This window comes from Corynebacterium propinquum DSM 44285, assembly GCF_000375525.1.
GTDB classification, from domain to species: Bacteria; Actinomycetota; Actinomycetes; order Mycobacteriales; family Mycobacteriaceae; genus Corynebacterium; species Corynebacterium propinquum.
Map to the genome: position 1 here is coordinate 230,687 of NZ_AQXC01000001.1, position 115,343 is coordinate 346,029.

A 115,343-nucleotide genomic window follows, 5' to 3' on the forward strand; every position below is an offset into this window, starting at 1 on the left:
GAGGCCACGGATGCAGAATCGGCGGTTGTCGCCTCACTACGCCACTCCGATATTCGCGATGTAATTGGTACTTTGGAGCAGCGGGAGCAGGATGTCATTCGCTTGCGTTACGGCCTAGATGACGGCGTCCCACGGACCCTAGATCAGATCGGCCGCCGATTCGAACTTTCTCGTGAGCGTGTCCGCCAGATCGAACGCGAAGTAATGGCCAAGCTACGCGACGGCCATCGTGCTGATCGACTTCGCGAATATGCACAATAGGTAACTGTTATTGCTGTTCACCACGGCAGCATGGGAGGTCTGGTAGTTCTATACCAGGCCTTCATTTTGCGCTAGAATGACTCACAGGCATTAGACGAATTAACAGGAAGGTTTCCCATAGTGAGGGACTTAGTCGATACAACCGAGATGTACCTGCGTACAATCTATGAGCTGGAAGAAGAGGGCATTACCCCACTTCGCGCTCGTATCGCAGAGCGCTTAGAGCAGTCTGGCCCTACGGTTTCGCAGACAGTCGCACGCATGGAACGCGACGGTTTGCTGCACGTGCGTCCAGACCGCAGCCTAGATTTAACCGCTCGTGGTCGTGAATTAGCCACCAAGGTTATGCGTAAGCACCGTTTAGCGGAATTGCTTCTTACCGAGGTACTCGGCGTCGATATTCACGACGTACACGAAGAAGCCTGCCGTTGGGAGCATGTGATGAGCGACAACGTCGAGCGTCGTGTGACCTCGATTTTGCAGGATTGTTCTCGCTCCCCATTCGGTAATCCGGTACCGGCATTAGAAGAGCTCGGTGTCGATGCTCCATCGCTGCCTAAAGTTGCTCGTGCCATTGATCTCCCAGAAGAAGAGGAAATCGAAGGCACCGTAGCGCAAATTAACGAGATTCTCCAAGTCGAGGGCGATCGTCTTCGCGAACTCACCGACGCCGGCATCGTCGTGGGGGCCAAAGTCAACGTCATTAACTATGGCCATTCTGTCATTCTGACCGCTGATAATGGAGCGAAAGTGGTCTTGAACGAAACCCTGGGTCACGCCGTCCGTATTGCTACTAACTAAAGCACTACAGCCTAATTAATAGCTGGTTTGTGTACTTGTCCGATCATCACCACGACTGAGACTAAGCAAAAGGAACCGAATTAGGCATGCACGTGTTGGTCACTGGCGGCGCTGGATACGTCGGAAGCGTATGCAGCGCCGTTCTTATCGAAGCCGGTCATGATGTCACCATCATTGACGATTTCTCTACGGGAAACCGCGACGCGGTTCCGTCGGCAGCACACTTAGTGGAAGGTGAGCTTTCACAAGTAATCGAGGAAACACTCAGCACCCACAACATCGATGCTGTGGTTCACTGCGCAGCACGTAGTCTCGTTGGTGAATCTGTCTCACATCCAGAGTTATACTGGCACGCCAACGTCGTCACCTCGCTGCGCCTGCTTGATGCCATGCGCGCGCACGACGTACGCAATCTCGTTTTTTCGTCCACCGCCGCGACTTACGGTGAGCCTGACGCAGTCCCGATCCTCGAATCTGCGGCAACTGCGCCTACGAACCCTTATGGTGCAAGCAAGCTTGCCATCGACCATATGATTAGTTCTTATGCGAGTGCACACGGATTAGCAGCAACGTCCCTGCGTTATTTTAATGTCGCCGGCGCCTACGGCACGATTGGTGAAAACCGCGCAGTGGAAACTCACCTTATTCCGTTGATTTTGCAGGTAGCACTCGGGCATCGTGAAAAGATCATGATCTTCGGCGACGATTACGCTACTGCCGACGGGACAGCGGTACGCGATTATATTCATGTCCGGGACTTGGCTGAGGCCCACATTCTGGCACTTGAATCTAATAAGGTTGGATCCCACAGGATCTATAACTTGGGATCTGGTGACGGCTACTCGGTGCAGCAAGTTATCTCACAGGTACGTGAAACCACCGGGCACCCAATTCCTGCAGAATTAGCTCCGCGCCGCGAAGGCGACCCAGCTACGCTTATCGCATCGTCCAGCAAAATCTCCCACGAGCTGGGTTGGACCCCGCAACGCACCGATTTGCCAACAATAGTCCACGATGCCTGGGAATTCACGCGTAACTTAGGCCCTGCCGCCCATTCGCATCCCAATTACCGGCCCTGAATACCCTGCTTGATAGCTGCTAAAGCAGCATCTTCTGCACGTGCGCTCATCGCGGCAAATAATAACTGGCTTAAGTTGTGGCCAGGGTCTTCATCCAGTGCCTCAGTCAACGCCTGACTCGCATTCAAGTTTTTCCCAAGCTCCAGAAATATCACAGCCAGAATCGCGAGTGCATTGGCGCGCGGTTCGCCGGTTAAGCTCCGCGCCGTAGCAATGAGAAGTTCTTGTGCCGGAAGCGGATTGGACACCATCGGCTCCATGACTTCATCTCGTAAGCTGGTACGTGACATCCACGTTCCTACCTTTTCTAGGATGTCTTCTTCTTTTTGCAGCTCCGCGGCTGTTACTTCATTGTGGGAAATTCCCGCCAACAAATCCTCGGCATCACTTGCAGCGTATCCTAATACCCCGCCTGGCGCATCGGCGATCCATTGCACTCGGCGTGTGCGTTCGGCTCTTTCTGCTTTGCTCCGATCCGGATCATCACCCAATAAATACGCAAATGCTTCACTACGTGTCAGACTTGGCAATTCATTACGCTGTCTCCACGGCCGCATAGCAGGAGAAGCAGTAACTGATGCTACTTTCCCTCTCTGCCAGCATCCTGAGCCAGTACTTCCCTGTTCAGCGCTGCCGTCAAATAATAGGTGATAGTTCGCGCCTTGTCTGGTCTCGTCCACGATCCAACAAGCCTGTAGGGCTGGGGTGTCTGCGACCATCGCTTCATTGAGCGATCGATACCACTCTCGATGGTGCCGCCCGGAGATTCCTTCTGGACTTGGATTATCGGTGGCCTCTGCCGTAATGACAAATCCGACGTGGAATGAACATTCCGCATTGTCGAGATACCTGACAATTTCTGTACACGGTAGCTCCGCAGACAAATCCACCCGAACGGTAGGGCCGATTTCCACACTTCCATCCGGTTTCGCATAGAATCCTTGAACAACCAGGGATTCTTCAGGGTAAAAACCTAATAGACCTGGGATGTTCGCGATCAATTCACCAGGATGCAAGTCAAGCAGAGTGGGAGAATTCGCCGATTGCTCAGGAATTCCCTGCTGTCTCGGGTCGTTTCTAGCGGTGCGGTGTTTTCTTCTTTGCTGACTCATGATGACCAGTATCGAACTGACCACCACTGGTTTCCAGACCACGAATCAACGCGAGCCCGCAACCTGTGGATAATTTCGGTTCTCCACAGGATCAAGTTATCGGCGGTTGCGGCCATATCCAGATTAGGATTACGAATCCATTCGAATGCACAGGGAATAAGCTGGCATCGACGGCTGTTAATACCCAAGAGGCCCACTGACGTGCCATTGGTATGTCGTCGGCGATAGAATGCAATGAGGAGGTGCGCCAATGTACGACGATGCACGCGACATGTACGAACTTGAATACCCAGCACCAGATATGGGAAGTAAATCTGGCGACCGCCCCACATTGGTGGTGGCGTTGAATGGATATGCGGATGCGGGCATGGCAGTCGAAGCTGCGGCTGACCACCTCGTTTCGGCATTGGATCATCGACCAGTAGCCACCTTTGACTCTGATGAATTGATTGATTACCGCTCGCGGCGCCCGGCGGTGACTATCGCGAACAATCAGCCCGTCGAAATCGATGACACCGATATTGACATGAAGATTTTGCGCGATAACCAAGGCAAACCATTTTTATTGCTGTCGGGCCCAGAACCAGACCTACGGTGGAATGGCTTCACTGAGGCCGTCGCTGACCTGGTCGAGAAATTGGACGTAGAACAGACTATCTGTCTGTACGCTGCGCCGATGACTGTGCCGCACACCCGCCCGATGACGATTTCTGGCCACGGAAATTCCCAGCAACTGATCGACCGCCTAGTTTCCTGGGATCAAAAATTAATGGTTCCTGGCTCTGCGGCCCTGTACTTGGAACGCGCATTGCACAAGCGTGGACGCAATGTGGCTGGCTATACGGCACATGTACCGCACTACCTGGCTTCTTCGCCGTACCCACTCGCAACCTATAACTTGTTGCGATCGGTAGCTAGCGTAAGCAAATTGGATTTCCCGCTGGGCAGCTTGGAATACGATATCCAACGCATCAGCCATCAAGTAGAGGAACAAGTCGGGCAAGCCGACGAGGTCCAGTCGCTGGTCGCAGGCCTAGAAGAACAGTTCGACGAAGGCTTGGAGCGCTACCGTGAACAAAACCCCCAAGCCATTTTGCCAGGTGAGCAAAATATGCCGACAGGTGATGAAATCGGTGCGTCATTTGAGCAATTCCTTGATTCCTTAGACAATCCAGACGCGGGTGATTCTGACAAGGATTAATCGTCGTGGCACATCGACTACGGTGGAGGCTGTGAATCTCAACGACGTAGTCCCAGATCTCTCCGAAGTACCTTCCTCTTTGTTGGAAGAATCCATTTGGGAATCCTTCCTGCGGTGGACTCGAGAGAAAAATATCTCGCTTTATCCCGCTCAAGAAGAAGCCAGTCTCGCGGCTTTAGCTGGAGATAACGTGATCTTGTCGACGCCTACGGGCTCCGGCAAGACCATGGTTGCCACCGCCGCGCATTTTTTCTGCCTGGCGGAGGGCAAGCGGTCGTTTTACACTGCCCCGATTAAAGCATTAGTAAGCGAGAAATTCTTCGCCTTGTGCGGGGTATTCGGCCCGGAAAACGTCGGCATGATGACTGGTGATGCCACGGTTAATGGCAATGCCCCGATTATCGCCGCCACCGCGGAAATTGTTGCGAATATTGCATTGCGTGACGGCAAGGATGCCCGGATTGACCAGGTGGTGATGGACGAGTTCCATTTCTACTCCGAACCGGATCGCGGATGGGCTTGGCAAGTTCCTCTCCTAGAACTACCGCAAGCACAGTTTATTTTGATGTCGGCCACTCTCGGTGATGTGGATTGGCTGCGGGCTGATCTCACTGAGCGTACTGGGCGCACCACCACTGTGGTTTCTGGCGCTACCCGGCCAGTCCCGTTGTCCTTTAGCTACGAATTCGTTCCGGTCGAGGAGATGATTTCTCATCTGGTCGAAGACAACAAGGCACCGATCTACGTAGTGCATTTTTCCCAGCGCAAAGCCACCGAACAAGCGCAATCGTTAACCGGAACCTCGTTTTTGAACGCGGAAGAAAAGCAGCGCATGGTCGACGAAATTGGAAATTTTCGGTTCAGTACAACTTTCGGCAAACAGCTATCGAAGATGGTGCGCCGCGGCATTGGCTTGCATCACGCGGGTATGCTGCCAAAGTACCGTCGTCTGGTGGAAAAACTTGCACAAACTGGTTTGCTGAAAGTCATTTGCGGCACCGACACCCTCGGGGTGGGCATCAATATCCCAATCCGTACCGTGCTGATGACCGGATTGGCAAAGTTCGATGGCAGGCGCGAGCGCATCGTGAAATCCCGCGAATTCCACCAGATCGCAGGCCGCGCTGGGCGTGCCGGCTATGACACCGAAGGCACCGTCGTCGTGCTGGCACCTGAATTCGAGATCGAAAACGCTAAGATGCGTCGCAAAGCAGGCGATGATCCGAAAAAGCTGAAGAAGCTCAAGAAAAAAGCCCCGCGGGATGGTGAAGTTTCGTGGTCGGAAAAAACCTACCAACGCCTCATCGATGCGGAACCGGAGCCGCTGAGCAGTCAGTTCCAGATGAGCAATTCGATGTTGTTGAACGTCATCGCGCGTCCGGGAGATCTCTACGAACACATGAAGCATCTCATTCGCACGAACCACGACACCCGGGCCCAGCAAAATCAGTCGATTCTGGCGGCCACTTCCCTGTTTCGCGGGCTACGCAACGCGGGAATCGTCGACAAGCCAACCACTAACAACGGCACCGATGAACACGGTCGACGCTACCACCTGACTGAGGAACTGCAGCGCGATTTTGCACTCAACCAGCCGCTTGCCCCGTTCGCTCTGGCTGCCGTCGGGTTATGGGATCCGGACTCGCCGACCTACACGTTGGATATTATTTCTACCTTCGAAGCGATCTTGGACGATCCGCGCCAGTTGTTGCAAGCCCAGCAGTCTTTTGCGCGCGGCGAAGAAATTAACGCGCTGAAGGCCGACGGCGTCGACTACACCGAGCGGATGAAAATCGTCGAGGAAATTACCTGGCCGATGCCTCGGCGTGCAGAACTTGACGACGCGTTTGACACCTATTGTCAGGGACACCCCTGGGCCCGCGAATTCGATATCTCTCCGAAGTCCGTCGTGCGCGACATGATCGAAAACTCCATGACTTTTTCGGACCTCATCGCCACTTATGGCCTAGCGCGTTCCGAAGGCGTAGTGCTGCGCTACCTCACTGATGCGTGGCGCACCTTGAGCCATTCGGTACCAGAAGAGGCTAAGACCGAGGAGCTTTCCGACATCATCGTCTGGCTCGGCGAGCTGATCCAACAGGTAGATTCTTCACTTGTCGACGAATGGGCCACGATGACTGATGATAACGCACCAGTCTCCCAGGAACGTGTGGATCACGAACTGGCATTCGGCGTAGAAGACCCGACTGCCCTAAGCGCAAATCCGCGTGCTCTAAAAATCATGGTGCGCAATTACATGTTCCGCCTAGTGCAGCTGTTTGCGCTGGAGCGGGAAGAACGGCTCGAACAGCTTCTGGATTATCTGGAAGATTACCCAGATGTCAGCGATGCTCTCGACGATTACTTCGAGGAATATACCGACCTGGATACCGGCCCAGAAGCGCGCGGGCCAGAATTTTTCCACTTGGATGCCTCAGCCCGTTCCCGCTTGTGGCCGGTGCGGCAAATCATCAAAGACCCGGAAGGTAATAACGACTTCCAGTTCGTGGCAACAGTGGACCTCGATGCCAGTGATGCTGCCGGCGAGGTGCGGCTTCGAGATCTACGCATCGAGCGTTAAACCGCCATTGGGACGGATACACCACTGCTAGCGGCTCACCCGATTACGGTGACAAAACGGCCGCACCCAGTGGCAAGAATGCCTCTAGCGCAATGGATCGAATGGTGCGAGGATGGGATCAGTTTCGCCCGTTGCAATCTGTGTGGCCAGCAATTTACCGGAGATCGGTCCCAACACCACTCCCCACATGCCATGGCCGCCACACGTATATACATTTGGCACCTGGGTACGCCCAATGAGTGGCAATCCATCTGGGGTTACTGGCCGGGAACCTACCCAGGCATCTTCGATGTCGTCCCAGTCGATGCCGGTAAACATCGGGGCGGTGACATCAATGATGGATTCTATGCGCCGGGGCTGAAACGGCTCATCCGGTCCACGAAATTCCATGGTTCCAGCGATTTGGAAACGACCGCGGGTTGGGGCTGGTGTACAAGCCACGCGCTTTTCCGGCAGATATATCGGATATTTGGTTTCTGCTTCTGGTTTCACGGTAAAAGAGTATCCACGTCCGGCCTGCACCATGGTGCGCACACCTAAGCTCTTGGCTAAGCCCGATAACCACGCGCCAGTAGCGATAACTACCACGTCAGCAGTTTTCCACTCACCGGTGGACAGCTGCAGGATTGGCTGCCTGGTGGATTGCACGTCGGTGACCTCCACGCCGGTGGTAATCACCCCGCCGCGGGCAGTGACTGCCTCTGCGATTGCCTGACAGAAATACTGCGGTTCGATAAACCGCTGTCCACCGATCTTATAAAAGGATTCGACGCGCTCGGAAAAGATCGGTGCATACCGGGTACCTTCAGCGCGCGTAAGTTCCTCGAAGGGAACGTCTTGGCCATGGCGTACCACGCCCGCAATCTCTTCGATCACGCCGGCAACTTCTTTGTCGTTTTCGAAACCTGCGATGATCGGTTCCTCATGAGTCACGGCATCAACACCGCCGTCGACCAGTTCATCGTAGGCAGCTAGAGCAGCTTTATCGATGGGGGTCAGTGCTGCCATGGTTTTATCCCATGCTCGCCGGTTTGCGCGCGCCATAAACTGGGCGACAAACGACCACAATTTCGGGTCAATCCGTGGGGGTACGCTCAACGCCGCGTCTTTGTCCAACAACGCGGTCGGGCCGTAGCTCCACAAACCGGAATTTGCCAGCGGGATGGTTTTACCCGGCGCGAGCCAACCTGCGTTGCCCCACGATGCGCCGCCGGCCACGCCGACTTTGTCGATGACTTCGACGTCGTAGCCGTGTTCTTGCAAATACCATACTGTCGACAGCCCGGTCATTCCGGCGCCTACTACGATTGCGTGAGTCATATAATCCTCTGTCTTTATCTTGCCCTGTAGTGCAGATGGTAGTGCATCCCGAGACGGTCCATTGATAGCTGAATTCTTAGTTATTCGATAAACTAATAGTTATGTCTAATAAGGAGTTTAGTCCGACGCTGTCACAGCTGCGCACTTTTGCGACGGTTGCCGAGAACAGACACTTCGGTACCGCAGCCACAAAGTTAGGCATCTCGCAGCCTTCCCTGTCGCAGGCATTGGTGACGTTGGAGCAGGGATTGGGGGTTCAGCTGATTGAGCGCTCCACCCGAAAAGTTATCGTCACTGCTGCCGGCGAACAACTCCTGCCCTATGCATTGGCGACATTGCAAGCTGCAGAATTATTCGTCACGGAATCACGCGGTTCTGCAGGTACGTTGGATGGGCCGCTCACCCTTGGCATCATCCCTACTGTTGCCCCGTATATTTTGCCTGATGTCTTGCGCGCGACTGCGGAGGAGTATCCGAAGCTGACGCTGCATATTGTAGAGGAGCAAACCACTCATTTATTACAGCAATTGCGTGAAGGCTCAATTGATGTCGCGATGATCGCTTTGCCGGCTGATGTCTCTGCATTCGTAGAGCGGCCTTTGTACACAGAGAATATGGCTTTAGTGGTCAACGAGGATCATGAGTTGGCTGGGCGTGCGGATTTGAGCTTAGATGCCTTGCACTCGATCGAATTATTGTTGCTTGACGACGGCCATTGTTTGCGTGATCAGATTTTGGAATTGTGTCGGCGTGTGGATCGGCAGCCACAATCGCAAAACTCGTGGGTCACTCGCGCTGCCTCACTGACCACGATTATGCAATTAGTGGTCGCGCGGTTTGGGGCCACGTTGGTGCCGGAATCCGCGCTTGATGCCGAGTGCCGCAAACCAGGGTTGTCAGTTGCGAATTTCGCAGATCACGTGCAGGCGGAGCGCACCATTGGTTTGGTTTATCGCGCCTCAAGTTCTCGTGGCGACGATTTTGCCGCACTCGGTGAAATTTTGCAGCGGGCTTATCACCAGGCGGTCGACCGCGCGCAGGATTTGCAAGTCTCCCGCGCCGAGCGCCGCGCGTCGCTGCGCTAGCTGTTTCTCGTTGTTTGCTTGGTTGGCTGCCTAGTGAGGTGCGGTGCCGACTGCCTGGCGGAACATGTGTGCAACCATCAAGGTATATGCCGGGAAGATGACGATAATGCCAAGCAAGAACGTGAGCAGAATGGCAATTGGAGCAATGAGTTGGAATGCGATCACGAATAACAAGAGCTTTCCAAAATTGCCCTTTCCGATATTCCATCCGGTTTTCAGGCTTTCACCAAAACCGAACTGACCGCTGGCTGCTGCCCATGCCATGAACATGCTCAACACGGACCAGATGAGCATCCCCACGAAGCCCAGCACCATGAAAAGCACCGCGGATGCAGAAACGCTGCGATCGGGATCTACCAAGTCCTCCAAGGCCTGATTAAGAGGCACCATCGTCAGCGAATATACGATTCCGCTCACGATCGCGGCAACAATCAGGACCCCCAAGGTGCGCAACAATGGAGTGTCTTTCCACAAATGGCCCCATCCTGTTGCAGGGTCGTCGACCTGGAACAACCCCAAACGATAAACATACGGCGTCAATACCAAGCTGATCAGCGCGATAGCCAACCCCACCATGCTGCTTGCAGCATTTGCGCCCCCGAACGCTTGCAGCTCTTGTTCGTTAACAGCATCTAAGTCGGTGGTCGCGGCCAGTATCCCGAAGGAAATCGCGGATGCTCCGATAATCGCCAGCAGACCAATCAGTCCCAACACGATCCACAGCTTCGCGTTGCGGAAAGTGGTAGAAAAACCCCAAGACACTGCTGCTAAAATGTCGATCTTGCCAGTGCCTTTCGCCGCGCCGGGATTCACTTCAGACTGCGAATAGTCGCCTGCAGCGTGACGGCCACTATTTTCACTGGGGTCTCCATAGGCACCATAAGCTGCCTGTTCTGCGCCTTGATAGCCGAAGTCTGACCGATCTTCTGGGTGGTCGCTCGGCGGATAATACGGCTGCTGCGAGGGATTGTTGTTGTCCTGGTCGTCGTCATCTGAGCTACGACCATGCGGAGGAGTTGTCATCGTGACGCACCTGTCTTTCTGACGAAAATCATTACCGTTAATCATGGTACCGGGTTGCCCCTAAGAGTTAGGCTTACCAGAATGGCGACGGTTAAACTAGGGCTATCACCATGACTAATTCACATCACCCCACTCAGCAGACTTCCACATCCATAAATTCCGCATCCATGAATTCCGATTCCCACGCTGACGCTCCACATAAACGTGAGCTGTACACACGGCTCGACCAATTACGCTATGCCGATCAACACCGTTTTCGTCGGCGACTGTCCAAGGCAAAAGCGGACAAAGCATTGCGTGCAATAGCGAAAGACCTGGACAAAGCTGCCGCAATTATCCCGGCAATCGAACAAGGGCTCCCAGATATTGACTTTCCCGAGGGATTACCGGTTAGCCGCAGCGTCGACGAGATTTCTACGACAATCGACAATCACCAAGTGGTAGTTATTGCTGGCGAGACAGGATCCGGTAAAACCACCCAGATTCCCAAAATTTGTTTGCAGCTAGGCCGCGGCCGCCGGGGCCTGATTGGGCATACGCAGCCGCGTCGTTTGGCTGCGCGTACCGTCGCCGAACGCATTAGCGATGAACTTGACCAAAGCATCGGTGAATCTGTCGGGTACGCAATTCGTTTTGACGATCGCGTCGGCAAGAACACCGCCGTTAAGCTCATGACCGACGGTATTTTGCTAGCGGAACTGCAGCGCGATCCGAAGCTCTACGCTTATGACACCATCATCATCGACGAAGCCCACGAACGTAGCTTGAATATCGATTTCCTCCTCGGCTACCTCAAACGCCTCTTGCCGCAGCGCCCGGATCTCAAGGTGATAATTACCTCGGCAACCATCGATCCGCAAAGTTTCGCCGACCATTTCCGCGACCCACACACGAACCAACCTGCGCCCATCATCGAAGTGTCCGGCCGCACCTATCCTGTAGAGGTGCGCTACCGACCGCTGGAAATCGACGTCGATGGCAAAACGGTAGCTATTGAGCCAGTAGATGGTTTGTGTACTGCGGCGGAGGAGCTTCTGGCCGAAGGCAGCGGTGATATCTTGTGCTTTTTGCCCAGTGAACGAGACATCCGGGATGCCCAAGATGCCTTAGAGAAAAAGCGGTGGCGCGGGGTAGAAATCGTGCCACTGTTTGGACGGTTATCGAATCAGGAGCAACACCGAGTTTTTGCACCGCATTCCACGCGCCGGATTGTCTTGGCGACGAATATTGCCGAAACCTCCTTAACGGTGCCGGGGATCCACTATGTAATTGATACTGGTACGGCGCGTATTTCTCGGTACTCCACGCGCACCAAAGTGCAGCGCCTCCCAATCGAACCGATCTCACAAGCTAGTGCCAACCAACGCGCCGGGCGTTGCGGACGTATTGCCGACGGTATTGCGATTCGCCTGTACTCCGAAGATGATTTCGCTTCCCGCCCAGAATTTACCGATCCAGAGATTCTGCGAACCAACTTGGCCAGTGTCATTTTGCAGATGTCCTCGCTCAAGCTCGGCCCTGTGGCAGACTTTCCGTTTGTGCAACCGCCGGAGCCGAAAGCAGTCCGCGATGGCCTGGTGCTTCTCGACGAACTCGATGCGATCGAACCTGCCGGATCTCATGGAGCTCACAGATCATCTGGGTCCGCTGATACCGCTCCACGATTGACCGCGATTGGTAAGCAGCTTGCTCGTATACCGGTAGACCCCCGCTTAGCGCGCATGCTGGTGGAAGCAGAAAAACTCGAATGTTTACAGCCAGTGATAGTTCTTGTTGCAGCAATGACGCTGCAAGATGTGCGCGAGCGTCCGCTGGAGCACCAACAACAGGCGGATCAAGCCCACGCTCGTTTTCGTTCGCGCACGAGTGATTTTTTGAGCCTGCTTTCTTTGTGGGGTTATATCACGGAGGAGAAAGCAGAGTTATCAGGTAACCAGTTCCGCAAACGCATGAAAGAAGAATTTTTGCACTTCATGCGCATCCGCGAATGGTTTGATTTGGTGCGCCAATTGCAAGATATCGCTCGTGATATGCGGTGGACTCTCTCTGGTGGGGCTGACGGCCAACGCGGCGGTGTCAGAATGGCCGATGGAAAGTTCGCCGGTGATTCTGTTGCAGTGCACCGTGCGCTGCTCACCGGGTTGTTATCTAATATCGGTGCACGCATCAGCGACTCTGCAGAATTCCAGGGAGCACGCGGTACGAAGTTTCTCATTTTTCCAGGCTCCGGGGTAGCGAAAAAGCCACCAGAATTAGTGATGGCCTCTGAATTAGTAGAAACCTCACGACTATTCGCACGCGGGGTCGCCGCCATCGAGCCAGCGTGGGTCGAAACCGCCGCCCACTCATTGCTCAAGCACCACTACTCGGATCCGCACTGGTCATATAAACGCGGTGCGGCGATGGCAACACAACGCTCCACGCTGTACGGAGTGCCGATCATAGCTGACCGGACCATCTCATATCACCGCGTGGACCCGGAAGCTGCGCGCATCATGTTTATCCAGCACGCATTGATTGCCGGGGAATGGAAAACGTCTCACAAGTTTTTCCACGACAATCTAGAAAAATTGTCTGCAGCGGGTGAATACGAAGAAAAGGCTCGTCGGCGCGGCATCATCGCGGATGAAGATGCACTGTTCGAATTTTATGATCAGCGGTTGCCTGATTCTGTTACCCACTCGAAAGCCTTCGATGGTTGGTGGAAAAAAGCCCGCCGCACACAACCAGATCTTTTAGATTTTGACCCGGCTGATCTGCTCACTGACGGCGCTGAATCTGTCACAGAACAGGATTTTCCGGATCACTGGCGTCATGCCGGCCTGGACTTGGAGCTGGATTATATGTTCGAGCCTGGACACCGCCGCGATGGCGTCACGGTCAACATTCCAGTACCGATGTTGGCCAGCATTGATCCAGAACCATTCGCATGGCTAGTTCCTGGTCTCCGCGAGGAGTTGGTTACTGAGTTAATTCGTGGCTTACCCAAAGCACTGCGCCGCAGCCTGGTGCCCGCACCTGATTTTGCGGCCCGGGCCATGGAGCACTTGTTGCCCTATGAATCTGATCTGTTGCAGCAAGTAGCTGGGGCATTTCAGAAATTAGGGGCACGCGGTATTAACGCCACCGATTTTTCGTGGGAAAAACTGCCGTCACACTTGAAGATGACATTTGCGGCCATCGATAAGCGTGGAAATATCATCGATGATGATAAAGATCTCCGTGCGTTGCAGAAGCGCCAGGCGGGCAAAATTAGTGCTTCTATCACCAAGAAAGTCGAAAATAAGGTCCGGGATACGCACAAGCGCTCTCCAAACGAGTCACACGCGAGACCACAACAGCAATCGGCGCGCACCTACGTGGCTTCCTGGACGGCAGAAAACCTGGGAACAATCCCCGACGCAATTGAGCACGAGGTTGATCAGCACACTGTCACGGCATATCCGGCCTTGACGATGAGCGAGCGCGGATTGTCTGTGCAGTACTACCCGACTCGCGCTGCAGCAGATTCGGCGATGATGACCGCCACGTTGACGCTACTGCTGCGTAATTTAACTGTGAGTACTCAAAAAATGGTCAATGGTTTACCCCTGCAGCAACGCGTGGCCGTGGATCATTATCCTCATGGTGGTGCCGATGGTTTGGTCTCTGATGCACGCATTGCTGCGTTACGAGACTTGCTGGTGGCACACGGTGGTCCGGTGCGCAGCCCAGCCGAATTCGAGAAGCTGAAAAGCGCCATCGGCCAGCAGCTACCGCGCGAGGTGCGGCAAGCAGTAGTCACGTTGGCTCCGGGTTTGGTGCGCTATTCCAAGCTTGCCGACGAGTTGGAGAACTGGGAAGGTCCCGCCATTGATGATATGCGCGGCCAGTTGGAATTCTTGTTGCCGAAAAGTGCAATCAGTATCCACGGGATCTCACAGTTGCGCCATCTACCGCGATATCTGCAAGCTATGGAGATCCGATTGGACGATATGGCCACTAACCCAGACAAAGACGGTGAACGGCAAGACGTCATTGACGATTGTCTGGCATATGTACGTAATCGTCTCCGGCGCCTGCCTGCAGGAGCGGAAAAGTCTCCCGAGGTGACAAAAGTTCGCTGGATGATTGAAGAGCTACGAGTAAGCTTGTTTGCCCAGCGATTGGGCACGGCACATCCCGTCTCTGCCCGTCGGATTCGTAAGGCAGTGGACAGCCTGGGGAAAAATTCCTAACTGGCTTACATCATTGGGGTTACGTGATTGGGCTTACGCACCAGTTAGTCTTCGCGCTCACGGCGGCGCATCAGCCGGATTTCAGACTCAAAATCTTGTGCACTGTCGAAGGACTTATACACCGAGGCGAAACGCAAATAGGCAACCTCATCGAGTTCTCGCAGCGGCTCAAGGATGGCTAAGCCAATCGCGTTGGCATCAACCTGGGAGCTCCCGTGCCCACGCACAGTCTCTTCGACTTGCTGCGCCAATCGCTTCAGTGAGTCCTCAGTTACCGGACGGCCCTGGCATGCCCGGTGCACACCGCGGATCAGCTTGTCGCGAGAAAACGGCTCTGTCAGACCGTTGCGCTTGACCACCAACAACACAGATTTTTCCACAGTAGTAAACCGTCCCTGGCACTGCGTGCATTCTCTGCGACGCCGAATGGCTACACCGCCATCAACTAAACGGGAATCGACGACTCTGGACTGTTCGTGGTGACAGAATGGACAGTACACGGCCTCGTCAATGCTCCTTCACTGCATATAACAGCATGTAGTCGGTAGAAAAGATTATGCTCGGTAAAATTTCTGGCATCATAACGCGAAGAGTGCGATGCAAGGGGGTGCTCTCATGATCGCCACCGCATCCCCCGCCGACAGCGCTAGCTCGCCCCGAGCAGAACGCCGCCGGCCATCAGTACCCCTAGTATCGCACCTAATAGGTACGAGACAATAATTGCAGACGTATGGGACGTTGGCGTACGGGACACTGCCCCTGCACCATCTATAGGTAATTCATCGTTGTCCACACTGTTTACGGTGGCAGAGTTCCGTTGTCCATCGTCCGCATAATCAGCGATGCAGGACAATGGTTGGAGAGCATAAATTACTTCCTGCGCAGTGCCCGCCCGGACTGGTTGTGGCTCCCACTCTGCAGCCGCCGGAGTGGTGATACCCGCAGATCCGCTGGAGGCCTGCGCTGGTCGTACGCGTTGATAGCGCGACAGGCTGTGCTGGCTCTGCAGGCAGTCACCACCATACTGAGACTGGCGCAGCGGTTGGCGTTGGCAATGGCGATGTTGATGGTGCTGGTGAATGTGCAGCATGACTAAAGCTCACGCTCCTTTCAGAATGAGTTATGTACTCGATCTGAAAGCACTCTAAGCGGTGACTGTCACACCCACGAGCAGTACTAGTAATTGTGTTCGATTAATCCTTGCATTACACTCGTCATTACCACGCAGAGGTAATTTCTCACGTATGTTCGGTACCAAGCATGTGAATTGCACCATAGTGTGATCATGTGTCACAAAATTGCTAACAACTCGATTTAGGAGCTATGTATGCCGCGTCCACGCACGTCCTCAGCACCGAAGCCCACCTTTGAACAACTTTCCCACCGGCAGCGGCGAATTCTGGAAGTCATCCGCGACGCGGTGATGCTACGCGGATATCCACCAAGCATTCGCGAAATCGGAGATACCGCGGGGCTGCAATCCACCTCATCGGTGGCGTACCAATTAAAACAGCTGGAAGAAAAAGGCTTCCTCCAACGCGACCCCAATAAGCCACGTGCGATGATCGTGCGCAACATGCCCGAAACCAAAAAGCCAGGCAAGCGCCCTAGCACCAACAAAACTTCCGAAAACCCAGAGGCACCAACCGACGCCTCAGGTTATTGTTATGTCCCGGCATTGGGCCGAATCGCTGCTGGTACACCTATTACCGCAGAAGAAAACATCGATTCTTATTACCCAATGCCAGAAGAGATTGTTGGCGGCGGTGATCTATTCATGCTGCGGGTCGTTGGGGAATCCATGAAAGATGCCGGCATTTTAGATGGCGACTGGGTCGTGGTGCGTTCGCAAAAGGTCGCTGAAGTCGGGGAATTCGTCGCCGCTTTACTCGATGGCGAAGAAGCCACAGTAAAAGAATTTCACCGGGATTCATCAGGCGTCTGGTTGCTGCCGCACAATGACGCTTTTAGTCCGATTCCAGGCGATGAAGCCGAGATTATGGGCAAAGTTGTCTCCGTTATGCGTAAGCTTTAACTAGCTTTAACTGGCGCTAACGGCTCCAGCAGCTGCGCATTTAATCCGCTCTTCACGTTACCCCAACCGGCAGAAAGGACCCTGCACGCAGAATGTACGCCGAAGAACGGCGCCGCCATATCGCCTCGCTCGCCGCGGTAGACGGGTGGGTTAAGGTCGGAGAACTAGCCGAACGGTTCTCCGTGACCTCCGAAACCATACGTAGAGATCTTGCGGCACTAGACGAAATCGGCGCTGTGCACCGGGTCCGCGGCGGAGCACGTGCCGCGCATAACTACCAGACCTCCGAAGTTCCTCTGGCGGACCGCAACCGATCGGCCGCAGAGGCCAAACTTGCCATCGCAACCGCCGCACTCCAATTTGTGCCCACGCAAGGCACTGTATTCATTGGCGCTGGCACCACAAATAATTCTTTAGCAGATTTTCTTGGTCAAACCGAGCGCGCAGCCAATCTAGAGATTGTGATCAATAGTCTGCCTGGCGCATTGAACCTTGCTGCTTATGGCTTAGACAACGTGCACTTGCTCGGCGGAACAGTCCGGAGCATGACCCAATCAATCGTCGGTCCAACAGCACTACGCTCCTTGGCGCTCAAACGTGCCGATGTAGCGTTCATCGGCACCGACGCACTTACCGTCGAACACGGGTTATCGACTGCAGATACACAAGAAGCCGCAATTAAAACCGCATTCATGACGAATGCTCATAAAGTGGTGGTGCTGTGTGACTCCAGCAAACTCGGGCGCGATTACCTCGTCAGCTTCGGCACCATCCGAGATATCGACGTCTTAATCACCGATTCTGCCGCACCAGATTCACTTGTCACCGCAGTACGACAACACGGCGTAGAAGTAGTCGTCGTAGAGCGCTAACTATTGTTTTACCCAGCGGTTTAGCCGTTGCAGAAAATTCGCGACTACTGCGCGTGGATTCTGCGTCTTACTGCTACGTGTGCTGGGTTCCTTGGCCTTCGCCAACACGCTCGTAGAGCCACCGCATAATTGGGTAGAACACCATAATGCCCACAGAACCCCAAGCAATGCCTTCGAGCTCCACTGGACCAATCGGAAGGGTGAGGTTCCCGATACCTGCTACTAACGCGATCGCAGCAGCCGTCAGGTTCACAGGGTTATTGAAATTAACCTTATTATCCATCCAAATTCGCACACCCAACATGCCGATCAAGCCATAAAGCAACAATGTTGCACCACCCAAAACACCGACCGGAATACTGAAAATCAACGCACCAAACTTCGGAATGAATGCCAACGCCACCGCAGCGATTGCAGCAACCCAATACGCGGCGGTGGAATATACCTTGGTGGCGGCCATAACACCAATATTTTCGGCATACGTCGTGGTACCAGAGCCACCAGCTCCACCGGCCAACGTGGTCGCTAAACCGTCGGCAAGCAACGCATCACCGGCCAGATGATCGACGTTGCGTCCGGTCATCGCGGAGACTGCTTTCACGTGCCCCACGTTTTCGGCAATCAGCACCACCAACACCGGAAGCGTCGTCAGCACCACTGAAAGCTGAAACTCCGGGGTGTGGAATTCCGGGATTCCCACCCACGGTGCATCTTCGATTGCTTGCGCGGCTTCTGCATCGACGTTTCCGGTTACCGCCGCAAAAATCCATCCGACGACTACCCCAATCAATATGCTCAACCGGCTGATCATGCCGCGGCCAGCTACCGTAGCCAGAACAATGACGCCCAGGGTGATCGCAGCCACCAGTGGTTGGGTTTGGAAACTCTCGGTGGCGGTCGGAGCCAAATTAAGCCCGATCAAAGCGACGATTGCGCCCGTGACTGCGGGTGGTAACACAGCATCGATAACTCCCCGGCCAGCTATTTTGACCAGCAACCCCACCAACATCAGTACAATACCGGTAACAAAAATCCCGCCCAGCTGGGCGGCAATGCCATGCTGCTGCGAAGCGATCAGTGGCGCGATAAAAGCAAATGACGAGCCGAGGTACGACGGCAATTTGTTGCGCGTAATGAGCAAAAACAGCATCGTTCCCACGCCGGAGAATAGCAGCGTGGTGTTAACCGGAAACCCGGTGAGAGTCGGCACCAATAAAGTAGCCCCGAACATCGCAAAGACATGTTGAATGCCGATGCCAATAGTCCGGGGCCATGAAAGCCGCTCATCAGGCGCGACCACCGCGCCTTTGTTTATTGTCTTGCCGTCACCGTGTAGCGACCAGCCAATCGAAGTACTCACATTGAGACATTATTGCTGGCAGCCTGAGTCTCTTGGTAATCGGATGCGAACTCAGCAAGTTCTTGGGCCATCACTGCAGGTAAACGCACATCAAGTACAGTGCCGTCTGCGGTGTATTCTTCACTGTGCACGGTACCGTACTCATGTACCCGGGAGACGAGATCACCACGCGTAAACGGAATCTCTAGCACCACGCGGGTATCCAGAGAATTCAAAAATAGCTCTACCCTGCCGCTTAACTCGGCGATGCCTTCGCCAGTTTTCGCGGAAACATAAACCACATTGTCGTTATCGAGTACGTGGCGAACTTCAGCCAGCACCAACGGGTCCGCCGCATCAATTTTGTTCAACACAATGATCTCCGGCGGAGCGGGTGTGCCAGTTTCTTCCACGATATCGCGAATCACCTTATTCACGGCCGTGATCTGCTTCAACGGGAATGGATCTGCCGCATCCACAACATGCAACATGAGATCAGCCGCCAGGACTTCTTCCAATGTCGATTTGAATGCCTCCACCAGCTGCGTCGGCAAGTGTCGCACGAATCCGACAGTATCGGTGAAAACGACGCTGCGACCGTCGCCAAGCTGGGCCTTCCGGGTGGTCGGGTCCAACGTGGCAAATAGCGCGTCTTCCACCAACACTCCGGCGTCGGTCATCGCATTAATCAACGACGACTTGCCGGCGTTGGTATAACCAGCGATCGCGATCTGCGGCACCAAGGAATCTTGCCGACGCGCCCGCTTTATCTCTCGTGCGGTTTTCATTCCCGCCAGCGATTTGCGCAGCCGTGCCATCTCCGCGCGGATGCGGCGACGGTCAGTCTCAATCTTGGTTTCACCCGGGCCACGCAAACCCACACCACCATTGGACCCAGCGCGACCACCGGCCTGACGGGACAAGCTACCGCCCCAACCACGCGTATGCGTATAAAGGTATTCCAGCTGTGCAAGCGAAACCTGCGCTTTACCTTCTTTAGATTTTGCGTGTTGGGCGAAGATATCCAAAATCAGCATCGTGCGATCAATGACCTTGGTATCAAGCTCGCGTTCCAAAGCCGTGAGCTGGCCGGGGTTAAGCTCACCATCACAAATCACAGTATCGGCGCCGTATTCCTGCACCAGAGATTTCAACTGCTGAACCTTACCCGAGCCGATGAATGTGCCTGAATCCGGCGAGTCCCGCTTTTGGTACAAGATCTCCAGTACATCGGCGCCTGCAGTTTCTGCCAACGCCGCCAGTTCTTCCAGCGTCGCTTCCAATTCTGCGACAGTGCCCTCGGTCCAGACCCCAACCAAGATCACTTGCTCCAGGCGAAGCTTTCGGTATTCCACCTCATAGCCATCGGTAGTGTCCTCGGTCCGGATGGTGGTCTCACGCGTGACACGACGAAACGCATTACGCTCCGCCAATTCCATGTCACCGGTAGTTGGAACGTTGCTGTCGCTCGTGTGGAAGTTGGTTTGGTCGATTCCAGCATCAGGCGAATCGTGAGTTGAATCGTGCGCTGAGCTGAAGGCAGAATCCGCATCGCTGATAGGCAGCGAATCCTGCGGTTCATTATCTTTGAATGCCGCTTGCAGAAGCTCCTCATGAGGTTGGGAGCTCTCGCGGCCTGCAGAAGTATTATTCCAGGATTTTCTTGTCATCTTGTATCCCATTATGCCAGCCGATACCCGATAATTCGAGGTTTCCCCAGAACAAGCTAATTCGCTAAAATAGTCCATTATGACCGCGACGAAACAGACTAATCTTTCCGCAATCGGCATGCACTTTGACAATTGGCAGGATGCTGTCGAGGCGGCGATTGCTACCAACCAGCTCATGGTCACCGGCGAGGTCCGCGGCGGCCAACTGGTGCAATTCAACGACACCTCCGGCGCACAGCTCAACATTTTGGCCGTGGAGCCGTTTTCTACTTTCGTCGGGTTCAATTCCCTCAGCCAAACGTATGCCCACGTCGAGATGATCAACGATGTGCTCGCCTTGTGCGAGATTGTTGATCCGTCGGGCGCGCCACTGAAAACAGTCACCGCTCACTTGGCACAAGGCCCGTTGCTTGCCGACGAGCCAGCCCAACCATGGCAGCAACTCACCGTAGCCGCCCTTGCCGACGAAGCATCTACTTCTGTCGACGCCGAGGACTGGCAGCACCAGCACCCCGAGACGCCACTCGGTGCTGTGGAATCACATGGCGTTGCCGTGATCTCCTCCGGTAGTGGTGCCCAAGCCCCAGATGCGTCTGCAACTTTTTCGGGTCGCGTTATGCAATCAACCACCTTGCGCAATCAACTTACGGGCCAGGAATTTCATCACGTAGTACTCGATTCCGAGTTCCCCTTGGATGTCTGCATCCCAGCAGAAAGCTTGGATAAATTGCCGGAAAAGGGAGAAATCCTGCACGGCGCAGGCACCCTCACAGCCAGTATTTTGGCGCCGACTGGTGGCTGTGGATGCGGTTCCGGCGGTTGTGGCTGCGGCGGCCATGACCACGGAAGCTCTGCGGCCAATTCCGGCGGGTGTGGCTCCGGTTGTGGTTGCGGCGGCCACTAGTTCTCTAGTACAGCATGGTTAACCAAGAATAACAGCGCTTAAACGCGAGGATCAGGACGAGACGATGGCAGCGAATACTCCGGGCGGCTTTTCCCGTCGGCGCCTCGGCATTATCTGCGCCGCCGTGTTAGCAAGCCTGCTGACATGGTGGTGGTTGAAATCCGCTGGCGTTATTTTGGTGCTAGTCATTGCGGTTCTCGCCTGGTTTTATCTCGCTTCCCGCCCGTCGTCGAATGAAGTGCAGGCGCTGCGCACCTCAATAAAATTATCGCTCGATGAGCTCGACGATGTGCTCGCCGAATACGACGAATTCGCATATTCACACGACCCAGATAATCTGGCAGATCGCACCATCCATCGCCCAGAACTGTTAAACACTGATAGTGCAGATCCCGATATCGAGCGTTTTCATTACGAATATTCCACCGCGCAGCGCTACCGCAAACGAATGCATGCGCATCTAGCGAATCACCACTTAGGTGTCGGGCAGCTTGAGCGCTTATTGAGAATCTCTGATGAACGCGTCGCTAAGCTTCGCGAATATTGGCTAGCTGCCCGTCGCGCTGCCCACCGGCAAGGCCCCGGAAAACCAGGGACTGCATAAAAACCTAAATCAGCCATATTGACCGAATGACCGAATCCGTCGTGGGTCGGCACTACTACTTCGCCCAGCAGGGCCGTCTTATCCCCCGGTTATCGCATTCTCTATAGCGCTAATTCTCTATCTCATTGCACTGATTCTGCATTGAGTTGTCTGCATTGAGTTCGATCGTGAATGTTCCGCGAGCCACGATGCGCGATGGCCCAGTCAATGTGGCACCATCGGCACGGATTTCTACTTCCACTTCGCCACCAGGTACGACGACACGCACCGTCCCTTCTGCCTTACCTGTTTCTGCGAGCGCAGCACACGCCGTGGCAACAGTACCGGTGCCACACGACTTCGTTTCACCAACGCCACGTTCAAACACCCGCATGTGTGTGGTGCCATCGACGAGCGGAGTTGCTATCTCTAGGTTTGCACCGGATGGGAAAAAATCATCATCCAGACGCGGCGCTTCAAGTGCCAGGTTCGCAATATCCTTTGCTTCCCAGCCGGGAACTACTACGGCCAAGTGTGGGTTACCGACATCCACAGCGAGACCAGCGAATTTTTCCTTCCCAACCTGCGCCGTCGACAAGCCAGTAACCTCAGCGTGCCCCATTTCGACGCTGACAACTGCTTGCTGGTTATCCGGGCCTCGCCCATGCTCGTCTGCCTCGGCAACGGTGACTGTCCTATCACCAGCTCGCGTACCGATGAGAAAATGGTTGGTAGTTTCGTAGCCTTGGCGGTACAACCAATGCGCAAATACGCGGGTACCGTTGCCACACATTTCGGCGATGGAACCATCTGCATTGCGGTAATCCATAAACCACGTGGCAGCAGAATCCGCTGCCGCAGGCACGTGTGGGATCAGATGCTGTGTACGCACCACTCGCAAGACTCCGTCAGCACCGATTCCACCGGTGCGATCACAAAGCGCCCGCACCTGGTCTTCCGTTAAATCCCGTTGATTGTTCGGATCATCGATGATGACAAAGTCGTTGTGGGTGCCATGGCCCTTAGCAAAATCAATCTGGAAGTTCACAACCACCCAGTTTACGCATGATTAAAGCAATGGCTAGCGTTTGTCTAGCTGGCGCAAGGCTTGGGTATAAGGATCCGCCACCGCATCCAACCACGTGATGCGCTTATCACGGCGAAACCAGGACCGTTGCCGTCGCGCATATTGTCTCGTCGCGATTAGCGTTTGTTCTTCAGCTTCCTCTTCTGTCAGCTCGCCAGCAAGCAGCGCGAGCACCTGCGAATAACCGATTGCACGTCCAGCGGTGGAATCCGCCACAAGTCCCTCGTCGATGAGATTACGGACCTCGTCGACAAGCCCGGAGACAAACATGGTTGCAGTGCGTAATGCAATACGCTCGGCATACCACGCGGGATCAGCGCGCAAGCCAAAAACAGTAGTATTCCAGCGGTAAGCAGCAGTTTTATCGGGTTGACTAGCGCGAAATGGTTTACCCGTGAGTTCGATGACTTCTAATGCGCGCACGATCCGCCTGGGGTCATTTTCCTCAATGATTTGTGCGGCAGCGGGATCAATCTCGGCTAGCTCAGCATGCAACGCTTTCGTTCCCAGCCTGTGTTGTCGCTCATAATATTTATCGCGCACGGCTGGCTTCGTTGGCGGAAATTCCCATTGATCAAGGAGCGCCTGGGCATACATCATGGAACCGCCGACCATAATCGGGGTTTTCCCTCGAGCCAAGATGTCGTCGACATCCGCGACGGCGGCACGCTGATACTCCGCCACTGAGGCAGTATCTCTCACAGTAAGAACATCTAACTGGTGGTGCGGGATACCACCGCGTTCTTCCGGGGCAAGTTTTGCAGTTCCAATATCCATCCCTTGGTAGAGCTGCATGGAATCAACATTGACCACCTCACCGTCAAATTCGCGCGCAAGCGCCAACCCCAATTCGGATTTTCCGGCACCAGTAGGCCCCACAACTGCGATCGGGCGCAGACCAGAGCTACTGCATTTTGTCGGCTCCTGCACTGGTGAATCTAATGTCATGGGGTTGTCCTTGTCAGCGTTGTTCCTTCCGTTGCTGGCCCTACCTACTCCAGGCTGTCCGTGCACACCTCATCCCCTTTCTTGCCAGTGCGCCCAATAATCTGCCCAGTCGCAATATAGCGAGCCACCCCATGGCTGACATCCGCATGCCGCAATTTCATCTGCGTCAATGCTCCAGCAGCATGTAGCGAAGCTAGCTCGAGCCACAAGGCCGGTTCCCGGATACCGGCGCCCTGCAGCTGCTGGCTGCTCGGTCGCTCAGTAAACGCAGGCAACTTTTCCGACACCCGCCCAGCAGGTTCCGCTTCCCCATCTCGTGCGTAATATGCGTCGGCGTCATGATCCACAACACTAGCGCTAGCGCTCGTTTTAGCACTGCCGCTGTCCAACAAGGCCCGTGCCCAACGATCGGCTGCTGGTGCGGCTGGCAGCTCGGCCAAAGGTGCACGTGGCCCCAACCCCGCGCTCCCATCAATACCCAACAACACGACCGTTTCTGGAGTTAAACGATGCGAAGTCAGCAGCTCCACCAGGCTGGGATAGCTTGCACTGATGAGATGCTCCCATTCCACGCACAGATAGCGCAGCACGAGTTCCGCGAGAAAGTAGCCGTCGGCAAGCTGAACCTGTGGAGCACCCCACGCCCGAAAACTCCCGCGATGCGCTGTCCGCCACTGCGGATCCTGCGATCCAACAAGTACGATCTCGCTGACTGCATTTTCACCAGCCGTGTTTTCACCAGCCGTGTCCTTCTCGATGAGATCAGTGAGTAGGCCCCGGATGTGTTCACGGATCTCAGCACTTGCAGGATCGGCTGGAGCCAATTCCGCAACAAGCGCTGGGCTCGTTGGCACCACGCACAGCTGACAGAAATACTCCATACCATGCGCGTTTATCTGACCTATCGAGGCGGCTGACGCTGAGCCAGGCCCTGGCGATTTTGACGGATTTGGCTGCTGCGAGATCACAAGCAATAGCCTAACCGAGCGTCGCTGCTTTTCACATAATGCGAATAACGACCTCCGCCATGAGTCGCCTAACCACATAGACAGCTGGAGGCTCTGGTGACATCATCAAATCGAGACAGGTAAGTTTGAAAACACAAGTGATGCTCACTCGTCATATGCGGAGTGAGCAGAAACTGTCCATCAACTGTCCACAACTGCCCAACGAGTTTTACAGTATTAGTTCACGAAAATTCGAGGACCCTCAGACATGACACAGCAGCACACGCCCAGCCCATCCCCAGCATCCATGCCGAAGCCGGGTCCACGCTCACATGGAGGCATCCGCACGGCAGGCATGTCCGCGTCTACGCCCACTCCTGTGCCTGTTTCTGCGCCGATCTCCTCGAAACCCAGTGAGCACGGCTACATCACCGACGACGGCACGGTCTACCTCACCAGCGTGCTCAGCGGCAGCGAACGCATAGTGGGGTCCTGGCAGGCTGGCAGCAGTGCAGATGGCCTGGCGCATTTTGGCGCCAAGTTCGAGGAATTAGCGACCCAGGCGGAAGTACTCGAAACTCGACTGCGGGCTCATCCGCACGATGCTGCCGACATCGCACGCTCAGCACAGACACAACGTGAAAACCTAGCGGAGGCAGCTGTGGTCGGTGACCTACCTGCCCTCGACCAGCGGCTTGCCGAAATTATCCACCGTTGCGACGACGCCGCCCAGCAAGCACAACGGGACCAACAACAACGTGCTGCCGCTGCTGAAGCCGCAAAGACCACGCTGGCTGAAGAAGCCGAAGCAATCGCCGAGCATTCCACCGATTGGAAGGCCTCCGGCGATCGCTTGCGCAGCATCGTGCAAGAGTGGAAGTCCATTAAAGGACTGGACCGTGCCACTGATGACGAGTTGTGGAAACGCTTTTCCCGCGCCCGAGACAGTTTCCACCGGCGCCGTGGGGCACACTTCGCAGACTTAGATAAGCAGCGCGCCCAAGCGCAAAAGACAAAGGAATCCCTAGCGGACAAGGCTGAAGCCTTGCAAAATTCCACGGATTGGTCCCGTACAGCAGGCGCCTACCGCGATCTCATGCGGGAGTGGAAAGCAGCTGGCCGCGCGCCCCGCGCCGCAGATGATGCTCTCTGGGCACGTTTCCGTGCAGCACAAGATAAATTCTTCAGTGCGCGCGATGCTGCCCAGGCCGAAAAAGACGAGGAGTTTGCGAACAACGCAAAGCGCAAAGACGAGTTGCTCGCGCGGTACGACGAGCTCGTCGACCCTGCCAAAGGCATTGCCACCGCCCGCGAAAAGCTACGGGAGTTGCAAGAGCAGTGGGACGAAATCGGGTTTGTACCCCGTGGCCAAGTGCGCGAATATGAGGACAAAATTGCCGCAGTAGAAGCCCGGGTTTCACAAGCAGAGGAAGCTGAGTGGAAACGCACTGACCCCGAGGCGCAGGCACGGATCGCACAATTCCAGGCGAAGGCCGATGATTTCGCCGCACAAGCCGAAGCTGCGGAAAAGGCCGGAAAAGCAGCACGAGCGAATGCTCTGCGCGAGCAGGCTAACCAATGGCGTGAATGGACGCAGATGGCAGAGCAAAGCCTAGACGATACCACCAACTAGATGCACGTAGCCCAATTCGCTGCTCCCGTCCGTCGGCAGCGGCCGCAGACGCCACAGAATGCACAGCAGGCACACACGCTGCTTGCACCTAGCGATGAAATCCGCGATTTCGTCCTCGCCGCAAACGTAGCTGCGCAGGATGCGACGCAGGATCCAGCTGCCTCTGCAGCACCGGAACGTGTAGTCACCCAACTCGCAGGCTCAGCCGAGTCAGCAACGTATCTATTCGCGCTGTGCGAAGCGCCCCCACTGGGCGAGGTCTCTGAACTGTCCTATCCGCTCATTAGTTCCACGGATAACCCGCGCGAGTGTGGTATCCGCGGCCATGCTTGGCCGGGTGGCGAACCCAATTTTGTTGGTTTTATTCACCTGACATTGCCGCTACTGGAAGATACCAGTATCGCCGAGATTGAATGCGTCCTCGATATTGACCTGCTACCGTTGCCCGGCGAATCCGCAGATGATAAGACCAAGCAAGTAACGGCACGGCTGCTCGCTTCCGCCGAGCACATCGCGGCTCAACTGGGGCGAAGCCGTGCACAGATTACCGTGCATCATCCGGCTGATTGCCCACCAGATGCGGACCCGTTTTATCCTGCCATCATCGATTCCGGCTACCACCGCCATTTGGGGCACATACAGGCATATATCCCTGCGGAACATGCTACGGAACAAACGCACGTAGCCAGACAGCAAGCACACAGTGGAGCAGAAAACCACCCAGGCTATCGACTGTTGGCATGGCGGGACTACGCCATTGCCGACGAATACGCCCCGCAAATCCGACAGCTGTTAACGGTTGCTTCCATCGATGTTCCCAGCGGTGGGATGGAACTCGACCCCATCGAATGGACACCGACCCGTATGGAGCAAGCTGCCCAGCGATTGCGCGATCGCGGTGGCTCGACTTTGTTGTTCGCACTCGTCGACAAGCAGACAGACAAGATTTGCGCCTTGACCGAAATTGCGCGGCACTATGGCTCCGACCCAACAGTAGCGGAATGGACACTGACCGTGACCGCCCGCACGCGACGTCGGCAAGGCTTAGCAAGCCACGTGAAATTCGAAGCTATCCACGCTGCACAAGAAATGTGGCCGAGCGTGAACCGGATTTACGGATCCATCCCGGATCAGCCCGGCCATATGCGCTCACTTTATCGCAGCCTTGGTGCCGTCGAGCTCAGTTGCAGCTCGACATGGGAAAAACGACTTCCCTCCGCCGAGACAGCCGCAGATTAGTGGTGAGGACCTGAAGGTTAGTTGTCCCTTTGCGTGCGCGAAGCTGCATGCCGACGTCGGTCATCGACAAACAGCGGGTTTGAATCATAATCCGTGTTCTGGACTTCCATACCCGATGCTCGCTGCAAGCGGGCAATATCGTCAATAGTGGTCGAATCAGCGCGCATCCGAGCCGCGGCTTGCTGCTGCGGATTACGTTTCAGCGCCACCGAACAATACGCCCCAAACGCGAAAATAGCAGCCACTATGCCAACGTACATCCCAATGGAATGCGGAGTATTTTCTCCATCATGTGGCCCGGTGTGGCGCACCCACAACGAGAACAACGAATACGGTAGCGCAACGGTCACACACATCCAGCCAATCAGGCCCGCCGGAGCAAAGCGGGTGATAACCACGAGAGTGCTCGCGATACCAATGCCGACGGTTAACAGCACTGCATGAACCTGTTCAATCGTCGTGGTGACCTCACTGGTTCCCAGCAGAGCTTCATAACCGCGCGCGCTGCCGGCATACGGCAACAACAGAAACCCGACATATCCAGCGATGGCTGCGATCAGGACATAAGCGGCTTTCCCCAGTGTCATCGTACGTGCGGCTCGCTTTTCGACGACGGCTGATTCGGCCGCAGTCGGACGGCGCGTCGGCTCCTGTGACTGTGACTGCTGCGGTTGTGGCTGCTGTGGGGTCGATGATGATGAGTCCGACACTGGTTCCGAAGAGGACGAAGTAGACATGTCACCGATGGTATAAGACGCGCCTAATTGCTGCGAGTGGCAACCGTCGGCAAGCCCAAGCTCACGCCCACTGGTGCAGTGCTCGGGGTCTTACCGGCACCGGACATGTCACCAGCTTTCGTGCGGCGGTGGTGGCTCACACCTCCGTCCGCGATAAGGAAATATGGCTTCGCAGCGGTCACAGTAGTCACGACCACATCGCCGGGGCGGATTTCGCCATCAAGATTGCCGCTAGGGTTAAAATGCACAAGACGGCCATCACGGGCACGGCCAGATAGGCGATTCGTCTTGTCATTTTTCCGTCCGCCGCCTGCTTGGACTAGCAATTCTACTTCGGTGCCCACCAGGGCACGGTTGTCCTCCAGCATGATTTCGTCTTGTAGCGCCACCAAGCGCTCAAAACGATCCTGCACGATATCCTTCGGGATCTGCTCATCCATGTCCGCGGCGGGAGTACCTGGGCGTGGGGAATACTGGAAGGTAAAAGCAGAGGAGAATCGAGCACGGCGAACGATATCCATCGTCGCCTGGAAGTCCTCTTCGGTCTCACCAGGAAATCCGACAATGATATCGGTGGTAATTGCAGCTCCGGGAATTTTTTCTCGAGCCTCATCCACGATTTTCATGAATTTCTTGCTGCGATACGAACGGCGCATATCTTTAAGCACTTTGTCCGAACCCGACTGCAACGGCATGTGCAACTGTGGACAAATAACCGGGTACTGCGCCATCACGTCAATCACATCACTCGTGAATTCTGCAGGGTGTGGGCTGGTAAAACGCAGCCGGTCCAATCCTTCAATCTGCGCACAGGCTGCAAGCAACTTCGAAAACGCGCTTCGATCACGCTTCAGGTCAGGGTCCACGAAGTTCACCCCATAAGCATTCACGTTTTGTCCGAGGAGGGTAACTTCACTAACGCCCTGGTCCACGAGCGCTTTCACTTCCGCGAGAATATCTCCTGGGCGGCGGTCAATTTCTTTACCGCGCAACGATGGCACAATGCAAAATGTGCAGGTGTTATTGCACCCAACAGAAATCGATACCCATCCGGAATAAGCAGATTCGCGCTTGGCTGGCAACACAGACGGGAAATCTTCCAAAGCATCAACGATCTCTACTTGGGCTTCCTCATTGTGACGCGCCCGTTCCAAAAGCGTCGGCAGCGAGCCCATGTTGTGGGTGCCGAAAACGGCATCGACCCACGGGGCATTTTTCAGAACCGCGTCTTTGTCTTTTTGCGCCAGGCAGCCGCCTACGGCAATCTGCATACCAGGATGATTTTCCTTGGTCTTTTTTAAATTACCCAGAGTTCCGTATAAGCGCTGATCAGCATTTTCTCGTACTGCGCAGGTGTTAAATACGATGAGATCAGGTTGCACCGATTCGGCATCCGCTCCGGCATGAGCGCCATATTCTGCGGCGGAGACATAGCCCGCATCTTCCAGCAACCCAGCCAAACGTTCTGAGTCATGCACGTTCATTTGGCAACCAAAGGTGCGCACCTCATAGGTGCGCGGCGATCCCGCGGGGTCTGCTTGCTCAGTGGAGCCGGTGGTCATATCGACTGCGTTCTGCCGCATCTCGGTGGTGTATTCCCTATTCTCGTTGCGCATGCTCACGGAAGGACATTGTAGTGACCTCCCGCGAGAGTTCATAACAGCCGGATACCCGGTTAGCTGAGTGCCTTTCGCCCCAGCGACCGAATACCGGTCCTATCGGCATCCTGTAGAAAGCACCTGCGGGTGCCCTATCTCAAACTAGGAACGCTGTGGTGCTGCAGGAATGACGTCTGGGTACTGCTCGAGCCAGGCTGCAATGGCCTTGTCTTCTTCGCCCTCAAACTCGTTGACGACGAGATCTTCCAGCGCACCGTATTCCTCATCAGTCATGCTGAGCTCAGCGAACCAATCGGCCAGTTCTGGGAATTCCTCGCTGAAACCGCTACGCGCCAACCAGTGCAACGCTTCGGCCTCGCCCATCACCTTGTCTGGATCTTCCAGATCACGAACCGGGAAGACATGATTAGCAAAGTGTGGCCGCCACAGAGTCACGACAATATCTTCTTCATCCTGGATCGCGGCATCGAGCTCAGCCAGCATCGCAGGAGTAGAAGAAGTAGCCAGCTGGTATTCAGCGTCAAGATCATAAGCTGGCATCGCCGAGTTTTCTGTCTGGTCAGTCAAGCCGGCGGATGGCTCAATACCCACGATGCGGCCGCCGAAGCGCTCACCTTGGCCTTTCAGATCCTCAATCTTGTCGACGCCTTCGACATATTCCGGAACCGCCAGCGTCAATTGGGCATTGTCATAGTAAGCGCCCAGATCTTCGATGTTGTCGCCATGCTCTTCCATATAGTGGTCATGGGTCATTTCCGGCCACGCGGATGGATACATATCGATATCGCCATTGGCTACGGCGGTGTAGAGCACGGCTGCTTCTGATTGCGGATCATGCTCGACCTCGTAGCCAGCTTCTTCCAAAAAGTGCTCGATAAGATAGGCGGTCGACAATCCGTCTGGCCACGACGGCAGGTAGCCCAAGGTAATCGTCGCGTCACCAGTGCCATTGGCTGCACTATCGCCGCCGTCATCAGCGCAGGCAGCTAGGGTCAGCGCCAAGGCGCTAGCTCCTGCTCCGGCAAGAAGTTTTCGGTTAATCATGGGTTGTCCTTTCTCCACTCACAGAGATGTCATGGGATTGACTGCGATATGAAGTTATGCGTTAACGAGTGCGTGAGTGTGTCCTCGCTAACGTGTTCTGTCATTATTTGGCACCTGCAGTAACGGTCGAATGTGCTTTGTGCTTATCGCGTTTCCTTTTGCGCCAACGAGCAAGCAACGACGACGGATAATCGCCAGGATTGCCCAGAGCTGCGGTGAGACGATCTAAAAAGACCGCCAGGATTACCACTGCAAGGCCGGCTTCCAGTCCTTGCGCCAGATTCAGCGTGGAAATCGCCGCGACGACTTCTTTGCCTAACCCGTCGGCACCAACCATGCCTGCAATTACTGCCATTGATAGCGAAAGCATGATGATCTGGTTTATACCGGCCATGATCGATGGCATGGCTAAGGGCAATTCGATGCCACGAAGAATTTGGCGATCGGTAGCACCATAGGAGCGCCCAGCTTCGACGGTCTCCGCATCGACGTGGCGAATACCCAATTCGGTCATACGCACGCCCGGGGCCAGAGCAAAAATAATCGTCGAGAAGGTGCCCGGAACCACTCCGATGGAGAAAAACATCACCGCTGGCAGTAGGTATACGAAGGCTGGCATGGTCTGCATAAAATCCAAAATTGGGCGAACCACGGCGGAGACGCGATCGTTTTTCGCAGCCCAAATCCCCACCGGAATTGCAATGACCACCGCAACCAGCGTCGCAATGATCACCAAAGCCATGGTGTCCAGCATCTGCTCCCATTGCCGCATTCCCATAACCAGCAAGAAAGTTAATGCCACACCAATTGCAAGCCGCCAGGATCGCAGCGCCCAACCGGCAAACGCGAAAATGAACAACAACAAGAACGCCGGTATTGCCTTCAAACCGTCGGCGAGACCTTCGACCAGAAACGACGTGACCGTGGAAAAGACCTCAAAAACAATAGAGGCGTTTTCCCGTAGCCACATCAAGGCATCGTCGCCCCAAGTTCCTAACGGAATGCGTGGGACTAATTCTTCATTCAGTGCCATTAGCGGCCACCTTCTTCGGAGGTTTCGGAATGATCAGCTGCGGCTGCAAGCAATGTTTCTCTCGTTATGATGCCGTCGATCCCACCATCGCTATTCTTGACGACGAGTGGTTGCTCGTGGCGTGCAGCGCGGGCAAATAACTGGGAGATCGGGGTATCCGCGGCGACGATATGGTCATTGTCTGCGGTTGGCTCATCCGACAGCGGAGTTGCTGCGGATTCACAGATATCCCCGGCGAGCAATACCCGTGAACGGTCGACATCGTGAATGAACTGTGCGACGTAGTCGTTAGCAGGCTCACGGAGGATCTCCCCAGCCGTACCTATTTGCTCAATCCGGCCATCACGCATCACCGCAATTCGATCACCAATGCGCATCGCCTCATTGAGATCGTGGGTAATGAACAATACGGTTTTGCCCAGTTCTTGTTGCAGATTCATCAGGTGATCCTGCATTTCTTTGCGAATTAGCGGATCCAGTGCAGAAAAAGCCTCATCCATGAGCAAAATATCGGTATCGTTCGCCAACGCTCGCGCTAAGCCAACGCGTTGCTTCATTCCGCCTGATAATTCATCCGGCCGATAGTGTGACCAGCCTTCTAATCCCACCATTTGCAAAGCTTTCCGAGCTTTTTCTTCCCGCTCAGACTTATTTACGCCCTTGACCTCTAAGCCATACGCTGCATTTTCTCCGACAGTCCGGTGCGGTAGTAGAGCGAAATTTTGAAAGACCATCGAGATGGTGTCACGGCGGACTGCGCGGAGCTCAGCTTCGGACATATCCGTGATCAAGTGGCCCCCTAGACGCAGTTCCCCAGCGGTAGCTGGGTGCAAACCATTAACCATGCGGATGAGAGTAGACTTACCACTGCCTGAAAGCCCCATGACAACAAATACTTCTCCTGGGACTACTTCGAAGCTAGCATCAATAACTGCAGCCGTGAGTCCGTCTTCGCGCAACTGTGCGCGGCTAACTCCGCGATGTAGTGCATCCACGCCACGCTTGGGGTTTTTCCCGAAGATTTTATACAGCCCGTTGGCAGAAATACCTGTCACTAATGCTCTCCCCTACCGTGAAACAAAGTCTGTGCGCACGACGGTGCCGTGCCTTAGAGCTATGTGCTAGTCCGAAGTTTCCTACCATTGTATTTTCTCATTGAACACCAAGGTTGCCACGAAAACCCAAGTTTGGCTACCACGGTACACAGAAATCGACAATGAGTTGATCATTACGACGCCATAACGTGCCCCTAGGGAACACACGAGATAAGCGCAATGGCCAGCAGCAAGGCAGACTATCGCTTTGCTGCTGGCCATCATCACGGACAGTATCTGTTGTGCTAGCGAGGATCCATCTCTAGCTCATCACAGCGTTCATCGAGTGCCTGTTTGGCGTATCGTAAAGCCATTCCCTGGCCAAAGCCTCGCCGGGCTAGCACACCAACAATTTTTCGAAGCTCTTTGTCATATCCCGCCCGGTCGTCGATGCGCTTGACCTTCTTCGCTTTTTTCGTTGCCAGGGCTTGGGCAAGTTCAGCTTCATCGTCGTCGTCAATCTGGTCTAGGGCCTGTGCACGGATAGCCGGCGAAATACCTTTGTCCGCTAACTCATGATCAAGCACCAGTCTGGTTTTCCCGCGACGATTGTGCCGCTGATAAACCCACTCATGCGCAAATTTCTCATCATCAAGCAAATCCGCACGCTCTAGATCCGCTATCACCTCGTCGATAACTTTGGCTTCGAATTCTGCGTCGAGAAGCTTACCGCGCAATTCCTGGACGGATCGTGCGCGGTAATTAAGCAAGCCAAGTGCCTTTTTGCGCACAGGAGTTTTTTGTTCTTCTAGCTCGTAATCAATTATTGACGAGCCATCAGAATTATCGCTCGTCTGCGCAATTGCATCGCGCAGACGAGCGATATTCTCCGGATTGGGGTGCAGATCGCCAGCTGGCTGATCCACAGGTTGTTTATTCTTCGGAGTCATCAAAATCAGGTGTGTCGCTGTCTGCGCCTGTTTGTTCGCTCAATGGCGTATCAGAGCCCGGAACGTCCAGGCTCTCCTCGCCACTGTTTTTAGCAGCATATTTTCCAATTCCTAGTTTTTGGAAAATCTTTTGCTCCAGCTCGTCACTCAGCTCCGGATTGGACTTGAGGAACTGACGGACTTTTTCTTTGCCCTGCCCAAGTTGCTCACCTTCGTAGGTAAACCAGGAGCCTGATTTCTTGACGATGTTGTTTTCCACAGACAAGTCAATGATCGAGGACTCCCGTGAGATACCCTCGCCGTACATAATGTCGAATTCAGCAACCTTAAATGGTGGCGATACCTTGTTCTTCACAACCTTGAGCTTGGTACGGTTGCCGATGGAGTCTTGTCCGTCCTTGAGCGTCTGAATACGGCGAATATCACAGCGCACTGACGAATAAAACTTCAGGGCTTTACCACCGGTGGTAGTTTCAGGCGAACCGAACATGACGCCAATCTTTTCACGCAACTGGTTAATAAAGATCGCAGTCGTACCAGAGTTATACAACGCACCGGTCATCTTTCGTAGTGCCTGCGACATCAGACGAGCTTGCAGACCAACATGGGAATCACCCATTTCGCCTTCGATTTCTGCCTTGGGAGTCAGCGCTGCCACTGAGTCCACCACAATGATGTCGATGGCGCCAGATCGCACAAGCATATCGGCGATTTCCAACGCTTGCTCGCCGGTGTCTGGTTGCGAAACTAGCAGGTTATCGGTGTCGACACCCAGCAAACGGGCGTATTCTGGATCAAGAGCATGCTCAGCGTCAATGAACGCAGCAATGCCACCTGCCTTCTGCGCCTCGGCAATGGCATGCAGGGTCACAGTCGTTTTACCCGATGATTCCGGACCGTAGATTTCTACAACGCGCCCGCGCGGGAAACCACCAATGCCCAAGGCAACGTCGATTGCGGTATTTCCCGAAGAAATAGCTTGAATTGGAGGGCGATCGTCGTCCCCCAGACGCATGACAGCGCCTTTGCCATAATCTTTTTCAATCATCGCCATTGCGGCATCGAGTGCCTTTTGGCGATCTGCTCCCGCATTTTCCGTTTTCTTAGCGCTAGTTTTTTTCTTCGTTGCCATAGTTATTGTTTTCCTTGTTCTCTTTCCCCGTGTGCGCTGTGCATCATTAGACGCCACAAAACCTCAAAAGGTTCCGCTCATCTCATTTTTCTAGAGTTTGCATGAACCACCTGCACTGATTGCTGGCTCAATAGTGTCCTTTACTCGACCACGTCGACACCCGAATCACACTCGTGTGCACCCAACGCTGTCGACAACATGCATCGGGACCGGTCACCAGCCAGGGTTATCCTTACCCAAGCGTCGCTCTTCTGGGATGCGAAAATCATCCATGATCCCATCCCAAATCTCTGCGGGATCAACTCCTGCTTCGATAAGCTCGTCGGCGGTGGCCTCACGCCCAGTCAACACGTGTGAATGGGCAATCCATTTCGCTTGGGTTTCCCCAAATTCGTCGTGCAATAGTCGGCTGAATTCAGTTAGTCGCATAGCAACACCGCCTTAAACTCGGGATCTTGTGCAATCGTAGTTGCTATTCCCCACGAAGTTCCCGCATGCGTTTAGCAATTTCGTCTTCCGAAACTTGCGGCTGAGCCTGCTGGTCTGCCTGGGCACCACCTTGTTGACCAGACGTCACCTGTTTCGGTCCACCCGATTGCCCTTGCGACACCGACTTCTGTGCAGAACCTGACCCGCCCATCTCGGCCCGAATTTGCTCAAGCCGCGAATGACCAGCCATCTGGATACCAGCCTGCTTTACCTCGTGCATGCGGTTCTGGACGGAGTTCTCCGCCAGTTCAGCTTGGCCCAATGCACGCGAATAGCGTTGTTCAATCTTGTCGCGAACACTATCAAGCGATGGTGAGGAATCATTGGTGAGGTTGTTCATGGAGTTGAGCGACTCCGAAACCTTTTCCTGCATCTTGGCCTGCTCCAGCTGGCTCAGCAACTTGGACCGCTGCTGTACCTTTTCTTGCAGCTGCATATTATTGCGCTCTACAGCCTGCTTAGCCTGGTCAGCCTGTTTCAGTGCTTGATCGTGCAGGTGCTTGGTCTCTTCTACAGATTGTTCTGCAGTCACCAACTGTGCAGCAAAAGCCTCTGCAGCGTTTTCGTATTCGATAGCCTTTCGCTCATCACCTTCACTGCGGGCTTTGTCCGACAATTCCAACGCTTGCTTCGTATTCGACTGCAGCTTCTCTACCTCATTAAGCCTGCGGTTCAACTGCATCTCTAACTGGCGTTGATTACCGATCACTGCGGCCGCCTGTTGCGACAACTCTTGATGTTGCCGCTTCGCATCGCTAATCGCTTGCTCGATCTGGACCTTTGGGTCCGCGTGCTCATCGATCTTCGAATCGAACAGAGCCATGAAATAATTCCATGCCTTGCTAAAAGGATTAGCCATGCTAAATCAAGCACCTTCCTGTGTGCGTATCTAGGTCGAATTGTGGTTGTCGGTATAAAGCCACCGCGGCCTGGAATGAACTACGAATCAATTTTCCATGAACAGGCCACCGAAAGCAGCAAGCCTAAGACTGCGAAGCAGGCTCCGCGGCGGCAGGTGAGGTTTGCGCCAGCTCTTGATCAACGGAAGTCATTGCCATATTTCCGGCGGCTTCAATGAGCACATCAGCCACAGTTGCATTCAGGGCATGGCAGACCGACGCAAGAAGTTCCGAAGAAACTTCTTTGCGCCCACGCTCAAGCTCGGAAATATAACCAGGCGAAACCCGTGCCGCTTTCGCCAGTTCACGCAACGTAACACCTTTATCAGCGCGGAAGGCACGCAGCGCTAAGCCCAAAGCCTGCCGTAACAGAGGCTCTGGCTTAGCCAAACGCTCGTGATATGCGGTGGTTTCTCCGGTGATAATCGGAGTATCAAGTACTACTGATTGAGTTGCCATCACTTATTCCAACGATTCGAGTTCATATTTTGTTCCCACCTCATGGTGTGGGATCACCGGCTAGTATACAACGGCTTTAAACACCGAGACTCTAAATTCCAGACTTAATCGAACAAATCAGCGATCTACTACGTCGATCCAATAATTACCTTAAATAGCAATCGACTAGACGGTAGAAAGCACAGATAGTAGTAGTCGCAACGCAGCTCGAACTGAGTTTTCACGCACCTGTCCGCGCGTGAGATTCGGCCATTGGTACAACTGCACTGCTGACGATGCAGATGTCGGCCCCGCGACCGCAATGTAGACATCACCAGCAGCACGCCCATCAGCCGGACCAGGCCCTGCCACACCAGTAAGAGATACTGCCCAATCAGTCCTGCATGCCTTGCGGGCACCGGCAGCCATCGCTTGCGCGCACTCGGCAGACATTACCCCGTAGCGCGTGATCAGATCACGATCCACGCCGGCCAGCAGCACCTTGAGGGCGGCAGAATAGGTAACTAGCCCTCCTTGCAAAACAGCAGATGCCCCGGGTATATCTGCAAGGCGCGCTGCCACTCCACCTGCCGTCAGCGATTCACACGTCGCCAGGGTTTGGCTTCGGGATTCCAACAGCTCCAGCACTGCGCGGGCATCACCATCTCGTGCATCGTCGCAGGCATTATCGCGGCAGTCCCCAGAGTATGCAGTTCGAAATGCTGGCACGATTTAATTCTCCCGCTGTGAATCACGCAAATAGGCAAAGCCGGTCCATACAGTCACGACGACGGCAGCCAGCATGACCAATAGCGTCGGCGCGTCCATCCAGCTTGGCAGCGGGCATAGGTAGAGTGCGACGGCGAGCGCTTGCAGCGCGGTTTTTAGCTTGCCTCCTTGGCTAGCTGGGACTACCTTTCCACGACGCAAAAGCGCAAAGCGCCAGACGGTGATGCCGAATTCACGGATTAAAATAACGACCGTTATCCACACCGAAAGCTCACCGATAATATTCAAGCTCACCAACGCAGAAGTCATCAGTGCTTTGTCGGCTATCGGGTCAGCAATCTTGCCGAAATTTGTTACCAATCCGCGTGCTCGCGCGATGTCACCATCGAGCTTATCGGTAATCATGAGCGCGACAAAAACCAAGAACGCCGCCCGCATCCAGCCAATTTCGGTGCCCCCGCCCGCTAGAACGAGCCACACAAAGACCGGGATGAAGGCGATCCGCAAACTCGTGAGAACGTTTGGGAGATTTAGGTTGGACGGCTTCGCAGCTGGGGTACTCACACTCCTGATCCTACCCCGTTCCGATTCACCTTTTGCCTAGACCCCCGGCCGATGTTTACGCGTATCAATTGCACCTTGTGCGACATCCCGGCGAGATTTGATCACCGAGGCAACCACTGTCACTACCAGCGTCAAAACAATAAAGATTAGTGAGCCTACTGTGGATATCTCTGGCACAGACAAGTTTTCTCCACCACTGATAAACGGCAGATTATTTTCGTGCAACGCATGCAGCAGCAGTTTGATACCGATGAATCCCAAGATGACACCCAAACCGTATGCCAAGTAAATCAAGCGATCCAGCAAACCATCAAGCAAGAAATATAATTGCCGCAAGCCCATGAGGGAAAAGGCATTCGCCGCGAATACCAAATAAGCCTCGGTGGTAATTCCGTAAATTGCCGGGATCGAGTCGAATGCAAACATGACATCCACGAAGCCGATGGCCAGAAGTGCGACCAGCAGTGGAGTGACCGCCAGTTTTCCTGCGTTACGCACGACTAAACTATCGCCCTGGTAATCCTTCGTGACCGGCATGACCTTACGGATCATTTTGATGGCCAGCATGTCATTTGGATGCGTTTCCGGTTTGTCACGGAACTCATCGACTACCAGCTTGATGGCGATGTACAGCAAAAAGATCGCAAATACGTAAAAAATATCTGACCAAGCAGAGATAAGCGCGGAACCAGCAAGGATAAAGATCAAGCGGAAAATAAGGGCGAGAACAATGCCGATCAACAATACCTTTTGCTGGTACTGCCTCGGCACCTGAAATGCACCAATAATCAGGGCAAACACAAAGAGGTTGTCAATCGACAATGCCTTTTCGGTCACATAACCAGTGAAATATTCAATGCCGTGTTGCGCATCCCATCCGAACCACACGACAACGCCGAACAATAAGGCGATGCCGATATAAAACGCTGACCAGAAACCAGCCTCTTTCAGCGTGGGCGCATGGGGCGTGCGAACGTGAGTATAGAAATCAAATATGAAAAACCCAGCGATAGCTGCGATAGTAATCAGCCAAACAACAAGTGGTACTCCCACCACGACCTCCGGTCAGCATGTAGATGGACCAGAGGTCTCTCCTACCCACAACCCGCACACGGACAACACAGAAACAGTCACGCATTGCGACGCACTAGCTGTTACCGTCATTGCTGTTCGAAGAGCTCAAAACTTTATTGTGCTCCCTCATGCCGCGTGGGGTGGACCGACAGAACCGGGCGCCAGCAAAGCCGCTGCCACCGTGTTGACGATTACTGTCGCGTTGAGGATACTCCCCTCCATGGACTGCTCTACAGTTTAGCGCACTCCAAAGCGAACCCCGATAATCACGCTTTAAAACGCCGATGAGGTGGGGTTATAGGACGCCTTAGATACTTGAGGCGCTCCCGTACCATCTGATGAGTCATCCTCGGCAGCTTCAGCAAAGTGCGCTTCCTGTTCTTGTACTTCCTTCGGAGCCTCAGCTGGATCCGCACCTTTGATCATCCAAATGGTCGTATCCAGCTCTTCTGGTTTAGTCAACACTTCGCGGGCTTTCGAGCCTTCTGAAGGGCCGACGATTCCACGAGTTTCCATCAAATCCATCAAACGACCAGCTTTGGCGAAACCGATACGCAACTTCCTCTGCAGCATCGACGTGGATCCCAGTCCGGAGGTTACAACCAGCTCGACGGCCTCCAGCAAGTCATCCATGTCCTTACCGATGTCGTCGTCAATCGCCTTCTTCGCCTCAGCTTGTTTATCCTCGGTCACGCCCTCGGTATAGTCCGGCTCCCCTTGCGCCTTAGCCGCTTCTACCACGGCATAGACCTCGTCATCGGAGACAAAAGCACCCTGCATGCGCACTGGACGTCCCCCCTGTGGGATGAACAGGCCATCACCCATACCAATCAGTTGTTCGGCACCGGTCTGGTCCAAAATCACGCGCGAGTCCGTGGACGACGACGTCGCAAATGCCAAACGCGATGGCACGTTGGTTTTGATCAAACCGGTAACCACGTCGACCGACGGGCGCTGGGTGGCCAATACCAAGTGGATACCCGCCGCGCGCGCCTTCTGCGTGATACGCACGATCGATTCTTCAATCTCTTTCGGCGCGGTCATCATCAGATCTGCCAACTCATCAACGACACACACAATGAATGGATAAGGTTCCATCACACGTTCAGAGCCCGCAGGTGCTTGCACCTGACCGGTACGGACCTTGTGGTTGAAGTCTTTGATGTGACGGACCCGCGCCGACCGCATGTCCTGATAACGCTGCTCCATTTCTTCCACCAACCACTGCAACGCGGCCGCAGCCTTCTTTGGCTGGGTGATAATTGGCGTGATCAGGTGTGGAATACCCTCATAAGGAGTCAATTCCACCATCTTTGGATCCACCAAAATCAAGCGCACATCATCCGGAGTCGCACGCGTGAGCAACGAGACCAGCATGGAGTTAACAAATGCCGATTTACCAGAACCAGTCGAGCCGGCAACAAGCAAGTGCGGCATCTTCTGAATGGACGACGAGATAAATTCACCTTCGATATCTTTGCCCAATCCAACCAACGTTGGATCCTCGTCGCCAGCGATAACCTCAGATTCCAGAACGTCACGCAACCGCACGATCTCACGATCAGAATTTGGCACCTCGATGCCAACTGCTGATTTGCCCGGAATTGGCGCCAAAATACGCACGTTTCCTGTCGCTACCGCGTAAGCCAGATTGGACTGCAGGTTGGTAATCTTGCTGACTTTCACACCTGGACCCAGCTCAACGATATAACGCGTCACTGTCGGGCCGCGCGTGAAACCAGTAACTTCTGCATCTACCTTGAACTCCGCGAAGCAGGCATCGATGGCTTCAATAGTGCGGTCATTAGTCTCGGTGCGCGTCTTCGGTGCGCGACCCGGCTCCAACAATCCCGGTGATGGAATCGAATATTCAACCGGCTCAATCACCGCTTCCGTATTCAACTCCGTTCCGTCAGCCGGTTCCGCGTCGATGACCTCTGGCATTGTCTGCGCAGTGTGCGGAGTGTGCGAAGCCTTTGCCTGAGGTGCCTGCGATACCGGTTTCTTCTGTTGCTGCAAACTATCATGCGCTTGGGCGACAGCATCGCGAGATTCTGCTGAAAGCACCTCAGTGTGTTCCGAACCAGCGCTGGTAGAAGAGTTATCCGAACCGGCACGCGAAGAATCGGGTACTGCTTGGATCTCATCGGTATCACTCATAGACGGTGCACGCCGTGTTCCCGCAGTAGACGCCGAGGATTGCTCGCTACGTGCGTGTACGGCAGTATTTCGCAAAACCTCAGTCTGTTCTTCCCGCCCGTTATCCAACGCCGATTCGCTAGGTGCCTTGTGCCCAGCATTGTTTAATTGCTCGGCGGCTGGCGCAACAGCGCCCGCAGCATTCACAGGTGCTGTCCCGCGGCCCGCAGAACGAGCGGGGGGTACGACGGGTGTCGCACGCAAGGGTGCGCGACGACGTGGCGTGCGAGGACTTCCGGAAACGATGGCATCGATGTCCTTATCAACGTGGCCATAGGCATCATCTAGCTCTGTGGAAACCTCAGCACTTGCTTCAGTGTCGCCGGCATTGCCAGAAATTGCCTCGCGAAGGTATTCAGCGAATTCTTTGACGGTGATCCCAGTGACTTTCAGGGCTCCGTAAATAATTACCAAAATCAGTAAAGGCACCGCTACATAAGAACTAAATCCGGCAGCTAGGGCACCACCTGTCCACGCCCCGAGTGCACCCCCGGCGACAAATCGTTCCGCCCAAGAATCTGGTGCACCAGAAAACAGGTGAATTAGCCCCAGCATCGACACCACAATCAAGCCGGTACCAGCGCTGACGCGCACGCGGTTTTCTAATGCCACTCGCTTTCCAGAGAACAGAGCTGCCGCGGCAACCACCAGAGCCACGGGAATCACAAAAGCGCCGGCCCCAAGTACTGCATGGGTAGCTGTCGCGATTCCACGCCCGATGAATCCAGCGATATCAAGCCAGACCGAGGCCCCCAAGACTATGGCGATACCAATTAAGACCAACGCGATGGCATCGGAGCGCGACGACGGGCCACTGGTAGCCTTCTGCGCTGTCGATACCTCATCGCCGAGTTCGTCAGTATCTGATGTCTCGGGGTTCGAGCGAACCGAAGACTCCGTTTTCTTCGCCGGTTTTTTCTGCTTCACCGAACTATCAGGGGTATCCGCAGAATAGAGGTCCTCATCAAGTTTTCCGTGGCTGCCTCTATTCGCTACGACATCATCGTCATATTCGGCATACTCGTCGTAGTCTTCATCGGATTGTCCAATATTGCCAAACTTCGTCAGCGCTTCAGCGGTTTTGGAAAAAACTGCCCCAATCCCTGAGCCGACTGCGCGAAATGCGCTACCCGTACGTTCGTGCGAGGTGTTCGCAGCGCGATGCGAAGAGCCAAATACCGCCGTTTCTGGATGTGTGGGTTCCACCTTTGTCACCGAGTCCCGCGTGGGCTTGCCACCAGCTCGTGTCGACGCAGCGCTGCCGCTCGGCTTAGTCTCCGTGCGGCTGGTGCGGCTGCGCGGCGCCGGGCGGGTGGAATTGGAACGGGCTTTTTTGCGCTCACTACCACCTCGAGTATTGCGTGGGCTGGTGGACTTCACAGACATGCCCCATACCCTAATACCTCAATGCTCATTTTTCCCAAGCGCCACACCATTTACGCGAATGAACTTACATATCTGTAAGTCAACTCTATAAACTAGACCGAACAATTTTCGCCGTATTGCCGCTCGTCTCAACATCAACAGTATCCCTACCAAAGACCCACAACACGAGCTCTCCAATATCACCGGACACGCGGGCGACAGCATCACCTTGGTCAACCACTCCCCGCGCACCACCAACAGTCAGGGGAGCTAAGTTCGTTGGGCTCAATATGACCGGTAACTCCGAATGCCGAAGCAGCACCTTCGCCAGCAACGACAATGACTTGGATAAGGCAGCAGTCGCTGTTGCCTCAAGTACACGTGGGCTCCACGACGAGCGGGCGCGACGAACATCTTCATGGTGAACGAAATGCTCAGCTGCATTCATTGTGCGATCAGCAAGCCGGAGCGGTGAGAATTTCGGCGGGCCGGCGCGCCAGTGTTCTACCAACTGCGCATAATCCTGCTTTTTGACTTTATTCTGTACGCTCGCGAGGTGATTTTTCAGCGGCGAGATGACCATCCCCGCAGCAGCATCGGGGCGATGTTCACGTACCCATAAATGCGCAGCCAAATCAGTAGTCGTCCACCCAGCGCACAAGGTTGGTGCTTCTGGGCCGACTTCGAGGAAAAGGTCGGCCAATAGCTGACGTTCAGAATCAGAAAAAGACATGGCCCCAGGTTACCCCGGGGCCATGTTCCATCTGAACTATCTACGCAGGCTAAAAAGCCAGAGGATTAGATAGATTCACGTGAGTTATCTACTTCCTCATCATCCACGATCTCGATCTCAGAGGCCATTGGAACGACGGTTGGCAGAATCACTGGCTCACGCTTCCAATTCTGCTCAATGAAACGAGAGACCTTGCGACGAAGCTTCTGCACCATGCGGTAGGTATCGTTTTCGCCTTCTGCGGCCAAATCATTCATGGTGTTATCCACCAATTCGACTACCTGCGGAATAAGCGCACGATCGTCTTCTGCAAAGCCTGTGGTTTCAACGCGTGGGCGCTCCAGCAACTGTGAGGTGCGGTTGTCGACCACACAGGTAATCGACACCACACCGCCAGCCCCGAGGCTGGTGCGATCGGCGAGGGTGTCGGCGTCCACGTTGCCCATGTTCACACCGTCGACGTAGAGGTTACCAACGGTCTTTTGGCCCACCACTTCGGCTTTGCCGTTCGCCATGTCAATAACCACGCCATTTTGTGCGAGCATAACGCGCTCACGCGGCACGCCGGTGGAGATCGCCAACTCCTTATTTGCGCGGAGATGGCGCCACTCACCGTGAACCGGCCAGGCGTTTTTCGGACGCGCGGCGTTATACAGGAACAAAAGTTCACCGGCATAACCATGGCCTGACGAGTGCACCTTAGCATCCGCGTTGGTGATCAATTCCGCGCCGATTTGCGACAGCATATTGATCACACCGAAAACTGCTTCTTCGTTACCCGGGATCAGTGACGATGACAGGATAATCAGATCTCCTGCACGCACCGTGATCTGCCTGTGCTCACGACGGGCCATCCGTGACAGCGCAGCCATCGGTTCACCCTGTGTACCGGTGGTAATCAACATGGTCTTGTGCGGAGCCATCTTCGAGGCTTCCTCGATCGGAATGATGGTGCCCTTTGGTACGCGCAGGTAACCCATCTTTTCGGCAATTTCCATGTTTCGCAGCATCGAACGTCCGTTGAACGCAACCTTGCGGTGCGAAGCAACAGCAGCGTCAATGGCGGCCTGAACGCGGTACACGTTCGAGGCAAATGATGCAACGATCACGCGGTTTTTTGCAGACTGCACGATGCGCTTCAGTGTCGGTGCGATATCAGCCTCGGTAGCCGAGACCCCCGGCACCGTGGCATTCGTAGAATCGCACAGCATCAGATCGACGCCTTCATCGCCGTACCGCGACAAGGCTGGCAGATCCGTCGGACGGTTATCCAACGGCGTCTGGTCGAGCTTGATGTCACCGGTATGAATGATCGATCCAGCAGGCGTGTTCAGCATGATGCCCAATGCGTCTGGGATCGAGTGGTTAACTGCCCAGAACCGGCACCGGAACGGGCCGTAATTCACGTCCGATTTTTCATTAACTTCCACCAGCTTTGGTTTCTGGCGGTGTTCTTTTGTCTTTGCCGCGATCAGTGCCAGGGTGAATTTGGACGCGACGATTGGAATATCCGGACGTAGCTTAAGCAACCACGGGATAGCACCGATGTGATCCTCGTGGGCGTGAGTCACGACCAATGCTTCGACTTTGTCGATCTTTTTCTCGATCGGCCCGAAGTCCGGCAGGATCAGGTCCACGCCTGGCTCTCCTGACGAGGGGAACAGCACGCCGCAGTCGATGATCAACAACTTGCCGTCGTATTCAAAAACGGTCATGTTACGGCCGATCTCCGAGATACCACCCAGAGCATACATACGCAGCGTGCCTTTTTGCTGCTGCGGCGGCTCGGGCAAACGCTTCGTTAGATCAGCACCTTGCATCGACTTCGGGACGTTACGACGTCCACGGTTGTTTCCGCCTTGGTTATTTCCACCCTGGCCGCCACCGTGGTTGTTATTACCGCCACGACCCCGGTTCGAGCGCCCACGAGAACCGCGGCCGCGTCCCTTACCGGAATTGTTGCCTCCACCTTTGTTGTCTTTGTTATTTCCGGACGCGTTGTCGGCTGAATTATCTCCCCCGGATTTTTTATTATCCGACTTATTCGACTTGTCCTGTTTTTTGGACTTGTTCGAGTTCTTGTGGTTCTGGTTGTGGTTACCGGAACCAGCAGACTGCGAGCCACCGGAGTCTGGGGTGTTCTCTGGTGGCTTAAACGACGGGTTCGGTGCAGTTTCGGCAGAACTGCTGTTCTGCGACAAGGATTGCGATACAGTTGCAGCGTCCTCCGGCGGCCCCGCCTTACGGGATACTTTCCGGGAACGAGTGCGAGATTCAGTCATCTATAAGACTCCAGCTTGGTCCAAATCACGGCGCAGCCCAGCCACCTGCTCGTTGTCTAGCGGAACGAGTGGCAACCGCGGCTCGCCTACGTCAATGCCCTGTTCACGCAGGGCTGCTTTAGCAAAATTGGCGCCGCCCAAGCGATGTTGTGCTCGGATTAACGGCGTTAATACAGTTGTGTGGATCTCTCGCGCACGCGCAAGATCTCCGGTGTCGTATGCGTCATAGAGCTCACGCAAAGCTTTCGGTGCAGCGTGTCCGATTACGGAGATAAACCCGCTTGCACCAACCGACAACCATGGCAGGTTTGCTGGGTCATCACCCGAGTACCATGCCAGGCCGGTTTCTTGAATCAGATTGCAAGCAGCATGCAGATCGCCTTTTGCGTCTTTCACTGCTTGGATGGTGGGCAGCTTGGCGAGTTCAACGATAGTTTCCGACTCGACCGGGATGCCCGAGCGTCCAGGGATGTCATACAAGCTGATGGGCAGGTCCGTAGCCTGCGCAACTGCCGTGTAATGAGCGATAAGGCCTGCTTGGCTCGGCTTCGAGTAATACGGAGTCACGACCAAGAGAGAATCTGCCCCCGCAGCCGCGGATTTCTGAGCGAGATCAATCGTGGTAGCCGTATTATTCGTGCCGACGCCGGCCATGATCTTGGCACGGTCGCCGACCTCATCTTTGACAGCTTTGATAAGAGCAAGCTTCTCCTCCACCGAGGTGGTGGGTGACTCTCCAGTGGTACCGGAAACCACGAGGGCGTCCAAGCCATTATCCACCAGGTGAGCGGCTAGTTTTCGTGCAGCGCCAAGGTCCACAGCGCCGTCCTTATCGAACGGGGTCACCATGGCAACACTGACGCTGCCGAATGTCTCGACTCCAGTCTTGACTGTCAAACCTGTGCTCATGCTGGTCTAGGTTACCCGTTAACCACGTCCAACTGAGAACCGGCGCGCCTTTGCGCAGTTAAGCATAGGGGCTCACAGCCATGTGGGTGCCATCGGAGAGCGTACTGACGTGGAAATCCGAAAACAGTGACGGGGCCTGTTGGTGCAATAAGCGCAAGCATTCCACGGCGAGCCTGCGCATCTCCACGTCGGCGTGCTCACTAGCCCGCGCACCAATGAAGTGGCGCCATGCGCGGTAGTTGCCAGTCACTACGATGCGAGACTCGGTGGCATTCGGAAGCACCGCACGCGCCGCCTGTCGGGCTTGCTTTTTGCGTAACAATGCATTCGGCTCGTCGGCAAGCTTATCTTCCAACGCAGCAAGCAACTCGTTGTACACAAACCGGGAATCATCGACTGCCTGTTCCACCAAGCGAGATAATTCGTCGTCCTCGGCCACGGCATCAGGCATCACAAACTGTGCATCCCCGGAATGCACAAATCTCTGGGAGAGTTGGCTAAACGAGAAATGTCGGTGCCGAACGAGTTCATGCGTGACCGAGCGCGAGATGCCGCGGATATACATGGTCGCGGTAGCATGCTCCAGCAATGCCGTGTGACCAACCTCCATGATGTGGTGCAGATAGGCGTCATTAGCTGCAGTATGTGGGTTGGGCTTGTCAAAAGTTTCGTAGCACGCCCTGCCAGCGAATTCCACCAATGATTCAGCAGCCGTCGCTGTCTCATCGACCTGCCACGCGTAGTCGAGATCTGCGGGCGGGAAAAATTGCGTGGCTGCGAGAAGATCGACTTTCAGTTTCTTGGCAGTAGCCATGGATTAGTTCAGGCCTAAAAACTTATCGAGGCCAACTGTCAAGCCGGGATTGTCTTTAATCTGACGCACACCGACGAAGACACCGGGGACAAACGAGGTTCGGTCATAAGAATCCTGACGGATCGTCAGAGACTGGCCGTGCGCGCCAAAAATCACTTCTTCGTGCGCCACCATGCCCCGGGTGCGCACCGCGTGCACTGGCACCCCGTCAACGTTGGCGCCGCGAGATCCGTCGAGTGCTTGTTCTGTGGCATCCGGCATGTCTGGCATATTGGCTTGCCGACGCGCTTCTGCGATGCCCTGTGCAGTATGGATGGCAGTACCAGACGGGGCGTCGAGTTTCGTCGGATGGTGGTATTCCACGACCTCAGCGGTCTCAAAGTACTCCGCCGCCTGCCGGGCAAAGTGCATAGTCAAAATCGCAGAAATTGCGAAGTTCGGGGCAATAAGTACGTGGCCTGCACCATCGGCCTGCGCCCATTGTGCAACTTCTTCCAGCCGGTCCTGATCAAACCCAGTAGTGCCCACGACACAGTGAATCCCCCGCGCGAGGCAAAATTGCAGATTGCCCATGACCACGCCCGGCTGCGTGAAATCAACCACGACTTCGGCTTGGTTGTCCACCAAAGCCTCCAAGCTGTCATCCCTGTCTAGTGCTGCCACCAGCTCTAAATCATCGGCTGCGTTAACTGCCTCCACGATTGCACTGCCTACGCGGCCGTGTGCTCCGAGTACGCCAACTTTAATAGTCATTATTGATCCTTATATGCTTCCCACCGACCCGACACCGGGGCGGATTAACGGTTCTTTCTGTTGATCCAATTATCTCGTTACCTAATTGTATCGACAGTGTTGCGCAGTTTCGCCGAATGCGTTCGGAATAACCGATAAACTGGGTATATGAACACTTCTCGGAAATTTCTTAGCCTGGCGGCTACCGTAAGCGCTGCCGGTTTAGTGCTTGCAGCCTGTGCATCTGCTGACGATTCGAATGGTTCCGCACAGCGTCCAACCAGCACGGTAACTTCTACGTCACCACAGCCATCTGAGGCGGCGGATTCGACTACTCCGAATGACGAACGCTCCAGCACTGCTGAAAAGCCCGAAGACGAAGGTGCGGCTGATACTTCCCGCACTACCGCCGCCCGCGGCCAGTCCTCGGCACAACCTGCCGGAGCGAAAATGTTAGGCACACCGTCATTGGAAGACCGGCAGGATCTGCCGGCTGACTACGGAAACCTGAGTCCAACAGATGTCCGCGTGGGCTCTCACCAAGGCTTTGACCGAGTCGTGTTCGAGTTCGAAGGCACCGGAAAACCGGGCTGGTTTACCCGCTTGACCGAAGAGCCAGCGCAGCCGGGCTCGGGTTTTCCCGTTGAATATGCGGGAAATATCGCTCTAAATGTCGCGATTGAAGGCACCCCCGCCCCGATTGATCCCGAGAAACAGGCAAAATGGATTGATATAAACGCCCAATTTCCTGGCGCTGGGTCCGTAACCGAGGTGAAACTCGCCGGGGCCTTCGAGGGGCAGTCGGTCTTCGTTATCGGCTTGGACAAACCGCGCCCATATTCCATTACGCGGTTAGAAAACCCCACCCGAGTCGTGGTCGATATTCAAAAATAGCGGCAGGCATGCCGAAACACCCCAAGGCCAGAAAAACCAGATCAGGTATCGTGCCTTGGGGTGCCCTTGGTGTTTAGCCAGGAAACTCCCTAGTCTTCTTCGACCGGCACCAACGAAATCTTGCCGCGATCGTCGATATCAGCGATTTCCACCTGGACCTTGTCGCCAACGTTGATTTCGTCTTCCACTTTCTCGATACGCCGGCTGCCACCGATCTTCGAGATGTGCATCAAACCATCACGTCCTGGCATCAGCGAGATGAAAGCGCCAAAAGCAACAGTCTTGACGACGGTACCCAAGAAGCGCTCTCCCACCTTCGGCAACTGTGGGTTGGCAATGGCGTTGATCTTTTCCACAGCGGCATCGGCTTGATCGCCGGTAGCAGCCGAAACATAGACAGTGCCATCATCTTCGATGGAAATTTCTGCACCGGTTTCATCGTGGATGGCATTGATGGTCTTGCCCTTCGGACCGATCAATTCACCGATCTTCGATGCTGGGATGGTCACCGTCACTACGCGTGGTGCGGTTTCTGCCATCTCATCTGGGGAATCGATAACATCTGCCATCGTGTCCAAGATGGTCAACCGCGCCTCGCGAGCCTGTTCCAGCGCCTGGGCTAACACGTCAGAAGGAATACCATCCAGCTTCGTGTCTAATTGCAGGGCGGTGATGTAGTCCGGAGTACCGGCCACCTTAAAGTCCATATCGCCGAAAGCGTCTTCCACACCGAGGATATCGGTCAAGGTGACGTGGCGTTCCTCACCGTCGACCTCACCAGAAACCAGGCCCATGGCAATTCCTGCCACCGGTGCCTTCAGGGGAACGCCAGCATTGTACAGAGACAACGTCGAAGCACACACAGACCCCATAGATGTCGAGCCGTTAGAACCCAATGCTTCAGAGACTTGACGGATGGCGTAAGGGAAATCTTCCCGTGATGGAATCACTGGTGCGACGGCGCGCTCTGCAAGGGCACCATGGCCAATCTCGCGACGCTTCGGCGACCCGACACGACCAGTTTCGCCAGTCGAAAATGGTGGGAAATTGTAATGATGCATGTAGCGCTTGGATTCTCCCGGCGACAGGGAATCAACACGTTGCACCATCTCCAGCATGTTCAGCGTGGTGACACCCAGGATTTGGGTTTCGCCACGTTCGAACAATGCGGACCCGTGTGCGCGCGGAATCAGCTCAACTTCCACTTCCAGATCACGGATATCCGTGGTACGGCGGCCATCCACACGGTAACCGTCACGCAAAATCTTTTCGCGAACGATTTCTTTCTGCAGTGCATTGTAGGCAGCCCGGATTTCGATCAGAGCATCATCATCGTCGATGTCATACTCATCCTCGATATCGTCGGCAAGATCCTCATCCCACTCGGCGATATAATCATTGATGGCTTCCTCACGGGCGTTTTTCTCGCCGATTGACAGGAGCTTATGCAGTTTCTTACGTGCCTTCTTGGAAACCTCGTTGTAAACCTCGTCGGAATATTCCACGAACAACGGGAATTCCGCGGTTTCTTTGGCGACCTGGGCAGCCAAATCCGCCTGTGCCTGACACAGGACAGCAATAAACGGCTTTGCGGCCTCCAAGCCTTCCGCGACGGTGGCTTCGGTGGGAGCCGGTGCACCCGCAGCCACACGGTCCGCCACGTTCACGCCAGCGCCTGCTTCTACCATCATGATGGCAACGTCGCTGCCCGCTGACTTGTTGCCTTTCGAGACACGACGGCCCTTCTTGTGACCGCCGTCTTTCTTTTCCACGATTCGCCCGGCCACAACCATCTCGAAAAGAGCTTCCTGGTGTTGCTGATGGTTCGGGAAAGCGACCCACGCTCCTTCTGGGTGCTCGTCATCAGCCAGCAAAGCAATACGTACGGCACCAACGGCACCAGAAACCGGCAGACCAGAAATCTGTGTCGCGGCGGAAGCACCATTGATCGCGAGAACGTCGTAGTATTCACCCGGTGCTATCGACAGCACGGTATTGACGTTTTGCACTTCGTTACGCAGACCTTTAACGAAAGTCGGGCGCAGTGGGCGGTCGATCAAGCGACACGCCAAAATTGCTTCGGTGGACGGGCGACCTTCACGCCGGAAAAAGCTGCCCGGAATGCGGCCAGCCGCATACATACGCTCTTCCACGTCCACTGTCAGTGGGAAAAAGTTGAGTCCCTCTTTGGGTTTCGACGACGCGGTGGTCGTCGACAAGATCATCGTGTCATCATCTAAATACGTGGTGACCGATCCATCGGCCTGGCGGGCTAGTTGGCCGGTTTCAAATCGGATGGTGCGGGTTCCGAAATCCCCGTTGTCGATCGTGGCTTCTACGCCATTGATTCCGACTTCTTCATCAAAAAATTTTTGCACAGCCTTTGTGCTGCTCATACAAACTCCTTGCTCTTGCGAGAGCTCGTTCGTCGTGACGATCATCGTAGCCGTCATTTAATCTTTGTCTGTTAAGGAAAATCTTGCTTCAGAAAGAGAAATTCCTAAGAGGTATTCCTGGCAGATTTTTAAGCCAAGACCACCTTAGCATGCGGAACCGACATAAAGATGCAAAACCACCCCGCCCGGACGACCGGACAGGGTGGCAATAAGCGCGCAGTCAAGACTACCAAGTGGCTGCTTAACTACTACTGAAGACAGCTTAACGGCTTAGGACTACTTAACGGCGCAGCCCCAGGCGAGAAATCAGATCACGGTAGCGGTTGATGTCCTTGCTCTGCAGGTACTTCAGCAGACCACGACGACGACCAACCAGCAGCAACAGACCACGACGAGAGTGGTGATCGTGCTTGTGATCCTTCAGGTGCTCAGTCAGGTTGGTGATGCGGTGGGTCAGCAGCGCAACCTGGGCCTCTGGGGAACCGGAGTCAGTCTCGTGAACGCCGTATTCCTTCAGAATCTCTTGCTTCTTTTCCGTAGAAAGAGCCATGCTTATCTCCTTATTTCAGTCCACACGAAAATTCATTTGCAACCACTGCGGACCGTAGTCGCAAACCAAACCATTATTCTAGCCGTTATGGGGGCCAGGTTGCAAAAAGAACTCCTCTGCAACAGTGGCGTGATCACCCACACCGCTACCGCTTCTTCCGCTCTCGCCCGCATCCTGTGACGCGAGGTCACGGGCCAAAACGTCGCGCACGTTTTCTACATCCCGAGAAATTGCCGCGAGCAAATCATCGAGACTGTCGTACTTCTCCATCGCGCGGATACGAGCGACGAAGTGCACGGTGGCGCTGAAACCGTAGAGATCTGCATCCCTGTCCAACACGAAAGATTCCACGCTGCGCTCGTCATCGCCAAAAGTCGGGTTGGTTCCCACCGATATGGCGGCGGCATAAGCAGTGCCCGGCACGATATTTCCATCGACCGGTGAGTTTGCGCCTTCAACCACAAGCCAGCCGGCATACACGCCATCGGCCGGAAGCGCGAGATTGTCCGGAAAATACTGGTTCGCCGTCGGAAAGCCCAGCTCCTTGCCTCCCCTACCCGCGCCGCGGACGATCGGACCGTAGACGCTAAATGGGCGCCCCAATGCCCAGCGCGCAGAGGCCACGTCGCCCGTCGCCAAGAATTTCCGGATGGCCGTGGAACAAATCAAGGTGTGGTCGTGCGCAGGTAGGTCAGACTCACGCTGCCGATCATGCAATAATTCGACGACATCCACGGAAATACCGTACGGCTGGCACAGCTGCCGCATCACGTCTGGCGTGCCGACGGCATTTTTACCAAACGTGAAATTCTCCCCAATGATCACATGGTTAGCATGCAGCTTGCCGACGAGCAGCCGATCGACATATTCCTGCGGCGACCACCCCGCCATCTCCTTGGTGAAGTCAATCACCATGACATTGTCGATGCCCATCTTGTCGACGACCGACATCCGCTGATCAAACGTCCCCAACGCCAAGGGGGCGCGCTCCGGCAAGAACACGCTGACAGGGTGCGGATCGAAAGTAACCAACACCGACTGCTGCCCCGTAGCGCGCGCCGTGCTCACAGCAGCAGAAATTAGCTCTTGGTGCCCGCGGTGCACACCATCAAAAACTCCGATAGTGACCACAGCAGAATCCACGTGTTCTGGGATCTCGTCCATACCGTGCCAAATATTCACCCTGCCAGCTTAAGGCATACACTGACTGCTATGAATTCAGCTACGGATTTTTCGCGCACGAACGCTCACAGCAACCCGCAGACTGACCAGACGACTAGACAGCAGACTGACCCGTTGGCAGGATCTGGATTGGTAGTCGTCGACAAACCCGCTGGTATGACATCACACGACGTCGTCGGCAAGCTGCGACGGATATTCCGCACCAAAAAAGTCGGGCATGCCGGCACCTTAGACCCCATGGCCACCGGAGTTCTGGTTGCCGGTATCGAACGTGGCACGAAATTTTTGGCGCACATGGTGGCCGCGACGAAAAGTTATCAGGCGACCATTCGACTCGGCGCGAGCACCACCACTGATGACGCCGAAGGCGAGTTCCTGCCCGCCGAAGAAATTTCTGCAGGGCTGAGCCAGTCGCAGATTCAGGCTCGTCTAGCAGCGCTTTCCCATGACGAGATTTACGCCGCCGCTGCTGCCTGGACCGGCACCGTTGAACAAGTACCGGCAAAAGTCTCGGCCATCAAAATTGACGGCAAACGTGCCCACCAGCGCGTCCGTGACGGCGAGCACGTCGAAATTCCGGCACGCACCGTCACGATCAGTAGTTTCGAGATTCATTCCATCAATCGTTCTACAAACAGCGATAACGACCAGCACAGCGATAACGACCAGTACAGCGAGATGAGAGGCACTCACATCAACGGTAGTTGGATAGATATTGAGTGCACCATCGCGTGTTCTTCTGGCACGTATATCCGCAGCCTAGCCCGTGATATTGGCTCTGACCTCGGCGTCGGCGGGCACCTTACCGCCCTCCGCCGCACGCAGGTGGGTCCCTATTCTATTACGGATGCCAAAAGCCTCGATGAGCTTGCCGACGCACCGGCCATCAGCCTGAGCCTGGATGAGGCATTGACCCGGACCTACCCCACTTGGCAGGTCACAGAACAACAAGCGCGCGATCTGAGCATGGGGAAACGGCTCCCCGCCTGCGGGCTCGACGGTATACATACAGCACTTGCTCCCGACGGACGCGCGATCGCACTGGTCACAGAGGCCACAGAAATTAAAACAATTTTCGTAGCACGCCCGAGCACGCTGTAATCGGTGTACTCAGGGCCCAACCAACGAGCATGCGCTGGCACGGTGGGTAGACCGATCTTAGACAGATACCACAGCAGCAGTAATCACAAATCCGTCCTCGATCGCCCACCGCCCACTGATAAAAGGCACCGGAGTGGGGCGCACCAGCAAATAAGCGATAAACGTCCCATCCTCCCGTACATCAATTTCGGCTTGTTCAAATCCCAGCCAGCGCTGAGTCATAGGAAACCACGTCTTGTAGACCGTTTCTTTAGCACAGAAAATGATCCGGTCTGCATACGGAATCCCCGCAGAGCGTAGCCGTGAAATCTGTGGTTTTTCGGTGTCCCGTACGATTAAGTCAACGATATCAACGGGAAGCTTCTGCGCTGGTTCAATATCGATGCCCAAGCTACGCACCTTCTCAGTAGGTGCCACCGCGGCTGCCCGCATGCCCGAGGTATGCGACATGGAACCGCAAAAGCCTTCCGGCCACAGCGGCATCCCACGGTTGCCCCGCAATATCGGCGCTGCACCGGAATACCCCAGTTGGGCCAATGCTTGATGCGCGCACCACCGAGCATCACCAAATTCTGCTTTCCGCTTATCCACCGAATGGGCAACGAGGGTTTGTTCCAGCGGATGCAAACTTCGGAAATTCACCAAGTCACCATCGCCGGTGCTCCGCACCAAAACCATACGGGCGGAGTCTGGCAACAAAAACTCGCGGTTGTGGTTAGTCATGGCATCCCCCTTCCCCGCTGTCGGCGAGCCGTGCGTGCCGTCATCGTTCCGGTGCCGTCATCGGCAAGCTCCAGAATCGGACAAGGCCAGACTCTGTCCTCGTCGTAACGCGTCCATTCCCGGGGGTAGCCCAACGAGACCTCATGGTGCACCACACCATCGAACTCGCTCTCATCTGGCATGTGCAAATGCCCATACACCACAGCTTTCGCGCGATAACGCCGCGGCCAATGACGCGTATGGCGAGTCCCGCACCACAGAGCAATCTCCGGTAGCCCCAGGCGCAGTGTCGGTTCCTGCACCAACGGCCAATGGTTAATCAACACCGTCGGTCCATTCACCCGCGACAGCCGAGTAATGGAATACGCCAACCGATCCCAACACCATGCGCGGATATCAGTAAACGGCGCGATAGCGATTTCGTCGGCGAGCACCACGTTTTTCTGCGCTGCAGCGTCTAATGCTTCCTCCACACCCATGCCCGCGGGGCGAAAGCTGTAATCGTACAACGTAAACAAAGGCACAATCGTGGTATCCCCGAAGACCGGAAAACTATCTTCCGGAGTCAATACATCAATCTCGCGGCAAAGCTGCACCAGACTGTCGTATTTTGCGCGCCCGACATGCGAATCCGTCGAACGACAAAACAACTCGTGATTGCCAGGTACCCAAATCACCTGGGAAAACCGGCTACGCAGCTCACTTAACACCGAAGCAATAAGGTCAGTTCGCTCCGCAACATCACCGGCCACGATCAACCAATCATCGGGATGACGCGGCGTAATTTCAGCCAAACGCTTCCGGTTCGCCCGCACTGCGGCATGCAGATCCGCGACTGCCCATAAGGTCGGTGGAAACGCAACCGGATCGCTTGATGCATCAGGGTGGGTCACGAGTCAATCACCGCCCACTTCATGGATTGGAATCGATAGACCACCGCCGCAGTACGCAGCCCAATAAACGCCAACAACCCGCACCAGATACCCGTCAACCCGCCGTCGACAAGATAGGCAATCCACACACCCGGCAGGAACCCGACAAGCACCGAACCGATGGTGATCGTGCGCAAAAACGCCACATCACCGGCACCGAGTAAGACACCATCAAAGGCAAACAACACGCCGCCCAACACGATCATGATGAGCAATAACCACCACGGTGTCGCAATAGTATCCAGTACCCCAGCATCATCGGTAAACAACCGCGGAATCCAGCCAGAAAATACAGCCGCAAGCCCCAACGCGAAAATGGCCGAATACCAGGTGATTTTCAAGCCAGCACGCCGGGCCGCGGTGACGGTTTTCCCACCGAGCGCAGCACCAATAAGCGCTTGCGCGGCAATAGCCAGCGAATCCAACACCAAGGTAAGGAAATTCCACAACTGCAACATGATCTGGTGCGCTGCCAACGCATGCGTGCCGAACCGCGCAGCCACACCAGCGGCAGACAAAAACGCCACCTGAAATGCAAGAGAACGCAAAATCAAATCACGCCCCAACACCAGTTGGCGCACGATCACTCGAGCCCGCGGTGCCCAACTACCACCATGAGCGCGCAACAGGCACACTACGAAACAGGTTGCGGTAAGCCCCATCCCCAACACATTCGCCCAGGCAGAGCCGACAAGGCCGAACGTGGAGACCAAAAATGGCAGAGCGATTGCACCGGGAACCACACCAGCCAGCGTGAAATAGAACGGCCACCGGGTATTCTGAATCCCGCGCATCCACCCATTACCGGCCATGATGACCAAGGTCAGCGGGATCGCTAACGCGGACACATGCAACCAACTAGCCGTTGCAGCTGCCACAGTCGGATCGCCGGTTAACCACTGTGCGATATGCGAACCGAAGATCCACAGCACCGCAGCCAACAATAAGCCCACCGCAACCGCAACCCACGTTGCCTGCACGCCCTCGGCAATAGCAGCTGATTTCTTGCCTTGCCCATATAACCGTGAGGCCCGAGCAGTTGTTCCATAAGACAAAAAAGTCAACTGAGTAGTCAACATCGACTGGACAGTGGCACCAGCACCCAACGCGGCGAGTTCGAAACTCCCAAGCCTTCCCACGACTGCTGTATCCAGCAATAGATACAACGGCATGGCAGCAAGGACCCCGAGCGCCGGAAGCGCTAGGCCGAAAATTGTACGAGCGCTGATCTCTGCGCTGTCTGTACCGGGTGATTGCGTCTGAGAAGGTGGGGTCATGGGCACTGGCGTTCAATAACAGTCAGTAGTTCATCGATCACTTCCGCAGCCGCGCCGCGTGCAGCAAATCCCGCCGCCGGAACATGGCCGCCACCACCTAATTTCATGGCAATCGCCGAGCAGTCGATCTCCCGCGAACGCAGCGAACCATTCCAATACCCCGGAGCCATCTCCTTGTACACCACCCCGAGATTGGTGCCGTCGAGCGAGCGGACAAAATCCACGAGCTTTTCCACCGCGGATTGACTATGCGCAGCGATAATGTGGTGCGGGACTTGTAACACCGCCATTGTTACCGATCCTGCGGATTTAATCTGCAGGTTGGACAGTACCTCGCCTGTCATTTGCAGATCATCCGGGGCCGTCAGATCCACCAAATCAACAGCGATTTGCTTTGGGTCCAGCCCGTAATCCATCAACTCAGCAGCCATGGTATGCATGAGGCGACTACCCCAGCGAAAACTACCCGTATCGGTCATCAACCCGGCATACAACCCGTGCGCGATCTCTCGATCTAGCGAGATCCCCAGGGTACGAAACAACTCGTAGAGCACCACGGTCGTGGACTCCCGGGCAGGATCCACCAAGTTAATGTCGCCGTAGCCTGGGTTTGTGTCGTGATGATCAATATTGATGCACGGGCCGGAAAATGCCTGATACTCTGCCGCAGCTGTGCCAGTTCGAGACAGCGAACCGCAATCAACGCTAATGACGACGTCGGCAAGCGGAAATGCCTGGTCCCGTGCAAATAGCTCCACCTTGTCTGCATACGGGATAGACAAGAGGTTGTCCGGAATTGGCTTATCTTGCCCCACATACAGCCGCGAGCTAATACCAAGTTTCTTCAGTCCCAGGGCAAGCGCGCACGCCGAACCGATGGCATCAGCATCCGGGTTCACATGTGCCAAGATAACTACCCGCCGTGCCTGGCGAATGGCGCTAGCTACCTGAGAATAAGGCATTACTCAGAATCCTTATACGGGTCTTCGTCTCCAGCAGGGCGTGCCTGCTGCCGTAAACGTGCGAGCTCTTCATCACGAGCTTTCGCTTTCGCGAGAAGGCCTTCCATATGGGCAGAGGCTTGCGGGACTTCGTCGAATTCAAACTCGAGAGTGGGAGTAAACCGCACCGAAAGCACATCACCGACGATCTTGCGCAGTTGGCCACGGTGGCGGTGCAACGCTTCTGCCGCCTGATCCAGATCTGGCTCTTCGTTGATATCACGACCGCGCACGGTGTAATACACAGTGGCGTTGTGCAAATCGCCGGTCACACGCGTGTCAGTTACGGTAATAAGTTCGAGTCGGCGATCCTTAATCTGGTGTTCTAGGGCATTCGCGACAATTTCCTGGATACGTTTAGCGATCCGGCCGGTTCGTGCATTATCAGCCATGAAATATCTACCTTTCACATAATGACTGCCAGCAGAGCGAAACACGCACCGCGCAGTCTGTGTCCTATTATCTTTTCCCGATTGGTTCGGTAACGAGTTTCTCTTCAGTTTCCGCTATTTTAGCGCAGACGAAAAACACCCATCCGAGGTGACGATGCGCCAACTCGGATGGGTGTAAACAGTGAGGTCCTACCACTGCATGGTGGGTCTACAGTAAATCTCCGGGATCAAGCTTGCCAGACGTGCCCGATCGACTGTACCCGATGGGCTCCGCCTGGCTGCAGGCTAGGTGCTACTAGTACTACTAGTCGCGTGGAACCTCGACCTCTTCGTAAGCCTGGATGATATCGCCAACCTGGATGTCTGGGTAGGACAGGGTCATACCGCATTCATAACCGGCCTTGATCTCGTTCATGTCGTCCTTTTCGTGACGCAGGGACTCGATCGTGGCATTCGGTGCGATGACATTGCCATCGCGCAGGATGCGGGCCTTTCCATTGCGCTTGACGGAGCCTTCATTGACCATACAACCCGCAATGAGGCCGACGGCCGAAGACTTGAACAGCGCACGGATTTCGGCTTCACCGGTATCGCGCTCTTCGTAGATCGGCTTGAGCATGCCCTTGAGAGCCTGCTCGATCTCTTCGATAGCACGGTAGATGACCGTGTAGTAACGCAGGTCGACGCCTTCTTGGTTGGCAGCCTCGGTCGCTTTGCCTTCCGCGCGGACGTTGAACGCCACGATGACGGCATCCGATGCAGCAGCCAGGGACACGTTGGTCTGTGTGACAGCACCGACACCACGGTCGATGATGTTCAGCTCGACCTCGTCGTCGATTTCGATCTGCAACAAAGCATCTTCCAAGGCCTCGACCGAACCAGCATTGTCGCCCTTCAGGATCAGGTTGAGCGTGCTGGTTTCCTTCAGCACCTTGTCCAGATCCTCCAAGGAGACGCGCTTCTTTGTCTTCGCCTGCATTGCAGAACGACGACGAGCATCACGCTGCGCGGCGATCTGGCGAGCGACTCGGTCATCTTCCACGACCAGTAGCGAGTCACCGGCACCAGGCACGCCGTTCAAACCTTGCACCTGTACTGGGCGCGAAGGGCCCGCTTCATCGACGTCATTGCCGAATTCGTCCACCATGCGACGGACACGGCCATGGGCATCGCCAACGACGATCGAATCGCCGACGTGCAAGGTACCGCGCTGCACAATGACGGTGGCAACCGGACCACGACCACGGTCCAGGTTGGCTTCGATCGCCAGACCTTGGGCATTCATGTCTGGGTTGGCAGTCAGCTCCAGTGCAGCATCCGCGGTAAGAACAACGGCTTCGAGCAGCTCATCGATGTTGGTTCCCTGACGCGCAGAGATATCGATGAACATCGTATCGCCGCCATATTCTTCCGGGATCAACCCGTATTCAGTCAACTGACCACGGATCTTGTCCGGTTGTGCTTCCGGCTTATCGATCTTGTTAACGGCAACGACCACTGGGATATCTGCGGCCTTCGCGTGGTTAATCGCTTCAATGGTCTGCGGCATCACGCCATCGTCGGCAGCAACCACCAGAATGGCCAGGTCGGTGGCTTTCGCGCCACGAGCACGCATCTGGGTGAATGCTTCGTGACCTGGGGTATCCAGGAACGTCAGCATACGTTGTTTACCTTCGGCCGTAACCTCGGTCTGGTATGCACCGATGCCCTGGGTGATGCCACCGGCTTCACCCTCACCTTCGTTGGTCTTACGAATGGTGTCCAATAGTCGAGTCTTACCGTGGTCAACGTGACCCATGACGGTGATGACTGGAGGGCGTTTCGCGAGGTCTTCCTCTTCGCCTTCGTCTTCACCGAACTGCAGGTCGAACGACTCCAGCAGCTCGCGGTCCTCGTCTTCTGGGGAAACCACTTCGAGTTCATAGTTGATCTCAGCTGCCAACAACTGCAGGGTCTCTTCCGACACCGTTGCCGTTGCGGTCACCATCTCACCCATGTTGAACAAGGCCTGCACCAGTGCGGCTGGATCAGCATTGATCTTTTCCGCAAAATCCGACACAGAAGCGCCGCGACGTAGACGAACAGTCTTGCCCTTGCCATCTGGCAAGCGCACACCGCCGACTACATTTGGTGCGTGCAGCTCCTCGTACTCGGCTTTCTTCTGCCGCTTCGACTTCTTACCACGGCGCGGTGGGCCGCCTGGACGTCCGAATGCACCCGCGGTACCACCGCGACGACCGCCACGGCCACCGCGGAAGCCACCAGCTGGAGGGCCGCCACGACCTGGGCCACCAGGGCCTGCTTTTCCGCGTCCACGACCACTACCGGACTGTTTGTTCGGCATTGCCGCTGGAGTTGGCGTCGCTGGCATCATCGCCGGGGTTGGGCGACGTCCGCCACCGCTGCGTTCGTTCGAAGAAGCCGAACGATCATCACGATTATTGCGTGGCTTAGCGCCGCCACCATCGCGAGCAGGCTTGCCTTGCCCCTGCCCCTGTTTTGGCCCCTTAGAACCGCCCGGACGTGGACCGGGTTTCGCACGATCGTCTCCCGCGCCAGATGAGAACGGGTTGTTCGCCACCTTTGGGCGCCCGCCCGGCTTTGGCATCGGGCGAGGCATTGCATTGCCAGGATTTGGCGCACCTGGTTTTGCCTGACCAGGTTTCGCTTGCGCTGCTTGCCCAGACTTCGTTTGGCCAGGTTTCGCCTGACCTGGTTTCGGTGCATTGGCGCCCGGACGCTGACCCGGGCGTTTGTCTGCGGCTGCAGCTGCCTTGTTCTGACTAGGCTTACCTGGTTGGCTTCCCTGCCCTGCAGGTGCCTGGTTTTTGCCAGGCTTAGCTGCACGATCTTGCCCCGGTTTCGGTGCCCGCGCATCTGGATTTACAGGCTTAGCCGGGCGTTCTTGACCTGGCTTCGGTGCGCCTGATTTCGGCTGACCAGGTTTCGCCTGCGCGGCTTGCCCAGGCTTAGCCTGACCAGGTTTCGCCTGACCTGGTTTGGGCGCAGTAGCTTGAGATTTCGCTGCAGGCTGTGCCCCAGGTTTCGTCTGGGTTCCTGCTGCACCGGTTTTTTGCGCACCAGATGAGGCAGCTTCATTTGCTGCATCTTGTTCATAGTGCGCACGCATTTTTTTGACTACCGGTGGTTCAATTGTGGACGACGCGGTTTTGACGAACTCGCCTTTTTCTTTCAGCGTCGCAAGTAGTTCTTTACTGGTAATGCCGAGCTGTTTTGCTAGCTCGTGCACGCGTAATTTTCCGGGCACTTGACTCCTCTGTTGTTTACTAGAGGCCCAAGTAACCCTTGTGACCTCTAGTGTGTGCTAGTGACTTTCATCGCTGATGCAACTTCATGGTTGAGTGCTCATCAGTGTCGGTCTTCCTTACATTCTCTAGTCGGTGAAGTGGCGCGAGCTTCTAGGTACGTCCGTACATGACCAGCGTCCAGTTTCCTGGACGTTTTGAACGCACGCTCTAAAGCGCGACGTTGCAGCGCCGTATCGAGTGCAGATAGTTCCGGCGTTATCCACGCACCGCGACCCGGCAGGCTGCGGTGAGGATCTGCGAGAACACGTTGATGGTCATTGGGATCAATCACCATGCGCAGCAGGTGAGTATCGTCGTAACGTTTCCGGGTAGCGATGCAAGTCCGAATCGGTTGCACACCTCGCGTCATCGCATCCTTCCTACCGTGAAACGCACTGAAACGTACTGAAACGCACATACTCGCCTACAGTTGTTCTGCACGCAATAGTCCAGTCTAATAGAAAACAGGCAAAAGGTGAACTTTGCCGATCTACCGTACTTATTCCTGCGACGTGCCCTCGTCCGTAGATCCTGATCCCTCGACGACAACATCCGACACAGATTCGTCAACTGAAGCAGCTGCCACAGTTGAGGCTTCATCGCTGTTTTCGGTTCCAGAAGCTGCTGCAGCCGCAGATTCCGCTTGCACGCGGGCACGTACTTGCTCTAGGGGTTCCAGCTTTTCGGTATCCGAGTGAATATCAATCTTCCAGCCGGTCAATCGAGCCGCCAAGCGAGCATTCTGGCCTTCTTTACCAATAGCCAGTGACAACTGATAATCCGGAACAACGACGCGGGCTTTCTGCTCTTGTTCGTCCAATACTTCAGCTGCCACTACCTTGGACGGCGCCAGCGCATTACCCACGTACACCGCCGGGTTATCTGAATAACCAATGATGTCGATCTTTTCGCCGCCGAGTTCACGCATGACATTGTTCACACGTTGCCCACGGGGGCCAATACAAGCACCTTTCGGGTTCAGCCCTTTGGCATTGCCACGCACAGCAATCTTCGTGCGGTGGCCTGCTTCACGAGCAATCGAGAGGATCTCGACGCTACCGTCCGCGACCTCCGGCACCTCGAGTTCAAACAGCCCGCGGACCAGGTCCGGGTGCGTGCGGGAAAGATTCACCTGAACGTTGGTGTTTTGCCGGTTAACGCCAACAACATAAGCCTTGATGCGATCACCATGCTTCAGCTTCTCGCCTGGAATTTGTTCCGCCGGCAACAAAATTCCGTCTTGCGCCTCAATTTCGGTACCCAGCTCAACAACGACAATTCCCCGTTCATTGGCTCGGGCATCGGCCTGCACCACTCCGGAGACCACGCGGCCTTCGGTCTCGGAATACGTTTCATATGTCCGTCCTGCCTCAGCCTCGCGCAGTTTTCGCACGATGGCGTTCCGAACCGCCGGGGCGCCAATGCGTGCGAAATTGATTGGGGTGTCGTCGTATTCAGACTCCACTTCCCCTTCGGCGTCGAGTTCTTGCACGATGACCGTAGCATCACCGGTTGCTGTATCAATATCGATCCGTGCACGGTCCGTAGGGCCCTCAATTCCCGCTGCAGCGGCGCGTGCTCGGTTGGCTTTTCCTGCACCACTGAGATCTTCTTCCAACCCCCGGTGCTCACGGTAAGCCCCGAGCAGTGCACGAGCAATAGTTTCGAGCAATTCCTCGAACGGAATACCCTTATCGGTTTCGATGCTGCGTAGTGCGTTGAGATCAATATTCACTTGTGATCGTCCTAGTCTTTACTATCTGTGTCTTGGATTTCGGAGTCTTGGATTTCGGTGCTGTGATTCTTGGCGCCGTGGTTCTGGTCATCGCGCGCAGTAAGCGCAGCTCCGGAAGCGATATGCTCTGCAACCTGCACCTCGGCAAACGGTCGCTGCGTCAACGCCAACTCCGCTTGCGGCGGCTGCGAGAACTCAATTTCTACCACTGCATGCATCGAAGATGCCAATTCCAGGGAAACCGGATCACGCCTATTCTTGCCACTGGCTTTGTTACCGGATTTCTTCGTGGAAGATCCTGCAGGGCCGACACCGGATTGTTTCGTTGGCACCAAAATCACGGCCGTGTTGTCGTCGGCAAGCGCACCAATACGCCAGACTTCAGCGGCACCATGGCCATCAATCTGTACAGAAACTAGGCGGTGCCGGTTCCGGCGCCAATGACGAGGCGCTGTCAACGGCATATCCAATCCCGGAGTTGAAACCTCCAAGGTATACCCCGGGCCAAAGCTCATGTCGCCGGCTTCTTCCCGGGCGTCAAGTTCATCGCCGATGTGCTGCGAGAGTTTTTCTAATAGTTCAGAATCCGGGCGTTGATCACCATCAAGATAAATTCCTACCTGAGATTTCTTACCTGCCCGGGTAATCTTTATGTGCTCAATATCCAGCTGTTGCGCGCTGGCAATCGGGGTGAGCACCTCTTCCAATTGTGCGCTAGACGGGAATGCCATAACCATCAGCTTAACCGTCAACGGTAACCTATTCGCTGTGAACCCCAAGCGAGCATTCACCAGGAAACCTCACCGCGACAACACCCTGACTTCGAGTACCCTGACGCCAGGCACCCTGACGTCACCGAAGATATCCCCGAGTCGCCTTGGGACGTCGCGCAAGCTTCGTCTGCTCAGTAGCTTTCGACGTGTCCACCGCTTTCGCCGCACCAGCGCGGCGGCGAGCATTCTGGCAGCTAGCTTGGCCCTATCCGGCTGCGAATTCTCCTTGGAAACCATCGCCGAACCATTTGGCCCCTCACCGGACGAGACTTTAGTCAGTATGGCTTTTAGCGCAGAAGATGAGGCTGCGGCATTTGCGGAATCCGATCCGAGGTTTTCTGAACTGCGAGCCCAGCAAGCCAGTGAATTATTCGGTGAAATCGCGCGCATCTGCGGCCACCACCCAGACGGCAGTGCTCCCGCAACCTGCGCGGTCGATCGCACAGAACGCAGTAACTACGACGGCAACCACCACATCGCCAACACCCCAGACCAGGCGCTACACCAGCTGGTGGAATCGCTTGCCGACGCCCCGCAGCCGTCGCAAGCATTGTTGATCGAACAGGCTGTCACCGTGGCCAAACAGCTACCCAACCACGAAGATGTGCTCACTGCCGCGGTTGACACCCTGCGTGCCGACGAGGTTTCCCTGCCTGGATCGTGGACGGACATGCCAGATTGGGAATACCAATTGGGCACTGCTTTGGAAGCTGCCCGTGCCTTCACCGCCGGCGCGGCTGCGACACACACTGAGCAGGCGGCTGCACATTCCGATGCGCGGTTGGCCCTTTTACGGCAATTCGGAGGGGAGCTCTCAGAGCGCGCCCTGACGTACCAAGGCCATGGGCCGTCGGCCCTCTTGCCAGGAGATGCCGCAGCCCAGGAAGCCTCCGCCCAGGACGCGTCCGCCGTCCACGATGGCAATGCGGTCGAGTTCGTTACCACCGCGTTACAGCAAACTTCTCAGCAATGGAAGCACCGAGCACTCAGCGTTCCCGATACCGAGTGGAGCATCCTCGCAGTACTTTTTGCGGCCGAAACTAACCAGGATCTTGGTTAGACTGGCGTTATGAGTTCCCATGATTTTGTACAATTAGATGTCTTTAGCACCGACGCGTTCACCGGAAACCCGTTAGCGGTGATCAATGACGCTGATGATCTCAGCGACGAACAAATGCAAAACATAGCGCGGTGGACGGGCCTTTCCGAAACCGCATTTCTGTGTACCCCAGATGACGGCAGCTCGGCGGACTACAAAGTACGCATCTTTACCCCAGAGCGCGAACTTCCCTTTGCCGGACACCCGACGTTGGGCGCAGCGTTTGCATGGCAGAGTTTTACGGGTACGGAGAAAACGGAAATTTCGCAGCAGTGTCAGGCCGGGGTTGTTCCTGTGCGCGAAGAAGACGGCAAGCTCTACTTCGCGGCACCCGAGTTGCAGCGCACAGGCCCGTTGGACGATAACACCATCGGCACCATCGTGCGGGCGCTAGGAATTTCGCATTATGACATTATCGACCACTCCTGGGGCGATAACGGGCCAGGCTGGGCTTTAATCCAGCTGAAAAACGCCGACGCTGTACGCCGCATCAAAGCGCGTACCCACGGTCACGTCAATATGGCAATCTTTGGTTTCGAAGAAGACGTGACGCACAAAGATGCGCAACCGATAGTCGGGGCAAAGGATGAAGAATTCGTCGCCGATGCAGGGCACGCAGCCTCCGGTGAAGCAATTCTCGAAGTCCGTGCCGTGCACGGCTCCCACGAAGACCCAGTGACTGGCTCTGCGAACGCCGCGATCGCCCAGTTCTTGCACGCAAAGAATGCTGTCCCACAGCGCTACCGTGCCAAGCAGGGCTCTCGCATCGGATTCAATGGTGAGGTCGAGATCAATATTGAATCCGATATTTGGGTCGGCGGCAAGGTTGCATCGATCATACGCGGCACCATCGAGGTCTAGAAATTAAACTCCCGGCTGCGCCTGGCGGTCGTGGCCCAGTAGCTGAATAATCTTGGCGACGATTTCTTCTTCTGCCACCTCGAGAGTTTCACCGCCACGAATACGTAGCTCGATCTTGCCGTCTGCATATGCCCGTCCTACGACGGCGATCAGCGGCATGCCTAATAGCTCTGCATCTTTAAAGCGCACACCGGGGCTGACCTTCGGGCGGTCGTCGTACAAGATATCCATGCCGTGATCAGACAAGTTGGTAGCCAGACGGTCGCCCGCCAGTTTTGCGTCCGCGCCTTTGGCCGCGACGGTCACATGCACCTGATATGGTGCTGCGGCGGCTGGCCAGATCAGGCCCTTCTCATCATGGTTTTGTTCGGCGAGAACGGCCAGCATGCGCGAAACACCAATGCCGTACGAGCCCATGGTCGGCACCACTTGTTTGCCGTTTTCATCGAGAATAGTGACGTTAAATGCTTGCGTGTATTTGCGGCCCAATTGGAAGATATGGCCTAGCTCGATGCCCCGTTGGATACTGAGTACTTCCCCGTTCGGGGCGATATCGCCGTCTTTAACCTCTGCTGCTTCGATGAAATCGGTGACTTCGAAATCTCGTCCAGCTACCAGGCCCACGGCATGGCGGTCTTTCCCGTCGGCTCCGGCAATCCAGCTGGTGCCGCGCACCACACGAGGATCCGCTAATGTGCGCAAACCAGCTTCTGCCAACCCCCGCGGGCCCATGAAACCTGGTACTAGATTGTATTCTGCACAATCCTTGGCATCTGCCAGCTGCACAGTGGCTGGTTCCAGGGCTGCTTCCAACCGCTTCACATCGACTTCTCGATCGCCAGGAATCAACACGCCGACGAGTTCGGACTCGGATGCGGCTTGTGCAGACGCATTGTCCATATTGTCCAGTTTTTCGTCGCCACCGGTTTTTTTCTCGAGCTTGTCCTGTCCAACCGGCGCAGGCTGCTGGATCTTCACCAACACACACTTCAACATATCTGCAGCGGTCACGGCACGGCCAGCAATCTGCAGTCCTTGTCCGTTCGCCCAATCCACCAGCGCGTCGATAGTGTCGGCGCCTGGGGTTTCATAAACCTCTGCCGCTGGGTGCGCCTGGGGATCAGATTCCGTACCTGGCTGGGTTGTCACAGCCTCGACGTTTGCGGTGTAGTCGCCTGCGCTGACGAACGTGTCTTCGCCGTTGGGAGAGATAGCCAAAAATTCTTCCGATGCTGAGCCTCCCATGGCTCCAGAGGTTGCTTTACAAATCGCGTAGTCAATGCCTACCCGATCAAACACGCGGCGATAAGCATCGCGGTGCCGCTGATACGCCGCATCCAGCCCCTCGTCGGTGAGGTCAAACGAATAGGAATCTTTCATCAAAAATTCGCGGCCCCGCAAAATACCTGCGCGGGGGCGCTCTTCATCACGGTATTTCGTCTGGATTTGGTACAAGGTAACAGGGAAATCCTTGTACGATCCGAACATATCCTTGACTGCGGTAGCAAACATCTCTTCGTGTGTTGGCCCCAACAGCAGGTCTGCGTTTTTGCGATCGTGCAAACGGAACAGGTTATCGCCATATTCACGCCAGCGATCGGTCGCCTCATATGGTTCGCGTGGCAGCAGCGCTGGGAAAAGCAGCTCTTGTCCGCCAATCGCGTCCATTTCTTCTCGCACGATGCCTTCCAGCCTGCGCAGCGCTTTCAAGCCCAGCGGCAGCCAAGTGTAAATCCCGGGTGCGACGCGTCGAATATAGCCGGCTCGCACGAGGAGTTTGTGGGAAGCGACCTCGGCATCTGCAGGGTCTTCGCGCAGCGTGCGCAAAAACAGTGTGGACATACGTGTGATCATGGCCCTTAGCTTACATTCTGTCACCACTGCCTAGTATGGGGGCATGCTGATTGTTCTTCCTCCTTCCGAAACCAAAGCGTTCGGCGGCGACGGTGCCCCGCTGAACTGGGATAATTTATCGGAACTTTCTTTCCCAGGTTTGCACGACATTCGCCGGGAGATTGCGCGCGATTTAATGGCCCTACCGATCGAGCAGGCTTTTTCGGTGCTTGGGGTCTCAGAAAAGCTGCGGCCGGAACTGGAAGCGAACAAACAACTCGCCGACGCTCCCACCATGCCCGCAATTTTTCGCTACACCGGGGTGCTTTACGACGCCCTGGATGCACCAAGCCTTCCGAGTTCCGCGCTGAATTCGCTAGCCGTCGGCTCGGCTTTGTTCGGTGTTGTCGGTGCCAACGATCCGATCCCCTATTACCGCCTATCCGGGGGTACAAAGCTTCCCCGTCGTCACAGCGGTCAAAATAGCGACAACAGCCACGGCAGGAATGACAGTAGCGTCCCCACCATGAAAAAACGCTGGGGCCACGCCATCACACAAGCCCTGCAAGACCGTGGAGAACTCATCGTGGATCTGCGCTCTGGCACCTACCAACAACTCGGACGTGTGCCCGCCGTGACCGTCCGAGTGGAATCCATCCGCGAGGATGGTTCCCGGAAAGTGATTTCTCACTTCAACAAACACTACAAGGGGGAATTGGCGCGCATTCTAGCCTTAGCGGTTGCCAACGGCGCCACCCCAGATTCCGCAGACGACGTGGCTGACATTGCACGAAGCGCAGGTTTAGTTGTGGAAGGCCCCGTCGACAAGCAAAAATGTCGCGAGTTAACCTTGGTAGTCGCCTAAGTTCTCGTTTTTCACCCCATTCGAGACGGATTGTTGAACGAATAGCCACCTTGGATACTATTTCTCGCTAGACTAGACAAAAGTGACCCCTGCTACACTTTCGACGTCCTCGATTGTGTCGGCAGCATACGCAGCCAATGCAGGGTACACCGTGTCGATTTAGCACGGTGCCATCTAGCACCGTGTCCATCTAGCAAGGAGATTCGTTCATGACCCAAGAGTTCTTCCACATCGGCGCCGAAAAATTGCGCGAGCTTATGAGCCCGAAAAACGCCGCCGACGCCCTCCGGCAAACAATTCTGGACGGATTCGATCCCGCCGATGACTTCGACAAGACCCGAGCGGTCGTCGACAAGGAAGACAACGCTAAGTTCCTATTGTTACCGGCGATCAACCCGGACTACTTTGGTGCCAAGTTGATCACGGTCGCCCACATCAACCCCACTCGTGGTCGGGAAACCGTGCAGGGCACCTACGTGCTGTTTTCGAACACCACCTACGGCCCGCTGTTTTCCATTGACGGTGCGGAGCTCACCAACCTGCGCACCCCAGCCGTGACCATGGCCGCGTTCAAGGACTTCATTGAGGCACGCAACGAGGACCTCAAGGTTGTTATATTTGGTTCCGGTGTGCAAGCACGTGCCCACAAAGAAGCCATCGACGACAACTTTGGCCAGCGCAATCCGAGCTACACCTTCATCTCACGCAATGATCCAGGCGATCTGGACAACTGGGTACAAATCGGATCCGAGGAAGCGAAAAAGGCGACCAAGGAAGCAGAAGTCGTGGTGTGCTCCACTTCGGCGCATGAAGCATACTTGGACATCGACGAAGTCCGCAGTGACGCGTTGGTTGTCGCTTTGGGTGCTGGTAACCCGAATGACCGCGAGCTCACCACCAACTTCATGGAAAAGGCCCAGATTATCTTGGAAGGTGGCGACGTCACGCTGAAGTACGGCGGTGACGCTGCTCGCGCTTTGAAAGAGGGCGCAGACCTTTCACACGCCGTGACCCTGCGGGATATTATCACCGGCGACAAGTCATTACACCGTGAATCCCCTATCGTGTTTAAGACCACCGGTATGCCATGGCTGGACCTGGCTGTCGCAGGCCGCATCGCTACCCAATTGGGAGTTAAATAACCAGTGCCGCATTTGCACCACGAATTCGCCGATCACCTTCCGGAGTTGTGTCGCGATTGGCAGGCAGCCGAGACGCCAGAGCCACAACTGCTGTGTCTTAACGAGCAGCTTGCACGAGATTTGGGGCTCGACCCCGAATGGCTGCGCAGCCCGGAGGGCGTCGGCTTTTTGTGTGGCACAACGCTGCCGAAAGGTGCCCGCCCAGTAGCGATGGGCTACGCCGGCCATCAATTCGGCCAGCTTTCACCGCGGCTGGGTGACGGGCGCGCACTCTTATTAGGTGAGATCAAAGATACCCAGGGAAACCTGCGCGATATCCACGTAAAAGGCTCTGGCCCAACGAAGTTTTCCCGCGGTGGTGACGGCTGGGGTGCGCTTGGGCCAATGCTGCGCGAATATCTCATTTCTGAAGCCATGCATGCGCTTGGTGTACCGACGACACGCGCTCTGGCGGTTATTACCACCGGGAGGAAAATCGCCCGCGAACGCGTAGTACCGGCCGCGCTTGTGGTGCGTGTAGCCAGCTCACACATACGCATCGGTAGTTTTCAATACGCTCAACTCATTGGCGGCGAAAAGCTCACCCGCACGCTTGCGGAATACACGCGCACACGCCACTACCCGGACGCGGCTGATGCCCGCGGGGTGTTTACCTGCGCGCTGGACGCTCAGCTTTCCACCGTCGCACAATGGATGCGTCTCGGTTTTATCCATGGCGTGATGAATACCGATAACACCACGTTATCGGGCGAAACCATTGATTATGGCCCTTGCGCGTTCCTGGACGAATATGACGAGCACGCGGTGTTTTCTTCCATTGACCACGGCGGTCGCTATCGCTACCGCAACCAGCCGCACATCATTGGGTGGAATTTCGCGCGCTTGGCTGAGGCTATGCTGCCTGCTTTCCACGATGATCCCGAGCAGGCGGTGGATTTTGCACAAGCGACCATGGACGGGTTTCAGGACCGTTGGCGCACGGCCCAAAGTACACACCGGTGCCGCGCGATCGGTGTAGCCTACACCGAAAGCAACACGACGCTTGCCGACGATTTCTACAGGTTGGTCGAGAAGGCTCGTCCAGATTTAACCACGGTCCATCGTGCGTTGGTCGCTGCCGCGGAAACGACTACGCACATTACAGCCAACCCGAGCAGGCACCCACAGGATCAGCACAAGCAGGATCCCCGCCAGCAACAAGCTGTACTGGAACTAGCACGCCATCTTGGTGCTACTGAGCAAGCTCACGAGTGGATTGCCGCGTGGTTGCAGCACGCCCCAGATTCTGCTGCCCTTGCACAACTGCACCCGGTGGTGATTCCCCGTAATCACTTGGTAGAAAAGGCCTTGCGCGCGGCTACCGACGGCGATATGGCCCCGTTTGAGGAATTATTGGCTGCGGTAACAGATCCGTTCAATGACAAACACCCAGAGAAATTCCGCAAGCCAGCACCAGTAGAATTCAGCGAATCGTTTCAAACTTTTTGCGGCACCTAACGCAACTTGTGTGCTCAAGCGGAAGGGGTCCGCGCCCTAGGGCGCGGACCCCTTGTCGTCCTTGTGTTAGTTATATCCAGCAGCATCCACAGCGCGCACTAAGCGCGCTTTTTGGCATGCGTGGCCGGAAACAATAACTGTAGGTGTTTTTAGTCTTCCAGCTTTAGCGTCTTCTGGGTAAACTCCCACAGCTCGTGGTACATCTTCTCGTCCTTGAAGAGCTTGGTGCCGTAGGACGGGATCATCTCGTAGATCTTGTCAGCCCATTCGATCATCTTTTCTCCGAAGCAGCGTTCCAGCAGCTCCAGCATGGCGGCTGGTGCGATGGATGCTCCTGGCGATGCGCCCAGTAGACCGGCAATGGAGCCTTCGGTGTTGTTGATCAAAGCAGTGCCGAATTCCAAGGAACCGAAACGCGGTGGAGCTGCCGGCTTAATCACCTGCACGCGCTGGCCCGCAGTAACGATCTCCCAGTCCTCGTTTTTCGCATCTGGGACATAGTTGCGCAGGTTTTCCATGCGCTTGTCAAAGTCTTGTAGCACCTCAGTGACCAGGTACTTGGTCAAGTTGAATTCCTGAACAGAAACGCCCAAGTAGGAAGGAATATTATCCGGGCGGATGGACTTGAACAGATCCAGGTACGAGCCCTTCTTCAAGAACTTCGGTGACCAGCCACCGTATGGACCAAACATCAGGCCCTTCTTGCCATCGATCACGCGGGTGTCCAAGTGCGGAACCGACATTGGTGGAGCGTTTTTGGTCATAGCCTGGCCATAAACCTTGGCCGAGTGATTCTCAATCAGGTCCGGGTTCGTCGAACGCAACCAGAGACCGGAGACCGGGAAGCCTGCGTAGCCGTGCACTTCCGAAAGCCCAGCCTTACGCAGCAGATCCAGTGCGTAGCCTCCGGCACCGACAAAAACGAAGTTGGCCTTGACGACGCTCGTGTCACCTGTGTGCAGGTTTTTGACGGTAACTTTCCACTTATTTCCGTCCTTGGTCAGGTTTTTCACCTCGTGGCCGTAGCGCATTTCCGTACCGGCGGCCTTTGCTGCGGTGAAGAATTGCTTGGTCAGCGCACCGAAGTTGATGTCGGTACCCTTGTCGGTCCAGGAGATCGCGACCTTTTCGTTATCGTTACGGCCGCTTGCCATCACCGGCAGTTTTTCCGCGAATTCTTCGCGGTCGTCGGTGAATTTCATGTCCGGGAACATGTGGTTATCGCGCAGTGCTTCAAAACGACGCTCGATATAGCCGACCTGATCAGTACCTTTACCGAAAGACACGTGCGGGACTTTATTGATGAACTGCTTCGGATCCGACAAAATGCCGTTGTTGAGCTGATGCGCCCAGAACTGACGCGAGATCTGAAATTTTTCGTTAACACCCACGGCCTTGGAGAGGTCAATGGTGCCGTTCTTTTCTGGCGTGTAATTCAGTTCGCAGAGAGCGGAGTGGCCGGTACCCGCGTTGTTCCACGGCGACGAGGATTCCATGGCCGGTGCGTCCAAGCGCTCGAAAACCATTTGCGACCAGCTCGGTTCCAGTTCGCGGAGCATGGCGCCGAGCGTGGCGCTCATGATGCCTCCGCCGATAAGAACAATGTCTACATCATCGGTGGGTTTCGGGTTGGGGTTTTTGGACACCTGACTACCTCTTCGTATTCGATTGCACCGCTTCCGCCACGCGTTGCACACCGCGCCCGGAAAGTTGAGCGCGAAGCGATACGCCTGGCGAAAATTTACTTGCCTTTTACCTTATTTACCATACGCCCTGTGTGAGCTAATACGCGAATAACCGTGGCCCATTTATCCCCCGCACTCAGGGATTGCATACCTGCTACTGCTCCACGATCTGGGCGTTGTGCCTAAACTGTTGCCATGAATAATTCTTGGGTAACCGACAGCGTGCTGGGCACACCATTCCAGCAGCTCACCTTTGATTTCGGTACTGAACCAACTGAACACACCACGGCGTATGCCACACTTGTGCGCTACACCGGCAGTTCGGGTCCAGACTCGCTTGCCGACGATTGGGCTGCCCGCCCAGCAATCTTGTGGATTCATGGACTCACTGATTATTTCTTCCACAAGCACGTCGCCGAATACTTCCATCACCAGGGATTCGCGTTCTACGCACTCGATTTACGTAAATGCGGGCGATCGCTACGCGACGGGCAAACCGCGCACCACTGCCTCGATATCGCCGAATATTACGAAGAGCTCGACGCCGCGGCAGAACTTATTACCGCAGCCCATGAACAAGCACCGCACAAACGAATCATTCCATTGGCCCATTCCACGGGCGGTTTAATTGCACCGCTGTGGCTGGATTACCTGCGCCGCGAAAAGCCCCAACTACACGCACACTGCGCAGCCTTGGTGCTCAATAGCCCATGGATGGAACTGCCGGTGTCTGATTTTCTAGCAAAAATTGCGCGCCCAGTGCTGGCAGGCGTCGGCAAGATTTTTCCTGGCATTCCCTTCCCCGGTGGCGTGATGGATGTATACGGGCGCTCGCTACACCAAGATTACGACGGGGAATGGGACATCGATCTACGATTCAAGCCGTTGGGTGGCTTCAACAAGCACATGGGATGGATCCGCGCGATTATCACCGCCCAGGGACGGATTCATCGGGATGAAATAAATGCGGGTGTTCCTGTGTTGACATTATCGTCGACGCAGTCAGCGGTAGGAACTTCCACAATGGACAAAGCCCAACAGGCCGATATCATATTAGACGTTGAGCACATGTGGAAATGGACGCCGTACTTGGCTCCAGACGTCACGCTCGCTCCTTTAGAAGGAGCCATGCACGACGTATTCCTTTCCCGTCTGGCAGTGCGCGAAAACGCTTGCGAGACCACCTTCACGTGGCTAGAACGAAACGGAGTGATTACTCACTAATGAGCACACAACCTGCACCAGCACCATCGACGGCAAACAATAATGCGGACAATAACGAGGCGAAGCATTACGACCTCGTGATCATTGGTACCGGTTCTGCCAACTCGATCCCAGACGAGAATTTCGCGAACAAATCCATCGCGATCATCGAAAAGGGCCGGTTTGGCGGCACCTGTCTAAACGTTGGCTGCATTCCCACAAAAATGTACGTTTACGCTGCTGACATCGCACTGGCAGCACGCGAATCACAGCACCTGGGCATCCACGGTGAGGTCACCAAAGTTGACTGGAACTCCATCGTGGAGCGTGTATTTGCCGATCGCATCGACCTGATCGCGCAGGGTGGCGAAGAATATCGCCGTGGCGACGAATGCCCAAATATCGACGTCTATGCTGGGCACGCCACGTTTAACGGACCGAAATCGCTGACAGTTGCCGGTGCTGGCGCCGATGGTACCGATTGCGTCGTCACCGGTGACGAGATCGTGATTGCAACTGGTTCTCGCCCAATGATTCCAGGACCAATCGCTAAATCTGGCGCGCGGTTTTATACCAACGAAGACATCATGCGTTTGGATGACCAGCCGACATCGATGATCATTGTCGGCGCCGGATTCATCGCCATGGAATTCGCACACGTCTTTCACGGTTTAGGCACGGACGTTACCGTCGCAGTGCGCGGGCAAGAATTGTTGAAGCACCTGGATCAGGACATCAAATCTCGCTTCAACCAGGCCATGACCGACGCTGTCGACGTGCGTTTTGGCCTGAACATCAGTGAGGTGGAAGATACCGAGCATGGTGTCCGCGTGACCTATGACGACGGCAGCACGCAAGAAGCAGATGTCTTGCTGGTTGCTACCGGACGCGTGCCGAACGGCGATCAGATGAACTTGGATGCCGCAGGCATCGAGATGCGTGAGGACGGACGCGTCAAAGTTGATGATTACGGCCGCACGACCGCCGACGGCGTGTGGGCACTCGGCGATGTATCCTCGCCGTACATGCTGAAGCACGTCGCTAACGCTGAAACTCGCGTGCTCAAGCACAATATGCTGCACCCAGAAGATCTGCGTCCGATGCCACACGATCACGTGCCATCAGCGATTTTCACGCACCCACAGATTGCCACCGTCGGCATGACCGAAGATGAAGCCCGCGAGGCTGGTTTCGATATCACCGTGAAGGTACAAAATTATGGTGATGTTGCGTATGGCTGGGCGATGAATGATTCGCAGGGTGTGGCCAAACTGATTGCAGATCGCAACACCGGCCGGTTGCTCGGTGCGCATTACTTCGGCGAGCAGGCCTCCACGCTGATCCAACAGATGGTGCAAGTCATGGCCTTTGATCAGGACGTCCGCGAGGTAGCGACGCAGCAGTACTGGATTCACCCAGCACTGCCGGAAGTCACCGAAAACGCACTGCTTGGCCTGGAGTTTTAGGCCGGCGCCTTAGATAGTCGGATTCGTCAGAATCTCATTACCATCGTCAGTGATGACGATGGTGTGCTCGAACTGGGCGGTGAATTTGCCGTCCGAGTTTTGGATGGTCCAATCGTCGTCCCAGACGTCATAATCCAGTGATCCGAGGTTGATCATTGGCTCGATAGTCAGGGTCATGCCTGGTTCGAGGACATCGCGGTAGTGATCAGAATCGTAGTGCAAGATGACCAAACCGTTGTGGAAAGTCGGGCCGACACCGTGGCCAGTGAAATCGCGCACCACGTTGTAACCAAAACGGTTGGCATACGATTCGATAACGCGTCCAATAACGTTGACTTCCCTACCCGGCTTTGCCACCTTGATTGCGCGCATCAGTGATTCTTCGGTGCGCTCAACCAACAGACGGTGTTCTTCGGAGACTTCCCCCGCCAAAAAGGTGCGGTTGGTGTCACCGTGGACACCGTTTTTGTATGCGGTGACGTCGATGTTGACGATATCGCCTTCCTGGATCACGGTAGAGTCCGGAATGCCGTGGCAGACGATCTCGTTGAGAGAGGTGCAGCAAGATTTCGGGAAGCCCATGTACCCCAATGGCGACGGATAAGCGCCGTGGTCACACATGTATTCATGCGCAATACGGTCGAGTTCGTCGGTGGTAACCCCCGGGGCGACGGCGCGGCCTGCGACTTCGAGCGCGTTCGCGGCGATTTCGCAGGATTCCCGCATAGCCTCGATGGTTTCTGGCTTCTGGATGAACGGCTCACCGATATTTTCTTGGACGGTGTCCTTCCATACGTATTCCGGACGTTCGATATGGTCCGGGACCGTACGTATTGGAGTTTGTTTTCCTGGGGAGAGCTTTCCACGTTGAGTCATGGCTCCCCATGGTAATACCTACACCAGGATGATGAGGTCGTGGGTGCTTGTCGACGCCTGGCGCTGGAAGGCAATGGCGAAGACAGAGACAAACGCAGCGGCAACTGCAACCACGCTGAAGAAATCACCGTTTACTGCAGCACGACCTTTTTCAGTTCGTCTTCATCTTGCGAGAGGTAGACCTTTGAACGCATCCAGAAGAAACCGAGCCCAAGAATTACCCACGCGACCAGCGCGTAGAACGATTCGGTACTCAGCATGCCTGGCGAGCCCGGAACCAGCAACAAGGCCATGAAGCCCAACGACAGGATGCAGCCCGCGAGGCTAATCCACTTCTGTACTGGATTGCTCCCAGTTTCTAGCTGGACCGATCGGAGTTTGCCATCACGAGCGATCTTATACGCGCAGTAGCAAGCATAGAAATACGCGATGGTGATACCCACGCTGGTCATATCCACGACCCAGTTCAGTGCGGCGCGACCAAACCACGGGCTAATCAGACACAGCAATGCCGTCACCACAATTGCGATGACCGGCGTGTTGTGTTTCGGGTGGATATGAGAGACCTGACTCGGCAACATCTGTGCTTTGCCCATGGTGAACAACACGCGCGAGGTCGCGGTATAGAAACCATTAAGTCCAGTCAAAACTCCGGCGCTGACGGCAATCACCATGAGGATCAACCCCACCGGACCCATGACGTCGCTGATAGCAGCAGCCGGTGGCCAGGCGTCGTCTGCATAGTTAGCGTGCCCATCGGCTACTGCGATTGACGTGGCGATCATCATCGTCATGTAGATCAACGTCGCAATCGAAACACCCCAGATCAGCAACCCCAAAGCTTTACGGGGTGAAAAATTAAATTCGCCGGCCAACTGTGGCACGCTATCGAAACCGACATAGGCCCAAGGGGCGAAAGCAACAATCACTGCAATTGCGGCAACCGGCGAGGTATCGGTCGGATAGCCAGGTGCCATGGTGATGTCGTTGGTGAAGTAATAAATCACCATGGACACAAAAATTATGGCAACACTGACGATAATCAGCACCACAGCGTAGAACTGGAAACGGCCAGAAATCGACGCTCCGCGGTAGTTCAAAAACCCGAAAACGACGATAAATAGCGACGCAATCAGCACTTCTGGCAAATAAATATCCCAGCCAGCAACCTCATAGAGCTTATTGCGCATAAAAAGATCCGGCAGCGTCACGCGGAAGACCAACGTGATCGCCGAAGCATTCAGCGCAACGATACCCGCGTAGCCGAGTGTCAGCGCCCAACCGGCAATAAACGCATGTATTCGGCCCAACGAGGCCAGAGCAAAGGCTACGCCACCGCCGGTGACCGGCAGTGCCCGCACCACGAATCCATAGCTAAAAGCGACGACAAGGATGGCGAAACCACCAATGAGAAAGCCCAGCAGCGTACCGTACAGGCCTCCCTCACTCATCCAATCGAAGGGCAAAATGAAAGCGCCCCAACCAATCGCAGAGCCCAGCGCCATGGCGAAGACCCAGGACGGCTTGAACGTTTTGTCCAATGCCGGGGCGTTGTCAGCGGCCGCAGCTGATTGCGGATTGGTGGAAGTTACCGGTCTATCTATAGATTCACTGTCAGGCATGAATCAAGCATAACGCGGATCACACAAGTCTGTGATTTACGTGGCCCTAAAACCGAAACCAACTATCCTCCATCGGCTGTACCAGCGGGCGTACCTGCGCCGGCGCGCAGTTCATCGAGGCGTTGGAAGAAACGATCAGAAACATTTACCGCCGTGGTCGAGCCACCACCGTCGACGACCAGCGTGGCAAAAGCGATATCGTCGTCTCGGAAACCGGTAAACCACGCGTGGGATCCCCCGGAGTACTCCGCCTCACCGGTTTTGCCGTGGATCGTGCCTCCGGCTTGCATACCCGCAGCGGTACCCGAGGCGACAACTTCCCGCATCATCGAGCGCAAACCTTCAATAGCTTCCGGGGACGGACCTGGGACGTCTTCACTCGGTGTTGTCTCATGACCTTCGATCAACGTCGGCACGGGGCGGTGACCTGCAGCCACTGTCGCCGAGACTAGAGCAAAACCAAATGGGCTGGCCAGATCCAGGCCCTGGCCGTAACCAGCTTCGGTGCGTTCAAACGCGGTTTCGCCTTCCGGGATTTCCCCGGTGATGGTCACTAATCCGGGAATCTCATAGTCAATCCCGAGGCCAAATTTTTTGCCGGTCTGTTCCAGTTCACCTGGCGCAAGGTTCGTCGACATTTCGGCAAACGTGGTGTTACACGACGCAGCGAATGCGCGCTGTAGCGGAACGGTACCCAGCGAGAATTGGTTGTAGTTAATCACGGTGCGGCCTTGGATATTCATCGTTCCCGGACAGCCGACATACGTTCCCGGATTAACATCCTGGTGCTCAATTCCAGCTGCCGCGGTAATGATTTTGAATACCGATCCGGGTGGATAATGCCCATTGAGGGCAATATCGCCGTCTTTATCTGCTTCCGGGGTTTGTGCGACCGCGAGAATTTCCCCCGTCGACGGACGCATCGCCACCAACATGGTTTGTTTATCTTCCCGCATGGCAACGGCATCTTGTGCTGCCCGTTGTACGTTGTAATCGATCGCTACTTTCAGCGCCGGGGCCGGGTCTGCATCATGCACACTCACGTCGGACAGCGCAGCCCCCTGGGGATTGACCACGCTCACTTTCCAGCCGTTAGCTCCTTCCAGATCATCGCCGACGATCCGGGTCACTCGCGACATAATATCCGGCGCAAAGTCTTTTTCCACCGGAACCATCGCCGGTTCCTCGTTCAGGCGGACCCCGGGCACGCCTGCAAGGTCCTCGGCAATCGCCGGGCCTTCATCGGCTGAATACATACCAACCGAATAAATCCCATCAATGCCTTCCAATGACGATGCCAGCTCAGCAGCATCCAGTGGAGAAATCGCTGTATCCCTGTGACTGGCAGCATTGACCGCACTAGCGATACGCGCTGCAGCCGCGCGGGGATCATCCAACTGGGCAGTATCGACCAACAACCGGTGCGAAACTCCTGGCGACAAGAGCTCTACCCCATCCGAGGACACCACGCTGGCACGAGCTGCTTCGACCGCACGCAATTCCAGGTGTTGATTAGCCCCGAGATCCGGGTGAATGATCGTCGGCTTATAGCGCACAGTCCACTCATCAGACGCCTTCGTCAACGTCATCTCAGTGTCATAGACCAACTCGCGATCGCGCGGGAGATCCCAATGCATGGAATAACGCACCGTGGCTATCGAATCATTGACGTCGACGTCGTCCAGAGTGGCGGTGAGGCCTTCTGCCTGTAATCCCGTGAAAGTATCGTCGATTGCTTTCGTGATGTCCTGTGGGTTGTCCACAACATCAGATAAAGCCTCCGCATCCCGTTCGGCCATGGCATCCAAGAAATCTTGGGCGACCGGGTCTGCAGAGGCCGGCTTTGGGGTGCACGCCGCCAGCGTAGAACCGCCAATGACAGCGGAAACCAGCAGCGCAACCGTCTTTTTCATGACGAAAAGACTAACACGACAACGTCATGATTTTAGGAAGTGACGCGCACGTCCGCCTTAGCGCCTTCTTGTGCTTCCAAGCCCTGCTCCTCAGCGATGATATTCGCCTGTTCAATCAGAGTCTCGACAATCTGTGATTCGGGGACGGTCTTCACGACCTGCCCCTTCACAAAAATCTGTCCCTTACCGTTACCCGATGCCACGCCAAGATCAGCATCGCGAGCTTCACCAGGGCCATTGACGACGCATCCCATCACAGCAACGCGTAACGGGAATTCCAAGCCGTCGAGGCCTTCGGTGACTTCTTCGGCCAACTTGTACACATCCACCTGGGCGCGACCACACGAAGGGCAAGAAACGATCTCCAGCTTGCGTTCCTTCAGGTTCATCGCCTGCAGGATTTGCTCGCCAACTTTGATTTCTTCTACCGGATCAGCTGACAACGACACGCGGATGGTATCGCCAATTCCTTGCGAAAGCAGTGCACCGAAAGCTACCGAAGACTTAATGGTGCCCATCATCAACGGACCAGCTTCTGTCACGCCCAAGTGCAGCGGGTAATCCGTCTTGGCGGCCAGCTGTCGATATGCCTCCACCATCAGCACTGGATCGGAATGCTTGACCGAAATAGCAATGTCACCGAAGCCGTGTTCTTCGAACAGGGAGGCCTCCCAGATCGCGGATTCCACCAAGGCTTCCGGGGTTGCCTTGCCATATTTTTCCAGCAAGCGTTTGTCTAGCGAGCCGCCGTTGACGCCGATGCGGATGGGAATTCCCGCATCGCCAGCCGCCTTGGCAACTTCTTTCACCCGGCCATCGAACTCCTTGATATTGCCGGGGTTCACGCGTACCGCGGCACACCCGGCATCAATGGCCTGGAAAATGTACTTCGGTTGGAAGTGGATGTCCGCAATCACCGGAATCGGCGACTTTTTCGCGATCGCCGGTAGTGCCTCAGCATCGATAGGCTTCGGGCACGCAACCCGGACGATATCGCAGCCGGTAGCAGTCAGCTGGGCAATCTGCTGCAACGTTGCGTTAATATCATGGGTTTTAGTCGTCGTCATCGACTGTACTGAAACCGGATAATCCGATCCGACTCCCACATCACCGACCATAAGCTGACGCGTCTTACGCCGCGGAGCCAGCGTTGGCGGCGGACCTTCCGGCATTCCGAGTCCAATCGGAGTTGGCATGTATTCTCCTTGCAAATTGCGAACGTGCTGGCAATATTCTAACACTGCCAGCAACTACTACACACTGCTAAAACAGCATGATGGGATTGACCAGATCGGCAATAATGACGATCACACCGACAGTCAGTAGTAATGCCGCCATGCCGTAGGTCAACGGCAGCAATTTTTCATAATTCGCCGGGCCACCTGGTTCTTGGCCACGCAGTCGACGGACAAGGTTGCGCAGCTTTTCCCACAGCACCACCGCGATGTGCCCGCCGTCGAAAGGCGGCAGCGGGATCATGTTAAACAGCGCGAGGAAAAAATTCAGCGTCGCTAGCATCATCCAGAACATCGGCCACAGCTCGCGTTCGACGAGTTCACCGCCCGCACGCGAGGCACCCACCACGCTCATCGGGCCATCTTGTTCTCGCTCTGCACCAAAAATGGAAGCCGCAACCGCGGGGATCTTACTTGGGAAAGCAATAATGCCGTCCACCGTGGCTTTCAGCATGTACCAGGAATAATCGAGACTCGCCGGTATCGCCTCAATAACGTTGTATTCACGATGCACATCCAGCGGTGCGTTGGTCAGGCCAACCGAGCCGACAGTCTGTGGCTGGCCGTCGGCGTCGTAACGCACCACAGAGTCCAGCTCAACGTCCAATTGCAACTGTTGGCCATCACGTTCGATATCCAGCGTGACGGTCTCGCCCGGCCGGTCCTGGACCTCATCGCGGAACTGCATGAAATTATCCAGCTGTTCGCCGTTAAGTCCGGTAATAATGTCTCCAGCGACTACTCCGGCTTCTCCACCGGCGCCGTGGCCCGTACAGTCTTCTAATTCAGCAGGCGCATCCGCCTGGATGGGCGCCTTTTGATCCGCAGAACACGTCACCTCGCCTACCTTCGCCCGGACGTCGGCATGCGGATCTGGCAACCCAGCACTCGCCGCGACAAAGAACAAGATCAGCAACCCGAGCACAACATTGACGAATGGGCCCGCCGCCAACACCGCAATACGCTGCCATGCCGGCTTGGAGTACATGGCATGCGGCTTTTCCTCCTCCGTCATCTCGTCCATCGCGGTCATACCAGCAATGTCACAAAAGCCACCAAGTGGAAGCGCAGCTAGCCCATACCGGGTATGCCCTTTGGTAAACGACAGTACGGACGGGCCGAAGCCCACATAAAAGCGACGCACGCGCATACCAAATGCCCGCGCCGAAACCATATGCCCGGCCTCATGCAGTGCGATCGTGGACGCAATGCCCAGGGCAAACAGGAAAATGCCAAGAATAAAAGCCATCGCGAAAACTCTACCTTAACTACGCACTAGGACAGGCGGTGCGCGCGTGTGATGTGTTCCCCGGCAACGCGGCGGGCGGCTTTTTCCAGCTCATAAATATCGTCGAGGCTGTGAGCAAGCGGCCCCGGTTGCTGTGCGAGGGTCTCCATCACAGTGCCGACGACATCAACAATCTGTGGGAAACGGAGCTGGCCCCGCAAGAATGCGGTAGCGGCTTCCTCATTGGCAGCGTTAAACACTGCGGGTAGACCGTCGGTAGCAAGCGCAGTGCGGGCTAAATCCAGGGCGGGAAAAGCATCGTTATCCACCGGCAGAAATTCCCACGACTGTGCGTCTTGCCAGTTGATCGGCGGCTGCGCATGCGGGAGGCGGTTCGGCCACGCCAATGCCAATGCGATCGGAAGCTTCATCGACGGCGGCGAGGCCTGCGCAAGCGTAGAGCCATCGCAAAACGTCGCCGCTGAGTGCACGATCGACTGCGGATGCACCACCACGTCAATGTTGCTGGCGGGAAAATCAAATAGATAGCTGGCTTCGATCAGCTCAAGGCCTTTATTAACCAAAGTCGCGGAATTGAGCGTATTCATCTGCCCCATCGACCATGTCGGGTGCGCTGCGGCTTGCTGCGGAGTGACATCCCACATACGTTCGCGGTCCCATCCGCGAAACGGGCCCCCGGAGGCAGTAAGCACCAACCGCGAAAGCTCTTGCCGACGCCCAGAACGCAGAGCCTGCGCCATAGCAGAATGCTCAGAATCAACCGGAACAATCTGGCCCTCTGCTGCTTGTTCTAATACCCAACGTCCACCAGCAACGAGGGATTCTTTATTCGCCAGCGCCAGTGTCGAGCCTGCGCTCAGCGCAGCAAGCGTGACCGGCAACCCGCGCGAACCGTCCATCGCGTTGAGTACGACATCTGCGTGGGCAGCCGCACACAGCGTAGCCGCTGCATCCGGACCGCTCGCAATATTTTCGCCGAATTCTTGCGAGATCTTCTGCGCTGCGGCTTTATCGGCGACGGCGAGAAATTCCGCTGAAATCGCGAAATGTCGTGCCTGCTGACACAGCAACTCCGGCCGCGAGCCACCCGCGGCGAGCCCAACTAACTCAAACTTATCCGGGTTATCGGCGATAACTTCTAAGGCCTGGGTGCCGATCGACCCGGTCGAGCCCACCACGACGACAGTGCGCTTGTGGTCGGTTTCCGGAGCTACCGTCTGCTGTTTGTGTTCTGCACCAATCACGCCCGCTACTTTATCGCCTCGATGCCTTAATCGCTTTATATCCGTCGGTATGCAAGAATAAAGACAGCTATGTTTCAAGTTCGGCACTTGCCACCACAATAGACACCATGGTCCCGTCAACTCACACCGTTGTCGGGAGCAAGCAGGTTTGTTCTGGTGGTGCGCCGGACACAGGTTTAACTGACGTTGATGTGAAGGAGTATCCGCTGTGGCTTCCCACGAACCCGCACCGCAGGTACATAACGGTGTATCTACCCTCGATGTTCCCTCGGCGGCCTGGGGTTACAGCGCCGTAAAGCGCACCACCATCCAGGTGACTGGCTGGATTTCCGTCCTGTGGCTCTTGGGGTTGAACTTCGGTAACCACGAGGGTCACGTCGAGACCATCTACCTGTTTATTTTCGCAATTCTGATTGCACTTGGCTTGCTCATCCACCTGTTTGAACCAAAGCTTTCTCAGGTACGCACCCTGACCGGTCGCAACAAGGGCGAAAACCACAAAGAACCAGAATGGGCTTACCAGCAGGCTACCCTCACCGGTGTCTACGCTGAGCTTACCGATTCGCAGCTGCGCTCGATGAACATCGACCCAGCGCGTGTTGCTCAGTTGCGTGCCGGCCAGCGCAACGAATCTATCGAGGGCTAATCACCACCGCGGTTACTCATTCCGCATCAAACTAATAGCCACCCCGGTTTCGGGGTGGCTATTGTTGTACGTGGAGCTATCTCGAACCCAAAATACGTTCCCGAGTTAGACCCTGGCTTCGGCTTCCATTTTTCGGTCAGCTTCTTCCTCTGCAGCCAGCTGACCACAAGCTGCCGCGATCTCTTGCCCCTTGGTATCACGAACGGTGCACGGTACCCACTGCGAAACGCGACGGACGAACTCGTCTTGTCGGTCTTTCGGCGAGGCATCCCATTCTGAGCCTGGGGTTGGGTTCAGCGGGATCAAGTTCACATGCACCTTGGTGCCCAAGGCTTTCCACAGCTTCTCTCCGAGGAGATCCGCACGCCAATCCTGATCATTCTTATCGCGGATCAAAGCATATTCAATAGAAACACGGCGTGAGGTCTTTTCCACGTAGTACTTCGCGGCATCCAGCACTTCTTCTACCGACCAACGGTTATTCACGGGCACCAAGGTATCGCGGAATTCGTCATCCGGCGTATGCAAAGAAACCGCCAGGGTAACGTTCATCTGCTCGTCGGCAAGCTTGCGGATAGCTGGTGCCAGTCCCACCGTGGAGACTGTCACGTTACGAGCAGAAATACCGAATCCCTTCGGACCGGGGGCAATAATCTGGGCGACGGTGTCCTTCACGCGCTTGTAGTTTGCCAGTGGCTCACCCATGCCCATAAACACGATATTCGACAGGCGCGAGCCTTCGTCGGCAAGAGTTTTCGCTGCATGACGCACCTGCTCTGTCATCTCTGCGACTGAGAGGTTACGGTCCAACCCGCCTTGGCCAGTCGCGCAAAATGGACAGTTCATGCCACACCCAGCCTGCGAAGAAATGCACAGGGTAGCGCGGTTCGGATAGCGCATCACTACCGATTCCAACAAGGTTCCATCATGCAGACGCCACAACGACTTCGAGGTATGGCCGTCGTCGGTTTCTTTGGAATACAGGTGTGTCATCAGCTGTGGAAATAGAGCATCTGCGACTTTGTCCCGGGCGTCGGCAGGTAAATCCGTCATCGTCGTCGGATCGGCTTCATAGCGCTCGTAATAGTGGCGCGCAATCTGATTGGCACGGAATTTTGGTAGCCCCAGCTCGGCTAACGCGTCGATGCGTTGCTGTTCACTCAAGTCCGCAAAATGCTTTGGCGGAAGGCCCCGCTTTGGGGAGGAAAAATCGAGTTTAACTGGTTGTGGCATGACTGCCATACTGCCTTGTTCGAAGCGTATGGACAAATCGCTAAGCGCTATATTCCACCAGCGTATTAATCAGCAACCACGTAGCCATGGCCGCGGGCAGCATGCCGTCAATACGGTCCATGAGTCCACCGTGGCCAGGAAGAATTGCTGACATGTCTTTGATGCCAAATTCACGTTTAAATTGCGACTCCACAAGATCGCCCAGGCTGGCGCAAATTACTAACCCCACGCCCAGCACGAGGCCGATGCGCCAATCATCATGCAGCAAGAAATGTACACTCAGCGCCCCAGTGATCATGCCAAACAACACTGAGCCCGCAAAACCTTCCCAGGATTTCTTCGGACTCACCGCAGGCGCCATGGGGTGGGCACCAAACATGACGCCAGCGGCATAACCACCAACATCGGAGGCCACGACACATAACATAAAGGTCGCGATCGAGGCACTACCCGATGCCCATGGAGTACTCAGATGCGACAGCATCGCGCCAAACGAGGCGAACAATGGGATCCACATCAGCACGAATACGCCAACGGACATATCACGCAAATAATTCTGCGGGGCAGCGTGCCTGCCATTATGAAATAGCCTGCCGAACATCAAAACCAAAACGGATGCAACAAACGCCGCAACCAAGCCCGTGATGTCAAATGGCCACGACAGCCACACCATGGCTTGGCCCATGATGATCATTTGATAAAACGGCAGGCTGTAGGAGTTTTCCCGCAAGCGTGAGAGCACTTCCCACATAGCCACGGCCACGCCGATAGAAACAACCGGATACCACGCGACCGGGCCAATCAACAGCGCGCCAATAACCAGCGCGCCCAGCAACACACCAACACCGATTGCTACGCGAAGATCACGGCCGGCATCGTTTTTTGGGTATGGGAGGTGGCCACGCAGTGACCAACCGGGTTTCGATTCCTTCATACCCCTCCTTAAGGCCCGTGTCTGGAATTCTTAGTGACAGTGTTCGCTGAGTGACCGCGTACCTGGCATGCACGCATGCACCGTGTTCGTGGCAGCGCTAATACTGGTTGTAGAAAGACGTCGCACTGCGAGTTAACCACACTCACAGTGCGACGTTGGCAAAATGATGAAAAGAATTTAGACTTCCATCAATTCGGATTCTTTGTTGCCGACGACGTCATCGATGGAATCGACGTACTTCCCGGTCACTTTTTCCATCTCGGCTTCTGCCGCCTTGACTTCGTCTTCGCCACTTTCGCCATCTTTTTGCAGCTTCTTCAACTGCTCCATGGCTTTCCGGCGAACGTTACGGATAGCAATCTTGCCGTCTTCGCCTTTGGAACGAGCAAGTTTTACCATGTCTTTACGACGTTCCTCAGTAAGCTGCGGGATAGTCACGCGCAGCACTTGGCCGTCGTTCGTTGGGTTCACGCCGAGATCAGAGTTGCGGATTGCGTTTTCAATCTCACCGATCATCGACTGCTCATAAGGCTTGATCAGCAACATGCGTGGTTCAGGTACCGAGACCGTCGCCATCTGGGTAATAGGTGTCGGGGCACCGTAGTATTCCGCGACCAGGCCGTTAAACATCGATGGGTTCGCCCGGCCGGTGCGAATGGTGGTGAGGTCTTCACGGGTGTGCTCAACAGAGGCGGCCATGCGCTCTTCTGCTTCCAGCAAAATATCATCAATCATGAATAAATCCTGTATGTAATCGAGTAATGCAGATCTGCAGCCGAACTAGTGTGTCCGGCTATCCAGCTGTTTCTAGCTTTCCTGTGAGGTTACCAGGGTGCCAATACGTTCCCCGGCTACCGCGCGGGCGATATTGCCCTCAGTCAACAGATTGAACACCAAAATTGGCATGTCATTATCCATGCACAGGCTAAAGGCCGTGGCATCAGCAACCTTCAGGCCCTTTTCGATGACTTCCCGTGGGGTAATTTCTGCGTAGAGTTCAGCATCTGGGTTATACCGTGGATCATCGGAATAGACTCCATCGACCCCCTTGGCCAAAAACAGCACCTCTGCCCCAATTTCCAGGGCGCGCTGAGCCGCAGTGGTATCCGTAGAGAAATACGGCATTCCCATGCCCGCGCCAAAAATGACCACGCGTCCCTTTTCCAAGTGCCGGTCGGCACGCAATGGCAGATAAGGCTCTGCGATTTGGGCCATGTTGATAGAGGTTTGCACACGGCAGTCCACGCCCAGTTGCTTCAGGAAGTCCTGCAGCGCCAATGAGTTCATGACTGTACCGAGCATGCCCATGTAGTCCGAGCGGGCCCGATCCATTCCGCGCTGGGATAGCTCAGCGCCTCGGAAGAAGTTGCCACCACCGATAACGACGGCGATTTCCGCGCCGGTTTTTGCTACCTCGGCAATTTGGCGGGCCACGTTTTCGACCACATCCGGGTCAATGCCGACGGTTCCACCGCCAAACATTTCTCCGCCGAGTTTCAACATGACGCGTTTATAGCGGGTTCTTTGGGCACTCTCGGTGTCAGTCACCGTTGTTCTCTCCTTGGCTGTGCAGACAATAGCTTCCATGCTACCTTCTCGGCTCACTAGCCTAGCAATTAGAGCCCTGGCTCGGCACACAATCCTCCCCACAAGGTATGTACGCAACCCCACAATCAGGACTTAGGCCCGCTACCCCAGATACAGCAAAACCCTCGCCGTAATGGCGAGGGTTTACCGGGTAAGCAGTGCGCAAGGCGCCTGCATCAGGGTTTATGCCTGACCAACCTCGAAACGACGGAAACCGGTCAGCTTCACGCCTGCTTCTTCAGTTACCTGAGCGACAGTCTTCTTGTTGTCTTCCAAGGATGGCTGTTCCAAAAGAACGACGTCCTTGTAGAAGCCATTCAGGCGACCTTCGACAATCTTCGGGATGGCCTTTTCTGGCTTGCCTTCTTCGCGAGTGATCTGCTCAGCGATAGCCTTTTCCTTCTCGACGATCTCGGAAGGAACGTCCTCGCGAGTCAGGTACTTGGCCTTCAATGCAGCAACCTGCATGGCGGCAGCGCGGGCGACGTTATCAGCGTTGTCAGCATCGGATTCGTAGGAAACCATGACACCCACTGATGGTGGCAGGTCGCCGGAGCGCTTGTGCAGGTAGATAGCCACTTTGTCGCTGTCTACGGTGGCGGCGCGCTTCAGTTCCAGCTTCTCGCCGATCTTGGCGGACTGCTCCTGGATCAAATCGCCAGCGGTGCTGCCGTCAACCTCGACTGCAACCAGTTCTTCCTGGGAGTTAGCCTTTGCGGAAGCGGCGGCGTCGGCGATCTTCTGGGCGAAGTTAATGAAGTCCTGGTTCTTAGCAACGAAGTCAGTTTCGCAGTTAACTTCGACCATGGTGTTGCCGGAAACAGCGATCAGGCCTTCGGAAGCATCGCGGTCTGCGCGCTTGCCGACGTCCTTGGCGCCCTGAATACGCAGGGTCTCAACGGCCTTGTCGAAGTCTCCGTCGTTTTCTGCCAACGCCTTCTTGCAGTCCATCATGCCGGAGCCGGTCATGTCACGAAGCTTTTTTACGTCTGCAGCGGTGTAGTTCGCCATAGTGTGGGCGATCCTCCTTGTATAGGAACCTTTGATAGAAACAATAGGGAAAACGCCGAAACGCTCATCAGCTACGTTTCGGCGCCAAGCTTAAGCCTGCTCGGAAGAAGCGCCTTCTGCCGATGCTGGATCAGCGGCGGCAGCAGCTTCTGCGGCATCGCGCTGTTCCTTGTCAGCGGAATCGCCAGCAGATTCCTTAGCGGCAGCCAGCTTACGCTCTTCGCGTGCCTTCTTGCCTTCTTCGACTGCGTGACCGATGACGCGAGACAGCAACTTGGTAGCGCCGATGGCGTCGTCATTACCCGGGATTGGGAAGTCGACGTCGTCTGGGTCACAGTTGGTGTCCAGGATGGCAACGATTGGGATGTTGAGCTTGTGAGCCTCAGAAACAGCGATGTGTTCTTTGTTGGTGTCCACGATCCACAGTGCGGAAGGAGTCTTGGTCATCTCAGAGATACCGCCCAGAACGCGCTCGAGTTTCTCGCGCTCACGGGTCAGGGTCAGAACTTCCTTCTTGGTGCGGCCCTTGTAGCCGTCCTCAGCCGCATCCATAGCCTGCAGTTCTTTCATGCGGGTCAGACGCTTGGTGACGGTCTGGAAGTTGGTGAGCATACCGCCGAGCCAACGGTGGTTGACGTATGGCATGCCGACGCGCTTTGCTTCTTCTTCGACAGCCTCCTGTGCCTGCTTCTTGGTGCCGACAAACAGGATGGTGCCGCCGTGAGCGACGGTTTCCTTCACGAATTCGTATGCCTCATCGATGAACGTCAGGGTTTGCTGAAGATCGATGATGTAGATGCCGTTGCGATCGGTGAAGATGTGGCGACGCATCTTTGGGTTCCAGCGACGCGTCTGGTGACCAAAGTGGACACCCGCGTCGAGGAGCTCGCGCATGGTTACAACTGCCATGGTTAGCTTCCTTTTCGGTAGATAGTTTTGGTTGTTTACGGACGTCACAGGGCCATACCGCTGCGTAGCTGTAGTGCTGTGTTGCAGCGTTATCAGCCCCGTGTTTGTTGCGCAAGGGTTTTTATCCCTTGCCCTGGCAATGAAGTCCGCCGCCAACACTCCGCTGCGCCTCCACACGATTTAGCACAATCATTGGAGGCTTAGGAGACCACGTCGGCGCCGGTTTTCCACCACCCTCGGTGCTGTTATGGGATGACGAAAAACTTCATCGCGCGTAGTCAGTGCGCATAACACACACTGCTGAGCGGTATCTTAGGTTAAACAGGCAGATAACACCAACTTTTTGCGCACGATGTCCCGAAATTATCCACAACTGCGCTTCGTTATGTCACTACTGTAGTCTGCTATCACTTTATCCACAGTCATAGCGACGCTCCGACGAGTACACATCGCTTTTCCGACATGCTGTGTAACCATGACGAATCTGCCGCCAATCCCTCATCCGCACGCCGCAATTCTTGCCATCGTGGCTCTGACTTGTTCGCTGCTTGCCGACGTCACGCCGACCGTCCACGCCGCCCCCGCCGAGGTGTCGGAAGAGCTTGCTTCCACGGATTTTGCTGGCGATTACGTTGACCCCGGCACCCGCAGCGCCTCCCCATCTCCCGTGTTACAAGGTTTTGACCCGCCCGAGCAGGACTGGTTACCCGGCCACCGCGGGGTCGATCTCGACATCGCCATCGGCGCGCCTATCGCCGCAGCCGGTTCTGGCACCGTGCATTTCGCGGGCACGGTAGCGGGCACACCGACTGTGTCGATTAACCACGATGGTGGTCTGCGTACCACGTACCAGCCTGTTTTTGCTCGGGTCAGCGCCGGAGATCACGTTATTGCCGGCGAGATCATTGGCACCTTGGCTCCCCCGATAAACGGCGAACCTGGCTTGCATTGGGGAGCACGCACTGGCCCGAAAACCTATATCAATCCTTTGGATCTCTTAGATGAGGTAATCATCCGCTTGAAGCCCTGGGATTAGCGGGGGTTTGCTCGCAAGAAAATTCCGCATCGTTACCACCCCGGGCATCACCCCATCACGCCCGTGGGTGCGCCTGCGCATGCACCTGTTTGAGTCGTTCGGCAGTCACATGGGTATACCGCTGCGTCGTCTGCAGGGAGGCATGCCCCAGGATTTCTTGCACCACGCGTAGATCGGCCCCGCCTTCTAATAAATGCGTCGCTGCTGAGTGGCGTAGGCCGTGCGGGCTTAATGAACTGATTCCGTGCGCCATCCCGGCGCGCTCGACGATTCGTCTTACCTGGCGTTGGTCTATTCGTTTGCCACGAGCGCCAATGAATAATGCAGGTTCTTGGTGCTGGTTTTTGCTTCCACGGGAGTCGTGATTGGTGTCTGTACCTCTGTGTGCTTTTTTGAGCACGGCGTGGCGACCGTGTTCGATCCAGGTACTCAATGCGTGCGCGGCGGTACGCCCAAAGGGGACGACGCGTTGCTTGTTTCCCTTACCCGTGACTTTGATGGTGCCGCGGTCCACGTCGAGATCTGTAAGGTTGAGCGCGACGAGCTCGGCAACTCGCATGCCGGAGGCATACAGCAATTCGAGGATCGCAGAATCGCGCTGGCTAAGTGGGTCTGAGCCTGTATCATTGCCTGCTGCTTGCCTTGGTGTCGACGAGACCACATTGGCCGCTTCATCAACAGCCAGCACGGTAGGCAAGGTATTCGCGGCACTCGGATTGTGCAGTCGGGCAGCAATATCGGCATCTAGATAGCCTTGTCGTTGCGCCCAGGTGGAAAAAGCCCGGGCCGACGAAGCCCGGCGCGCAATCGTCGCCCGGGATTTCCCATCACGGACTGCCGTCGCTAGCCATGCGCGTAAGGCGGGCAAGCGGAATTCGGCGAAGGTGGGAATATGGGTTGCGAGATCGTACAGGTCGCTGCGGTAACTGCGCACCGTGGCTGGCGAGCGGCCTTGCACAAAGTGTTGATAGTCAGTGAAGTCGTCGATGGCTTCGTGCAATTGGCTGCGCTGCTTACCTTGGCTGCGCGGTTTCTCTGTGCCCGTGTCCATAGCGGTTGATTATAGGCTGGTACGCGGGCTGGTCCTGTTCGCGTTGTCAGGATGTGCGGCTAAACCGGCCGGCTTCGCGTGTCACAAGCCCGGTTTTGTGGAGTTCCAATAGCAGGTGAACGGCAAGCCCTAGCGGCATTCCAGCTTCTGTGGCTATTTCTTCGGCTGTCTTCCCTGGAAAACCGTGTGCTGGGGTGCAGTCATAGATGCGGAGTTCATTGCGCGATAGTTTTTGTATTGGGTCGGGGCTAAATTGCAGTTCATATTGGCCGGTCGCATCAACCTCGCCGATGCTTCCGAGTAATTCGCGTACGTCATCGGCGCTGGTAACCAACTGTGCTCGACCGTCTTTGAGGAGTTGGTGGCAGCCTAGTGATCCTACTGTGGTTATCGGCCCTGGTACCGCCATCGTGGTTTTACCGAATCCTTCCGCCCAGTGCACAGTATTGAGCGCCCCGGAGCGCCAGGCGGCTTCTACTACCACGGTGCCTTCGGTTAATGCCGCAACTAGTCGGTTGCGAGTAAGGAAGCGGTGGCGTTGTGGCGGCGTTTCTGGTGGGTATTCGGTCACCATCGCCCCGGAATCACCTGCTGCTATGGTCTGAAACAACTTCGTATGAGCGCGCGGGTAGACTTTGTCTACGCCACAGGCAGTAATGACCATGGTCTTTCCACCCGAAGCCAAAGCAGCTGAGTGTGCTGCGGCATCGATGCCTAGTGCACCTCCGGCGATCACTGTCCATTGCGCAGGAGAAAGGCCCCGCACTAACTGCTCGGTGGCGGCTTTCCCGTATGCGCTCATCGAACGCGTACCGACAATAGCGACAGATTGCGCCACCAGTTGCCGAAGGTCCTGTCCGCGCACCCACAAACCATGCGGCGGCGCGCTAGCTCCTGCCCCGCTGCTCGAACCACTCGCTGCACGCGCTGCTCCGAGTTCAGCAAAGCCAAAGGCTGCGTCAAATGTTTCCGTCGGAAATTCAGCATCGTCCGGGGTGACCAAGCGTGCACCGTAGCGGGTGGCTATTTCCAGGTCTTGTTCCCACCGGCACCAGTCATGCCGGGCTTCTGTTTGTCCCAACAGGTCGTGCAGCCAGCTCGCCCGTCTGCGAACCCCGCGCGCAATTTCTGTGGCATCTCTCCCGGCGCGTAAAAGCTGCCAGAGTGGTTGCGATGGCCCCTCGATCGCTCGATTGAGATATGCCCATGCATAGCGTTCAGCATTGTTACCGCTGCTGCTGGTGCTAGTACTAGTTCTAATGCTGCTGCAGCCGCCGTTATCGCTGGTGTCGTTCATTCCCTCGTGGGTCATACCGCAAGCTCCTGCTGCGGCTGTGCCATCTCACCGCGTATTTCTATGGCCTGGGCAATTTCTTCCAAACCCGGTTGTGCCACACCTGACAAATCACAAAGCGTCCACGCCAATTTTAATACCTTGTCGACAGCCCGCTGCGTGATATCACCCTGCGCCAAGTGAGCCTGCAACAATGCCATGCCAGCGGAATCGGCTGCGAAATCACGACGTAGCAGCGTCGTAGGCACCGAGGCATTAGTGGTGACCGCAATACCTGCTTTCATCCAGCGGTGGGCACTACGCTCGCGCGCTTGGGCCACCGCATCCGCTATTTCTGCCGAACTGCGCGCATTCTTACTCACCAACGTCGCCGCCTGCGAATGTGTCCGGACAGTCATATCCAACCGATCGCGCATCGGTCCAGACAGATTATTCAAATAGCGCATGCGCTCATGCGGTCGACAGCGACACTTCGTGGCATCCTCGGCGGCACACCGGCACGGGTTCGCCGCGAGTACCAGCTGACACCGCGCTGGGAAAATAATTTCTCGGCGGTTGCGCACGAGCCGCACTTCGCCTTGCTCTAGCGGGGTACGCAAGCTATCGACGATTGCTGCTGGCATTTCCGAAATCTCGTCAAGAAACAACACGCCGTGATGCGCCAGGCTCACCGCACCAGGGCGCGGATTTCCAGAGCCACCGCCGAGTAGCCCGGCGCGGGTGATGGAATGGTGTGGGGCGATATACGGTGCCTGGGTAATCACCGACCTGGGTGCGCTGCCAGTTCCCAGAACAGAATGCACCGCGCTGACTTCCAGCGCTTGCGAGGTCGTCAGCTCCGGCATGATCCCCGGTATGCGCGCAGCCAGCATGGATTTTCCAGAACCTGGTGGACCGATCAATAACAAGTGGTGGCCACCGGTTGCCGCGATTTCTGCTGCGCGGATCGCTTCTTCTTGGCCTGCGATATCCGCGAAATCCAACCTCGGAGGCCCCGACCTATCAGGATGATTGGCATAACGGTGGGCGTCGGCAAGCTCTGCTTCCCCACGCATCCAGTAATACGCGGCGCTCAGCGTGGGTGCGACCAGAACGTTCATGTCATCAAGCAGTGCGGCTTCAGCGGCATTCGCAGGCGGGATAATCACGGTGTCAAAACCGAAACGGCGTGCTGCCAACAGCGCTGGTACGATCCCGGCGACCGCATGCACACGCCCGTCCAATCCAAGCTCGCCCAGCACTAAGGTGGAATCTAAATCCCGATGTTCCAATCGATGCGAACGTTCTGCGGCTTCCAAAATCGCCAGCGCCGTCGGTAAATCAAAATGCGAACCGGACTTCGGCAAACCCGCCGGGGACATGGACACCACAATTTTGGTTTTCGGCCAGCCTAATTGCGCGTTTGCTACTGCGGTACGGATACGATCACGTGATTCGTTGACGGCTGCATCGCCCAACCCGACCACGTGGATGCCCGGGAGCCCGGGCCCAATATTGGCTTCGACGGTAACGATATCGGCATGAACACCAGACAAGGCAACGGTATGAGTTTTAGCAAGCACCGTGTTCTACCCCCTCGAAAATTTCTACGGCAGCACCTTGTGCTGGATCAACATCAGCTCGAACCACCACAACATCAAAGCGGACCGGCCCCAGAAACGAGGGGCGCTGCCAACGCTGTTGCTCACTCAGCCACCGAGCTGCAGCATGACGCATACGCCGCAATTTCTGGGCAGTCACAGCCTCGGCCGCACCAAATGCGGTACTACTACGAGTTTTTACTTCCACGAAAACAACGGAACCGGGTGGGCCCGCAGTAGGCCGGACAATCAGATCGATTTCACCGCCGCGGTAATACACATTGCTAGCGACGACCTCATAACCTCGGTTGCGATAAAAATCTTGCGCAATCACTTCGCCGCGTTGGCCCAATTGGCGTGCATGGGTAGGCATGACAAACTCCCCCAACAAAACAGTTGCTGTATCTGAAGCTTTTCCAGATACCGCTAGTTTTCGTCGGCAAGCGCCCCCAAACAAGCAGTATGTCCGGGAAGTCAACCAAATCTGTGGACTACTTGAGTTATCCACACCCTTAGCGCGCAGAATTTGACAGGGTGCCAGGAGTTGTTCCGAGCCTAGAACCGCCAGCCACTAGAACCTCCTAGCCCCTAGAAGTCGCGCAACACCCGAGCACGCCTCCGACTGATGGGCGCACGGGAAAGCCCCAGCACACACTCCGTGTACTGGGGCAAACAACCGCATGGAAAGCTGGGCGAATTACTCTGGCACAATCATATCCGGCTTATCCAGCTCTTCGATGTTGACGTCCTTGTACGTAATGACGCGGACATAACGCACGAAACGAGCCGCCCGGTACATATCCCACACCCAGGCATCGGACATGCGGACTTCGTAATACACATCGCCACCAGACGTATGCGGGATGAGTTCAACGGCATTGGCCAGGTAGAACCGCCGCTCAGTTTCAATCACATAGGAGAACTGGCTGACGACATCACGATATTCGCGATACAGGGACAGCTCGACTTCCGCTTCGTAGTTGTCCAGTTCTTCTGCGCTCATCTGCGATTACTCCTTATGCGGGCGACTACCAGGTGTTGGCGAACAATTCGGTCACCAGTCTAATCCCGGCACCGCCTTTCACGGCTGCGGCGCACCGGGACTCGTGACATCTGGGTGCTGGCATCTGGGTACTGGCGGCGGGGTGAGTACTGCTGTCGCACAGGTTAGTCGTGCTGGAGCGCTTCCCACTGCGCATGAGCTGCGGCAACGTTCGCATAACTGCGACGATGCTCGGGGCAGGCACCACGTTCTGCAATTGCTTGGCTGTGCGCTTTGGTGCCATAGCCTTTATGCCCGGCCAAGCCATAGCCTGGGTACCGTTGATCGAGCTCGACCATCAGACGATCCCGGCTGACTTTCGCCAGCACGCTAGCCGCAGATATACAGCGCGCAGCCGCATCCCCACCAATAATTGGAAGCTGCGGGACAGTGAGGCCCGGGATTTTCATCGCGTCGCTGAGTACGTAAGACACCGGTTGCCCCAGCCCTGCCAATGCGCGGCGCATCCCCGAGAGATTCGCGTGTTGAATACCGCTCGCATCAATGCGAGCAGCCGACACATGCACCACGGTAAAGCTTATAGCCTTGTCAACAATGATATCGAAGAGCTTTTCCCGTTTCGCCGGGGACAGCTTCTTCGAATCCGTCAACGCCGCTAGCTCCGGCAGAGGCCCGGAAGGCAACACACACGCGGCGATCGTCACCGGCCCACAGCAGGCTCCACGCCCGGCTTCATCAACACCTGCAACCGGGCCGAAGCCGTGGTCTTCCAAGTGCTGTTCCATCCAGCTGGGATTCCCGTGGAGTTTCGCAGTCGAGTTGCTAGCCGACGATCGCGCGCTACTATTCATGCGGTTATTCCACCCCGCCAAACCGAGCAAGCGGCAAAATTATCCCGCGGACTTTCCCGATGAAATTCTCTACCGGAACCGTGCCCTGGTATGGATCACCGAGATAGGCCCGCGAATCCAGCGAATTAGTACGGTTATCCCCCATCACCCATACGTGCCCGTCCGGCACGGTCACGGGACCGAAATAATCTCCGCCGCATTCTGGCGCGCCACCCGGCCCGTCGACACGATGCGTAGGTGGATTCGCAATATACGGTTCAACCAACGCCACGCCGTCGACAAGCACCCCCGGATCACCTGGCATGCACTGCACAGTTTGGCCTGACGTGGCGATGACACGTTTCACAAAACTATTCGCGTCCGGAGCCACCAATCCAATCGCTGCTCCGGCATTCTGGAGCCCCCGGACGAATCGATTATCACTACGTGGGGAGGAAAAACCTGCCTGCCAGGAATCCGTGCCATCGAACACTGCCACCTCACCGGGTTGTGGCTCACCTAATCGATAAGCCAGCTTGTCGACGATGATGCGGTCGTTGCTTTCCGCGCAGTCCGTACACCCCTGCAGCGTGGGTTCCATCGACGCCGACGGCACGACATAAAACCTGCCGACGAACGCCTGCACCGCAGCCAGCACGCCGAAAGTCACAACAGCAGTAGCGAGGATGATCCGCCACCGCCACAAACTCGTAACATCAGTGCCCGCATCGGGTGAGTCGGTGCTATTGCTGAATATCCGGGTCATCGATACCGCCAAAGCGGTTAAACGGGAAGAAGACAAACTGCGCTTTGCCGCGGATATTTTCCGCAGGAATCGTGCCGTGGCGGTCATCAAACATATGCGCCCGGGAATCCGCCGAGTTGGTGCGGTTATCACCCATCATGAAATAGGAATCTTCCGGGACCTCGATCGGCCCGAAATATGGGCCGCCACAGGCCTGCGAGCCTGCGCTCTCATCGATCGGATACTGTGGCGGGGTTTGGATATATGACTGGTCGATCGGTTTCCCATCAACCATCACAGCCGCATCGCCTTCCTGACACGACACGGTCTGCCCACCAGTGGCGATAATGCGTTTGACCAAGGTGTTTTCATCCGGAGCCGCCAACCCCACCAACGATAAACCATCCTGAATGCGAGCAAGCAACGCGTTATCAGAACGCGGCGATTGGTACATCCCAGCCCACGACGGCGTGCCTTCAAACACCACGACATCGCCTGGCTGTGGGTCCGAGAAATAATAGCTGACCTTTTCCACAAAGATCCGGTCATCGGTACATTCCGGGCAGCCGTGCAAGGTGGGTTCCATAGAGGCTGAAGGAATTACGTACTGGCGTCCAATCAGGTTTTGAAAAAGGCCGACTACAACCAGCACCACCAGTACCGTCAGGACGGTTTCCGCCCACGCCGGCAGGCGGGGCTTGCGGTCATCTTCCAGGTCCTCCGCGTGCGCGTTGGATTCGTCGTCTGCAGCCGTGTCGTTAACGGGTTGCACGCCAGCATCACCAGCATCCAGTGCATCGACGGACTCAGCATCATCTCCAGGACGGTTTTCTTGGCTAGTCACGGATTACACCTTAGCAGCGGGAAATAAGCAGTGCGCCAGCACTACAGCGGGGCTGCGAACCGTAGCTACACAAAAACCCAGGTGGAAAAATTCCCACCTGGGTGCTTGCAACATCTGCGAAAAACTTTTAGCGCTTTTCCTTGATACGAGCCTTCTTGCCGCGCAGGTTGCGCAGGTAGTACAGCTTCGCACGACGGACCTTGCCGCGGCGGGTCACCTTAATCGAATCGATGTTTGGCGAGTGAACCGGGAAAGTACGCTCGATGCCAATACCGAACGAGATTTTGCGCACAGTGAAGGTCTCACGGATACCGGAACCCTGACGACGGATGCACACGCCCGAGAAGAGCTGGGTACGCTGGGTGGAACCCTCGATGACCTTGACGTCTACGTCCAGGGTGTCACCGGCACGGAATTCTGGGATGTCATCGCGCAGCTGCGCGGCATCGACTTTATCGAGAATGTTGTTCATAGCAGTGTCCTTAATACGTCGGGAAAGAGGAGCCTAGCAACCACTAATAACCCCAGGGTGATTCTCCTGTGATGACTAGCGGTGTGACCGGTTCGTATCCTTAACAATCAACCGCTCTAGTCTGGCACAATAGGCAGATAGATTTCAAATCTTGTCAACTATTATTCCAGCATTCCAGTGCAGTTTAATCCAGCGAGCAAAGTGGTGGTTTCATGCCTGTGCCCTTCCCATCCCGATCTCACAGCGCCCGCGACCAGCTAGATCTCCGCTGTTATTTCGTCACTGGTTCCGGCAGCCACGAGGCGATCATTGCCCGCGCGGTGGCTGCCGCCCGCGGCGGCGCTGGCATCATTCAGGTGCGCTCCAAGCCGATTAACACGGCCGCCTTATATGAGCTTGCCGCGAATCTTTCCGTGGCTGTCGCGCAAGTAGCACCTGAGTGCGCAGTGCTGGTCGACGACGCTGTCGAGCTCGTCGGCAAGCTCAAAGCCGACGGCTACCCGATCGCTGGCGTGCACGTGGGCCAAGACGACATGCCCGTCGACAAGGTGCGTGAGTTGTTGGGGCCCGGCGCGGTCATTGGCTTGACGACGGGCACGGTGGAACTAGCCGCAGCAGCGAATGCGCATGCCGACGATCTTGATTACATCGGTTGTGGGCCGTTTCGCGCCACGCCGACGAAGGATTCTGGCCGCGCGCCGCTGGGGATTGCTGGCTATCCACCGATCGTGGCCGCAAGCGAGGTTCCAGTCGTTGCTATTGGCGATGTCACCGTCGACGATGCTCGTGAACTAGCTGCCACTGGAGTCTCTGGTGTCGCCATTGTGCGTGGAATCATGCATGCCGAGAACCCGGAAGACTACGTTGCGGACGTCGTCAAGAATGTCACCGCTGGGCACGCGGATTACCGAAACACGAAACAGGCCGCCACTGTCGTTGACGTTAATATCATCGGCGCTGGCATGGTGGGGCTGGCCACTGCGGTCGAACTAGCACACCACGGCCATAGCGTGCGCGTGATTGATCCCGCCCCAGCCTCCGGTGCGACGCATCATGCAGGAGGCATGCTGGCCCCGGCTGCGGAGGTGGTCTACCAGCAGGACCCGCTCTTTCCGCTCATGCAGAAATCCGGGCAGTGGTACCCGGAACTCATGGAGATTGTTGCCGCGCACACAGACCTTCCTACTGGCTATCGCACCGAAGGCACACTGGTAGTTGCCGCTGATCGCGCAGACTCGCAGCATTTGTCCGAGCTCATGAATTACCAAAATGCCCACGGCATGGAAGTGTCCAAGCTGACGGTGCGCCAAGCCCGTGCACTCGAACCTGCGCTTTCCCCCGCGGTGGCAGGTGCGGTGGAAATTCCCGGTGATCACCAAGTTTTCCCGCGTCTGACTGCCCGCGCGCTACTGGATGCCCTGGAGAATATGGGGGCGCAGATAGTGCGCGAAAAAGCCACGGCGGTGGAATCGGGCACGGTCGTGACAGAACATGGCCGCTATCCCGGCACCCAGGTGGTGCTCGCCAACGGTTTGGGAGCCGCACACATTTCCGGGGTGCTGGACGACGTCGACAAGCCCGACGTGCACCAGGCATTCCAACTGCGGCCGGTCTATGGCGAAGTTCTACAATTACACTGCCCAGCGCACGTGCAGCCACTGTGTGACCGGGTGATTCGCGGTTTCGTGGAAGACCGCCCGATCTATATCATCCCGCGTGCCGACGGCCGCATCACGATTGGTGCCACCAGCCGAGAAGATCACCGCTCTGGCCCACCAGCGTCCTCGGTCTATGACCTGCTGCGCGATGCCATCCGCATTGTGCCGGGAATTGAAGAATGCGAGTTCCTGGAAGCCACCACCGGCGCCCGCCCGGGCACCCCCAATGACCTGCCGTATTTGGGGCGGGTCAGTGCTAACCTGGTGGTATCTACCGGCTATTTTCGGCACGGGATTTTGCTTTCTGCGCTGGCTGCTCGCATCACGCGCGAACTCATCGACGGCGTGGATGACGATCAACTCAGCGTCGACATCAGTGCTTGTGCCCCGCTTCGCGATGCCCGCTAACTGCTCCCCTAGGAAGGACCGACCATGAGTAACGAATCCCCCAAAACCGTGCACATCACCGTCAATGATCAGCCGCACGAGACCTCCGCGGTTGACGTCACCGCCTTGGTCAAAGAAATTACCGGCAAAGACCTCACCGCCGGCATCGCGGTCGCGATTGATGGCGAGGTAGTACCGGCTTCACAATGGTGCCGCCTGCTGAACGACGGCGAGACCATTGATATTCTCAACGCGCGCCAGGGAGGCTAAGCAACCATATGCTCACGATTGCTGATCGCTCCTACGATTCCCGCCTGATCATGGGCACCGGTGGGTCGTCGTCACAGGAGATGTTGGAAAAAGCACTAGTGGCTTCCGGCACGCAGCTGACCACGGTGGCAATGCGGCGCTATTCTGCCGCAACCTCTACCGGAAGCGAATCCGTTTTTGAGTTGATGCAGCGTTTAGGCATTGACCCTTTGCCGAACACCGCAGGGTGCCGCACCGCCCGGGATGCCGTGATCACCGCGAAACTGGCTCGCGAAGCACTAGGCACCAACTGGGTGAAACTCGAGGTCATTGCCGACGAGCACACGCTTTTGCCCGATGTGACTGAAACCCTCGATGCATGCGAGTTGCTGGTCGACGAAGGTTTTACCGTCCTGGCTTATACCTCTGATGATCCAGTAGTGGCACGCAAGCTCGAAGACGCCGGGGCTGCCGCTGTGATGCCGCTAGGCTCACCGATTGGCACTGGCTTAGGAATTTTGAATCCGCACAATATCGAGCTGATTTGTTCCCGCACAGATATCCCCGTGCTGATCGACGCCGGTATCGGCACCGCCTCCGATGCTGCCTTCGCCATGGAGCTGGGATGTTCCGGAGTGCTGCTGGCTAGTGCCATCAACCGTTGCCAAGATCCAGTCGCGATGGCCGAGGCGATGCGTCACGCGGTGATCGGCGGCTATCTTTCCCGCACCGCCGGGCGTATCCCGCGCCGAGAGCATGCACAAGCCTCGAGCAGTTTCGATGGTCTGGCCTCGTGGTCGGACCAAGTGCTATAGGTAGAGGCCATGGCCACTGATCCTGCCGCTAACGCATACGATGCCCTTGCCCAGCTACCCGACCGTGAAATTCATCGCACCGCACGCCAGATGAATCTGCCGGGGTTTGGCCCGGTACAGCAGGCTCGTTTGCATGCCAGCCACGTCCTGATTATCGGGGCAGGTGGTTTGGGGTGCCCAGCTTTACAGCAGCTAGCGGCAGCCGGCGTCGGCACGATCACGCTGGTGGACGACGATACGGTGGATCTCAGCAATATCCACCGGCAGATTTTATTTGGCGCCGGAGATATCGGTAAGCCAAAGGTTGAGGTCGCTGCGGCGCGCGCCCGGGAATTGCAGCCGGAGATCCAGATTAATGCGGTCGCTGAGCGTGTGCGGGTTGATAACGTAGTGGAGCTAGTCGGCGGCGTGGACCTGGTATTGGATGGCTCGGATACCTTTGCCACCAAATACCTGGTCGCCGATGCCTGCGAGATTCTCGGCATCCCACTGGTGTGGGGCACAGTGTTGCGTTATTCCGGTGAGGTCGCCCTATGGCATTCCGGTGCTAGTGCCGATGGACAGCGGCAGGGCGTGCAACGCGGCGTCGGTTTACGGGATTTATTTCCGGAACAACCCGATGCCGCAAGCGCGCCCGATTGTGCGACCGCCGGTGTACTGGGGGTGACGACGTCCGTGGTTGCCGGGCTGATGTCTACCGAAGCCATCGCCTACCTTGCAGGGCTGCGCTCTGAGCCGGGACGGGTCCTTCGCTATCAGGCATTACCAGCTTCGCTCACGAGTTACCGGGTTGGTGCGGATCCGCAGCGTCCGTTGACCACGGAATTAGCTGCTTTTTATGGCACCAGTTGCGCGGTACCCAACACAGACCCGGCAGATACCCTGTTACAGCGTGTCGCTTCGGGTGCCGCGGTGGCGCTGGATGTGCGTGAGCCGCATGAAAAATACGTGGCGGATCTTGCCCAGCGCTACCATCCGCTGCGGCTTCCGTTGAGCGAGATCACCAGCAGCGCGGATATCGCCGACGCGCTTGGCGGTGCTGATGAGGCTGTGGTGTTTTGCGCATCCGGTGTGCGCAGCCAGCGTGTCGTCGACACGTACGCCGCAGCGCTGCCGCAGGTACAGCTGCATAGTCTGCCTGGCGGGGTGGGTGCTCTCGGCGCTGCCGATATCAACACCGATATCAATAACGCCTAGGTTCCACTCGGGACCTAACGGGGTCAAGAATTCAGCATCGCCGCAGGGCATGCGAAAAACCCGCTTCCCGAAAACGGGAGCGGGTGAGCACACTGGTTTAAGCTTTAGAGGTATTCCAGAGCGTTGAAACCACCAATGACCAGGCCCAGGCCCACGGCCATCACGATGAAGAAGCCAATGAACGGCAGGTAGACCTCAGACATATTCGACGGCTGATCGTCGCCGGATTTAATGTCCCGAGCCTCTTCTTGCCGGTCCTGCTTGGTGCTCATGCTCTGCCCCTTTAAATAGCTTTCTGAACTCGCACCCGGGAAATCATGGCGCAGTGGGCCACCCGGGCATTGTAGGCTTCAGTATACTTCCTGCTTCCTACAGAATCCAACGCACGTGGCCGAATGATCCAACGCGCGCCCGCAAACATAGCCGTAAGTTCGCGAGCCACAAATTCGCGAGCCATAATTTCGCGAGCCACGAATCCAGCTAGCTGAAACTTAAGATCCGAATCCGGCATTGCGCAACGCATCAGCCATGGAACCGGCGGGCTTATTCTTCTGCGTGCCGCCGTTTTTAACCTTGTCCTTAGCATGGTTCTTAGCCTTATTCTTGCCGCGTTTCTCACCCCGGTTGCTACCGCCGCGGTTATCCGCTGCCCTGGCTGCACCGGGTTTGTTCCCTGCGGGCCTGTTTCCGCCCGGTTTGTTTCCGCCAGCACCCGGCTCATCATCCAAGCGCAGGCTCAGCCCAATGCGTTGCCGGTCGACGTCGACATCCAGGACTTTCACCTTGACGATCTCACCGGAACGCACCACGGTGTGCGGATCAGAAACGAACTTGTTGCTCATCGCGGAGATATGCACCAAGCCGTCTTGGTGCACCCCAATATCCACGAACGCCCCGAAGGCAGCGACATTGGTTACCGTTCCTTCCAGGATCATGCCCGGTTGCAAATCCGACACCTTGGTCACGCCTTCTTTGAAACTGGCAGTGCGGAATTCTGGGCGCGGATCCCGCCCAGGTTTTTCCAGCTCAGCGATAATATCAGCGACGGTGAGTTCACCAAATTCGTCATCGGCGAACTCTGCAGGACGCAGCTGTGCCAGCCGAGTAGAATCACCAATCAACTCGCCGACGCCGGCGCCGACAGTCGCGGCAATTTTTTCTACCACTGGGTACGCCTCGGGGTGCACCGCGGAGGCATCCAAAGGATTATCCCCGCCGTTGATGCGCAAAAACCCTGCCGCCTGTTCAAACGCCTTCGGCCCCAAACGCGGCACCTTCGACAATTCCTTGCGCGTAGCAAACCGCCCATTCTGATGCCGGTAAGTCACCAGATTCTCTGCGACGGTCGCATTCAGCCCGGCAACGCGCTCCAGCAGTGGCACCGAGGCTGTGTTCACGTCCACGCCCACGCTATTCACCGCATCCTCGACGACGTCGTCCAGCGCCCGTGCCAGATTGGTCTGATTCACATCGTGCTGGTACTGCCCCACACCGATGGATTTCGGATCAATCTTTACTAGCTCAGCCAACGGGTCCTGCAAACGCCGGGCGATCGAGACAGCCCCGCGTAGCGAGACATCCATATCCGGCAACTCGGCTGCCGCCTGTTCCGAAGCGGAATACACCGATGCACCCGATTCCGAGACCACCACAACCTGCGGGCGGGGCTCCAGCGTGCCGACGACTTCCGCCGCCAACTCCTCGGACTCGCGAGAAGCCGTGCCGTTACCCACAGCCACCAACTCCACCGCATGCTGCGCACACAAACCGCGTAATACTTCCACCGCCTGCGACCACTGTTTTTGCGGCTGATGCGGGTAGACCACAGTCGTATCGACAACTTTTCCGGTGGCATCGACCACTGCGCATTTCACGCCATTGCGATAGCCCGGGTCCATGCCCAACATCGCTTTTTGCCCGGCGGGGGCAGCCAACAAGACATCACGCAAGTTCGTCGAAAAGACCTTCAGCGCCTCATCTTCGGCGTGGCTGCGCACACGGTTCCGCGCATCCAACCCGGCAGAAACCATCAGTTTGGTGCGCCAGCCCCAACGTACTGCCTGCGCCAGCCAGCTCGACGCCTCAGTATCAAGCTCGAACCTCTTTGCAATGAGGTGCTCGAAACCAGCATCGTCTCCACCATCGAAATCCAGCTGGATAATGCCTTCGGATTCCGCGCGCAACAACGCCAAGATCCGGTGCGATGGCAAAGCGGTCAATGGTTCCGAGAAATCAAAGTAATCACGGAATTTCGCGCCTTCGGTTTCTTTCCCGGCCACGACTTGGGCACCCAACGTGCCATCGCGGAAAAACTGCTCACGAACCTCACCCACCAGATCCGCATCAAGGGCGAACCTATCGACCAAAATCGCGCGGGCTCCATCGAGCGCCGATTTCGCATCGGCATAGCCGTCGACAAGAAAATCCTGCGCGGCTGCTTCTGGATCCACCGACGGATTAGCGATCAGTGCGTCCGTCAGTGGCTCCAGACCAGCCTCACGGGCCTTGTCGGCCTTGGTTTTCCTGCGCTTTTTGTACGGCAGGTACAGATCTTCCAAGCGCGCCTTCGAATCACATTCGGTGATCTCCGCGCGCAGCTTATCGGTGAGTTTGCCCTGTTCCTCGATCGCAGCCAGGATGGTTTCTTTGCGCGCCGCGAGTTCTTCCAGGTAATCCGCACGCTGTTGGATATGCCGCAGCTGGGTATCATCCAGCGCACCGGTGGCTTCCTTGCGGTAACGGGCGATAAACGGGACGGTGTTTCCTTCCGCGAGCAACGACAACGCCGCCTGCACGCGATTGCTGGAAACGCCTAATTCTTCGGCAATAACACTGGCGATCATTGGGCCAAGCCTAGTTATTCCCCATACCTTCAGCCAATATCGTGTGATCTTCTGTGCTCAGCTCCACAGCATCCAACAAATCCGGCCGCCGTGCTTGCGTACGCAGTAATGCTTGCCGACGCCGCCACTCCGCCACCTTGCCGTGATGGCCAGACGTGAGCACCTCCGGAATTTCTAGTCCGCGCCACACGCGCGGCTTGGTATACGACGGCGCTTCCAACAAACCATCGGAAAACGAATCTTCCTGGTGCGAACGCTGGTTGCCCAACACGCCTGGGATCAGCCGCACGATGGCCTCGGCGATCACCAGAGTCGCCACCTCGCCGCCGATCAACACATAATCGCCAATCGAGACCTCGCGCACCCGGTAGCGGCGGGCTGCATCGTCAATAACCCGCTGGTCGATGCCCTCATAGCGGCCGCAGGCAAAGACAATATGCTCCTCATTGGACCAGGCCTGCGCCTTGTCTTGGCTGAACACCACCCCTGCGGGGCTCGGCACCAGCAGCAACGGCGCATCCGGGTTCTCGCCAGCGCGCACGTCCCGGCCGTCGTAGCGCTGTGGGGTCGTTCCCGAAAGCTCATCGTGGGTAGCGCCGTGAATATGCTTAGCCGCCGATTCCAGTTGGTTAGCGGCATCTGCACGCTTTCCCGCCGCAATCTCATCGAGGGCCGGGCCCCACACCTCTGGCTTCATCACCATGCCCGGGCCGCCGCCGTAGGGCGAATCATCAACAGATTTGTGCACACCGCTGGCCCAGTCACGCAAATCGTGCACGCCGACGTTGAGCAAGCCGCGCTCAATCGCGCGCCCCAGCAGTGCGTGGCGCAGGGGTTGCAGGTATTCCGGGAAAATCGAGACGACGTCCAGCCTCACAGGTCCAGCAATCCTTCCGGCGGGGTGATTGTGATGGTGCCAGCCTCCAGGTCTACTTCAGCGATGAACTCGTCGACGAACGGAACTAAAGCTGTGCGGTCGTCGTCGGCAAACGTAATTTCCAGCAGGCTACGGTTAATGGTTTCTACCACACCGCTCACGGTTCCGATCTCCGCGCCATCGTGCCACACGCGCAGGCCCTCGAGATCGTGGTCATAGTAGCCGTCATCATCCGACTCATCAGCCGGGGCGAAAAACTCCATACCGCGCAGCGATTCCGCAGAGGTGCGGTCGGTGATCTCACTCAATGCCACCAACAGACGTCCCTTGTGTGGGCGCGCGCTACGAATACGCAACGATTGCGTACGACCCGCCTGGCGGCCTTCGATAACAGCATCCGGGGCAAAACGGCCCTCCGGATCATCCGTGGTTGTCTCCACCACGACCTCGCCGCGGATGCCGTGGGTTTTCACTACCCGACCAATACGTACGTCCATACCCCTAATTTAGCGTGTCGGTCATACCAAAAACCGCGTGGGTTCCCGGTTGGGAAACACCACGCGGTCTTAAGCGCACGAATAAGCGCTACAGGCTTTATGCGTTGGGCCTTTATTCGTTGGACTCAGCCTCAGCGTCAGCTTCGCCTTCAGCGGCAGCAGCTTTCTCCGCAGCAGCCTTTTCTTCGGCTTCCTTAGCAGCCTTAGCCTCGGCTTCTTCCTTGGCCTTCTTCTTCTTTTCAGTGATGGCCTCGATGGATGGGCCGTTGTTAGCCTCTTCCAAAGCCTTGTTGAACAGCTCCAGCTTGGATGGCTTCGGCTCGGCGGTCTTCAGGGTGCCTTCTGCACCTGGCAGACCCTTGTACTTCTGCCAATCACCGGTAACTTTCAGCAGCGCCAAAACAGGCTCGGTTGGCTGCGCACCAACGGACAACCAGTACTGAGCACGCTCGGAATCGATGTCGATCAGGGATGGCTCCTGCTTTGGCTGGTAGCGACCGATAACCTCGATCTCCTTGCCGTTACGACGAGTGCGCGAGTCCGCGATGACCACACGGTACTGTGGGGTACGGATCTTGCCGAGGCGTTGCAGCTTAATCTTGACAGCCATTGTTGGCTCCTTTTCTTGCTAGAGATTCACTGGGCAGTTCGGACACCTGCGGATGCAGGCCGGTTCAACCCTTGGATTAGTCTGCGCGTGATCCCGACTGCGACGACCGTAGACGAGCGCAGTGTTACGCAGAAACACAGACAGCATCACATCTTAACCTGCAAGCCTCGTTATGACCAAACCATGCGCGGACGTTCTCAGTAAACGTCCTTCGAATAGGGAACGCACACCAAAAGCGATACACTACCCAACGACCGAAAAATGCCTCACCCCGATGAAACATGTGAGCCTGTTTTGACCGAATCGTTAAACAAGCCCTCCTACCGCTATGACTTGGACGGCCTGCGCGGCCTTGCCATCGCTCTGGTGGTATTTTTTCATGTCTTCATCGGCCGGGTGTCCGGTGGTGTTGATGTCTTTTTGCTGCTGTCGGGATACTTTTTCCTCGGTTCGCAGTTGCGTTATGCCGCGCGTGACGACGCCTCACTGAACCCCTGGTGGCCCATGTGGCGGACGATCCGCAGGTTGGTGCCCGCGCTCGCGCTGGTCATCGGCGTCACCGTGGTTCTGGTGCTCATCGCCACCCCGTGGTTAATGAACATCGAATTCGCCCAGCAAATCTCTGCCAGCTTGCTGTACTACCAGAACTGGGAATTGACCCGCCAGGAAGCCGCCTATGCCGCGGCTGCACCGGAAATCTCACCGCTGCAGCACCTGTGGTCAATGTCGGTGCAGGGACAGTTCTACCTAGCAGCCATCGCCTTTGCCCTGCTTTTGGCCGCGTTATTGCGCTCACGCCGCGAACACATCACCCGGATCGCGGGCCCAATACTGCTCGTCGTCACGATTGTTTCTTTTGCTTACGCGTCCCGCTTCGGTGTCTACGGCACTCCGGATAATTACTATTCGACGTTTTCTCGCCTGTGGGAACTCTCTCTTGGTGCAGTGCTCGTTATTTATGGCAGCCGCATCACCATGCCGCGTTGGCTTGCCGACGTCACAGGCGTCATTGGTCTAGCGCTGTTGTTTGCCACCGGCATCATCGTGGAAGACTCCACGGCCTACCCTGGCCCCCTGTCACTGATCCCCTTGGGTGGTGCGGTGTTGTTGGTGCTCGGCGGCAACGGTGTGGTTGCACGCGGCCTGGCTACCCGTCCTATGCGTTGGTTGGGTGATATCGCCTATTCACTCTATTTATGGCATTGGGCGTTGTTGATTTTGGCGACGAATTTTTGGAGCCAATCCTCGCCGAACGTGGTCCTGGGAATCAGCATCATTGTCGTTTCCCTGGTGCTGGCATGGTTGACATATCGTTGCGTCGAAAAACCACTGCGCCAACAAAGTCGGCGGCGTACCACTGAGTCGCCGAAACTGTCCTGGCGCGCGCTGGGTGCGGGCGCGAAATCCCATCCGGGGCGCGTCACGGGTGCGGTAGTAACCACGATCGCCTTGCTTGCTTTATTGACCGTGCAGCCATGGTGGACCCAACGCCTGCACAATGAACGCAACCAACCGCTGCCCGTAGAGACTTATCCTGGCGTACTCGCCAACTTTGGCCACGATGTTCCTGACGACGTAGCAGTCGCGCCAGACCCGCAACTAGTTTCCAGTTTGCAGCCCGTGGTCTCCGAGGTTCATTGTTTTATTCCGAGTGATTTTCCTTCGTCTGTCCTGCAGTTCGAAGAATCCCGGTTCGGCGAGCCGTGTGTCTTCGGCGACAGGAACGCCGATAAGGCGGTCTATCTGGTTGGTGGGTCACACTCTGAGCAATGGGCTGGCCCACTGGATGCCTTGGGCAAAAAATATGGTTTCCGCCTCGAGGTCATGCTACGCGCCGGTTGCCCGATCGTCACCGGCCCAAATGACATGGTCGTTGGTTCCCATCAGATTGATCAGCGGTGCTATAACTGGGGCCAGAGGGTCATCGAAAAGCTACTGGATGAGCAGCCGGAATTGGTGATTTCGAATTCCACCCGCCCGTCTGGCGATTTCGGGCACGGCCCCGATTATGTGCCGTATGGGTATGCAGCGTTTTGGCAAGAGCTTGCCGACGCCGATATCGATTTCGTTGGGCTGCGCGACAATCCCTGGGGATTCCGCCCAAATGGCGAGCCATTCGATTTTAGTAATTGCTTAGTTAATGGCGGCCTGTGTTCGGTTGCGCGGAACCAGGTCTACCAAGAGGTTGATCCTGCCGAGGCCGTGCTTGATGAGCTCGGCATGGAAGCTGTCGATACTGCCGACTGGTTCTGCGACCGTCGTCGTTGTGATGTCGTTATTGGTAATATCGCCGTCTACCGCGATATGCACCATATTTCCAACGCATACGCAAAATCGGCCCAGCCATTGCTGGAGCCGATCATCAAGCGCTACGTGAACTAAGCGTGGACTAAGCCCTGCGTGAACCACAGGGCCAGAGCCTATTTCTTACCGAAGTTCAGCTTGCTCAAGTCGATGTTTTCCATGCCCGGCGGCATCTGCTGCTGCATTTTCTGCATGTCCTGCATCGATGGCATTCCGCCACCCATGCCTGGCATTCCAGGCATTCCCGGCATATTTGGCATGCCCTGGCCCTGACCACCGCCTTTTCCTTTCTTGCGCTTGCCCTTCTTGTTTTTGCGTCCCTTAGGCTTTTTCTTCGTCGCCGAACGCTTCGAACCGCCCATACCAGGCATGCCAAATTGCCCAGCCATCTTGCTCATCATCTTCTTGGCTTCAAAGAAGCGCTCCACCAGCTGGTTGACTTCCGAAACTTCCACACCGGAACCAGCCGCAATACGCTTGCGTCGGGAAGCGTTCAGAATCTTCGGGTCGTTGCGCTCTGCCGGAGTCATACCACGGATGATGGCCTGAATCCGGTCCAGCTGTTTCTCGTCGACCATGTCCGCCATCTTGGACATCTGGCTGCCGCCCGGCATCATCTTCAGCAGGTTGCCAATCGGCCCCATCTTGCGCACCATCATAAGCTGATCGAGGAAGTCGTTCAGCGTCATCTCACCGGAGCCCAGCTTATGCGCAGCTTCTTCGGCTTTCTGCTGGTCCAGGGTGGCTTCGGCCTGCTCGATCAGGGAGAGCATATCGCCCATGCCCAGAATACGGCTGGCCATACGCTCTGGGTGGAAGACATCGAAGTCAGTGAGCTTCTCACCAGAGGAGGCGTACATGATGGGTTTGCCGGTGACTTCCCGAATCGACAGCGCCGCACCACCACGTGCATCGCCGTCAAGCTTGGTCAATACCACACCGGTAAAGTCCACGCCATCACGGAAAGCTTCCGCGGTGTGGACGGCGTCCTGGCCAATCATCGAGTCGATGACGAATAAAACTTCATCCGGGTTAACGGCATCGCGGATATCACGCGCCTGGTTCATCAGGGTTTCGTCGATGCCCAACCGGCCCGCGGTGTCGATGATCACCACGTCGTGCTGGGCGGTACGGGCTTCTTCGATACCGTTGCGGGCGACCTCGACAGGATCGCCGTGCGAGGTTCCCATTTCGTGTTGGGAATCCAGGGAGGTTCCTGGATCAGGCGCGAAAGTCTTCACCCCTGCGCGCTCACCGACGATGCGCAACTGGTCGACAGCACCCGGACGCTGCAGGTCACAGGCCACCAGCATTGGGGTGTGGCCCTTGGATTCCAAGTGTTTAGCAAGCTTACCGGCCAGGGTGGTTTTACCAGCACCCTGCAAACCCGCCAGCATGATGACTGTTGGCGGGTTTTTCGCCAAGTTCAAGCGCCGAGTCTCCCCACCGAGGATGTCCTGGAGCTCCTCATTGACGATTTTGACGACTTGCTGCGCCGGGTTCAAAGCCTCCGAAACTTCTGCGCCGACGGCGCGTTCTTTAATGCGCTTGATAAAGCCGCGCACAACGGTGAGCGAAACGTCGGCTTCCAGCAACGCCAGCCGGATTTCGCGGGCGGTGGCGTTAATATCAGCCTCAGTCAGTTTGCCCTTGCCGCGAAGCCCTTTCAGGGCGGACTGTAGCCTGTCGGACAATGACTCAAACACGTTGCGTAACTCCCTACCGTTGGCATTTACTAGCCCTACCAGCCTAGCCGGTTTTGCCCACGCGGGTCATATCCGGCTCGCTTAATTCGAGCTAGCTAAGCAGCGGTCTTTGTCATTGCGATTCCACCGCAGTGGGCTAGTACGATTCGGCTAAATCGCTTTTTCGCCGCGCTCGCCGGTACGCACTCGAACAACGTCGTCGACCGGGGTGATCCAAATCTTGCCGTCACCAATTTCACCGGTGCAGGCCGCTTCTACGATTGCATCAACAACCTGCTCGACATCACCATCAGCGACGATTAGCTCGATTTTCGTCTTCGGCACAAACGACGTGTCGTATTCAGTACCACGGTAGATTTCTTTATGCCCGCGCTGCTGACCAAAACCTTCGGTCTCCGAAACGGTCATTCCCGGCGAGCCGAGCTTTTCCAAGGCTTTCTGGATATCGTCGAGCGTAAACGGCTTGACGACGGCTGTCACGAGTTTCATTGTGTGCTCCTAGCTGTATTTTCTGGGCGCTGAAAACGTGTTCTCGCTTCAGCTTAGTGGTGGCTGTTAGTTCCGGCTGCTGTGTCCACGCACGCCACGACCGCCAATATCGTAGCCAGTCTCACGGTGCCCACCGAAGTCAATACCGTCGGTTTCGATCTGGTCAGTGACACGCCAGCCCATCGTGGACTTCAGAATCAACGCAATGATCGTAGTAATCACGATGGTAAAGATCATGGCGATGGCGGCAATGAGAATCTGGATGAGCAACAGCTGCCAACCTTGCGCTCCACCGCCGGTAATAATGCCACGGTCGTTAGCGAAAAACGCTACGGCAACTGTGCCCCACAGGCCTGCAACGAGGTGAACGCCGACGACATCGAGCGAGTCGTCGAAGCCAAACCGGAACTTCAGGCCAACCCCCAGGCAGCCCAACATGCCACCGAGTACACCCATGATCAGCGAGGTGACCGGGTTCAGGTCGCCAGCAGCCGGGGTAATAGTGACCAGTCCAGCAACCACACCCGAGGCCGCACCAAGCGAGGTGCAGAATCCGTCGCGAACCTTTTCGACGAACAACCAACCCAAGATTGCAGCAGCTGTCGCAGCGGTGGTGTTTAGCCAAGCCAGGCCAGCCAGGCCGTCGGCGGCAAAAGCCGAACCGCCGTTGAACCCGAACCAACCAAACCACAGCATGCCTGCACCCAACATGACCATCGGCAAATTGTGCGGACGCTGCACGCTTTTCGGGAATCCCTTCCGCTTGCCGACGACAATAGCCAGCACCAGTGCGGCAGTACCGGCGGAAATGTGAACTACCGTGCCACCTGCAAAGTCGATCGGCGGAACCACAGCTTCTCCGCCTTCGGAACCAAAGATCCAGGCCGCAACGCTGTTATCGCCTTCGCCAAGGATTCCGCCACCCCACACCATGTGTGCCAGCGGGAAGTAGACAAATGTTGCCCACAGACCGCTAAATACCAACCATTTACCGAATTTCACACGTCCGGCCAAAGCACCCGAGATAATCGCAGTGGAAATCACTGCGAAGGTGAGTTGGAAGCCGATATCGATGATATTGGCGTAGCCTTCCGCCCCAACCAGGTATTCACCGGATTCATCGATAATGGAGTCCTTGAGACCGAAAAACTCAAAAGGGCTGGCAACGATTCCGCCCCACGACTGCGTGCCGTAGCTCATCGACCAACCCCATAAAACATAAACGATGCTAACGACGGCTAGCGAGCCAAACGACATCAGCATCATGTTGAGCACACCTCTGCGCTCTGTCATGCCTCCGTAAAAAAGTGCCAATGCTGGAGTCATGAGCAAAACCAAAGCTGCACTCATCAGCATCCAGGCGGCATTACCTGCAATTACCGTTTCCATAAACTCTCCTTGATATCAGCCTTACGAGATATAACGGTAGTACTACAGGTAATAAATATCTATCGAAAGATAGTTAGTGCCCTCATTTGGGGTAACAAAAGCCCCAAGCCATACGGCTTGGGGCTGTGTGGGGCTTCGAGACGTTGTGCGACTACTACTACTGGACCTTCCGTGCTTGCCCGGTCTCCTGCCGATATTGGAATTCCGATGGTGAAACGAATTCGCCTTCCCAGACGTTAGCCTCGTTGAACTGCACGTCCACGATGGCAACGTGGCGCAGAATTGACGAACGCGAAATCAAAATTGAGCCGATCGCAGAAGTGCCCAACAACAGGATAATCGCGCCGATGCCCACGATTGCGGTGGACCAGTGCGGGTCA

The 115,343-nt window shown here is 56.0% G+C and carries 101 protein-coding genes and 2 pseudogenes (2 of these 103 running past the window's edge); 30 read left to right on the forward strand and 73 right to left on the reverse strand.

The genetic code is table 11. The features are described from left to right. The 3 genes from B142_RS0101105 to galE form a co-directional block, all read left to right on the forward strand. Nucleotides 1-261: the final stretch of a sigma-70 family RNA polymerase sigma factor gene (locus tag B142_RS0101105; RefSeq protein WP_018119693.1), read on the forward strand. Its footprint begins 729 nt before the window's first position; 261 of the gene's 990 nt are visible here — the last part of the coding sequence; its start codon lies off the left edge, out of view; the stop codon is at nucleotides 259-261. 120 nt (nucleotides 262-381) lie between these two features. Beyond that, a complete protein-coding gene (locus tag B142_RS0101110; protein ID WP_018119694.1) occupies nucleotides 382-1,062 on the forward strand; it encodes a metal-dependent transcriptional regulator in 681 nt (226 codons plus the stop codon). Between the two features lie 86 nt (nucleotides 1,063-1,148). Then, a complete protein-coding gene (galE, locus tag B142_RS0101115; protein ID WP_018119695.1) occupies nucleotides 1,149-2,141 on the forward strand; it encodes a UDP-glucose 4-epimerase GalE in 993 nt (330 codons plus the stop codon). Here galE and B142_RS13105 read toward each other — a convergent pair. Further along, nucleotides 2,129-3,253, reverse strand: a complete 1,125-nt coding sequence (locus tag B142_RS13105) for a DUF4192 domain-containing protein (RefSeq protein ID WP_155860905.1) — start codon at nucleotides 3,251-3,253, stop codon at nucleotides 2,129-2,131. The genes galE and B142_RS13105 overlap by 13 nt on opposite strands. Before the next feature lie 250 nt (nucleotides 3,254-3,503). On the opposite strand from B142_RS13105, the gene B142_RS0101125 reads away from it, so the two are divergent. Together B142_RS0101125 and B142_RS0101130 are read left to right on the forward strand one after the other, a co-directional pair. Further along, nucleotides 3,504-4,454: a PAC2 family protein gene (locus B142_RS0101125; protein ID WP_018119697.1), complete on the forward strand. Its 951-nt coding sequence runs from the start codon at nucleotides 3,504-3,506 to the stop codon at nucleotides 4,452-4,454. A gap of 31 nt (nucleotides 4,455-4,485) precedes the next feature. Then, nucleotides 4,486-7,035 (forward strand): DEAD/DEAH box helicase, encoded by a 2,550-nt coding sequence (locus tag B142_RS0101130; protein WP_026167727.1) that lies wholly within the window; start codon nucleotides 4,486-4,488, stop codon nucleotides 7,033-7,035. A gap of 84 nt (nucleotides 7,036-7,119) precedes the next feature. On the opposite strand, the gene B142_RS0101135 is transcribed toward B142_RS0101130, so the two are convergent. Continuing rightward, a complete protein-coding gene (locus tag B142_RS0101135; protein ID WP_026167728.1) occupies nucleotides 7,120-8,355 on the reverse strand; it encodes an NAD(P)/FAD-dependent oxidoreductase in 1,236 nt (411 codons plus the stop codon). A gap of 101 nt (nucleotides 8,356-8,456) precedes the next feature. On the opposite strand from B142_RS0101135, the gene B142_RS11485 reads away from it, so the two are divergent. Further along, the gene (locus B142_RS11485) at nucleotides 8,457-9,440 is read left to right on the forward strand and encodes a hydrogen peroxide-inducible genes activator (protein WP_018119700.1); all 984 of its coding nucleotides are present in this window, start codon (nucleotides 8,457-8,459) and stop codon (nucleotides 9,438-9,440) included. A gap of 30 nt (nucleotides 9,441-9,470) precedes the next feature. Here B142_RS11485 and B142_RS0101145 read toward each other — a convergent pair whose 3' ends face one another. Beyond that, nucleotides 9,471-10,463 carry a hypothetical protein gene (locus tag B142_RS0101145; RefSeq protein WP_018119701.1) on the reverse strand — a complete coding sequence of 331 codons (993 nt, stop codon included), beginning with the start codon at nucleotides 10,461-10,463 and terminating at the stop codon, nucleotides 9,471-9,473. Nucleotides 10,464-10,630: 167 nt separating this feature from the next. On the opposite strand from B142_RS0101145, the gene hrpA reads away from it, so the two are divergent. Continuing rightward, nucleotides 10,631-14,680, forward strand: a complete 4,050-nt coding sequence (gene hrpA / locus B142_RS0101150; RefSeq protein ID WP_018119702.1) for an ATP-dependent RNA helicase HrpA — start codon at nucleotides 10,631-10,633, stop codon at nucleotides 14,678-14,680. A gap of 44 nt (nucleotides 14,681-14,724) precedes the next feature. Here the strand turns inward: hrpA and nrdR are convergent, their stop codons facing one another. Both nrdR and B142_RS13450 read right to left on the reverse strand, forming a co-directional pair. Next, on the reverse strand, nucleotides 14,725-15,180 hold the full coding sequence (nrdR, locus tag B142_RS0101155; protein WP_026167729.1) for a transcriptional regulator NrdR: 456 nt from the start codon (nucleotides 15,178-15,180) through the stop codon (nucleotides 14,725-14,727). A gap of 146 nt (nucleotides 15,181-15,326) precedes the next feature. Continuing rightward, the gene (locus B142_RS13450) at nucleotides 15,327-15,770 is read right to left on the reverse strand and encodes a hypothetical protein (RefSeq protein WP_144736279.1); all 444 of its coding nucleotides are present in this window, start codon (nucleotides 15,768-15,770) and stop codon (nucleotides 15,327-15,329) included. 237 nt (nucleotides 15,771-16,007) lie between these two features. Here B142_RS13450 and lexA point away from each other — a divergent pair, with 237 nt between their 5' ends. Together lexA and B142_RS0101170 are read left to right on the forward strand one after the other, a co-directional pair. After that, entirely contained in the window at nucleotides 16,008-16,715 is a 708-nt protein-coding gene (lexA, locus tag B142_RS0101165; protein WP_018119705.1) for a transcriptional repressor LexA, read from the forward strand. Between the two features lie 92 nt (nucleotides 16,716-16,807). Next, entirely contained in the window at nucleotides 16,808-17,587 is a 780-nt protein-coding gene (locus tag B142_RS0101170) for a DeoR/GlpR family DNA-binding transcription regulator (protein WP_018119706.1), read from the forward strand. 73 nt (nucleotides 17,588-17,660) lie between these two features. On the opposite strand, the gene B142_RS0101175 is transcribed toward B142_RS0101170, so the two are convergent. After that, a complete protein-coding gene (locus B142_RS0101175) occupies nucleotides 17,661-18,947 on the reverse strand; it encodes a uracil-xanthine permease family protein (protein ID WP_018119707.1) in 1,287 nt (428 codons plus the stop codon). Then, nucleotides 18,944-20,596, reverse strand: coding sequence for a GTPase HflX (hflX, locus tag B142_RS0101180; protein ID WP_051067292.1), 1,653 nt, complete (start codon nucleotides 20,594-20,596; stop codon nucleotides 18,944-18,946). The genes B142_RS0101175 and hflX overlap by 4 nt, the downstream gene beginning before the upstream one ends. A 79-nt stretch (nucleotides 20,597-20,675) precedes the next feature. Here hflX and B142_RS0101185 point away from each other — a divergent pair, with 79 nt between their 5' ends. Further along, nucleotides 20,676-21,500, forward strand: a complete 825-nt coding sequence (locus tag B142_RS0101185) for a hypothetical protein (RefSeq protein WP_018119709.1) — start codon at nucleotides 20,676-20,678, stop codon at nucleotides 21,498-21,500. A 64-nt stretch (nucleotides 21,501-21,564) separates the two neighbouring features. Continuing rightward, entirely contained in the window at nucleotides 21,565-22,104 is a 540-nt protein-coding gene (locus B142_RS0101190) for a hypothetical protein (RefSeq protein ID WP_018119710.1), read from the forward strand. A gap of 109 nt (nucleotides 22,105-22,213) precedes the next feature. On the opposite strand, the gene dapF is transcribed toward B142_RS0101190, so the two are convergent. The 3 genes from dapF to B142_RS12795 are packed head-to-tail and all read right to left on the reverse strand — an operon-like array spanning nucleotide 22,214 to nucleotide 24,999. Continuing rightward, complete coding sequence (dapF, locus tag B142_RS0101195) at nucleotides 22,214-23,119, reverse strand: diaminopimelate epimerase (RefSeq protein ID WP_049148953.1); 906 nt, start codon at nucleotides 23,117-23,119, stop codon at nucleotides 22,214-22,216. A 45-nt stretch (nucleotides 23,120-23,164) separates the two neighbouring features. Beyond that, the gene (gene miaA / locus B142_RS0101200) at nucleotides 23,165-24,118 is read right to left on the reverse strand and encodes a tRNA (adenosine(37)-N6)-dimethylallyltransferase MiaA (RefSeq protein WP_018119712.1); all 954 of its coding nucleotides are present in this window, start codon (nucleotides 24,116-24,118) and stop codon (nucleotides 23,165-23,167) included. Between the two features lie 44 nt (nucleotides 24,119-24,162). Then, a complete protein-coding gene (locus tag B142_RS12795) occupies nucleotides 24,163-24,999 on the reverse strand; it encodes a hypothetical protein (RefSeq protein ID WP_018119713.1) in 837 nt (278 codons plus the stop codon). A 334-nt stretch (nucleotides 25,000-25,333) separates the two neighbouring features. Here B142_RS12795 and B142_RS0101210 point away from each other — a divergent pair, with 334 nt between their 5' ends. Then, nucleotides 25,334-26,698 carry a DUF349 domain-containing protein gene (locus B142_RS0101210; RefSeq protein WP_026167732.1) on the forward strand — a complete coding sequence of 455 codons (1,365 nt, stop codon included), beginning with the start codon at nucleotides 25,334-25,336 and terminating at the stop codon, nucleotides 26,696-26,698. Next, nucleotides 26,699-27,937: a hypothetical protein gene (locus tag B142_RS11495; RefSeq protein ID WP_018119715.1), complete on the forward strand. Its 1,239-nt coding sequence runs from the start codon at nucleotides 26,699-26,701 to the stop codon at nucleotides 27,935-27,937. A gap of 17 nt (nucleotides 27,938-27,954) precedes the next feature. Here B142_RS11495 and B142_RS11500 read toward each other — a convergent pair whose 3' ends face one another. From B142_RS11500 to dapB, 19 genes are all read right to left on the reverse strand, one after another. Then, nucleotides 27,955-28,674, reverse strand: a complete 720-nt coding sequence (locus B142_RS11500) for an Rv2732c family membrane protein (RefSeq protein ID WP_018119716.1) — start codon at nucleotides 28,672-28,674, stop codon at nucleotides 27,955-27,957. Nucleotides 28,675-28,697: 23 nt separating this feature from the next. Next, nucleotides 28,698-30,236 (reverse strand): tRNA (N6-isopentenyl adenosine(37)-C2)-methylthiotransferase MiaB, encoded by a 1,539-nt coding sequence (gene miaB, locus B142_RS0101225; RefSeq protein WP_026167733.1) that lies wholly within the window; start codon nucleotides 30,234-30,236, stop codon nucleotides 28,698-28,700. Nucleotides 30,237-30,434: 198 nt separating this feature from the next. Further along, nucleotides 30,435-31,337, reverse strand: coding sequence for a glycine betaine ABC transporter substrate-binding protein (locus B142_RS0101230; RefSeq protein WP_018119718.1), 903 nt, complete (start codon nucleotides 31,335-31,337; stop codon nucleotides 30,435-30,437). A 103-nt stretch (nucleotides 31,338-31,440) separates the two neighbouring features. Continuing rightward, nucleotides 31,441-32,370, reverse strand: coding sequence for an ABC transporter permease (locus B142_RS0101235; RefSeq protein ID WP_018119719.1), 930 nt, complete (start codon nucleotides 32,368-32,370; stop codon nucleotides 31,441-31,443). After that, nucleotides 32,370-33,425: a quaternary amine ABC transporter ATP-binding protein gene (locus B142_RS0101240; RefSeq protein WP_018119720.1), complete on the reverse strand. Its 1,056-nt coding sequence runs from the start codon at nucleotides 33,423-33,425 to the stop codon at nucleotides 32,370-32,372. Before B142_RS0101240 ends, B142_RS0101235 begins: the two co-directional genes overlap by 1 nt. A gap of 284 nt (nucleotides 33,426-33,709) precedes the next feature. Next, nucleotides 33,710-34,354 carry a regulatory protein RecX gene (locus tag B142_RS0101245; RefSeq protein WP_049148882.1) on the reverse strand — a complete coding sequence of 215 codons (645 nt, stop codon included), beginning with the start codon at nucleotides 34,352-34,354 and terminating at the stop codon, nucleotides 33,710-33,712. Next, nucleotides 34,338-35,486: a recombinase RecA gene (recA, locus tag B142_RS0101250; protein ID WP_018119722.1), complete on the reverse strand. Its 1,149-nt coding sequence runs from the start codon at nucleotides 35,484-35,486 to the stop codon at nucleotides 34,338-34,340. The genes B142_RS0101245 and recA overlap by 17 nt, the downstream gene beginning before the upstream one ends. Before the next feature lie 213 nt (nucleotides 35,487-35,699). Continuing rightward, a complete protein-coding gene (locus tag B142_RS0101255; protein WP_018119723.1) occupies nucleotides 35,700-35,915 on the reverse strand; it encodes a DUF3046 domain-containing protein in 216 nt (71 codons plus the stop codon). 43 nt (nucleotides 35,916-35,958) lie between these two features. Next, complete coding sequence (locus B142_RS0101260) at nucleotides 35,959-36,834, reverse strand: PspA/IM30 family protein (protein WP_018119724.1); 876 nt, start codon at nucleotides 36,832-36,834, stop codon at nucleotides 35,959-35,961. 124 nt (nucleotides 36,835-36,958) lie between these two features. Continuing rightward, complete coding sequence (locus tag B142_RS0101265) at nucleotides 36,959-37,333, reverse strand: helix-turn-helix domain-containing protein (RefSeq protein ID WP_018119725.1); 375 nt, start codon at nucleotides 37,331-37,333, stop codon at nucleotides 36,959-36,961. Nucleotides 37,334-37,498: 165 nt separating this feature from the next. Continuing rightward, a complete protein-coding gene (locus B142_RS0101270) occupies nucleotides 37,499-38,041 on the reverse strand; it encodes a CinA family protein (RefSeq protein ID WP_018119726.1) in 543 nt (180 codons plus the stop codon). 3 nt (nucleotides 38,042-38,044) lie between these two features. Continuing rightward, nucleotides 38,045-38,605, reverse strand: coding sequence for a CDP-diacylglycerol--glycerol-3-phosphate 3-phosphatidyltransferase (gene pgsA / locus B142_RS0101275; protein ID WP_018119727.1), 561 nt, complete (start codon nucleotides 38,603-38,605; stop codon nucleotides 38,045-38,047). A gap of 36 nt (nucleotides 38,606-38,641) precedes the next feature. After that, nucleotides 38,642-39,658, reverse strand: a complete 1,017-nt coding sequence (locus tag B142_RS11505; protein WP_081604902.1) for a TerC/Alx family metal homeostasis membrane protein — start codon at nucleotides 39,656-39,658, stop codon at nucleotides 38,642-38,644. Between the two features lie 294 nt (nucleotides 39,659-39,952). Continuing rightward, nucleotides 39,953-43,264: an FtsK/SpoIIIE family DNA translocase gene (locus B142_RS0101285; protein ID WP_018119729.1), complete on the reverse strand. Its 3,312-nt coding sequence runs from the start codon at nucleotides 43,262-43,264 to the stop codon at nucleotides 39,953-39,955. An 85-nt stretch (nucleotides 43,265-43,349) separates the two neighbouring features. Then, entirely contained in the window at nucleotides 43,350-43,976 is a 627-nt protein-coding gene (locus B142_RS0101290) for a TIGR03085 family metal-binding protein (protein WP_018119730.1), read from the reverse strand. A gap of 65 nt (nucleotides 43,977-44,041) precedes the next feature. Beyond that, nucleotides 44,042-46,258: a ribonuclease J gene (locus B142_RS0101295; protein WP_018119731.1), complete on the reverse strand. Its 2,217-nt coding sequence runs from the start codon at nucleotides 46,256-46,258 to the stop codon at nucleotides 44,042-44,044. Further along, a complete protein-coding gene (dapA, locus tag B142_RS0101300) occupies nucleotides 46,259-47,167 on the reverse strand; it encodes a 4-hydroxy-tetrahydrodipicolinate synthase (protein ID WP_026167736.1) in 909 nt (302 codons plus the stop codon). A 58-nt stretch (nucleotides 47,168-47,225) separates the two neighbouring features. Continuing rightward, entirely contained in the window at nucleotides 47,226-47,981 is a 756-nt protein-coding gene (gene thyX / locus B142_RS0101305; RefSeq protein ID WP_018119733.1) for an FAD-dependent thymidylate synthase, read from the reverse strand. 3 nt (nucleotides 47,982-47,984) lie between these two features. Beyond that, on the reverse strand, nucleotides 47,985-48,734 hold the full coding sequence (dapB, locus tag B142_RS0101310; RefSeq protein ID WP_018119734.1) for a 4-hydroxy-tetrahydrodipicolinate reductase: 750 nt from the start codon (nucleotides 48,732-48,734) through the stop codon (nucleotides 47,985-47,987). A 147-nt stretch (nucleotides 48,735-48,881) separates the two neighbouring features. On the opposite strand from dapB, the gene B142_RS0101315 reads away from it, so the two are divergent. Further along, nucleotides 48,882-49,607, forward strand: a complete 726-nt coding sequence (locus B142_RS0101315) for an AMIN-like domain-containing (lipo)protein (protein WP_018119735.1) — start codon at nucleotides 48,882-48,884, stop codon at nucleotides 49,605-49,607. Nucleotides 49,608-49,696: 89 nt separating this feature from the next. Here B142_RS0101315 and B142_RS0101320 read toward each other — a convergent pair whose 3' ends face one another. The 3 genes from B142_RS0101320 to B142_RS0101330 all read right to left on the reverse strand — a co-directional run bounded on the left by B142_RS0101320 (nucleotide 49,697) and on the right by B142_RS0101330 (nucleotide 53,735). Beyond that, complete coding sequence (locus B142_RS0101320) at nucleotides 49,697-52,003, reverse strand: polyribonucleotide nucleotidyltransferase (RefSeq protein WP_018119736.1); 2,307 nt, start codon at nucleotides 52,001-52,003, stop codon at nucleotides 49,697-49,699. Between the two features lie 280 nt (nucleotides 52,004-52,283). Next, on the reverse strand, nucleotides 52,284-52,553 hold the full coding sequence (rpsO, locus tag B142_RS0101325; protein WP_018119737.1) for a 30S ribosomal protein S15: 270 nt from the start codon (nucleotides 52,551-52,553) through the stop codon (nucleotides 52,284-52,286). 78 nt (nucleotides 52,554-52,631) lie between these two features. Further along, nucleotides 52,632-53,735: a bifunctional riboflavin kinase/FAD synthetase gene (locus tag B142_RS0101330; protein ID WP_259816580.1), complete on the reverse strand. Its 1,104-nt coding sequence runs from the start codon at nucleotides 53,733-53,735 to the stop codon at nucleotides 52,632-52,634. Between the two features lie 156 nt (nucleotides 53,736-53,891). On the opposite strand from B142_RS0101330, the gene truB reads away from it, so the two are divergent. Continuing rightward, entirely contained in the window at nucleotides 53,892-54,836 is a 945-nt protein-coding gene (truB, locus tag B142_RS0101335; protein WP_236588474.1) for a tRNA pseudouridine(55) synthase TruB, read from the forward strand. Nucleotides 54,837-54,893: 57 nt separating this feature from the next. Here the strand turns inward: truB and B142_RS0101340 are convergent, their stop codons facing one another. The 9 genes and pseudogenes from B142_RS0101340 to rimP form a co-directional block, all read right to left on the reverse strand. Next, the gene (locus B142_RS0101340; RefSeq protein WP_018119740.1) at nucleotides 54,894-55,559 is read right to left on the reverse strand and encodes a 4'-phosphopantetheinyl transferase family protein; all 666 of its coding nucleotides are present in this window, start codon (nucleotides 55,557-55,559) and stop codon (nucleotides 54,894-54,896) included. Continuing rightward, nucleotides 55,556-56,452 (reverse strand): metallophosphoesterase family protein, encoded by an 897-nt coding sequence (locus tag B142_RS11510; RefSeq protein ID WP_018119741.1) that lies wholly within the window; start codon nucleotides 56,450-56,452, stop codon nucleotides 55,556-55,558. The genes B142_RS0101340 and B142_RS11510 overlap by 4 nt, the downstream gene beginning before the upstream one ends. Continuing rightward, nucleotides 56,449-57,768 carry an MATE family efflux transporter gene (locus tag B142_RS0101350; RefSeq protein ID WP_018119742.1) on the reverse strand — a complete coding sequence of 440 codons (1,320 nt, stop codon included), beginning with the start codon at nucleotides 57,766-57,768 and terminating at the stop codon, nucleotides 56,449-56,451. The genes B142_RS11510 and B142_RS0101350 overlap by 4 nt, the downstream gene beginning before the upstream one ends. Then, nucleotides 57,765-58,730, reverse strand: coding sequence for a DHH family phosphoesterase (locus tag B142_RS0101355; protein ID WP_018119743.1), 966 nt, complete (start codon nucleotides 58,728-58,730; stop codon nucleotides 57,765-57,767). The genes B142_RS0101350 and B142_RS0101355 overlap by 4 nt, the downstream gene beginning before the upstream one ends. After that, on the reverse strand, nucleotides 58,730-59,161 hold the full coding sequence (gene rbfA, locus B142_RS0101360; protein ID WP_018119744.1) for a 30S ribosome-binding factor RbfA: 432 nt from the start codon (nucleotides 59,159-59,161) through the stop codon (nucleotides 58,730-58,732). The genes B142_RS0101355 and rbfA overlap by 1 nt, the downstream gene beginning before the upstream one ends. 304 nt (nucleotides 59,162-59,465) lie before the next feature. Further along, the gene (gene infB, locus B142_RS0101365; protein ID WP_026167738.1) at nucleotides 59,466-62,429 is read right to left on the reverse strand and encodes a translation initiation factor IF-2; all 2,964 of its coding nucleotides are present in this window, start codon (nucleotides 62,427-62,429) and stop codon (nucleotides 59,466-59,468) included. Nucleotides 62,430-62,530: 101 nt separating this feature from the next. Further along, the gene (locus B142_RS13110; protein ID WP_328706749.1) at nucleotides 62,531-62,887 is read right to left on the reverse strand and encodes a YlxR family protein; all 357 of its coding nucleotides are present in this window, start codon (nucleotides 62,885-62,887) and stop codon (nucleotides 62,531-62,533) included. 81 nt (nucleotides 62,888-62,968) lie between these two features. Next, the gene (gene nusA, locus B142_RS0101370) at nucleotides 62,969-64,204 is read right to left on the reverse strand and encodes a transcription termination factor NusA (protein ID WP_018119746.1); all 1,236 of its coding nucleotides are present in this window, start codon (nucleotides 64,202-64,204) and stop codon (nucleotides 62,969-62,971) included. Nucleotides 64,205-64,350: 146 nt separating this feature from the next. Further along, nucleotides 64,351-64,935, reverse strand: a pseudogene (rimP, locus tag B142_RS11515) (ribosome maturation factor RimP); the annotation flags it as partial. A 322-nt stretch (nucleotides 64,936-65,257) separates the two neighbouring features. On the opposite strand from rimP, the gene B142_RS0101380 reads away from it, so the two are divergent. Further along, entirely contained in the window at nucleotides 65,258-66,037 is a 780-nt protein-coding gene (locus tag B142_RS0101380; RefSeq protein ID WP_039733503.1) for a hypothetical protein, read from the forward strand. A gap of 9 nt (nucleotides 66,038-66,046) precedes the next feature. After that, complete coding sequence (locus B142_RS0101385; RefSeq protein WP_018119749.1) at nucleotides 66,047-66,937, forward strand: PhzF family phenazine biosynthesis protein; 891 nt, start codon at nucleotides 66,047-66,049, stop codon at nucleotides 66,935-66,937. A 3-nt stretch (nucleotides 66,938-66,940) separates the two neighbouring features. Here the strand turns inward: B142_RS0101385 and B142_RS0101390 are convergent, their stop codons facing one another. Further along, nucleotides 66,941-68,791 carry a proline--tRNA ligase gene (locus B142_RS0101390; protein ID WP_018119750.1) on the reverse strand — a complete coding sequence of 617 codons (1,851 nt, stop codon included), beginning with the start codon at nucleotides 68,789-68,791 and terminating at the stop codon, nucleotides 66,941-66,943. A 43-nt stretch (nucleotides 68,792-68,834) separates the two neighbouring features. Here B142_RS0101390 and yaaA point away from each other — a divergent pair, with 43 nt between their 5' ends. The 3 genes from yaaA to B142_RS0101405 all read left to right on the forward strand — a co-directional run bounded on the left by yaaA (nucleotide 68,835) and on the right by B142_RS0101405 (nucleotide 72,274). Beyond that, nucleotides 68,835-69,635, forward strand: a complete 801-nt coding sequence (gene yaaA, locus B142_RS0101395; protein WP_018119751.1) for a peroxide stress protein YaaA — start codon at nucleotides 68,835-68,837, stop codon at nucleotides 69,633-69,635. 209 nt (nucleotides 69,636-69,844) lie between these two features. Then, entirely contained in the window at nucleotides 69,845-70,777 is a 933-nt protein-coding gene (locus B142_RS0101400) for a hypothetical protein (protein WP_018119752.1), read from the forward strand. A gap of 3 nt (nucleotides 70,778-70,780) precedes the next feature. After that, nucleotides 70,781-72,274: a protein adenylyltransferase SelO gene (locus tag B142_RS0101405; RefSeq protein ID WP_018119753.1), complete on the forward strand. Its 1,494-nt coding sequence runs from the start codon at nucleotides 70,781-70,783 to the stop codon at nucleotides 72,272-72,274. Between the two features lie 149 nt (nucleotides 72,275-72,423). On the opposite strand, the gene mqo is transcribed toward B142_RS0101405, so the two are convergent. After that, nucleotides 72,424-73,920 (reverse strand): malate dehydrogenase (quinone), encoded by a 1,497-nt coding sequence (gene mqo, locus B142_RS0101410; protein ID WP_018119754.1) that lies wholly within the window; start codon nucleotides 73,918-73,920, stop codon nucleotides 72,424-72,426. A 234-nt stretch (nucleotides 73,921-74,154) separates the two neighbouring features. On the opposite strand from mqo, the gene B142_RS0101415 reads away from it, so the two are divergent. Both B142_RS0101415 and mtr read left to right on the forward strand, forming a co-directional pair. Then, nucleotides 74,155-75,183, forward strand: a complete 1,029-nt coding sequence (locus B142_RS0101415; protein ID WP_018119755.1) for an alpha/beta hydrolase — start codon at nucleotides 74,155-74,157, stop codon at nucleotides 75,181-75,183. Further along, nucleotides 75,183-76,628, forward strand: coding sequence for a mycothione reductase (gene mtr, locus B142_RS0101420; RefSeq protein WP_018119756.1), 1,446 nt, complete (start codon nucleotides 75,183-75,185; stop codon nucleotides 76,626-76,628). The genes B142_RS0101415 and mtr overlap by 1 nt, the downstream gene beginning before the upstream one ends. 9 nt (nucleotides 76,629-76,637) lie before the next feature. Here mtr and map read toward each other — a convergent pair whose 3' ends face one another. From map to dxr, 6 genes are all read right to left on the reverse strand, one after another. Then, entirely contained in the window at nucleotides 76,638-77,504 is an 867-nt protein-coding gene (map, locus tag B142_RS0101425) for a type I methionyl aminopeptidase (RefSeq protein ID WP_018119757.1), read from the reverse strand. A 131-nt stretch (nucleotides 77,505-77,635) separates the two neighbouring features. After that, nucleotides 77,636-79,126 carry an APC family permease gene (locus tag B142_RS0101435; RefSeq protein ID WP_018119759.1) on the reverse strand — a complete coding sequence of 497 codons (1,491 nt, stop codon included), beginning with the start codon at nucleotides 79,124-79,126 and terminating at the stop codon, nucleotides 77,636-77,638. Between the two features lie 62 nt (nucleotides 79,127-79,188). After that, a complete protein-coding gene (locus B142_RS0101440) occupies nucleotides 79,189-81,039 on the reverse strand; it encodes a penicillin-binding transpeptidase domain-containing protein (RefSeq protein ID WP_018119760.1) in 1,851 nt (616 codons plus the stop codon). 32 nt (nucleotides 81,040-81,071) lie between these two features. After that, nucleotides 81,072-82,235, reverse strand: a complete 1,164-nt coding sequence (gene ispG, locus B142_RS0101445) for a flavodoxin-dependent (E)-4-hydroxy-3-methylbut-2-enyl-diphosphate synthase (RefSeq protein WP_018119761.1) — start codon at nucleotides 82,233-82,235, stop codon at nucleotides 81,072-81,074. A gap of 67 nt (nucleotides 82,236-82,302) precedes the next feature. Then, nucleotides 82,303-83,523, reverse strand: a complete 1,221-nt coding sequence (locus tag B142_RS0101450) for a M50 family metallopeptidase (RefSeq protein WP_018119762.1) — start codon at nucleotides 83,521-83,523, stop codon at nucleotides 82,303-82,305. Between the two features lie 26 nt (nucleotides 83,524-83,549). After that, nucleotides 83,550-84,767: a 1-deoxy-D-xylulose-5-phosphate reductoisomerase gene (gene dxr / locus B142_RS0101455; RefSeq protein WP_018119763.1), complete on the reverse strand. Its 1,218-nt coding sequence runs from the start codon at nucleotides 84,765-84,767 to the stop codon at nucleotides 83,550-83,552. Nucleotides 84,768-84,975: 208 nt separating this feature from the next. Between dxr and B142_RS0101460 the strand changes: the two genes are divergently transcribed. Next, a complete protein-coding gene (locus tag B142_RS0101460) occupies nucleotides 84,976-85,413 on the forward strand; it encodes a DUF2631 domain-containing protein (RefSeq protein ID WP_018119764.1) in 438 nt (145 codons plus the stop codon). A 105-nt stretch (nucleotides 85,414-85,518) separates the two neighbouring features. On the opposite strand, the gene rlmN is transcribed toward B142_RS0101460, so the two are convergent. The 6 genes from rlmN to rpsB form a co-directional block, all read right to left on the reverse strand. Then, the gene (gene rlmN, locus B142_RS0101465; RefSeq protein WP_026167741.1) at nucleotides 85,519-86,646 is read right to left on the reverse strand and encodes a dual-specificity RNA methyltransferase RlmN; all 1,128 of its coding nucleotides are present in this window, start codon (nucleotides 86,644-86,646) and stop codon (nucleotides 85,519-85,521) included. Nucleotides 86,647-86,686: 40 nt separating this feature from the next. Continuing rightward, nucleotides 86,687-87,580 carry a phosphatidate cytidylyltransferase gene (locus B142_RS0101470; RefSeq protein WP_018119766.1) on the reverse strand — a complete coding sequence of 298 codons (894 nt, stop codon included), beginning with the start codon at nucleotides 87,578-87,580 and terminating at the stop codon, nucleotides 86,687-86,689. 177 nt (nucleotides 87,581-87,757) lie between these two features. Continuing rightward, nucleotides 87,758-88,315: a ribosome recycling factor gene (gene frr, locus B142_RS0101475; RefSeq protein WP_018119767.1), complete on the reverse strand. Its 558-nt coding sequence runs from the start codon at nucleotides 88,313-88,315 to the stop codon at nucleotides 87,758-87,760. Nucleotides 88,316-88,387: 72 nt separating this feature from the next. Continuing rightward, nucleotides 88,388-89,083: a UMP kinase gene (gene pyrH / locus B142_RS0101480; protein WP_049148525.1), complete on the reverse strand. Its 696-nt coding sequence runs from the start codon at nucleotides 89,081-89,083 to the stop codon at nucleotides 88,388-88,390. Nucleotides 89,084-89,350: 267 nt separating this feature from the next. Beyond that, nucleotides 89,351-90,178 (reverse strand): translation elongation factor Ts, encoded by an 828-nt coding sequence (gene tsf / locus B142_RS0101485; protein WP_018119769.1) that lies wholly within the window; start codon nucleotides 90,176-90,178, stop codon nucleotides 89,351-89,353. Nucleotides 90,179-90,268: 90 nt separating this feature from the next. Continuing rightward, nucleotides 90,269-91,087, reverse strand: coding sequence for a 30S ribosomal protein S2 (rpsB, locus tag B142_RS0101490; protein ID WP_018119770.1), 819 nt, complete (start codon nucleotides 91,085-91,087; stop codon nucleotides 90,269-90,271). Nucleotides 91,088-91,562: 475 nt separating this feature from the next. On the opposite strand from rpsB, the gene B142_RS11520 reads away from it, so the two are divergent. Then, on the forward strand, nucleotides 91,563-92,123 hold the full coding sequence (locus B142_RS11520) for a peptidoglycan DD-metalloendopeptidase family protein (protein ID WP_018119771.1): 561 nt from the start codon (nucleotides 91,563-91,565) through the stop codon (nucleotides 92,121-92,123). A 55-nt stretch (nucleotides 92,124-92,178) separates the two neighbouring features. Here B142_RS11520 and B142_RS0101500 read toward each other — a convergent pair whose 3' ends face one another. From B142_RS0101500 to rplS, 9 genes are all read right to left on the reverse strand, one after another. Beyond that, nucleotides 92,179-93,174 (reverse strand): tyrosine recombinase XerC, encoded by a 996-nt coding sequence (locus tag B142_RS0101500; RefSeq protein WP_018119772.1) that lies wholly within the window; start codon nucleotides 93,172-93,174, stop codon nucleotides 92,179-92,181. A 46-nt stretch (nucleotides 93,175-93,220) separates the two neighbouring features. Beyond that, nucleotides 93,221-94,486: a DNA-processing protein DprA gene (gene dprA / locus B142_RS0101505; RefSeq protein WP_018119773.1), complete on the reverse strand. Its 1,266-nt coding sequence runs from the start codon at nucleotides 94,484-94,486 to the stop codon at nucleotides 93,221-93,223. Further along, complete coding sequence (locus B142_RS0101510; protein ID WP_018119774.1) at nucleotides 94,483-96,030, reverse strand: YifB family Mg chelatase-like AAA ATPase; 1,548 nt, start codon at nucleotides 96,028-96,030, stop codon at nucleotides 94,483-94,485. Before B142_RS0101510 ends, dprA begins: the two co-directional genes overlap by 4 nt. Then, entirely contained in the window at nucleotides 96,020-96,421 is a 402-nt protein-coding gene (locus tag B142_RS0101515; RefSeq protein ID WP_018119775.1) for a YraN family protein, read from the reverse strand. Before B142_RS0101515 ends, B142_RS0101510 begins: the two co-directional genes overlap by 11 nt. 324 nt (nucleotides 96,422-96,745) lie before the next feature. After that, complete coding sequence (locus B142_RS0101520; protein WP_018119776.1) at nucleotides 96,746-97,051, reverse strand: DUF2469 domain-containing protein; 306 nt, start codon at nucleotides 97,049-97,051, stop codon at nucleotides 96,746-96,748. 164 nt (nucleotides 97,052-97,215) lie between these two features. Continuing rightward, complete coding sequence (locus B142_RS0101525) at nucleotides 97,216-97,836, reverse strand: ribonuclease HII (RefSeq protein ID WP_018119777.1); 621 nt, start codon at nucleotides 97,834-97,836, stop codon at nucleotides 97,216-97,218. A 70-nt stretch (nucleotides 97,837-97,906) separates the two neighbouring features. Beyond that, complete coding sequence (gene lepB / locus B142_RS0101530; RefSeq protein ID WP_018119778.1) at nucleotides 97,907-98,647, reverse strand: signal peptidase I; 741 nt, start codon at nucleotides 98,645-98,647, stop codon at nucleotides 97,907-97,909. Further along, nucleotides 98,625-99,341, reverse strand: a complete 717-nt coding sequence (gene lepB, locus B142_RS0101535; protein ID WP_026167743.1) for a signal peptidase I — start codon at nucleotides 99,339-99,341, stop codon at nucleotides 98,625-98,627. The genes lepB (B142_RS0101530) and lepB (B142_RS0101535) overlap by 23 nt, the downstream gene beginning before the upstream one ends. Nucleotides 99,342-99,597: 256 nt before the next feature. Continuing rightward, complete coding sequence (gene rplS, locus B142_RS0101540) at nucleotides 99,598-99,942, reverse strand: 50S ribosomal protein L19 (protein WP_018119780.1); 345 nt, start codon at nucleotides 99,940-99,942, stop codon at nucleotides 99,598-99,600. A 212-nt stretch (nucleotides 99,943-100,154) separates the two neighbouring features. Here rplS and B142_RS13925 point away from each other — a divergent pair. From B142_RS13925 to B142_RS0101560, 5 genes and pseudogenes are all read left to right on the forward strand, one after another. Next, nucleotides 100,155-100,838, forward strand: a pseudogene (locus tag B142_RS13925) (thiamine phosphate synthase); the annotation flags it as partial. Nucleotides 100,839-100,889: 51 nt separating this feature from the next. Next, a complete protein-coding gene (thiO, locus tag B142_RS13115) occupies nucleotides 100,890-102,008 on the forward strand; it encodes a glycine oxidase ThiO (protein ID WP_026167744.1) in 1,119 nt (372 codons plus the stop codon). A gap of 24 nt (nucleotides 102,009-102,032) precedes the next feature. Further along, nucleotides 102,033-102,257, forward strand: a complete 225-nt coding sequence (thiS, locus tag B142_RS0101550; RefSeq protein WP_018119782.1) for a sulfur carrier protein ThiS — start codon at nucleotides 102,033-102,035, stop codon at nucleotides 102,255-102,257. A gap of 8 nt (nucleotides 102,258-102,265) precedes the next feature. Beyond that, a complete protein-coding gene (locus B142_RS0101555; protein WP_018119783.1) occupies nucleotides 102,266-103,051 on the forward strand; it encodes a thiazole synthase in 786 nt (261 codons plus the stop codon). 9 nt (nucleotides 103,052-103,060) lie between these two features. After that, nucleotides 103,061-104,248 carry a ThiF family adenylyltransferase gene (locus tag B142_RS0101560; protein WP_018119784.1) on the forward strand — a complete coding sequence of 396 codons (1,188 nt, stop codon included), beginning with the start codon at nucleotides 103,061-103,063 and terminating at the stop codon, nucleotides 104,246-104,248. 104 nt (nucleotides 104,249-104,352) lie between these two features. On the opposite strand, the gene B142_RS13455 is transcribed toward B142_RS0101560, so the two are convergent. The 5 genes from B142_RS13455 to rpsP form a co-directional block, all read right to left on the reverse strand. Then, the gene (locus B142_RS13455; RefSeq protein ID WP_018119785.1) at nucleotides 104,353-104,520 is read right to left on the reverse strand and encodes a hypothetical protein; all 168 of its coding nucleotides are present in this window, start codon (nucleotides 104,518-104,520) and stop codon (nucleotides 104,353-104,355) included. Between the two features lie 219 nt (nucleotides 104,521-104,739). Then, complete coding sequence (locus tag B142_RS0101575) at nucleotides 104,740-107,091, reverse strand: Tex family protein (protein ID WP_018119787.1); 2,352 nt, start codon at nucleotides 107,089-107,091, stop codon at nucleotides 104,740-104,742. A 10-nt stretch (nucleotides 107,092-107,101) separates the two neighbouring features. Then, on the reverse strand, nucleotides 107,102-107,968 hold the full coding sequence (trmD, locus tag B142_RS0101580) for a tRNA (guanosine(37)-N1)-methyltransferase TrmD (protein ID WP_018119788.1): 867 nt from the start codon (nucleotides 107,966-107,968) through the stop codon (nucleotides 107,102-107,104). Next, entirely contained in the window at nucleotides 107,965-108,465 is a 501-nt protein-coding gene (rimM, locus tag B142_RS0101585; RefSeq protein WP_018119789.1) for a ribosome maturation factor RimM, read from the reverse strand. The genes trmD and rimM overlap by 4 nt, the downstream gene beginning before the upstream one ends. A 112-nt stretch (nucleotides 108,466-108,577) precedes the next feature. Further along, nucleotides 108,578-109,075, reverse strand: coding sequence for a 30S ribosomal protein S16 (gene rpsP / locus B142_RS0101590; protein WP_018119790.1), 498 nt, complete (start codon nucleotides 109,073-109,075; stop codon nucleotides 108,578-108,580). A gap of 294 nt (nucleotides 109,076-109,369) precedes the next feature. Here rpsP and B142_RS11525 point away from each other — a divergent pair, with 294 nt between their 5' ends. Then, nucleotides 109,370-111,457 carry an acyltransferase family protein gene (locus B142_RS11525; protein WP_018119791.1) on the forward strand — a complete coding sequence of 696 codons (2,088 nt, stop codon included), beginning with the start codon at nucleotides 109,370-109,372 and terminating at the stop codon, nucleotides 111,455-111,457. Nucleotides 111,458-111,495: 38 nt separating this feature from the next. On the opposite strand, the gene ffh is transcribed toward B142_RS11525, so the two are convergent. The 4 genes from ffh to B142_RS0101615 all read right to left on the reverse strand — a co-directional run. Further along, on the reverse strand, nucleotides 111,496-113,085 hold the full coding sequence (gene ffh, locus B142_RS0101600; RefSeq protein ID WP_018119792.1) for a signal recognition particle protein: 1,590 nt from the start codon (nucleotides 113,083-113,085) through the stop codon (nucleotides 111,496-111,498). Between the two features lie 150 nt (nucleotides 113,086-113,235). Beyond that, a complete protein-coding gene (locus B142_RS0101605) occupies nucleotides 113,236-113,574 on the reverse strand; it encodes a P-II family nitrogen regulator (RefSeq protein ID WP_018119793.1) in 339 nt (112 codons plus the stop codon). Nucleotides 113,575-113,640: 66 nt separating this feature from the next. Continuing rightward, on the reverse strand, nucleotides 113,641-114,963 hold the full coding sequence (locus B142_RS0101610) for an ammonium transporter (RefSeq protein ID WP_018119794.1): 1,323 nt from the start codon (nucleotides 114,961-114,963) through the stop codon (nucleotides 113,641-113,643). 157 nt (nucleotides 114,964-115,120) lie between these two features. Then, a protein-coding gene (locus tag B142_RS0101615) for a cation:proton antiporter (RefSeq protein WP_026167746.1) crosses the window boundary here: on the reverse strand, nucleotides 115,121-115,343 show its 3' portion. The gene runs 170 nt beyond the window's last position; 223 of the gene's 393 nt are visible here — the last part of the coding sequence; the start codon falls outside the window, past its right edge; the stop codon is at nucleotides 115,121-115,123.

Coding starts and splice junctions, on each gene's coding strand:
- galE (WP_018119695.1), top strand. CDS start 1,149: ATGCACGTGTTGGTCACTGGCGGCGCTGGATACGTCGGAAGCGTATGC.
- B142_RS13105 (WP_155860905.1), bottom strand. CDS start 3,253: ATGAGTCAGCAAAGAAGAAAACACCGCACCGCTAGAAACGACCCGAGA.
- B142_RS0101125 (WP_018119697.1), top strand. CDS start 3,504: ATGTACGACGATGCACGCGACATGTACGAACTTGAATACCCAGCACCA.
- B142_RS0101135 (WP_026167728.1), bottom strand. CDS start 8,355: ATGACTCACGCAATCGTAGTAGGCGCCGGAATGACCGGGCTGTCGACA.
- B142_RS11485 (WP_018119700.1), top strand. CDS start 8,457: ATGTCTAATAAGGAGTTTAGTCCGACGCTGTCACAGCTGCGCACTTTT.
- B142_RS0101145 (WP_018119701.1), bottom strand. CDS start 10,463: ATGACAACTCCTCCGCATGGTCGTAGCTCAGATGACGACGACCAGGAC.
- hrpA (WP_018119702.1), top strand. CDS start 10,631: ATGAATTCCGATTCCCACGCTGACGCTCCACATAAACGTGAGCTGTAC.
- B142_RS13450 (WP_144736279.1), bottom strand. CDS start 15,770: ATGCTGCACATTCACCAGCACCATCAACATCGCCATTGCCAACGCCAA.
- lexA (WP_018119705.1), top strand. CDS start 16,008: ATGCCGCGTCCACGCACGTCCTCAGCACCGAAGCCCACCTTTGAACAA.
- B142_RS0101170 (WP_018119706.1), top strand. CDS start 16,808: ATGTACGCCGAAGAACGGCGCCGCCATATCGCCTCGCTCGCCGCGGTA.
- hflX (WP_051067292.1), bottom strand. CDS start 20,596: ATGACAAGAAAATCCTGGAATAATACTTCTGCAGGCCGCGAGAGCTCC.
- B142_RS0101185 (WP_018119709.1), top strand. CDS start 20,676: ATGACCGCGACGAAACAGACTAATCTTTCCGCAATCGGCATGCACTTT.
- B142_RS0101190 (WP_018119710.1), top strand. CDS start 21,565: ATGGCAGCGAATACTCCGGGCGGCTTTTCCCGTCGGCGCCTCGGCATT.
- miaA (WP_018119712.1), bottom strand. CDS start 24,118: ATGACATTAGATTCACCAGTGCAGGAGCCGACAAAATGCAGTAGCTCT.
- B142_RS12795 (WP_018119713.1), bottom strand. CDS start 24,999: ATGGAGTATTTCTGTCAGCTGTGCGTGGTGCCAACGAGCCCAGCGCTT.
- B142_RS0101210 (WP_026167732.1), top strand. CDS start 25,334: ATGACACAGCAGCACACGCCCAGCCCATCCCCAGCATCCATGCCGAAG.
- B142_RS11495 (WP_018119715.1), top strand. CDS start 26,699: ATGCACGTAGCCCAATTCGCTGCTCCCGTCCGTCGGCAGCGGCCGCAG.
- B142_RS11500 (WP_018119716.1), bottom strand. CDS start 28,674: ATGTCTACTTCGTCCTCTTCGGAACCAGTGTCGGACTCATCATCATCG.
- miaB (WP_026167733.1), bottom strand. CDS start 30,236: ATGACCACCGGCTCCACTGAGCAAGCAGACCCCGCGGGATCGCCGCGC.
- B142_RS0101230 (WP_018119718.1), bottom strand. CDS start 31,337: ATGATTAACCGAAAACTTCTTGCCGGAGCAGGAGCTAGCGCCTTGGCG.
- B142_RS0101235 (WP_018119719.1), bottom strand. CDS start 32,370: ATGGCACTGAATGAAGAATTAGTCCCACGCATTCCGTTAGGAACTTGG.
- B142_RS0101245 (WP_049148882.1), bottom strand. CDS start 34,354: ATGACTCCGAAGAATAAACAACCTGTGGATCAGCCAGCTGGCGATCTG.
- recA (WP_018119722.1), bottom strand. CDS start 35,486: ATGGCAACGAAGAAAAAAACTAGCGCTAAGAAAACGGAAAATGCGGGA.
- B142_RS0101255 (WP_018119723.1), bottom strand. CDS start 35,915: ATGCGACTAACTGAATTCAGCCGACTATTGCACGACGAATTTGGGGAA.
- B142_RS0101260 (WP_018119724.1), bottom strand. CDS start 36,834: ATGGCTAATCCTTTTAGCAAGGCATGGAATTATTTCATGGCTCTGTTC.
- B142_RS0101265 (WP_018119725.1), bottom strand. CDS start 37,333: ATGGCAACTCAATCAGTAGTACTTGATACTCCGATTATCACCGGAGAA.
- B142_RS0101285 (WP_018119729.1), bottom strand. CDS start 43,264: ATGTCTGTGAAGTCCACCAGCCCACGCAATACTCGAGGTGGTAGTGAG.
- B142_RS0101290 (WP_018119730.1), bottom strand. CDS start 43,976: ATGTCTTTTTCTGATTCTGAACGTCAGCTATTGGCCGACCTTTTCCTC.
- B142_RS0101295 (WP_018119731.1), bottom strand. CDS start 46,258: ATGACTGAATCTCGCACTCGTTCCCGGAAAGTATCCCGTAAGGCGGGG.
- dapA (WP_026167736.1), bottom strand. CDS start 47,167: ATGAGCACAGGTTTGACAGTCAAGACTGGAGTCGAGACATTCGGCAGC.
- thyX (WP_018119733.1), bottom strand. CDS start 47,981: ATGGCTACTGCCAAGAAACTGAAAGTCGATCTTCTCGCAGCCACGCAA.
- dapB (WP_018119734.1), bottom strand. CDS start 48,734: ATGACTATTAAAGTTGGCGTACTCGGAGCACACGGCCGCGTAGGCAGT.
- B142_RS0101315 (WP_018119735.1), top strand. CDS start 48,882: ATGAACACTTCTCGGAAATTTCTTAGCCTGGCGGCTACCGTAAGCGCT.
- B142_RS0101320 (WP_018119736.1), bottom strand. CDS start 52,003: ATGAGCAGCACAAAGGCTGTGCAAAAATTTTTTGATGAAGAAGTCGGA.
- rpsO (WP_018119737.1), bottom strand. CDS start 52,553: ATGGCTCTTTCTACGGAAAAGAAGCAAGAGATTCTGAAGGAATACGGC.
- truB (WP_236588474.1), top strand. CDS start 53,892: ATGACATCACACGACGTCGTCGGCAAGCTGCGACGGATATTCCGCACC.
- B142_RS0101340 (WP_018119740.1), bottom strand. CDS start 55,559: ATGACTAACCACAACCGCGAGTTTTTGTTGCCAGACTCCGCCCGTATG.
- B142_RS0101350 (WP_018119742.1), bottom strand. CDS start 57,768: ATGACCCCACCTTCTCAGACGCAATCACCCGGTACAGACAGCGCAGAG.
- B142_RS0101355 (WP_018119743.1), bottom strand. CDS start 58,730: ATGCCTTATTCTCAGGTAGCTAGCGCCATTCGCCAGGCACGGCGGGTA.
- rbfA (WP_018119744.1), bottom strand. CDS start 59,161: ATGGCTGATAATGCACGAACCGGCCGGATCGCTAAACGTATCCAGGAA.
- B142_RS13110 (WP_328706749.1), bottom strand. CDS start 62,887: ATGTGCGTTTCAGTACGTTTCAGTGCGTTTCACGGTAGGAAGGATGCG.
- B142_RS0101380 (WP_039733503.1), top strand. CDS start 65,258: ATGGCTTTTAGCGCAGAAGATGAGGCTGCGGCATTTGCGGAATCCGAT.
- B142_RS0101385 (WP_018119749.1), top strand. CDS start 66,047: ATGAGTTCCCATGATTTTGTACAATTAGATGTCTTTAGCACCGACGCG.
- B142_RS0101390 (WP_018119750.1), bottom strand. CDS start 68,791: ATGATCACACGTATGTCCACACTGTTTTTGCGCACGCTGCGCGAAGAC.
- yaaA (WP_018119751.1), top strand. CDS start 68,835: ATGCTGATTGTTCTTCCTCCTTCCGAAACCAAAGCGTTCGGCGGCGAC.
- B142_RS0101400 (WP_018119752.1), top strand. CDS start 69,845: ATGACCCAAGAGTTCTTCCACATCGGCGCCGAAAAATTGCGCGAGCTT.
- B142_RS0101415 (WP_018119755.1), top strand. CDS start 74,155: ATGAATAATTCTTGGGTAACCGACAGCGTGCTGGGCACACCATTCCAG.
- mtr (WP_018119756.1), top strand. CDS start 75,183: ATGAGCACACAACCTGCACCAGCACCATCGACGGCAAACAATAATGCG.
- map (WP_018119757.1), bottom strand. CDS start 77,504: ATGACTCAACGTGGAAAGCTCTCCCCAGGAAAACAAACTCCAATACGT.
- B142_RS0101435 (WP_018119759.1), bottom strand. CDS start 79,126: ATGCCTGACAGTGAATCTATAGATAGACCGGTAACTTCCACCAATCCG.
- B142_RS0101440 (WP_018119760.1), bottom strand. CDS start 81,039: ATGAAAAAGACGGTTGCGCTGCTGGTTTCCGCTGTCATTGGCGGTTCT.
- ispG (WP_018119761.1), bottom strand. CDS start 82,235: ATGCCAACTCCGATTGGACTCGGAATGCCGGAAGGTCCGCCGCCAACG.
- B142_RS0101450 (WP_018119762.1), bottom strand. CDS start 83,523: ATGGCTTTTATTCTTGGCATTTTCCTGTTTGCCCTGGGCATTGCGTCC.
- rlmN (WP_026167741.1), bottom strand. CDS start 86,646: ATGCCACAACCAGTTAAACTCGATTTTTCCTCCCCAAAGCGGGGCCTT.
- B142_RS0101470 (WP_018119766.1), bottom strand. CDS start 87,580: ATGAAGGAATCGAAACCCGGTTGGTCACTGCGTGGCCACCTCCCATAC.
- frr (WP_018119767.1), bottom strand. CDS start 88,315: ATGATTGATGATATTTTGCTGGAAGCAGAAGAGCGCATGGCCGCCTCT.
- pyrH (WP_049148525.1), bottom strand. CDS start 89,083: ATGTTGAAACTCGGCGGAGAAATGTTTGGCGGTGGAACCGTCGGCATT.
- tsf (WP_018119769.1), bottom strand. CDS start 90,178: ATGGCGAACTACACCGCTGCAGACGTAAAAAAGCTTCGTGACATGACC.
- rpsB (WP_018119770.1), bottom strand. CDS start 91,087: ATGGCAGTTGTAACCATGCGCGAGCTCCTCGACGCGGGTGTCCACTTT.
- B142_RS11520 (WP_018119771.1), top strand. CDS start 91,563: ATGACGAATCTGCCGCCAATCCCTCATCCGCACGCCGCAATTCTTGCC.
- B142_RS0101500 (WP_018119772.1), bottom strand. CDS start 93,174: ATGGACACGGGCACAGAGAAACCGCGCAGCCAAGGTAAGCAGCGCAGC.
- dprA (WP_018119773.1), bottom strand. CDS start 94,486: ATGACCCACGAGGGAATGAACGACACCAGCGATAACGGCGGCTGCAGC.
- B142_RS0101515 (WP_018119775.1), bottom strand. CDS start 96,421: ATGCCTACCCATGCACGCCAATTGGGCCAACGCGGCGAAGTGATTGCG.
- B142_RS0101520 (WP_018119776.1), bottom strand. CDS start 97,051: ATGAGCGCAGAAGAACTGGACAACTACGAAGCGGAAGTCGAGCTGTCC.
- B142_RS0101525 (WP_018119777.1), bottom strand. CDS start 97,836: ATGGAACAGCACTTGGAAGACCACGGCTTCGGCCCGGTTGCAGGTGTT.
- lepB (WP_018119778.1), bottom strand. CDS start 98,647: ATGACCCGGATATTCAGCAATAGCACCGACTCACCCGATGCGGGCACT.
- rplS (WP_018119780.1), bottom strand. CDS start 99,942: ATGAACAACATTCTCGATAAAGTCGATGCCGCGCAGCTGCGCGATGAC.
- thiS (WP_018119782.1), top strand. CDS start 102,033: ATGAGTAACGAATCCCCCAAAACCGTGCACATCACCGTCAATGATCAG.
- B142_RS0101555 (WP_018119783.1), top strand. CDS start 102,266: ATGCTCACGATTGCTGATCGCTCCTACGATTCCCGCCTGATCATGGGC.
- B142_RS0101560 (WP_018119784.1), top strand. CDS start 103,061: ATGGCCACTGATCCTGCCGCTAACGCATACGATGCCCTTGCCCAGCTA.
- B142_RS13455 (WP_018119785.1), bottom strand. CDS start 104,520: ATGAGCACCAAGCAGGACCGGCAAGAAGAGGCTCGGGACATTAAATCC.
- B142_RS0101575 (WP_018119787.1), bottom strand. CDS start 107,091: ATGATCGCCAGTGTTATTGCCGAAGAATTAGGCGTTTCCAGCAATCGC.
- rimM (WP_018119789.1), bottom strand. CDS start 108,465: ATGGACGTACGTATTGGTCGGGTAGTGAAAACCCACGGCATCCGCGGC.
- rpsP (WP_018119790.1), bottom strand. CDS start 109,075: ATGGCTGTCAAGATTAAGCTGCAACGCCTCGGCAAGATCCGTACCCCA.
- B142_RS0101605 (WP_018119793.1), bottom strand. CDS start 113,574: ATGAAACTCGTGACAGCCGTCGTCAAGCCGTTTACGCTCGACGATATC.
- B142_RS0101610 (WP_018119794.1), bottom strand. CDS start 114,963: ATGGAAACGGTAATTGCAGGTAATGCCGCCTGGATGCTGATGAGTGCA.